This window comes from Ectopseudomonas guguanensis (assembly GCF_900104265.1).
Taxonomy (GTDB): Bacteria; Pseudomonadota; Gammaproteobacteria; order Pseudomonadales; family Pseudomonadaceae; genus Aquipseudomonas; species Aquipseudomonas guguanensis.
On the sequence record NZ_FNJJ01000001.1, the window covers coordinates 136,557 to 249,931 of the forward strand.

At 64.1% G+C, this 113,375-nt stretch carries 109 protein-coding genes and 2 tRNA genes (1 of these 111 only partly in view); 26 read left to right on the plus strand and 85 right to left on the minus strand.

The features are described from left to right. Positions 1-7: 7 nt before the first annotated feature. From BLS61_RS00670 to gspE, 27 genes are all read right to left on the minus strand, one after another. Positions 8-84: transfer RNA gene (locus tag BLS61_RS00670), tRNA-Arg, on the minus strand. 73 nt (positions 85-157) lie between these two features. Then, positions 158-248 (minus strand) — tRNA-Ser (locus tag BLS61_RS00675). A 61-nt stretch (positions 249-309) separates the two neighbouring features. Further along, complete coding sequence (gene csrA / locus BLS61_RS00680; RefSeq protein ID WP_003244478.1) at positions 310-495, minus strand: carbon storage regulator CsrA; 186 nt, start codon at positions 493-495, stop codon at positions 310-312. 190 nt (positions 496-685) lie between these two features. After that, complete coding sequence (locus BLS61_RS00685) at positions 686-1,924, minus strand: aspartate kinase (RefSeq protein WP_090425994.1); 1,239 nt, start codon at positions 1,922-1,924, stop codon at positions 686-688. A 102-nt stretch (positions 1,925-2,026) separates the two neighbouring features. After that, positions 2,027-4,651 carry an alanine--tRNA ligase gene (gene alaS / locus BLS61_RS00690; protein ID WP_090425997.1) on the minus strand — a complete coding sequence of 875 codons (2,625 nt, stop codon included), beginning with the start codon at positions 4,649-4,651 and terminating at the stop codon, positions 2,027-2,029. Positions 4,652-4,776: 125 nt separating this feature from the next. Beyond that, positions 4,777-5,781, minus strand: a complete 1,005-nt coding sequence (ltaE, locus tag BLS61_RS00695; RefSeq protein WP_090426000.1) for a low-specificity L-threonine aldolase — start codon at positions 5,779-5,781, stop codon at positions 4,777-4,779. A gap of 151 nt (positions 5,782-5,932) precedes the next feature. Further along, entirely contained in the window at positions 5,933-6,943 is a 1,011-nt protein-coding gene (gene astE / locus BLS61_RS00700; RefSeq protein ID WP_090426003.1) for a succinylglutamate desuccinylase, read from the minus strand. Between the two features lie 111 nt (positions 6,944-7,054). Next, a complete protein-coding gene (locus tag BLS61_RS00705; RefSeq protein WP_090426005.1) occupies positions 7,055-7,333 on the minus strand; it encodes a topoisomerase II in 279 nt (92 codons plus the stop codon). Between the two features lie 24 nt (positions 7,334-7,357). Next, positions 7,358-8,704 carry an N-succinylarginine dihydrolase gene (astB, locus tag BLS61_RS00710; protein WP_090426008.1) on the minus strand — a complete coding sequence of 449 codons (1,347 nt, stop codon included), beginning with the start codon at positions 8,702-8,704 and terminating at the stop codon, positions 7,358-7,360. After that, positions 8,704-10,167 (minus strand): succinylglutamate-semialdehyde dehydrogenase, encoded by a 1,464-nt coding sequence (gene astD / locus BLS61_RS00715; protein WP_090426011.1) that lies wholly within the window; start codon positions 10,165-10,167, stop codon positions 8,704-8,706. The genes astB and astD overlap by 1 nt, the downstream gene beginning before the upstream one ends. Positions 10,168-10,228: 61 nt before the next feature. Next, positions 10,229-11,245 carry an arginine N-succinyltransferase gene (astA, locus tag BLS61_RS00720; protein WP_090426014.1) on the minus strand — a complete coding sequence of 339 codons (1,017 nt, stop codon included), beginning with the start codon at positions 11,243-11,245 and terminating at the stop codon, positions 10,229-10,231. 100 nt (positions 11,246-11,345) lie between these two features. Continuing rightward, positions 11,346-12,362 (minus strand): arginine/ornithine succinyltransferase subunit alpha, encoded by a 1,017-nt coding sequence (aruF, locus tag BLS61_RS00725; RefSeq protein WP_090426017.1) that lies wholly within the window; start codon positions 12,360-12,362, stop codon positions 11,346-11,348. 133 nt (positions 12,363-12,495) lie between these two features. Then, a complete protein-coding gene (locus BLS61_RS00730; RefSeq protein WP_090426019.1) occupies positions 12,496-13,716 on the minus strand; it encodes an aspartate aminotransferase family protein in 1,221 nt (406 codons plus the stop codon). 367 nt (positions 13,717-14,083) lie between these two features. Further along, entirely contained in the window at positions 14,084-15,064 is a 981-nt protein-coding gene (gene argR, locus BLS61_RS00735; RefSeq protein ID WP_090426023.1) for a transcriptional regulator ArgR, read from the minus strand. Positions 15,065-15,227: 163 nt separating this feature from the next. Further along, entirely contained in the window at positions 15,228-15,992 is a 765-nt protein-coding gene (locus BLS61_RS00740) for an ABC transporter ATP-binding protein (protein WP_090426025.1), read from the minus strand. 28 nt (positions 15,993-16,020) lie between these two features. After that, positions 16,021-16,719 carry an ABC transporter permease gene (locus tag BLS61_RS00745; RefSeq protein WP_090426028.1) on the minus strand — a complete coding sequence of 233 codons (699 nt, stop codon included), beginning with the start codon at positions 16,717-16,719 and terminating at the stop codon, positions 16,021-16,023. Further along, entirely contained in the window at positions 16,716-17,405 is a 690-nt protein-coding gene (locus tag BLS61_RS00750; protein ID WP_090426031.1) for an ABC transporter permease, read from the minus strand. The genes BLS61_RS00745 and BLS61_RS00750 overlap by 4 nt, the downstream gene beginning before the upstream one ends. Before the next feature lie 194 nt (positions 17,406-17,599). After that, entirely contained in the window at positions 17,600-18,373 is a 774-nt protein-coding gene (locus tag BLS61_RS00755; RefSeq protein WP_090426034.1) for an ABC transporter substrate-binding protein, read from the minus strand. A gap of 557 nt (positions 18,374-18,930) precedes the next feature. Continuing rightward, positions 18,931-19,452: a type II secretion system protein M gene (locus tag BLS61_RS00760; RefSeq protein ID WP_394328126.1), complete on the minus strand. Its 522-nt coding sequence runs from the start codon at positions 19,450-19,452 to the stop codon at positions 18,931-18,933. A 5-nt stretch (positions 19,453-19,457) separates the two neighbouring features. Beyond that, positions 19,458-20,597 (minus strand): type II secretion system protein GspL, encoded by a 1,140-nt coding sequence (gene gspL / locus BLS61_RS00765; protein ID WP_090426039.1) that lies wholly within the window; start codon positions 20,595-20,597, stop codon positions 19,458-19,460. After that, entirely contained in the window at positions 20,594-21,565 is a 972-nt protein-coding gene (gene gspK, locus BLS61_RS00770; protein WP_090426040.1) for a type II secretion system minor pseudopilin GspK, read from the minus strand. The genes gspL and gspK overlap by 4 nt, the downstream gene beginning before the upstream one ends. After that, positions 21,562-22,236 carry a type II secretion system minor pseudopilin GspJ gene (gene gspJ, locus BLS61_RS00775; protein ID WP_090426041.1) on the minus strand — a complete coding sequence of 225 codons (675 nt, stop codon included), beginning with the start codon at positions 22,234-22,236 and terminating at the stop codon, positions 21,562-21,564. Before gspJ ends, gspK begins: the two co-directional genes overlap by 4 nt. A 341-nt stretch (positions 22,237-22,577) precedes the next feature. Continuing rightward, positions 22,578-22,964 (minus strand): type II secretion system minor pseudopilin GspI, encoded by a 387-nt coding sequence (gene gspI / locus BLS61_RS00780; protein WP_090426042.1) that lies wholly within the window; start codon positions 22,962-22,964, stop codon positions 22,578-22,580. Next, entirely contained in the window at positions 22,961-23,488 is a 528-nt protein-coding gene (gene gspH / locus BLS61_RS00785; protein ID WP_090426043.1) for a type II secretion system minor pseudopilin GspH, read from the minus strand. The genes gspI and gspH overlap by 4 nt, the downstream gene beginning before the upstream one ends. Before the next feature lie 7 nt (positions 23,489-23,495). Next, the gene (gspG, locus tag BLS61_RS00790; RefSeq protein ID WP_090426044.1) at positions 23,496-23,921 is read right to left on the minus strand and encodes a type II secretion system major pseudopilin GspG; all 426 of its coding nucleotides are present in this window, start codon (positions 23,919-23,921) and stop codon (positions 23,496-23,498) included. 3 nt (positions 23,922-23,924) lie between these two features. Further along, positions 23,925-25,142: a GspF family T2SS innner membrane protein variant XcpS gene (xcpS, locus tag BLS61_RS00795; RefSeq protein ID WP_090426045.1), complete on the minus strand. Its 1,218-nt coding sequence runs from the start codon at positions 25,140-25,142 to the stop codon at positions 23,925-23,927. A gap of 123 nt (positions 25,143-25,265) precedes the next feature. Then, the gene (gene gspE / locus BLS61_RS00800) at positions 25,266-26,753 is read right to left on the minus strand and encodes a type II secretion system ATPase GspE (protein ID WP_090426046.1); all 1,488 of its coding nucleotides are present in this window, start codon (positions 26,751-26,753) and stop codon (positions 25,266-25,268) included. 382 nt (positions 26,754-27,135) lie between these two features. On the opposite strand from gspE, the gene BLS61_RS00805 reads away from it, so the two are divergent. Together BLS61_RS00805 and gspD are read left to right on the plus strand one after the other, a co-directional pair. Continuing rightward, positions 27,136-27,777 (plus strand): type II secretion system protein N, encoded by a 642-nt coding sequence (locus BLS61_RS00805; RefSeq protein WP_090426047.1) that lies wholly within the window; start codon positions 27,136-27,138, stop codon positions 27,775-27,777. Between the two features lie 4 nt (positions 27,778-27,781). After that, the gene (gene gspD, locus BLS61_RS00810) at positions 27,782-29,728 is read left to right on the plus strand and encodes a type II secretion system secretin GspD (RefSeq protein WP_090426048.1); all 1,947 of its coding nucleotides are present in this window, start codon (positions 27,782-27,784) and stop codon (positions 29,726-29,728) included. 532 nt (positions 29,729-30,260) lie between these two features. Here the strand turns inward: gspD and BLS61_RS00815 are convergent. Then, entirely contained in the window at positions 30,261-31,964 is a 1,704-nt protein-coding gene (locus BLS61_RS00815; protein WP_090426050.1) for an amidase, read from the minus strand. Between the two features lie 209 nt (positions 31,965-32,173). Here BLS61_RS00815 and BLS61_RS00820 point away from each other — a divergent pair, with 209 nt between their 5' ends. Further along, the gene (locus tag BLS61_RS00820; RefSeq protein WP_090426053.1) at positions 32,174-32,527 is read left to right on the plus strand and encodes a DUF7079 family protein; all 354 of its coding nucleotides are present in this window, start codon (positions 32,174-32,176) and stop codon (positions 32,525-32,527) included. Between the two features lie 60 nt (positions 32,528-32,587). After that, on the plus strand, positions 32,588-32,980 hold the full coding sequence (locus tag BLS61_RS00825; RefSeq protein WP_090426858.1) for a GFA family protein: 393 nt from the start codon (positions 32,588-32,590) through the stop codon (positions 32,978-32,980). A 9-nt stretch (positions 32,981-32,989) separates the two neighbouring features. Here the strand turns inward: BLS61_RS00825 and BLS61_RS00830 are convergent, their stop codons facing one another. After that, positions 32,990-33,700, minus strand: a complete 711-nt coding sequence (locus tag BLS61_RS00830; RefSeq protein ID WP_090426056.1) for a class I SAM-dependent methyltransferase — start codon at positions 33,698-33,700, stop codon at positions 32,990-32,992. A 165-nt stretch (positions 33,701-33,865) separates the two neighbouring features. On the opposite strand from BLS61_RS00830, the gene BLS61_RS00835 reads away from it, so the two are divergent. After that, on the plus strand, positions 33,866-34,930 hold the full coding sequence (locus BLS61_RS00835) for an AI-2E family transporter (RefSeq protein ID WP_090426862.1): 1,065 nt from the start codon (positions 33,866-33,868) through the stop codon (positions 34,928-34,930). 50 nt (positions 34,931-34,980) lie between these two features. Here BLS61_RS00835 and BLS61_RS00840 read toward each other — a convergent pair whose 3' ends face one another. After that, positions 34,981-36,252, minus strand: coding sequence for an XAC2610-related protein (locus BLS61_RS00840; RefSeq protein WP_090426060.1), 1,272 nt, complete (start codon positions 36,250-36,252; stop codon positions 34,981-34,983). A gap of 198 nt (positions 36,253-36,450) precedes the next feature. After that, positions 36,451-37,215: an SDR family NAD(P)-dependent oxidoreductase gene (locus BLS61_RS00845; protein ID WP_090426064.1), complete on the minus strand. Its 765-nt coding sequence runs from the start codon at positions 37,213-37,215 to the stop codon at positions 36,451-36,453. A 232-nt stretch (positions 37,216-37,447) separates the two neighbouring features. On the opposite strand from BLS61_RS00845, the gene BLS61_RS00850 reads away from it, so the two are divergent. Next, entirely contained in the window at positions 37,448-38,398 is a 951-nt protein-coding gene (locus BLS61_RS00850; protein ID WP_090426067.1) for a helix-turn-helix domain-containing protein, read from the plus strand. A gap of 224 nt (positions 38,399-38,622) precedes the next feature. On the opposite strand, the gene BLS61_RS00855 is transcribed toward BLS61_RS00850, so the two are convergent. Then, complete coding sequence (locus tag BLS61_RS00855; RefSeq protein WP_090426070.1) at positions 38,623-39,057, minus strand: helix-turn-helix domain-containing protein; 435 nt, start codon at positions 39,055-39,057, stop codon at positions 38,623-38,625. A gap of 61 nt (positions 39,058-39,118) precedes the next feature. On the opposite strand from BLS61_RS00855, the gene BLS61_RS00860 reads away from it, so the two are divergent. Further along, complete coding sequence (locus BLS61_RS00860) at positions 39,119-40,528, plus strand: MFS transporter (protein WP_244157890.1); 1,410 nt, start codon at positions 39,119-39,121, stop codon at positions 40,526-40,528. Positions 40,529-40,655: 127 nt separating this feature from the next. Here BLS61_RS00860 and BLS61_RS00865 read toward each other — a convergent pair whose 3' ends face one another. After that, complete coding sequence (locus BLS61_RS00865) at positions 40,656-41,528, minus strand: LysR family transcriptional regulator (RefSeq protein WP_090426866.1); 873 nt, start codon at positions 41,526-41,528, stop codon at positions 40,656-40,658. A 124-nt stretch (positions 41,529-41,652) separates the two neighbouring features. Here BLS61_RS00865 and BLS61_RS00870 point away from each other — a divergent pair, with 124 nt between their 5' ends. The 6 genes from BLS61_RS00870 (at position 41,653) to BLS61_RS00895 (ending at position 45,640) form a co-directional block, all read left to right on the plus strand. Continuing rightward, the gene (locus tag BLS61_RS00870; RefSeq protein ID WP_090426074.1) at positions 41,653-42,732 is read left to right on the plus strand and encodes an alkene reductase; all 1,080 of its coding nucleotides are present in this window, start codon (positions 41,653-41,655) and stop codon (positions 42,730-42,732) included. Between the two features lie 11 nt (positions 42,733-42,743). After that, positions 42,744-43,139 carry a hypothetical protein gene (locus BLS61_RS00875; protein WP_090426078.1) on the plus strand — a complete coding sequence of 132 codons (396 nt, stop codon included), beginning with the start codon at positions 42,744-42,746 and terminating at the stop codon, positions 43,137-43,139. Positions 43,140-43,682: 543 nt separating this feature from the next. After that, positions 43,683-43,925, plus strand: a complete 243-nt coding sequence (locus BLS61_RS00880) for a hypothetical protein (RefSeq protein ID WP_090426082.1) — start codon at positions 43,683-43,685, stop codon at positions 43,923-43,925. Continuing rightward, on the plus strand, positions 43,918-44,220 hold the full coding sequence (locus BLS61_RS00885; RefSeq protein WP_090426085.1) for a LasR-specific antiactivator QslA: 303 nt from the start codon (positions 43,918-43,920) through the stop codon (positions 44,218-44,220). The genes BLS61_RS00880 and BLS61_RS00885 overlap by 8 nt, the downstream gene beginning before the upstream one ends. A 167-nt stretch (positions 44,221-44,387) precedes the next feature. After that, on the plus strand, positions 44,388-44,933 hold the full coding sequence (locus tag BLS61_RS00890; RefSeq protein ID WP_090426088.1) for a hypothetical protein: 546 nt from the start codon (positions 44,388-44,390) through the stop codon (positions 44,931-44,933). A 146-nt stretch (positions 44,934-45,079) separates the two neighbouring features. Further along, entirely contained in the window at positions 45,080-45,640 is a 561-nt protein-coding gene (locus BLS61_RS00895; protein ID WP_090426092.1) for a type 1 glutamine amidotransferase domain-containing protein, read from the plus strand. 12 nt (positions 45,641-45,652) lie between these two features. Here the strand turns inward: BLS61_RS00895 and BLS61_RS00900 are convergent, their stop codons facing one another. Beyond that, the gene (locus tag BLS61_RS00900; protein WP_090426095.1) at positions 45,653-47,377 is read right to left on the minus strand and encodes a sensor domain-containing diguanylate cyclase; all 1,725 of its coding nucleotides are present in this window, start codon (positions 47,375-47,377) and stop codon (positions 45,653-45,655) included. Positions 47,378-47,660: 283 nt separating this feature from the next. On the opposite strand from BLS61_RS00900, the gene BLS61_RS00905 reads away from it, so the two are divergent. Next, entirely contained in the window at positions 47,661-49,709 is a 2,049-nt protein-coding gene (locus tag BLS61_RS00905) for a TonB-dependent receptor (protein WP_090426097.1), read from the plus strand. 557 nt (positions 49,710-50,266) lie between these two features. On the opposite strand, the gene BLS61_RS00910 is transcribed toward BLS61_RS00905, so the two are convergent. Next, positions 50,267-51,406 carry an acetyltransferase domain-containing protein gene (locus tag BLS61_RS00910; RefSeq protein WP_090426100.1) on the minus strand — a complete coding sequence of 380 codons (1,140 nt, stop codon included), beginning with the start codon at positions 51,404-51,406 and terminating at the stop codon, positions 50,267-50,269. Positions 51,407-51,574: 168 nt separating this feature from the next. Between BLS61_RS00910 and BLS61_RS00915 the strand changes: the two genes are divergently transcribed. Further along, complete coding sequence (locus BLS61_RS00915; protein ID WP_090426103.1) at positions 51,575-53,347, plus strand: S8/S53 family peptidase; 1,773 nt, start codon at positions 51,575-51,577, stop codon at positions 53,345-53,347. A gap of 6 nt (positions 53,348-53,353) precedes the next feature. Here the strand turns inward: BLS61_RS00915 and BLS61_RS00920 are convergent, their stop codons facing one another. From BLS61_RS00920 to BLS61_RS00945, 6 genes are all read right to left on the minus strand, one after another. Next, entirely contained in the window at positions 53,354-53,884 is a 531-nt protein-coding gene (locus BLS61_RS00920) for a GNAT family N-acetyltransferase (RefSeq protein ID WP_090426105.1), read from the minus strand. Positions 53,885-53,948: 64 nt separating this feature from the next. Beyond that, positions 53,949-54,518 carry a DUF1285 domain-containing protein gene (locus tag BLS61_RS00925; RefSeq protein ID WP_090426107.1) on the minus strand — a complete coding sequence of 190 codons (570 nt, stop codon included), beginning with the start codon at positions 54,516-54,518 and terminating at the stop codon, positions 53,949-53,951. Positions 54,519-54,624: 106 nt separating this feature from the next. Next, a complete protein-coding gene (locus BLS61_RS00930; protein WP_090426109.1) occupies positions 54,625-55,227 on the minus strand; it encodes a DUF4823 domain-containing protein in 603 nt (200 codons plus the stop codon). A gap of 73 nt (positions 55,228-55,300) precedes the next feature. Continuing rightward, positions 55,301-56,194, minus strand: coding sequence for a radical SAM protein (locus tag BLS61_RS00935; protein ID WP_090426111.1), 894 nt, complete (start codon positions 56,192-56,194; stop codon positions 55,301-55,303). A 338-nt stretch (positions 56,195-56,532) separates the two neighbouring features. Continuing rightward, entirely contained in the window at positions 56,533-57,501 is a 969-nt protein-coding gene (locus BLS61_RS00940; RefSeq protein WP_090426114.1) for a GTP 3',8-cyclase MoaA, read from the minus strand. Between the two features lie 131 nt (positions 57,502-57,632). Continuing rightward, positions 57,633-58,253, minus strand: coding sequence for a TetR/AcrR family transcriptional regulator (locus BLS61_RS00945; protein WP_003245158.1), 621 nt, complete (start codon positions 58,251-58,253; stop codon positions 57,633-57,635). 75 nt (positions 58,254-58,328) lie between these two features. Between BLS61_RS00945 and BLS61_RS00950 the strand changes: the two genes are divergently transcribed. After that, positions 58,329-59,462 carry an aminotransferase class V-fold PLP-dependent enzyme gene (locus BLS61_RS00950; RefSeq protein WP_090426116.1) on the plus strand — a complete coding sequence of 378 codons (1,134 nt, stop codon included), beginning with the start codon at positions 58,329-58,331 and terminating at the stop codon, positions 59,460-59,462. A gap of 601 nt (positions 59,463-60,063) precedes the next feature. Here BLS61_RS00950 and BLS61_RS00955 read toward each other — a convergent pair. The 13 genes from BLS61_RS00955 to BLS61_RS01015 all read right to left on the minus strand — a co-directional run bounded on the left by BLS61_RS00955 (position 60,064) and on the right by BLS61_RS01015 (position 70,521). After that, on the minus strand, positions 60,064-60,846 hold the full coding sequence (locus BLS61_RS00955; protein WP_090426117.1) for a TatD family hydrolase: 783 nt from the start codon (positions 60,844-60,846) through the stop codon (positions 60,064-60,066). Between the two features lie 114 nt (positions 60,847-60,960). After that, positions 60,961-61,317, minus strand: coding sequence for a PilZ domain-containing protein (locus BLS61_RS00960; RefSeq protein ID WP_003245164.1), 357 nt, complete (start codon positions 61,315-61,317; stop codon positions 60,961-60,963). A 120-nt stretch (positions 61,318-61,437) separates the two neighbouring features. Then, complete coding sequence (locus BLS61_RS00965; protein WP_090426119.1) at positions 61,438-62,430, minus strand: DNA polymerase III subunit delta'; 993 nt, start codon at positions 62,428-62,430, stop codon at positions 61,438-61,440. Then, positions 62,423-63,055, minus strand: coding sequence for a dTMP kinase (gene tmk / locus BLS61_RS00970; protein WP_090426121.1), 633 nt, complete (start codon positions 63,053-63,055; stop codon positions 62,423-62,425). Before tmk ends, BLS61_RS00965 begins: the two co-directional genes overlap by 8 nt. 9 nt (positions 63,056-63,064) lie before the next feature. Continuing rightward, the gene (gene mltG / locus BLS61_RS00975; RefSeq protein ID WP_090426124.1) at positions 63,065-64,120 is read right to left on the minus strand and encodes an endolytic transglycosylase MltG; all 1,056 of its coding nucleotides are present in this window, start codon (positions 64,118-64,120) and stop codon (positions 63,065-63,067) included. A 3-nt stretch (positions 64,121-64,123) separates the two neighbouring features. Further along, the gene (pabC, locus tag BLS61_RS00980) at positions 64,124-64,939 is read right to left on the minus strand and encodes an aminodeoxychorismate lyase (RefSeq protein WP_090426127.1); all 816 of its coding nucleotides are present in this window, start codon (positions 64,937-64,939) and stop codon (positions 64,124-64,126) included. Continuing rightward, positions 64,939-66,183: a beta-ketoacyl-ACP synthase II gene (gene fabF / locus BLS61_RS00985; RefSeq protein WP_090426130.1), complete on the minus strand. Its 1,245-nt coding sequence runs from the start codon at positions 66,181-66,183 to the stop codon at positions 64,939-64,941. Before fabF ends, pabC begins: the two co-directional genes overlap by 1 nt. 110 nt (positions 66,184-66,293) lie before the next feature. Next, positions 66,294-66,530 carry an acyl carrier protein gene (gene acpP, locus BLS61_RS00990; RefSeq protein ID WP_003245177.1) on the minus strand — a complete coding sequence of 79 codons (237 nt, stop codon included), beginning with the start codon at positions 66,528-66,530 and terminating at the stop codon, positions 66,294-66,296. A gap of 229 nt (positions 66,531-66,759) precedes the next feature. Then, a complete protein-coding gene (fabG, locus tag BLS61_RS00995; RefSeq protein WP_090426132.1) occupies positions 66,760-67,503 on the minus strand; it encodes a 3-oxoacyl-ACP reductase FabG in 744 nt (247 codons plus the stop codon). A gap of 15 nt (positions 67,504-67,518) precedes the next feature. Next, complete coding sequence (gene fabD / locus BLS61_RS01000) at positions 67,519-68,457, minus strand: ACP S-malonyltransferase (RefSeq protein WP_003245180.1); 939 nt, start codon at positions 68,455-68,457, stop codon at positions 67,519-67,521. Between the two features lie 326 nt (positions 68,458-68,783). After that, positions 68,784-69,794, minus strand: a complete 1,011-nt coding sequence (gene plsX, locus BLS61_RS01005) for a phosphate acyltransferase PlsX (protein WP_090426135.1) — start codon at positions 69,792-69,794, stop codon at positions 68,784-68,786. A 3-nt stretch (positions 69,795-69,797) separates the two neighbouring features. Beyond that, entirely contained in the window at positions 69,798-69,980 is a 183-nt protein-coding gene (gene rpmF, locus BLS61_RS01010) for a 50S ribosomal protein L32 (RefSeq protein WP_003245185.1), read from the minus strand. A 13-nt stretch (positions 69,981-69,993) separates the two neighbouring features. Beyond that, positions 69,994-70,521, minus strand: a complete 528-nt coding sequence (locus BLS61_RS01015) for a YceD family protein (RefSeq protein ID WP_090426138.1) — start codon at positions 70,519-70,521, stop codon at positions 69,994-69,996. A gap of 110 nt (positions 70,522-70,631) precedes the next feature. On the opposite strand from BLS61_RS01015, the gene BLS61_RS01020 reads away from it, so the two are divergent. Beyond that, positions 70,632-71,213, plus strand: a complete 582-nt coding sequence (locus BLS61_RS01020; protein ID WP_090426141.1) for a Maf family protein — start codon at positions 70,632-70,634, stop codon at positions 71,211-71,213. 71 nt (positions 71,214-71,284) lie between these two features. On the opposite strand, the gene sppA is transcribed toward BLS61_RS01020, so the two are convergent. The 3 genes from sppA to rluC are packed head-to-tail and all read right to left on the minus strand — an operon-like array spanning position 71,285 to position 73,896. Continuing rightward, a complete protein-coding gene (sppA, locus tag BLS61_RS01025) occupies positions 71,285-72,265 on the minus strand; it encodes a signal peptide peptidase SppA (protein WP_090426145.1) in 981 nt (326 codons plus the stop codon). Further along, complete coding sequence (locus tag BLS61_RS01030; RefSeq protein ID WP_090426148.1) at positions 72,255-72,950, minus strand: HAD-IA family hydrolase; 696 nt, start codon at positions 72,948-72,950, stop codon at positions 72,255-72,257. Before BLS61_RS01030 ends, sppA begins: the two co-directional genes overlap by 11 nt. Then, positions 72,943-73,896, minus strand: coding sequence for a 23S rRNA pseudouridine(955/2504/2580) synthase RluC (gene rluC / locus BLS61_RS01035; RefSeq protein ID WP_090426150.1), 954 nt, complete (start codon positions 73,894-73,896; stop codon positions 72,943-72,945). The genes BLS61_RS01030 and rluC overlap by 8 nt, the downstream gene beginning before the upstream one ends. 576 nt (positions 73,897-74,472) lie before the next feature. Here rluC and rne point away from each other — a divergent pair. Next, positions 74,473-77,505 (plus strand): ribonuclease E, encoded by a 3,033-nt coding sequence (gene rne, locus BLS61_RS01040; RefSeq protein ID WP_090426153.1) that lies wholly within the window; start codon positions 74,473-74,475, stop codon positions 77,503-77,505. Positions 77,506-77,620: 115 nt separating this feature from the next. On the opposite strand, the gene murB is transcribed toward rne, so the two are convergent. The 8 genes from murB to BLS61_RS01085 all read right to left on the minus strand — a co-directional run bounded on the left by murB (position 77,621) and on the right by BLS61_RS01085 (position 84,683). Beyond that, on the minus strand, positions 77,621-78,640 hold the full coding sequence (gene murB / locus BLS61_RS01045) for a UDP-N-acetylmuramate dehydrogenase (protein ID WP_090426156.1): 1,020 nt from the start codon (positions 78,638-78,640) through the stop codon (positions 77,621-77,623). After that, positions 78,637-79,101 (minus strand): low molecular weight protein-tyrosine-phosphatase, encoded by a 465-nt coding sequence (locus tag BLS61_RS01050; protein WP_090426159.1) that lies wholly within the window; start codon positions 79,099-79,101, stop codon positions 78,637-78,639. The genes murB and BLS61_RS01050 overlap by 4 nt, the downstream gene beginning before the upstream one ends. Further along, complete coding sequence (kdsB, locus tag BLS61_RS01055) at positions 79,101-79,865, minus strand: 3-deoxy-manno-octulosonate cytidylyltransferase (RefSeq protein WP_090426162.1); 765 nt, start codon at positions 79,863-79,865, stop codon at positions 79,101-79,103. The genes BLS61_RS01050 and kdsB overlap by 1 nt, the downstream gene beginning before the upstream one ends. Next, positions 79,866-80,051, minus strand: a complete 186-nt coding sequence (locus BLS61_RS01060; RefSeq protein ID WP_013714804.1) for a Trm112 family protein — start codon at positions 80,049-80,051, stop codon at positions 79,866-79,868. A gap of 22 nt (positions 80,052-80,073) precedes the next feature. Next, a complete protein-coding gene (gene lpxK, locus BLS61_RS01065) occupies positions 80,074-81,075 on the minus strand; it encodes a tetraacyldisaccharide 4'-kinase (RefSeq protein WP_090426164.1) in 1,002 nt (333 codons plus the stop codon). Continuing rightward, the gene (locus BLS61_RS01070; protein WP_090426166.1) at positions 81,076-81,504 is read right to left on the minus strand and encodes an ExbD/TolR family protein; all 429 of its coding nucleotides are present in this window, start codon (positions 81,502-81,504) and stop codon (positions 81,076-81,078) included. After that, the gene (locus BLS61_RS01075) at positions 81,501-82,133 is read right to left on the minus strand and encodes a MotA/TolQ/ExbB proton channel family protein (protein WP_013714801.1); all 633 of its coding nucleotides are present in this window, start codon (positions 82,131-82,133) and stop codon (positions 81,501-81,503) included. The genes BLS61_RS01070 and BLS61_RS01075 overlap by 4 nt, the downstream gene beginning before the upstream one ends. 336 nt (positions 82,134-82,469) lie before the next feature. Then, on the minus strand, positions 82,470-84,683 hold the full coding sequence (locus BLS61_RS01085) for a DNA internalization-related competence protein ComEC/Rec2 (RefSeq protein ID WP_090426168.1): 2,214 nt from the start codon (positions 84,681-84,683) through the stop codon (positions 82,470-82,472). A 134-nt stretch (positions 84,684-84,817) separates the two neighbouring features. Here BLS61_RS01085 and BLS61_RS01090 point away from each other — a divergent pair, with 134 nt between their 5' ends. Further along, entirely contained in the window at positions 84,818-85,345 is a 528-nt protein-coding gene (locus BLS61_RS01090; protein WP_024307564.1) for a DUF2062 domain-containing protein, read from the plus strand. Between the two features lie 37 nt (positions 85,346-85,382). Here the strand turns inward: BLS61_RS01090 and BLS61_RS01095 are convergent, their stop codons facing one another. From BLS61_RS01095 to BLS61_RS01105, 3 genes are read right to left on the minus strand one after another with little or no spacing between them, the layout of a single operon-like run. Then, a complete protein-coding gene (locus BLS61_RS01095; protein ID WP_090426171.1) occupies positions 85,383-86,627 on the minus strand; it encodes a lipoprotein-releasing ABC transporter permease subunit in 1,245 nt (414 codons plus the stop codon). Beyond that, complete coding sequence (gene lolD, locus BLS61_RS01100) at positions 86,627-87,328, minus strand: lipoprotein-releasing ABC transporter ATP-binding protein LolD (RefSeq protein ID WP_024307562.1); 702 nt, start codon at positions 87,326-87,328, stop codon at positions 86,627-86,629. The genes BLS61_RS01095 and lolD overlap by 1 nt, the downstream gene beginning before the upstream one ends. 4 nt (positions 87,329-87,332) lie before the next feature. Then, the gene (locus tag BLS61_RS01105) at positions 87,333-88,580 is read right to left on the minus strand and encodes a lipoprotein-releasing ABC transporter permease subunit (RefSeq protein ID WP_090426173.1); all 1,248 of its coding nucleotides are present in this window, start codon (positions 88,578-88,580) and stop codon (positions 87,333-87,335) included. Positions 88,581-88,872: 292 nt separating this feature from the next. On the opposite strand from BLS61_RS01105, the gene BLS61_RS01110 reads away from it, so the two are divergent. The 3 genes from BLS61_RS01110 to BLS61_RS01120 are packed head-to-tail and all read left to right on the plus strand — an operon-like array spanning position 88,873 to position 90,483. Then, the gene (locus BLS61_RS01110; RefSeq protein ID WP_090426175.1) at positions 88,873-89,439 is read left to right on the plus strand and encodes a PilZ domain-containing protein; all 567 of its coding nucleotides are present in this window, start codon (positions 88,873-88,875) and stop codon (positions 89,437-89,439) included. Between the two features lie 19 nt (positions 89,440-89,458). Further along, complete coding sequence (locus BLS61_RS01115; protein WP_090426178.1) at positions 89,459-89,767, plus strand: phosphodiesterase; 309 nt, start codon at positions 89,459-89,461, stop codon at positions 89,765-89,767. Continuing rightward, positions 89,764-90,483: a glycerophosphodiester phosphodiesterase gene (locus BLS61_RS01120; protein ID WP_090426181.1), complete on the plus strand. Its 720-nt coding sequence runs from the start codon at positions 89,764-89,766 to the stop codon at positions 90,481-90,483. The genes BLS61_RS01115 and BLS61_RS01120 overlap by 4 nt, the downstream gene beginning before the upstream one ends. Positions 90,484-90,785: 302 nt before the next feature. Here BLS61_RS01120 and sthA read toward each other — a convergent pair whose 3' ends face one another. From sthA to BLS61_RS01175, 10 genes are all read right to left on the minus strand, one after another. Next, positions 90,786-92,180, minus strand: a complete 1,395-nt coding sequence (gene sthA, locus BLS61_RS01125; protein ID WP_090426184.1) for a Si-specific NAD(P)(+) transhydrogenase — start codon at positions 92,178-92,180, stop codon at positions 90,786-90,788. A 93-nt stretch (positions 92,181-92,273) separates the two neighbouring features. Next, positions 92,274-92,504, minus strand: a complete 231-nt coding sequence (gene nqrM, locus BLS61_RS01130; RefSeq protein WP_090426188.1) for a (Na+)-NQR maturation NqrM — start codon at positions 92,502-92,504, stop codon at positions 92,274-92,276. Beyond that, positions 92,501-93,424 (minus strand): FAD:protein FMN transferase, encoded by a 924-nt coding sequence (locus BLS61_RS01135; protein WP_090426191.1) that lies wholly within the window; start codon positions 93,422-93,424, stop codon positions 92,501-92,503. Before BLS61_RS01135 ends, nqrM begins: the two co-directional genes overlap by 4 nt. Before the next feature lie 104 nt (positions 93,425-93,528). Further along, complete coding sequence (gene nqrF, locus BLS61_RS01140; protein ID WP_090426195.1) at positions 93,529-94,752, minus strand: NADH:ubiquinone reductase (Na(+)-transporting) subunit F; 1,224 nt, start codon at positions 94,750-94,752, stop codon at positions 93,529-93,531. A 15-nt stretch (positions 94,753-94,767) separates the two neighbouring features. Next, positions 94,768-95,376 carry an NADH:ubiquinone reductase (Na(+)-transporting) subunit E gene (gene nqrE, locus BLS61_RS01145; RefSeq protein ID WP_079784158.1) on the minus strand — a complete coding sequence of 203 codons (609 nt, stop codon included), beginning with the start codon at positions 95,374-95,376 and terminating at the stop codon, positions 94,768-94,770. Continuing rightward, on the minus strand, positions 95,376-96,050 hold the full coding sequence (locus BLS61_RS01150; protein WP_198134353.1) for an NADH:ubiquinone reductase (Na(+)-transporting) subunit D: 675 nt from the start codon (positions 96,048-96,050) through the stop codon (positions 95,376-95,378). The genes nqrE and BLS61_RS01150 overlap by 1 nt, the downstream gene beginning before the upstream one ends. Continuing rightward, a complete protein-coding gene (locus tag BLS61_RS01155; protein ID WP_012018135.1) occupies positions 96,047-96,835 on the minus strand; it encodes a Na(+)-translocating NADH-quinone reductase subunit C in 789 nt (262 codons plus the stop codon). Before BLS61_RS01155 ends, BLS61_RS01150 begins: the two co-directional genes overlap by 4 nt. Next, entirely contained in the window at positions 96,828-98,039 is a 1,212-nt protein-coding gene (locus BLS61_RS01160) for an NADH:ubiquinone reductase (Na(+)-transporting) subunit B (protein WP_012018134.1), read from the minus strand. Before BLS61_RS01160 ends, BLS61_RS01155 begins: the two co-directional genes overlap by 8 nt. 3 nt (positions 98,040-98,042) lie before the next feature. Then, positions 98,043-99,380 carry a Na(+)-translocating NADH-quinone reductase subunit A gene (locus BLS61_RS01165; protein ID WP_090426197.1) on the minus strand — a complete coding sequence of 446 codons (1,338 nt, stop codon included), beginning with the start codon at positions 99,378-99,380 and terminating at the stop codon, positions 98,043-98,045. A 915-nt stretch (positions 99,381-100,295) separates the two neighbouring features. Next, positions 100,296-101,762 carry a glyceraldehyde-3-phosphate dehydrogenase gene (locus BLS61_RS01175; protein WP_090426200.1) on the minus strand — a complete coding sequence of 489 codons (1,467 nt, stop codon included), beginning with the start codon at positions 101,760-101,762 and terminating at the stop codon, positions 100,296-100,298. A gap of 131 nt (positions 101,763-101,893) precedes the next feature. Here BLS61_RS01175 and mfd point away from each other — a divergent pair, with 131 nt between their 5' ends. Together mfd and BLS61_RS01185 are read left to right on the plus strand one after the other, a co-directional pair. Beyond that, positions 101,894-105,331, plus strand: coding sequence for a transcription-repair coupling factor (gene mfd / locus BLS61_RS01180; protein WP_090426203.1), 3,438 nt, complete (start codon positions 101,894-101,896; stop codon positions 105,329-105,331). Between the two features lie 11 nt (positions 105,332-105,342). Next, on the plus strand, positions 105,343-105,864 hold the full coding sequence (locus BLS61_RS01185) for a CsiV family protein (RefSeq protein WP_090426206.1): 522 nt from the start codon (positions 105,343-105,345) through the stop codon (positions 105,862-105,864). 49 nt (positions 105,865-105,913) lie between these two features. Here BLS61_RS01185 and BLS61_RS01190 read toward each other — a convergent pair whose 3' ends face one another. From BLS61_RS01190 to BLS61_RS01205, 4 genes are all read right to left on the minus strand, one after another. Then, a complete protein-coding gene (locus BLS61_RS01190; RefSeq protein WP_090426209.1) occupies positions 105,914-106,651 on the minus strand; it encodes an S-methyl-5'-thioinosine phosphorylase in 738 nt (245 codons plus the stop codon). A gap of 10 nt (positions 106,652-106,661) precedes the next feature. Then, the gene (nagZ, locus tag BLS61_RS01195) at positions 106,662-107,660 is read right to left on the minus strand and encodes a beta-N-acetylhexosaminidase (protein ID WP_090426212.1); all 999 of its coding nucleotides are present in this window, start codon (positions 107,658-107,660) and stop codon (positions 106,662-106,664) included. An 11-nt stretch (positions 107,661-107,671) separates the two neighbouring features. After that, entirely contained in the window at positions 107,672-108,199 is a 528-nt protein-coding gene (locus tag BLS61_RS01200; RefSeq protein WP_090426215.1) for a L,D-transpeptidase, read from the minus strand. 77 nt (positions 108,200-108,276) lie between these two features. Then, positions 108,277-108,984 carry a TetR/AcrR family transcriptional regulator gene (locus BLS61_RS01205; RefSeq protein WP_090426218.1) on the minus strand — a complete coding sequence of 236 codons (708 nt, stop codon included), beginning with the start codon at positions 108,982-108,984 and terminating at the stop codon, positions 108,277-108,279. A gap of 228 nt (positions 108,985-109,212) precedes the next feature. Between BLS61_RS01205 and lexA the strand changes: the two genes are divergently transcribed. Both lexA and sulA read left to right on the plus strand, forming a co-directional pair. Beyond that, the gene (gene lexA / locus BLS61_RS01210; RefSeq protein WP_013714775.1) at positions 109,213-109,827 is read left to right on the plus strand and encodes a transcriptional repressor LexA; all 615 of its coding nucleotides are present in this window, start codon (positions 109,213-109,215) and stop codon (positions 109,825-109,827) included. A gap of 9 nt (positions 109,828-109,836) precedes the next feature. After that, positions 109,837-110,304, plus strand: coding sequence for an SOS-induced cell division inhibitor SulA (gene sulA / locus BLS61_RS01215; protein WP_090426223.1), 468 nt, complete (start codon positions 109,837-109,839; stop codon positions 110,302-110,304). Positions 110,305-110,493: 189 nt separating this feature from the next. Here sulA and BLS61_RS01220 read toward each other — a convergent pair whose 3' ends face one another. The 3 genes from BLS61_RS01220 to topA all read right to left on the minus strand — a co-directional run. Continuing rightward, a complete protein-coding gene (locus BLS61_RS01220) occupies positions 110,494-110,733 on the minus strand; it encodes a hypothetical protein (RefSeq protein WP_090426226.1) in 240 nt (79 codons plus the stop codon). A gap of 81 nt (positions 110,734-110,814) precedes the next feature. Then, entirely contained in the window at positions 110,815-111,333 is a 519-nt protein-coding gene (locus tag BLS61_RS01225) for a DUF6586 family protein (RefSeq protein WP_090426230.1), read from the minus strand. 125 nt (positions 111,334-111,458) lie between these two features. Next, positions 111,459-113,375 carry the 3' portion of a type I DNA topoisomerase gene (gene topA, locus BLS61_RS01230; protein ID WP_090426233.1) on the minus strand. The gene runs 690 nt beyond the window's last position, so only the last 1,917 of its 2,607 coding nucleotides appear in the window; its start codon lies off the right edge, out of view; the stop codon is at positions 111,459-111,461.

Genomic DNA, 113,375 nt, shown 5'->3' on the forward strand with positions numbered 1-113,375 from the left:
TTGAATATGGCGGACTCAGGAGGATTCGAACCTCCGACCGCTCGGTTCGTAGCCGAGTACTCTATCCAGCTGAGCTATGAGTCCGCTTCTTGGTGCTTTTATACCAGATCACCTCTGGTGATTCGCCAGCCCGGCTTACGCCCGACTCGCTGAATAATGGCGGAGAAGGGGGGATTCGAACCCCCGACACCCTTTTGAGGTGTACTCCCTTAGCAGGGGAGCGCCTTCGGCCACTCGGCCACCTCTCCGCAACACGGGGCGCATGATAAACATGTTTTCCCCGTTTGCAAACAAAAATTTGTAGAAAAATTAGTGGCTTGGTTCGTCACCCTTCTCTTTCTGGATGCGCTGGTAGATTTCTTCACGGTGCACGGCAACCTCTTTCGGCGCATTGACGCCAATACGCACCTGGTTACCTTTCACACCCAACACGGTGACAGTCACATCATCACCGACCATCAGGGTCTCTCCGACCCGGCGAGTCAGAATCAGCATTCCTTTCTCCTTACGGATTACATTTTTTCAGGACAACAGTCTGCAAAAGAAAATGGTGCCAGCTCCCTGCTCCAACAAGCCTGAGAACCTCCACCCAAGTATTGACCAGCCCGCGCAGAAAGAAAGTTCCCGCGAATCGGTCAAAAAAGCGAAAGGCGCGGAACCAGCCGCGCCTTTCGGATCAGATCAATCACTCGCCCTGCCGGGCCGGGGCATCCAGCTCGAAGGCAGTATGCAGGGCACGCACCGCCAGCTCCAGATACTTCTCCTCGATCACCACGGACACCTTGATTTCCGAGGTGGAGATCATCTGGATGTTGATGGTTTCCTTGGCCAGCGCTTCGAACATGCGGCTGGCGACGCCGGCATGGGAACGCATACCGACACCGACGATGGAAACCTTGGCGATGTTGGTGTCACCCACCACTTCACGAGCACCCAGCTCGTCCGCGGTCTTCTGCAGCACGCCCAGGGCGTTGTTGTAGTCGTTGCGGTGTACGGTGAAGGTGAAGTCGGTGGTGTTATCGTGCGAAACGTTCTGCACGATCATGTCCACCTCGATGTTGGCGGCGCTGATCGGGCCGAGAATCTTGAAGGCGATGCCGGGGATATCCGGTACCCCACGGATGGTCAGCTTGGCTTCGTCGCGGTTGAAAGCGATGCCGGAAATGATCGGCTGTTCCATGGATTCCTCTTCATCAAGGGTAATGAGGGTGCCCGGCCCCTCCTGGAAGCTGTGCAGGACGCGCAGCGGGACGTTGTACTTGCCGGCGAACTCCACCGAGCGGATCTGCAGCACCTTGGAGCCGAGGCTGGCCATTTCCAGCATTTCCTCGAAGGTGATCTTCTCCAGGCGCTGGGCCTTGGGCACCACACGCGGGTCGGTGGTATAGACGCCATCGACGTCGGTGTAGATCTGGCACTCGTCGGCCTTCAGCGCCGCGGCCAGGGCCACGCCGGTGGTATCGGAACCGCCACGACCGAGGGTAGTGATGTTGCCGTGCTCGTCGACGCCCTGGAAACCGGCAACGACGACGACGCGACCGGCCTTGAGGTCAGCGCGAATCTTCTGGTCATCGATCTGCAGAATGCGCGCCTTGTTGTAGGCGCTGTCGGTGAGGATGCGCACCTGGTTGCCGGTGTAGGAAACCGCCGGCACGCCACGCTTGATCAGCGCCATGGCCAGCAGGGCGATGGTCACCTGCTCACCGGTGGACACCATCACATCCAGCTCACGCGCAACCGGCTCGCCATCGGTGATCTGTTTGGCCAGATCGATCAGGCGGTTGGTTTCGCCGCTCATGGCGGAAACCACGACGACGATGTCGTCACCTTTCTCGCGGAACTTCTTAACCTTCTCGGCCACCTGCTGGATACGCTCGACGGTGCCGACGGAGGTGCCCCCAAACTTCTGTACGATCAAAGCCATTTCAAAAAGCCGCCTGATTCCTCGAAGGGCGCCCATTAAACCCGCATCGGGTCACACTGCCAAGGCCCGCCGGACGCACTGCGGGCCCCGCTTTTCCACCTGTTACAGACCCTGTTCGACGAAAGTCGCAGCCAGTGCCAACGCTTCGTCCAGCTTGCCGGCATCGACGCCGCCGCCTTGGGCCATGTCCGGGCGACCACCGCCCTTGCCACCTACCACCGCAGCGGCCTGACGCATCAGGTCACCGGCCTTGAGCTTGGCGGTCAGGTCCTGGGTCACGCCCGCGACCAGCACCACCTTGTCCTCGAACACGCCGCCGAGCAGGATCACGCCACTGCCCAGCTTGTTCTTGAGCTGATCGACCAGTGCCAGCAGCGCCTTGCCGTCCAGGCCATCGAGGCGCGCAGCCAGCACCTTGGTGCCCTTCACGTCCACGGCGGAACCGGCCAGGTCGTTGCCGGCGGCGCTGGCGGCCTTGGCCTTGAGCTGCTCCAGCTCCTTTTCCAGCTGGCGGTTGCGCTCGATCAGGGCAGAGAGCTTGTCCAGCACGTTGTCGCGGTTGCCCTTGACCAGGGAGGCCGCTTCCTTGAGCTGTTCCTCGGCACCGTTGAGCCAGGCCAGCGCGGCTGCACCGGTGACCGCCTCGATACGACGCACGCCAGCGGCCACACCACCTTCGCTGGTGATCTTGAACAGACCGATGTCGCCGGTACGCGATACGTGGGTACCGCCGCACAGCTCGACGGAGAAGTCGCCGCCCATGCTCAGCACGCGCACCTGGTCGCCGTACTTCTCGCCGAACAGCGCCATGGCGCCCTTGGCCTTGGCGGTTTCGATGTCGGTTTCCTCGGTCTCGACCGCGGAGTTCTTGCGAATCTCGGCGTTGACGATGTCTTCCAGCTGTTTCAACTGCTCGGGCTTGATCGCCTCGAAGTGGCTGAAGTCGAAGCGCAGACGCTGACTGTCGACCAGCGAGCCCTTCTGCTGAACGTGCTCGCCCAGCACCTGACGCAGCGCGGCGTGCAGCAGGTGGGTGGCAGAGTGGTTCAGCGCGGTGGCCTGACGCACGCTGGCCTCGGCCTCGGCCTTGACGCTGGTGCCGACGGAGAGGCCGCCCTTGGCCACCACGCCGTGGTGCAGGAAGGCGCCGCCGGCCTTGGTGGTGTCACGCACGTCGAAGCGCACGCCGGCGCTCTCGAGATAACCGCAGTCGCCGATCTGGCCGCCGGATTCGGCGTAGAACGGGGTCTGATCCAGCACCACCACGCCCTCCTCGCCTTCGGCGAGGCTGTCGACAGCAGCACCTGCCTTGAACAGGGCAATGATCTTGCCGCTGCCGCTGGTGCCTTCGTAGCCGAGGAAGCGGGTGTCGGCGTCGACCTTGACCAGCGCGTTGTAATCCATGCCGAAGGCGCTGGCGGAACGGGCGCGCTCACGCTGCGCTTCCATCTCGCGCTCGAAGCCTTCTTCGTCCACCGACAGCTCGCGCTCGCGGGCGATGTCGGCAGTCAGGTCGACCGGGAAACCGTAGGTGTCGTACAGCTTGAACACCACATCGCCCGGAATGACCGAGCCCTGCAGGCCGGCCAGATCCTGCTCGAGGATCTTCAGGCCCTGCTCCAGGGTCTTGGCGAACTGCTCTTCCTCGGTCTTCAGCACGCGCTCGATATGCGCCTGCTGCTGCTTGAGCTCGGGGAAGGCTTCGCCCATCTCGGCCACCAGGGCGGCGACAATCTGGTAGAAGAAGCTGCCCTTGGCGCCCAGCTTGTTGCCGTGACGGCAGGCGCGACGCACGATGCGGCGCAGCACGTAGCCACGGCCTTCGTTGGACGGGGTCACGCCGTCGGCGATCAGGAAGCTGCAGGAGCGGATATGGTCCGCCACCACCTTCAGCGAAGCCTGGCCTTCGTTGGTGCAGCCGATGGCCTTGGCCGAGGCGGCCAGCAGGTTCTGGAACAGATCGATCTCGTAGTTGGAATTGACGTGCTGCAGCACGGCGCTGATGCGCTCCAGGCCCATGCCGGTGTCCACGCTCGGCGCCGGCAGCGGGTGCAGCACGCCATCGGCAGTACGGTTGAACTGCATGAACACGTTGTTCCAGATCTCGATGTAGCGGTCGCCATCCTCTTCCGGGCTGCCGGGTGGGCCACCCCAGATGTGCTCGCCGTGGTCGAAGAAGATCTCGGTGCAGGGGCCGCACGGGCCGGTATCGCCCATGGCCCAGAAGTTGTCGGAGGCGTAGGGTGCGCCCTTGTTGTCGCCGATGCGGATCATGCGCTCGGTGGGAATGCCTACTTCCTTGGTCCAGATGTCGTAGGCCTCGTCATCGGTGGCGTAGACGGTGACCCAGAGCTTCTCCTTGGGCAGGTTCAGCCACTTGTCGGAGGTGAGGAATTCCCAGGCGTAATGGATGGCATCGCGCTTGAAGTAGTCGCCGAAGCTGAAGTTGCCCAGCATCTCGAAGAAGGTGTGGTGGCGCGCGGTGTAGCCGACGTTTTCCAGGTCGTTGTGCTTGCCGCCGGCACGCACGCACTTCTGGCTGGTGGTGGCGCGGGTGTAGGCGCGCTTTTCCAGGCCCAGGAAGCAGTCCTTGAACTGGTTCATGCCCGCGTTGGTGAACAGCAGGGTCGGGTCGTTCGCCGGGATCAGCGAGCTGGAAGCGACACGGGTGTGCCCTTTTTCTTCGAAGAAGCTCAGGAAGGCTTCACGGATTTCTGCGCTTTTCATAGGGGTATCCACGGAATCAGGCGGCCACGGCAAAAGCCGGCAAAGGGCCGCATTATATCGGGCCTACCGCGCGCGGCTAGTGCCTTTGTTGATAGCAGGCGCCTATCGGACGCTGCGGTTACGACTCAAAGCGAGCGAAAAGCGGCAAAGACCTCGATCACCTGCTCGATTTGCTCGGCGCTGACGTCCAGATGAGTGACCAGACGCAGGCGTGGCGCCGCGCTGACGGCGATGCCGCGTTCGGCCATGAAGGCCTTGATCTGCCCGGCACGCTCGCCGAGCTGCACATAAACCATGTTGGTCTGCACCGGTTCGACGCTGTAGCCCAGTGCGGCCAGGCCCTCGCCCAGACGTGCGGCGTTGGCGTGATCCTCGGCCAGGCGCTCGACCTGATGCTGCAACGCATACAGCCCCGCTGCTGCCAATACCCCGGCCTGACGCATGCCGCCGCCGACCATCTTGCGCAGACGCCGCGCCTTGCCGATCAGCGCCACGCTGCCGCACAGCACCGAACCGACCGGCGCGCCGAGGCCCTTGGACAGGCACACCGAGACGGAATCGAAATGCCGGGCGATCTCCCGCGCCGGCACGCCCAACTTGACCGCAGCGTTGTACAGCCGCGCGCCGTCCAGATGCAGGCCCAGACCTCGGCGCAGCGTCAGCTCGCGGGCGGCAGCCAGGTAGTCGAGCGGCAGCACCTTGCCCTGCATGGTGTTTTCCAGCGCCAGCAGGCGAGTGCGGGCGAAGTGGAAGTCGTCCTGCTTGATCGCCGCCTCGACCTTGGCCAGGTCCAGCGAGCCATCGGCCTCGCCGTCGATGGGCTGCGGCTGGATGGAGCCGAGCACGGCGGCGCCGCCACCTTCGTACTTGTAGGTGTGCGCCTGCTGACCGACGATGTACTCGTCGCCGCGCTCACAATGGGCCATCAGGCCGAGCAGGTTGCTCATGGTGCCGGTGGGCACGAACAGCGCCGCCTCGAACCCCAGCTCCGCCGCCAGCCAATTTTCCAGGCGGTTGACGGTCGGGTCTTCGCCGTAGACATCGTCGCCCAGTTCGGCGGCCATCATGGTCTCGCGCATGGCGACGGTGGGTTGGGTGACGGTGTCGCTACGCAGGTCGATCAGGGGCATGACAGGCTTTCCCGGCAATTGGCGAAAGGCTCATGCTAAAGAGGTCGCCCGAAGGGTGACAGATACAGTTGCGGGCAAAAACCGTGGGAGGCGCTTCAGCGGCGATCAAGAGGCCGCAGCGTCGCGGCTGAAGCCCCTCCCACATACGTCGCTACGCCAGGCCTGCACCATCGTCGGGGACGATCAGGATGGCGGCGCGCAGGCCGTTCTTGACCTTAGGGTTGGGGAAGATGATGCGCGCGCCCTGCTCCTCCACTATCCAGCGGGTATCGGCGATATCCTCGGCGAGCAGGTAGCCAGGCTCCAGTTCGGTGAAATTCTCGATATCCGCCGGTACGTGCAGCTGGAAGCTGTCGCTGTGCTTGATCACTTCACGCGAGACCGAGAACAGCTGCATGCCGTCGAGCGTCGAATCCTCGCCGACCTCGCGCCCTTCGATCAGCGCATGCAAGGCGCTTTCCAGCAGGTCGAGGTTGACCAGCTCGTTCTGCCCGAAGGCACGGGCCTTGCCCAGTTCCAGGGTGAAGGCCTCGGCACCGAGCTGCGCGTAGGTGTAGGCACTGAAGGTGATCGAGGCCTTGTTCTGCAGCAGCACCGCTTCGATACCGGCAGCGCGCAGCCGCTCCAGCTCGCTACGGGAATGGGCGCGCCCCTCCTGCCAGGGGTAGAGGGCGAACTGCTCGATCTTCGAGCCACGGATGGCGGTGTGCAAGTCGTAATGCAGGCGAGTGCGGCCAGTGTCCTTGCCGAAGAAATTGGCAGCCAGGTGCTCCAGATCGCAGGCCCTGATGGCCTCGAAGCCGCTGGACTGCTCGTGACGACCGCTGAACAGGCGATTGAGGTCCTGTTCGACATAACGCTCGCCACGGCGCATGGCCTCGGGGTTGCCGAACAGAAAGAGAATCCGCGCCGCCGGATGCAGTTCGTTGCGCGCGATGCCGCGCAGCAGGCGATCGAGCAGTTCGATGGGCGCGGTTTCGTTGCCATGGATGCCGGCCGACAGCAGCAGGTCCAGACCATTGTCGCGGGCGGCAGGCGGGGTCACCTCCAGCGCGCCTTCGTCGAGCCAGCGCAGACGCGTGCCATCGGGCGTCAGTTGAATCTTCGCCGACGGCTCATGGCCGGCCAGGGTCAGTTCAAGCAGTTTGCCGAGGGCAAGCATGAGGTCTCCTTGGTTCGCAGCATTTTCGTAGGGTGGGCTTCAGCCCACCAACAGCGGCCAGCCTTGGTGGGCTGAGGCGGAGCGCCGCCCGGCCCACCCTACAAGATTCGATCAGTGATTGCAGTCCGGGCCATGAACATGATCGTCTTCATCGGCGAGCGCCGGCTCCATTTCCAGTTGCAGGCTGACCAGGTTGGTGGCCTGGGGGCGCAGCAGCAGGTTGGCGTATTCGGTGTCACCTTCGGCCACGTCGACGCCGATCAGCAACTGATCGCCAACGGCCTGGACCCACAGCTCCTTGCCCTGCCAGACCACGGCAAAGCGGCTGCAGGAGGTTTCCAGCTGGGTGCCGTCGTTATCTTCGAGAATCAGTTGCAGGGCGTCGCTCATAAAATCTCCGAGGTGGGGCCAGGTTCAGGTCATCTGGAAAGGATAGACCGAGCCCAGTTTAAGGATCTGCGTCAGTTCATCCAATGCCGTACGGCATTCGGTGAGCAACTGCGGGTCGGCCAGGTCGGCTTCGCTCAGGCGGTCACGGTAGTGCCTGTCGACCCAGGTTACCAGCTTGTCATGCAGCGCGTCCGTCATCACCACGCCCGGATTGACCGCGGCCAGCTCCTGCTCGTTGAGCGCCACGCGCAGACGCAGGCAAGCCGGACCGCCACCGTTCTGCATGCTCTGCTTGAGGTCGAACACACGCACCTCGCGGATCGGCCCACCGCTGGCAGTCAGCTGTTCCAGGTAGCGCCAGACGCTGGCGTTGCTCTTGCACTCCTCCGGCACGATCAGCAGCATGCTGCCGTCGGCACGGCTCAGCAGCTGACTGTTGAACAGGTAGGAACGTACCGCATCCTGCACGCTGACGGCCGAAGCCGGCACGCACACGGCCTGGAAGTTGCCGCCACGCCGGGCCAGCTTGTCGCCCAGTTCGCTCAGCACCCGGTCGGTATCGAGGAAGGCGTCCTGGTGATAGAACAGCACCTCGCCGTTGCCCACGGCGATCACGTCGTTGTGGAACACGCCCTGGTCGATCACCGCCGGATTCTGCTGGGCATAGACCACGCCCGCCTCGCTCAGGCCGTGCAGACGCGCCACCGCCTGGCTGGCCTCCAGGGTCTGCCGCGCCGGGTAGCGGGCCGGCGCCGGGTAGCGGCTGTCGAAGGCGCTGCGCCCGTAGACGAAGAACTCCACCCCGGCATCGCCATAGGCCTTGCAGAAACGCGTGTGGTTGGCTGCGCCCTCGTCACCGAACTGCGCCACCGCCGGCAATGCCGGGTGATGGGCGAAGTGCGCCTGGCTGGCGAACATCGCCTGCAACACGCGGCTGGTGGTCGGGTGCTCGATGCTGCGATGGAACTTGCAGTTGAGGTTGGCGGCGGTGAAGTGCACGCGCCCGTCTGCCGTGTCGGCGCTGGGGCTGACGGTGCAGGCATTGGCCGTCCACATGCTCGAGGCCGAGCAACTCGCCACCAGCAACGGCATGGCCTCGCGCGCTGCACGCTGGATCACCTCGGCGTCACTGCCGGTAAAGCCCAGACGACGCAGCGCGGCGACATCCGGGCGCTCCTGCGGGGCCAGCACGCCCTGCTTGAAGCCCATGTCCATCAGCGCCTTCATCTTGGCCAGGCCCTGCCTGGCGGCTTCCCTGGGGTTCGACACGGCCTGGCTGTTGCTCTGCGAGGCCACGTTGCCGTAGGACAGGCCACCGTAGTTGTGGGTCGGCCCGACCAGGCCGTCAAAGTTCATTTCATAGGCAGACATCAGAGGGTCACTCCCGGGGTCAGGGTCGCGGGCAGGGTCAGACTTTCACTTTCCAGCCCGGCCACCGGATAGGCGCAGTAATCGGCTGCGTAGTAGGCACTGGCGCGATGGTTGCCCGAGGCACCGATACCGCCGAACGGCGCGGAGCTGGCGGCGCCGGTAAGCTGCTTGTTCCAGTTGACGATGCCGGCGCGGCTGTGCAGCCAGAACTGCTCGAAGCGCGCACGCGAGTCGGACAACAGGCCAGCGGCCAGGCCGTAGGCCGTGGCATTGGCTTCGGCGATGGCATTCTCGAAACCGTCGTAACGGATCACCTGCAGCAGCGGACCGAACAACTCCTCGTCGGCACGTTCGCCAACCGCCGTGACGTCGAGGATGCCCGGTGTCAGCAGCGCGGCGTCGGCTTGCGGCTGGGTCATGGCCAGCAGCGCAGTGGCGCCCCTGGCCAGCAGTTCGGCCTGCGCCTGCATCAATTGTGCGGCGGCCTGCAGGGAAATCACCGAGCCCATGAACGGCGCCGGCTGCTCGTCGAAGCGCCCGACCCTGATCTGCCCGGCGACCTGCACCAGGCGCGCCAGCAGCGTGTCGCCCCACTCGCCAGTCGGTACCAGCAGGCGGCGGGCGCAGGTGCAGCGCTGACCGGCGGAGATGAAGGCGGATTGCACGATGGTGTAGACCGCCGCGTCGACATCGGCCACCTGATCGACGATCAGCGGGTTGTTGCCGCCCATCTCCAGCGCCAGGATCTTGTCCGGGCGCCCGGCGAACTGGGCGTGCAGCAGATTGCCGGTGCGGCTGGAACCGGTGAAGAACAGCCCGTCGATACCGCAGTGGCCGGCCAGGGCGACACCGGTTTCGCGGCCACCCTGCAGCAGGTTGAGCACGCCTGCGGGCAGGCCGGCCTCGATCCAGCATTTGACCGTCAGCTCGGCGACCTTGGGCGTCAGCTCGCTGGGCTTGAACAGCACGCAGTTGCCGGCCAGCAATGCCGGCACGATGTGGCCGTTGGGCAGGTGGCCGGGGAAATTGTAGGGGCCGAACACCGCCACCACACCGTGCGGCTTGTGGCGCAACACGGCAGTGGCGTCGCCCAGCGGGCCGCTTTTCTCGCCGGTGCGCTCACGGTAGCTCTGGATGGAGATGGCGACCTTGCCCACCATGCTGTTCACTTCGGTGGCGGCTTCCCAGAGCGGCTTGCCGGTTTCTTCGCCGATCGCCCGGGCCAGTTCGTCGGTGCGCGACTTCAGGCAGGCGGCAAAGCGCTCCAGCACGCCGATACGCTCATCCAGCGAGCGCGCCGCCCACTGCGAGAACGCGCCACGCGCGGCGGCAACGGCGGCATCGACCTGCGCGGCAGAGGCGCCCTGGCCCTGCCAGAGCACGGCCTGACTGACCGGGTCGAGCGATTGCAGCGACTCGCCCTGCCCGGGCTGCCACTGACCTGCGATGTAATGAGTGTTCATCTTGTTCTACCACTCCAGCACGTGCGACGGCCATCAGCAGCCGCCGCGCAAAACGAATAGCTCAGCCGTGCGCCGACAGCGGCACGGCGCGCACCTGGTCACCGGCCGAAAGGCGCAGGCGCTTGGCAGTCAGCGGATCGACCACCAGGGTGCCGGCCGCCATGCGTGCCGGCGCGGCGGTAATGCGGCAGTCCTGACGCTTGCGGTTGTGCACCAGGAAGGGCTCGGCGTCATCGCCGGGCGTGCCGATGGCCAGCACCAGGTTCTGGCTGTTCTGCACGGCGCGAATCTTCGAGGTTTGTGCCTCGATGGCCGGGCCTGCATCGAAGATGTCGACGTAGCCCTGGTAGCTGAAGCCCTCGGACTTGAGCATGGCCAACGCCGGCTCGGTGTCCGGGTGCACGCGACCGATGACGGCACGCGCGTCCTCGGAAAGGAAACAGGTGTAGAGCGGAAACTTGGGCATCAGCTCGGCGATGAACGCCTTGTTGCCGACACCGGTCAGGTAGTCCGCCTGGGAGAATTCCATCTTGAAGAAATGCCGACCGAGGCTTTCCCAGAACGGCGAGCGCCCGCGCTCGTCGGACACGCCGCGCATTTCGGCGATGATCTTGTCGCCGAACAGCTCGCGAAACTCGGCGATGAACAGAAAGCGCGCCTTCGACAACAGACGCCCATTGAGGCCGCTGCGGTGATCGGCATGCAGGAACAGCGAACAGAGTTCGGAGTTGCCGGTCAGGTCGTTGGCCATGAACAGCGTCGGCACCTGGCGATGGATGTTCAGCTCCTGCGAGGCACTGACGGTCAGACCGACCCGGTAGTTGTACCAGGGCTCACGCAGGCCGACGGCGCCGGCCACCGCGGAAATGCCCACCACCTTGCCGGCATCGTCTTCGAGCACGAACAGGTAGTCGGCATCGGCACGCTCGGCCTCGCCGCGAAAGGTTTTCTCCGCCCAGCCGACCCGATGCGCCAGGCGCTCTTCATTGGCCGGCAACGTGGTCAGGCCAGCGCCGGTGCTGCGCGCCAGGTCGATCAGGGCCGGCAAATCGGCACTGCGCACGGGACGAACGATCATAGAACCTCCGGTTCGGCTTCAGGCTGCAGGCGCCAGGCCTCAGGCAAAAGCCTCGATACTCTGTCTGCAGCCTGCCGCTGGCAGCCTGCAGCCCTATTGTTCAAACCGCCACCAGGCGAACGCTGCCGCCCTCGCCCACACCGAGCACTTCGGCGGTCTCGGCACTGAGGGTCACGGGCTTGCCCGGTACCCAGTCGAGGTCGGCGACGATGGCGCGGAAGTCCTGCAACTGGCCGTTGCTGACCAGGTACTGGCGACCACCGCTCTCGGCCTCGCCGATCCTCACCGGCACCAGGCGGCTGTGGGCGATGCTGCGAATGCCCGAGGTGCGCGCATGCAGGGTCGGGCCACCGTCGAAGATGTCGATGTAGTGATCGGTTTCGAAGCCTTCGCGCATCAGGATGTCGAAGGTGATCTGCGCCCGCGGGTGGACCTGGCCCATGGCCTCCTGCGCCTCGTCCGGCAGCAGTGGCACGTAGATGGGGTAATGCGGCATCAGCTCGGCGAGGAAGGTGCGACTCTTCAGTCCGCACAGACGCTCGGCCTCGGCGTAATTCATGTCGAAGAAGTTGCGCCCCACGGCGTCCCAGAACGGCGAATCACCGTTCTCGTCGCTGTGGCCGACGATCTCCACCACCACCGCATCGGCGAAGCGCTCGGGATGCCCGGCCATGAACAGCAGGCGCCCACGTGAGTTGAGTTCGGCGAACACGCTGCTGACCAGCGGCCGCTCGACGTAGAAGCTGGTCAGCAGGCTGTTGCCGGTCAGGTCGTGACACAGCGACAGCACATGGATCTTGTTGTGGATCTTCAGCTCACGCGAGTTGTGCACGAAGGTCTCGTTGCGAAAGCTGTAGAAGGGTTCGGAATAGCCGGCCGAGGCGACGATGGCCGAGCAGCCGACCAGGCGCCCGCTGTCGGTGTCCTCGAGGACGAAGAAGTAGCTTTCCTCGCCATTGAAGCTGACTTCCGCGGCGAAGGACGCCTCCGAGGCAGCGATCTTGTCGCGCAGCCGATCGGCGTCGTCCGGCAATGAAGTGACGCCCACCGGGCTGTCAGCAGCCAGTCGCTGCACATCCGCCAGGTCCGCCATTTGCGCAGGGCGCATCACCAGCATGGGGTCACTCCTTCTTCAAGAAAAGCTCCGGAGACCGCGCAGGGGCAACCGGAGAACGCCAGGCCAGAGGCCCGGCACACACAGGAACATCATCCGTGGGAGAAGCCCGGCGCTACCTGCGCCGGGCGTTCGCTCAGGCGTTGGCCAGCTTGCTCAGCGCACGCTCGAAACGGGCCAGGCCTTCGTCGATATCGCGCTCTTCCACCACCAGGCTCGGGGCGAAACGCACCACGTCCGGGCCGGCCTGCAGCACCATCAGCCCTTCAGCGGACGCCGCGTCCAGCACCTGCTTGGCCTTGCCCTTCCACGCCTCGTTGAGTACGCAACCGAGCAGCAGGCCCATGCCGCGCACCTGTTCGAACAGGCCGTACTGCTCGCCGAGCGCCTGCAGACGGGTCTTGAAGCGCTCGCTCTTGGCCTTGACGCCATCCAGCGTCTGGCGGGTATTGACGATATCCAGCACCGCTTCACCGACCGCACAGGCCAGCGGGTTGCCGCCATAGGTGGTGCCGTGGGTGCCCGGAGTGAAGTGCTTGGCCAGGTCGGTGGTGGTGAGCATCGCCGCGATGGGGAAGCCGCCGCCCAGGCTCTTGGCGCTGGAGAGAATGTCCGGCACCACACCGTAGTGCATGTAGGCAAACAGCTCGCCGCTGCGGCCCATGCCGCTCTGCACTTCGTCGAACACCAGCAGCGCGTTGTGCGCATTGCACAGCTCGCGGGCACCTTCCAGATAGGCCTTGTCCGCCGGCAACACGCCGCCCTCGCCCTGGATCGGCTCCAGCACCACGGCGCAGGTCTTGTCGGAAATCGCCGCCTTCAGCGCCTCCAGATCGTTGTACGGCACATGGGTGATGCCCTGGATCTTCGGCCCGAAGCCGTCGGAGTACTTCGGCTGGCCGCCGACGCTGACGGTGAACAGGGTGCGGCCATGGAAACTGTTGGTGGCAGCGATGATCTCGTGCTTTTCCGGGCCGAAACGGTCATGGGCGACACGACGGGCCAGCTTGAACGCCGCCTCGTTGGCCTCGGCGCCGGAGTTGCAGAAGAACACGCGCTCGGCGAAGGTCGCCTCGACCAGCTTCTTGCCCAGACGCAGGGTCGGCTCGTTGGTGAAGACGTTGGAGATGTGCCACAGGGTATTGGCCTGTTCGGTCAGCGCAGCCACCAGCGCCGGGTGACAGTGACCCAGCACGTTGACGGCGATGCCGCCGGCGAAGTCGATCAGCTCTCGACCGCTCTGGTCCCATACTCGCGAGCCCAGGCCGCGCACGGGTACGAAGGCAGCAGGGGCGTAGTTGGGGACCATGAACTGGTCGAAATCGGCGCGTTGCACCGCATCGTGCTGAACGGACATCGAAACTCTCCTGAAGAAGGAAAACCAGCCTGCAGCGGGCCACACGAAAGGCCCGTTACGGCAGGGAATGCAAGGATTGTAGGGACTGAATCAGGGCCGGCATTGCCGCCATGCGACAACTTCTTACAGCGCCACCCCAGGTTTTCCGCGGGTTTTCGTCAAAGCGACAGAAACCGTCGGAAAGGCGCAGTTTAAACGCAGTTCGATACCGGAGCGCACGCCGAGGGAAAAATTCTCCGCAGGCTGACTGGTCGGTATCGCAACCCTCGTCTATGTAGCCCGGATGAAATCCGGGGGCGATCGCTACGACTGCCCCGGATTTCATCCGGGCTACGCACGGCAGAGACTTTAGCCGCGGCAGCCTTGATCAGCCGCGCTCGACCGGCGTGGAGGTCAGTTCGAAGGGGCTGTTGCTGCGGCGCTGGTTGCGATCGTCACGCGGGGTGGCGCCGAAGAAGTTGCGGTAGGCGCTGGAGAAGTGCGGCCCCGAGGAGAAGCCGCAGGACAGGCCGATCTGGATGATCGACTTGCTGGTCTGCATCAGCAACTGGCGCGCCTTGTTCAGGCGCAGCTCCAGGTAGTACTGGCTGGGCACGCGATTGAGGTACTGCTTGAAGATGCGCTCCAGCTGCCGGCGCGACACGCACACGTGCTGGGCGATCTCGTCGGTGGTCAGCGGTTCCTCGATGTTGGCCTCCATCAGCAGCACGGCCTGGGTCAGCTTCGGGTGGCTGGAACCCAGACGGTTCTGCAGCGGAATGCGCTGACGCTCACCGCCCTCTCGGATACGCTCGACCACCAGCTCCTCGCTCACCGCACCGGCCAGTTCCGCACCATGATCACGAGCCAGCACCGCCAGCAGCAGGTCGAGTACCGCCATGCCGCCACAGGCGGTCAGGCGATCACGATCCCAGTCGAACAGATGACTGGTAGCGATGACCTTGGGAAAGCGTTCGGCGAAATCGTCCTGCCAGCGCCAGTGCACCGCTGCGCGATAACCATCGAGCAGGCCCAGCTGGGCCAGCGGATAGACCCCGGCTGACAGGCCGCCGATCACGCAACCACTGCGCACCTGTTGCTTGAGCGCGGCAGCCAGGCCGGCGGACACCTGCGCCGGCGGCGCGTCGGCAAGCAGGAACAGCTTGTCCAGCCCTTCCAGATGCCCGGTCCAGGGCTCGCCCGGCAGGCGCCAGTCGCCCGCCACCAGCGGCTCGGCCTGAAGGAACACCAGCTCGTACACCACTTCCGGATGCACGCGCTGGGCGACACGCAGGGCTTCCTCGGCCAGGGACAGGGTCAGGGCCTTGGTGCCGGGCCAGTATAAAAAGCCAATTCGATGGGGGGTCATGAAAGCCTGTTCAAAGTTTGCTGCGCGTCGGGCCTGCCGGGTTAGCAACAGGCTCGGAATGCTCATTTACACCAGTAAACTCCGCTTCCTCGCCTGCCTTTGCCTTGCATGCCTCTCGCTCGCAAGACTTTGAACAGGCTTTGACTCGCAGTCTAGCTTCTTATTATTTGAGACTGCCGGAAAGGAACTGCTTGAGACGTTCGGACTGCGGATTGACCAGAACCTCCTTCGGGCAGCCGCGCTCTTCCACCAGGCCCTTGTGCAGGAACACCAGCTGGTTCGATACCTCACGGGCAAAGCCCATCTCGTGGGTCACCACCACCATGGTACGGCCTTCGGTGGCCAGGTCCTGCATGACCTTGAGCACCTCGCCGACCAGCTCGGGATCGAGGGCCGAGGTGGGCTCGTCGAACAGCATCACCTCCGGCTCCATGGCCAGGGCACGGGCGATGGCCACGCGCTGCTGCTCGCCGCCACTCATGTGCGCCGGGTAGGCGTCCTTGCGGTGGGCCACGCCGACCTTGGCCAGGTAGTGCTCGGCCTTGTCACGGGCTTCGGCCTTGCTCTGGCCGAGCACGTGCACCGGCGCTTCCATGACGTTGTCCAGAGCGCTCATGTGCGACCACAGGTTGAAGTGCTGGAACACCATGGCCAGGCGCGAGCGCATGCGCTGCAGCTGCCTGGCATCGGCGGCGCGCAGCGAGCCGTCCTTGGCCGGCACCAGTTTCAGCTCTTCGTTGTTGAGCAGAATCTTGCCGGCATGCGGCTGTTCCAGCAGGTTCAGGCAGCGCAGGAAGGTGCTCTTGCCCGAGCCGCTGGAGCCGATGATGCTGATCACGTCGCCAGCCTTGGCCGCCATCGACACGCCCTTGATCACCTCATGGCTGCCGTAGCGCTTGTGCAGGTCCTGAACTTCGAGTTTGTACATGTTCGGGTTCTCTTGAATCGTCATGGCATCAGGCCTTGCGCGGTGCCAGGTAGGCCAGCCAACGACGCTCGGCCAGCTTGAACAGGCGCACCAGGATGAAGGTCAGCACCAGATAGAACAGGCCGGCGGTGATGAAGGCCTCGAACGGCATGTAGTACTGCGAGCTGACCGTGCGTGCGGCCCCGGTGATATCGATCAGGGTCACGATCGACGCCAGCGAGGTGGTGTGCAGCATCATGATCACTTCGTTGCTGTACTGCGGCAGCGCGCGACGCAGTGCCGACGGCAGCAGGATGCGGCGGTACAGCTTGCCCCGCGACATGCCCATGGCCTTGGCCGCCTCGATCTCGCCCGGCGGCGTGGCCTTGAGGCTGCCGGCCAGAATCTCCGCGGTGTAGGCGCTGGTATTGATGGCGAAGGCCAGGCAGGCGCAGAAGGTGGCGCTGGAGAAATACGGCCACATGAAGCTGTCACGGATGAACTCGAACTGGGCCAGGCCGTAGTAGATCAGAAACAGCTGCACCAGCATCGGCGTACCGCGAATCACGTAGGTATAGAGCCAGGCCGGGAAGTTGACCCAGGGCGACTTCGACACCCGCATCAGCGCCAGCGGCACCGCGAGGCTGAGGCCAATGGCCAGGGAGATCAGCAGGATTTTCAGGGTGACCAGCACGCCACCGAAGTACAGCGGCAGGTTTTCCCAGATCATTTGGTAGTCGAAGATCATAGTTCAGCCGCCTTGGTACCCACCGAGTAACGCTTCTCGAGGAAACGCAGCGCCAGCAGGGAAACGCTGGTCAGCACCAGATACAGACCCGCCACCGCCAGATAGAAGGTGAACGGCTCGCGCGTGGCGTCGGCCGCGCTCTTGGCCTTGAACATCATGTCCTGCAGGCCGACCACGGAGATCAGCGCAGTGGCCTTGGTCAGCACCAGCCAGTTGTTGGTAAAACCGGGAATGGCGAAACGGATCATCTGCGGCACGAGGATGCGGAAGAACACCTGCACCCCGCTCATGCCATAGGCCGCACCGGCTTCCGCCTGCCCCTTGGGGATCGCCATGAAGGCGCCACGGAAGGTTTCCGATAGATAGGCACCGAAGATGAAGCCCATGGTGAAGACGCCGGCAACGAAGGGGTTGATGTCGATGTACTCGTCATAACCGAGCATCGGCGCGATGCGGTTCACCAGATCCTGGCCGCCGTAGAAGATCAGCAGGATCAGCACCAGATCGGGGATACCGCGGATCACCGTGGCGTAGGTGTCGCCCAGCGCCGCTAGCCAGCGGAGCGGCGACAGGCGAAAGGCCGCGCCAAGCAGGCCCAGGAAGATCGCCACTGCCATCGACGTCAGCGCCAGGAGCAGAGTGAGCCAGGCACCGTCGAGAATGGTCGAGCCGTAGCCTTGAAGCATGCGCTAATACCTCTCAGGCACCACAGCGGCGCCGCATAGCACAAAGGGAAGTCAAGTCGCTTGCGCGACGAACCACAGGTTGAGTGCAAGGCCTGGCGCTCAGGGCGACCCCTGAAGCACCGGCCCTGCAGAGCCAAGAAAAAAGTGGCACAACCTCAGCGAAGGTCAGTGCCACTTCATCTGCCTCGCAGCGCTTACTTACCGTAAACGTCGAAGTCGAAGTACTTGTCCTGCACTTCCTTGTACTTGCCGTTGGCGCGAATGGCCAGGATGGCGGCGCTGATCTTGTCGGCCAGCTCCTTGTCACCCTTGCGCACGGCGATACCGGCTCCCTCGCCGAAGTACTTGGTGTCGGTGTAGTCCGGGCCGACGAAGGCAAAGCCCTTGCCGGCATCGGTCTTGAGGAAACCGTCGTCGATGTTCACCGAGTCGGCCAGGGTGGCGTCCAGACGGCCGGACTGCATGTCGAGGAAGATTTCGTTCTGCGAGCTGTAACGCACCACCTCGATACCCGCCGGAGCGAAGACATCGGTGGCATAGCGGTCATAGATGGAAGCGCGCTGCACGCCGACCTTCTTGCCTTTCAGATCGACCAGCGGGTCCTTGATCTCGGTCCCGGCCTTCATCGCCAGCTTGGCGGGGGTGTGATAGTACTTGCCGGTGAAGTCCACGGACTTCTTGCGTTCCTCGGTGATCGACATGGACGACAGCACCGCGTCGAACTTGCGCACCTTCAGCGCCGGGATCAGGCCGTCGAACTCCTGCTCGATCCACTTGCACTCGACCTTCATCTCCTCGCACAGGGCGTTGCCGATGTCGTAGTCGAAGCCGGAAATCTGGCCATCGGGAGTCTTGAATGCGAAGGGTGGGTAGGCCGCCTCGATACCGATGCGCAGCGGCTTCTCGGCCAGCGCCAGGGGCGACATCAGGGACAGCGCCAGGGCGCCGAGCAGTGCGATCTTCTTCATTCTTTGCTCCTTCGAATTGGGTATGGCATCGATGGCAGTGAGGGGGCCCGACCTTTTATGAATTGTAGAAGGCGGCGCTGCGCTGTCGTGGTGGACGAGCGACAAAGGGGCCTTGGCTGGGTGAGCGGCATTCTAGCGGCAGGCAATGAGGCGATATTTCCTCAATGCGACAACTAATTACAGAAGCACAGGATGCGCGCGGCGCAGATATTGACAGGCAGGAAAAGGAGTGATCAAGCAGAAAAGGGCAAACGGATATCTACAGCAATACCCAGGCCAATAATCGCGAAACACCCGCAGCATGGGCTCTGGCGCCGCTTCACGATTTCCTTGAGGGGCGACAAACGGCACTGTATCGGCGCAGCAGCGTTTCCTAAACGCCCAAATGGGTGCGCGATGTTACCGCGGCGTTATGCAAACCGCAGGGTGCGCCGTGCGCACCGCGGGAACATTCCATGCAAAAGCCGTCGTTACTCCACGAACAAGCGTCATTACGCCAGGGGACAACCGTCATTGCCACTCAGGCCCTTGCGCAGTGCGCGCGCGAGCATCGTGGCTCACTCGCCGGCGCGCAGACTCAGGCGTGCGACCACGCGGTTTTCCTCGGCGCGATCCAGCCCGGCTTCCTCCACGCGTATGCCCTGCCCCTCCAGCGCCTCTATCCAGCCCAGCAACTGGGCGAAGGCCACCGGTTGCAGGTTGACCTGCACCGCGCCGAGCCCCTCGGTATCCAGGCGCTCGATCACCAGCCCCTGCTCGGCCGCACTTGCCGTGACCACCCCTTGCAGGCGCGCCGGCTCGAGGCTGGTACGCGGTTGCAGCTCACGCCCCTGTACCAGCGGCGCCCGACTCCGCAGGTAGGCATACAGCTCGCGCTGCTCCTCGAACGCGGCGCGTGCGGCCTGGGCGTGGCGCTGCGCCGGCTGCCACAGCGCCAGGTAGAACAGCACCAGCAGCAGGAACAGACTCAGGGCAAGCAGCGCCAGACGATCACGCGCCGGCAGCGTCTGCCAGCGCAGCGCCAGTGGCGAGCGCTGCCAATGCAATTGCAGGTTTTCGCTCCATCCCATTCTCGACATGCCGCTCATCCTCCGATCACCACACGTGCGCTGACACCCTCTGCCTCGCGGCTGGCCGACCCCATCTGTACCGCCAGACCGGCCTGCTCCAGGCGCTCACGCAAGCGCTCGAGTTCGGCGAACCCCGGCGCCTGCAACTGCAGCGACAGGTCGCCGCGAGTCGCGCTGAAATCGAGCTGATTGACCTGCACCTGCGCGCCCCCATCGCCGTTCAGAGCCGCCGCCACTTCGGCCAGCAGCCCCAGTAGCGGGCTGTCACTGCCAGCGGACTGCGCCAGGTGCTGATCGAACTGTGCACGCAGGTTGATCAGCTTGTTGTCCTGCGGGAACAACTCGCGGTACAGCGCCTCGCTGGAGGCGGCGTAGGCATCGGCTTCGCGCTGCAGGTACCAGCCCTGCGCCAGATTGAACCCCCACTGCAGCGCCAGACACAGCGCCAGCACCGCGGCCAGCGGGCGCCAGCGCAGCCAGCCCTCGCCGCTCTGACGCAGGGCGAAAGCCCCTTGCGCCAGATCGACACCGCTGCCCTGGCCTACCAGCCATTGCGGCGCATCTTCCAGCAGATGCACCTCATCGACCGGCTCGGGCAGCACCTGCCCCGCCGGCGCACTGGCGATGCACGGCGTCGGGCAACGACTGGCCAGTGCCGGCCAATCCTCGGCTTGCAGGGCCAGACGCCAGGGCGCCTCCCCGCCCAGCAGCCAGCGCGACTGCAGCCAGAGCAGCTGGCTGCCCTGGCGTGGCAGCAGATCGGCATCGATGCGAATCGCCTGCGGCGGTTGCGCGGCGAACAGCGCCAGGCATTCGCGTAGCCAGGCGGCGCGCACGGCATAGACCCGGTGACGGCCGTCGGCCAGCTGTTCGCCCAGTGCCAGGTGCATCAGCTCGACGTCCTCGGCGAGCAGTTCCTCCACGGCGAACGGGAGGGCCTGACGCATCCAGCGCGCCTTCTGCGTCGGCAACTGCACGGCGCACGCGGTGACCGCCTCCACCGGCAGCACCAGTTCCCAATGCACTGGCAGGTCCGCCAGCGCCTCGCTCAGGCTCAGCGTATGGCTATGCTCGGCGGTCACCCGCTGCACCGGCAACGCCGGGCCGAGCTCGTGGCACGCCGCAGGCGGCAGGAAAATCCATAACGGGTTCATTCTCGTTCTTCCTCAACGGACGGTGGCGGCATGCCGCCCTGCCCCAGATCACGCGCCAGGACACTGACCTGGCCATCATTGCTGCGCTGCAACAGGCTGCGCAAGACCACCCGGCGCTCGCCCAGGCTGACCTCGCTGAACACTTCGAAATACTGGCTGCCGACCGCCAGCCCCTGCACCACCTGCTCGCCCATGCCGGCGAGTGCAGGCTGGGCGGCGAAGGCTGCCGGGCTGGGATAGCCCTCGGCGCCGCGCGCGGCGATCAGCGCCGTGGCCGTGTCCGGCGTCAAGCCATCGGACAGGCTGGAGAGCACCATGGCGCTGGCCGTATTGACGTTGAGCAACGCCTCGCCCGGCAGCGCGCTGACGAAGGGCAGCAACCGGCGATAGTCGGCCTCGTCCATCTCCAGCAACAGGCGCAGCTCGGACACATCGGTGACCTCGCGGTTGGCCGCGCGATAAGGCGGCGTTGCCAGCAGGTACTGGCCGTCCTCGGCGCCGTTGCCGCCCTGCGGCTCGCTATCGGTGTCCAGCCAGTCCAGCAGGCGCTCGGCATAGGGCTTGTCGATGCCCAGGCGCAGCAGCAGGCGACGCAAACGCAATACCGCCAGCTCGTTGGGCCGCCCCTGGCGAACCAGGCTGTTGAGGTTGAAGCGAGCGCTGGGATCGACGATGCGCACGCGCAGCTCGCCGCCCTCGTCCAGCGGGAAGGTCAGCGGCCTGGCCCAGGGCTCCAGCAGATGGTCCACCGGCTGACGCGGATCGCCGCGGCGCACATCACGCTCCAGCACCGCCTTGGCCAGGGTTTCGCCACCCAGGGCATAGTGCCAGGCCTGGTTCACGTGCAACTGGTTGGCGCTGCTGCGGATTGACAGCTGCTGGCGGGCAATCAGCCCGGCGCAGACCACCGTGACCACGGCGACCACCAGCAGTACGGTGATCAAGGCTACCCCGCTCTGCCGCCTCATGCTTGCGGCACCTCTTCGTCGTCTTCGGTCGGCGCGCCGTTGCGCTTCTGCGCCGGCAGATCCGGCAGGCGCAGCAGACGACGCAGTTCGCCATAGCGACGATGTTGCAGGCGCAGCTCCACCGCACGCGGCAGTTCGGTGAGGGCGCCGTCACCCGTCGCACCGACTGGCGGCCAGTCGGGCTGCCACTGCCCGTCCTTGTCCAGGTAGCGCAGGCTCAGCGACTCGACCCCATTGAGCGCCTGCTGAATCTGCGGCGTACTGTCCTGCGCCCGATCCAGCACAGACCAGTAACGCCGCTGCCATTGCTCGCCACTTAGCTGCCAGCGCACCCGCTGTATCTCGGCGCGCGGCTGGCCGAGCGGGTTGCGCCAGCCGGCACGGCTCAACTCCAGCGCCGTGGCGTCGGCCAGATCACTGTGCAGCGCCGGCTGCGCGTCGCCGAAAGCATCGCGAATCGGCCGCACCGTCACCTGCCGCAGGTCGCGCTCGAAGGCCGACAGGGCACGGGTCAGCTCGCGCAACTGGCGCTCGTGCTCACGGGTCACGGCGTCGGCACTGAGCACGCTGTCGAGCATGCGGTAGGTAGCCAGCCCCAGCAGGGCGAAGATGGCGATGGCGATCAGCAGCTCCAGCAGGGTGAAGCCGCGCTGAGCGCTCCCACACATCATGGAGCCCCGAGAAAGCCGCTGAAGGTCACCAGGTAGGGTGGGCTTCAGCCCACCATGGCTGGCCGCTATTGGTGGGCCAAAGCGGAGCGCCACCCGGCCCACCCTACAGGCTGCTCGCGAACCCGCATCGACGCTATTTCGCGAGCAGAGCTCACTCCAACAGGGCAGACGAATCACTGCGGCGCCCCCAGAAAACCGCTGAGGGTCACCAGTTCGTAGGGTGGGCTTCAGCCCACCATGGCTGGCCGCTGTTGATGGGCTGAGGGTCACCCTACAGGCTGCTCGCGAACCCGCATCGACGCCATTTCGCGAGCAGAGCTCACTCCAACAGGGCAGACGAATCACTGCGGCACCCCCAGGAAACCGCTGAGCGTGACCAGCGCGCGCTCACGCAGATCACCCCTGGCGCCACGCTCGTCGGCGGCGACCCACAGTGTCACGCGACGCATGGCCGGCTCGCTGGTGGCCTGGATCTCGCTCTGCCACAGCCAGCGCCGCCCGGCGAACTCCAGCTGACCCTGGTCACGGCCATCGGCAGGCGGCGTATCGGTCAATTGCAGCTCGGTCAGGCGGTTGTCGGCCACCCACATGGCCAGGGTCTTGTTCTCCAGCTGGCTGGCGGTGCGCACGCTGCGCCCACTGGCAGTCAGCACGCTGGCGGCGACCAGGGCGAAGATGGCCAGGGCCACCAGCACCTCGAGCAGGGTGAAGCCGCGCGCGCCCCTCATCCCGCACGCCCGCTACCCAGGTCCTCGACACGCGGCAGGCCAAAGCCGTCGCTGGACAGTTGCAGGCGCAGGCCGTCGCGTCGGCGCTCGGCCAGGCGCAGACGAAAGGGCGTCAGCTCGCCACTGGAGAGGATCAGCAGCTGCGGCGCGCCCGTGCTGGCCGTCGCCGGCAGGGCGAAGGCCTCGCCCTCGACCTCGAACGCCAGCTCGGCCCAGTCCGGCAGGCGATGGGCCTGACGGTCCAGCGCCTGCCACTCGGCGCGCAGCGGGTCGTAACGCATCACTCGATAGCCTTCACGGGTAAAGCTCAGCCCGTATTCGCGGTTGTCCAGCACCGCTTCGTCGACCAGCACGCCGATCAGCCCGCTGAGCCGCTCGGCCTCGCTGCGCAGCTCGCGCGACGGCCCGGCCATGCCGGTGCTGAACACCGCCAGGCCGATCAGGCTGCCGAGAATCACCAGCACCACCAGCAGTTCGATCAGGGTGAAGCCACGCTGGCCGCGGTGCGCAGGACTGAGCGACATGGTCGGGTCAGAGATCCCAGTTGCCGATGTCGGCGTTCAGGTCGCTGCCGCCCTGCTTGCCATCGGCGCCGAGCGAGTAGAGATCGAAAGCGCCGCGGGTGCCGGGCGCCAGGTATTGATAAGGGTTACCCCAGGGGTCAACGGGCAGGCGCTTGAGGTAGCCGTCCTTGTTCCAGTTCTTCGCCGGCGGGTTGCCGCTCGGCCTGCTCACCAGCGCCTCCAGCCCCTGCTGGGTGCTGGGGTAGTTGTGGTTGTCGAGCTTGTACATGTCCAGCGCCGCGCCGATGGCGCGAATGTCGTTCTGCGCCGCGGTGACCTTGGCCTGATCCGGCCGGCTCATCACCTGCGGCACCACCAGCGCAGCGAGAATCCCGAGGATCACCACCACCACCATGATTTCGATAAGCGTGAAGCCTGTCTGACGTTTTCTCACCTGTTACCCCACCATTTGGTTCAACGAAAGAATCGGCAGCAGGATGGCCAGCACGATCACCAGCACCACTGCGCCCATGAAAACCAGCATGAACGGCTCGAACAATCCGACCAGCAAGGCGATCTGTGCGCCGAGGTCGTTTTCCTGGTTCTTCGCCGTGCGCGCCAGCATCTGATCCAGCTCGCCGGAGCGCTCGCCGCTGGCGATCATGTGCAGCATCATCGGCGGGAACTGTCCGGTGGCCTCCAGCGAACGGGTCAGGCTGCCGCCCTCGCGCACCTTCTGCGCGGCCACCAGCACCTCGCCGCGGATCACCCGGTTGCCGATCACCTCGCCGGCGATCGCCAGCGCCTCCACCAGCGGCACGCCACTGCGGGTGAGGATCGCCAGGGTCGAGGCGAAGCGCGCGCAATCGGTGGCGCGGCCCAGCCGGCCGATCAACGGCAGGCGCAAGAGAAATCGATGCCAGCGCAGCCTGAACGTCTCGTCGCGCAGCGCCGCGCGCAAGGCGACGATCACCAGTATCAGCGCCACCAGAGCGACCAGCCCCCAGGCCTTGACCCAGTCGCTCAGGGCGATCAGCCCGCGGGTCAGGGCAGGCAGGGTCTGCCCGGAATCGACGAAGACCTTGACCACGTCCGGCACCACGTAACCGAGCAGGAAGCCGACGATCAACAGGGAGGCGCACATCAGGATCACCGGGTAGAGCAAGGCCAGCTGCACCTTCTGCCGCGACTGCTGACGCTGCTCGGTGTAGTCGGCCAGTTGCTCCAGCACCGGGCCGAGATGCCCGGCATGCTCGCCGGCTGCCACCGTGGCGCGGTACAGCTCGGGAAAGGCGGCCGGGAATTCCTTGAGGCTGCCGGCCAGGCTGTGACCTTCCAGCACGCGGGCGCGCACCGCCAGCAACATGCCCTGGATACGCGAATTGGTGGATTGCGCAGCCGCGGCGCGCAACGCTTCCTCGATGGGCAGCGCCGCCTGGATCAGTGTCGCCAGCTGTCGGGTGACCAGCGCCAGATCGCGCGCCGACAGGCCACGGGCAAAGCCCAGGCGCGCCTGGCCACTGCCCTGCTCGCGGCTGCGCGTGGCCTTGACCTCTAGCGGCGCCAATTGACGCTCGCGCAGCAGTTGGCGCACCTGACGCGCGCTGTCGGCCTCCAGTACACCCTTCTGCTGGCGACCGCGCCCGTCCAGGGCGATGTATTCAAAGGCTGCCATCGAAAGGTCGCCCCAGTTGTTTCCGTAGGAGCGGCTTCAGCCGCGATTCACAACGACCCGCGGCTGAAGCGCAATGCCGCCCTGCCGCTCCTGCAAGAGCCATTGCCAGTATCCCTCTCAGCATCATTCTTCCCGCGTCACGCGCAGCACTTCTTCCACCGTGGTCACCCCTTCCAGCACCTTGCGCCGGCCATCGTCACGGATGCTCGGCCCGAGGGTACGGGCGTGACGGGTCATGTCCTGCTCGGAAGCGCGGCTGTGCACTAGGGTGCGCATGGTTTCATCGAACACCACCAGTTCGTAGATGCCGGTCCGCCCGCGATAGCCCTGCTGGTGGCAGTGGGCGCAACCGCGCGCATGGTAAAGGGTCGGCGGCGAGCTGGCCGGTACGCCGAGCAATGCGCATTCGGCCGCATCGGCCGGATAAGGTTCCTTGCACGCCGGGCAGAGCACGCGCACCAGGCGCTGGGCCAGCACGCCGAGCAGCGAGGAGGAAAGCAGAAAAGGCTCCACGCCCATGTCCACCAGGCGGGTGATGGCGCCGATGGCGCTGTTGGTGTGCAGGGTCGACAGCACCAGGTGACCGGTCAGCGAGGCCTGCACGGCGATCTCGGCGGTTTCCTTGTCGCGGATCTCGCCGACCATCACCACGTCCGGGTCCTGACGCAGGATGGCGCGCAGGCCGCGAGCGAAAGTCATGTCCACCTTGCTGTTGACCTGGGTCTGGCCGATGCCTTCGAGGTGGTACTCGATGGGGTCCTCGACGGTGAGGATGTTGCGCGTGTGGTCGTTGAGGCTGACCAGGCTGGCGTACAGCGTGGTGGTCTTGCCCGAGCCGGTCGGGCCGGTGACCAGCAGGATGCCGTGCGGCTTGCGCACGGTTTCCTCCATCAGCGCACGGTCCTCGGCGCGCATGCCCAGGTGCTGCAGCGACAGGCGCCCGGCCTGCTTGTCGAGCAGACGCAGCACCACCCGCTCGCCATTGGCCGAGGGCAATGTGGAGACGCGAATATCCACCTCGCGCCCGCCGACCTTGAGCGAGATGCGTCCGTCCTGCGGCACGCGCTTCTCGGCGATGTCCAGTCGCGCCATCACCTTGACCCGTGAAACCAGCAGCGCGGCCAGTTCACGCTTGGGCTCGAGCACCTCACGCAGGATACCGTCGACGCGAAAGCGTACCACCAGGCGTTTCTCGAAGGTTTCCAGGTGGATATCGGAAGCATTCTCCTTGATCGCTTCGCCGAGGATGGCGTTGATCAGGCGGATGATCGGTGCATCGTCCTCCTGCTCCAGCAGGTCTTCGGTTTCCGGCACCTGATCCGCCAGCGAGGCCAGGTCGAGGCTGCCGCCGATGTCCTCGGCCAACTGCATGGAAGCGGAGTCGTGTTGATAGGCAGCGCCCAGCGCCTGGGCGAATTCCTGGGCGCCGAGCACCTGCAACGGCAGCGCACGACCGGCGAAGCGCTGCGCTTCGGCCAGCGCCACGGGGTCGCAATCGGCGCGGTGAGCCAGGCTGGCGCGCCCGTCATGCATGACGAAGACCACGCCATGACGCTTGGCGAAGCTGAAAGGCAGGCGGCGCAGTGGAGTATCGAGCAGCGAAGCGTTCATGCGTGACCTTAGAACAGAACCTTATCCCGGTAGTACAGCCTAACCTGACTGCTTGACCCAATGACTACATATGGGACGGTCTTTTTTGTAATGGTTATCAAATTATCTTTAACACATTGACTAGAAGTGCACACTCACCCTATTTGGGGGATGCCAAGGCCGCGCAGGCTGTTATGATCGACGCGCGACGCCCCAGGCCATAAGAAGAACAGGGTCGGTATGAAAAGTCGTCGAGCGAAGGTCAGGCCATAGCGGTGGCAAGGAACGCATGGAGCCGTGCTCGTTGCACACTCCATCAGCGAACACGCCGAGCCTGTTTCAGCGCTGAATCACCCAGGACTTTTCGTACAGAGCCTAGAACGTCGTTTGCGGAGTACAGCCTTTGCCCAATCCGGCCCTTTCCCTGCGGCTCAAGGAAAATGCCCCGAGCCTGATCGGCATGCTCGTGCTGATCCTTTCAAGCGTGAGCCTGGCATGGCAGAGCGCTGAATTGCTGCGCCTGGTGCGCGGCCCCCTGCAGTCGCCCCCCGGTCAGACCGCCTCCCTCCCCGAACAACGCGCCCAGGCGCCGATCGCCCAACTGTTCGGCACGCCAAGCCAGGCCGACAGCGGCCCGCCACCGGCCACCAACCTGCAACTGACCCTGCTCGGCAGCTTCGTGCACAACGACCCGCAACGCTCCAGTGCACTGATCCAGCGCCAGGGTCAGAGCGCCCAGCGCTATGCCATCGGCATGGACGTGGACAACGGCGTACGCCTCGACGCCGTCTACGCCGACCGCGTCGAGCTGCTGCGCAACGGCCGCCGTGAAAGCCTCACCTTCCCGCGTCAGCAAAGCGGGCAATACAGCTACACGCCGCCGGTCGAAGTCGGCGGGGACGATTCGCTGCAACAGCTCGATCAACTCGAACAGGACAATCTCGAACAACTGCGCCAGCGCATGCAAGAGCTGCGCGAACAGATGGAAGCCTCCGGCACCCTGCCCGAGGAAACGACCGCCGATCAGCCCATGGAAAGCGACTGAACCGATGCATGTTCTCCGAAGCCGACTGACCCTTGCCCTCCTCGCCGCCAGCCTGGCCACCGCCCCCCCGCCCCTGCTCGCGCAGATCCAGCAGGCACCGGCCAGCGCCAACCAGCAGGAAGAAAGCTGGACCATCAACCTCAAAGGCGCCGATATCCGCGAATTCATCGACCAGATCGCCAGCATCACCGGGCAGACCTTCGTCGTCGACCCGCGCGTGAAGGGCCAGGTCAACGTGGTATCGAGCACGCCGCTGGGGCTGTCCGAGGTCTATCAACTGTTCCTCTCGGTGATGGCCACCCACGGCTTCAGCGTGCTGACCCAGGGCGACCAGGCGCGCATCGTGCCCAACGCCGAGGCCAAGGCCGAAGCCGATGCCGGGCGCCCGGCGCCGGATCGCCTGGAAACCCGCCTGATCCAGGTGCAGCATGCACCGGTGGCCGAACTGATCCCGCTGATTCGCCCACTGGTGCCGCAGTATGGCCACCTGGCAGCCGTCACCTCGTCCAACGCGCTGATCATCAGCGACCGCAGTGCCAACATCGCCCGCATCGAGGACCTGATGCGCCAGCTCGACCAGAGCGGCGCGCAGGATTTCAGCGTGGTCACCCTGCAGCACGCCTGGGTGATGGATGCCGCCGAAGTGCTCAACACCTCCATTGCCCGCGGTCAGGCCAAGGGCACCAGCGCCACCCAGGTGGTGGCCGATGCCCGCACCAATCGCCTGATCCTGCTCGGCCCGCCGGACGCGCGCGCCAAGCTGGCCGACCTCGCCCGCTCGCTGGACAGCCCCAGCAGCCGCTCGGCCAACACCCGGGTGATCCGTCTGCGCCACAACAATGCCAAGTCGCTGGCCGAAACCCTCGGTGATATCTCCGAGGGCCTGAAGAACAAGGAGGGCAGCGAAACCACCGGCCGCCAGTCCAACATCCTCATCCGCGCCGACGAGAGCCTCAACGCCCTTGTACTGCTGGCCGAGCCCGACCTGGTCGCCACCCTCGAAGACATCGTGCGCCAGCTCGACGTGCCGCGCGCCCAAGTAATGGTCGAAGCGGCCATCGTCGAAGTCTCCGGCGACATCACCGACGCCGTCGGCGTACAGTGGGCGGTGGATGCCCGCGGCAATACCGGCGGCCTGGGCGGGGTCAACTTCGGCGGCACCGGCCTGTCGGTCGGCACCGTGCTGCAGATCCTGCAAAGCGGCGAGATCCCCGAGAATACCACCCTGCCCGACGGCGCCATCATCGGCATCGGCAGCGACCGCTTCGGCGCGCTGATCACCGCCCTGTCGGCCAACAGCAAGAGCAACCTGCTGTCCACCCCGAGCCTGCTGACCCTGGACAACCAGAAGGCGGAAATCCTCGTCGGGCAGAACGTGCCCTTCCAGACCGGCTCCTACACCACCGACGCCTCGGGCGCCGGCAACCCCTTCACCACCATCGAGCGCAAGGACATCGGCGTGACCCTCAAGGTCACCCCAAGCATCAACGAAGGTGCCACCCTGCGCCTGGAGATCGAGCAGGAAATCTCCTCCATCGCCCCCAGCACCGGGCTCAATGCCCAGGCGGTGGACCTGGTGACCAACAAGCGCTCGATCAAGAGCACCATCCTCGCCGACGACGGCCAGGTGATCGTGCTCGGCGGCCTGATTCAGGACGACGTCACCCAATCCATCTCCAAGGTGCCACTGCTCGGCGACATCCCGCTGATCGGCGGGCTGTTCCGCTCGACCCGCGACTCCCACGTCAAGCGCAACCTGATGGTCTTCCTGCGGCCCACGGTGGTACGCGACGGCGCCGGCCTGGCCGCGCTGTCGGGCAAGAAGTACAGCGATATCCGCATCATCGGCAACGGCGGCAACAACAATGGCCGCCCCAGCATCCTGCCCAGCCAGCCGAGCCAGCTGTTCGACGGCCAGGGCGCGCCGGCAGTGGATTTGCGCCAGCAGTAAGGTAGAGCGTCATCTCGCGGACGGGTGCAATCCCCGGGAAAGGCAATAGCGGCGCCACCAACCGTGGGAGGCGCTTCAGCGGCGACGGTGTCTAAAGCAGTCGCGGCTAAAGCCCCTCCCCCTGAGCCAAGCGGCTTGCCCCTCTTCACAGCTGCACAAAAGATCGTAAGGCGGTTAAAAACGCCGGAATGGCGGCGGGTTGCACCCGCCCTACGCTGAATCGAGCAGCCCCACAAACCGTGGGGGGCGCTTTAGCGGCGACGGTTTCTACAGCAGTCGCGGCTAAAGCCGCTCCTACAGCCAACGCGGCTTCGCCCCCCTCTTCACAGGTGCACGAAACATCGCAAGGCGGGTGAAAAACGCCGGAATGGCGATGGCGGGTTGCACCCGCCCTACGCTGAATTGAGCAGCCCCACAAACCGTGGGAGGCGCTTTAGTGGCGACAGGCTGCGCAGCAATCGCGGCTAAAGCCGCTCCTACAACTTGCCCCTCTGCCATCACGACCCTTGAAGCCCCCTTGCCTCTCGAACAATCAGCCCAGCGGCGGCGTGCGCGGCGGCACCTGGCGCTTGTTGCCGGTGGACTCGTAGGCCGCCGCCAGTTGCAGCAGCGCCGAATCGTCGTAGGCGCGGCCGGCGAAGGTCAGGCCCACCGGCATGCCGATATCGGCCATCACGCCCATCGGCACGGTCACGGTGGGCACACCCAGGTGACGAATCGCCAGGTTGCCGTTGGCCACCCACACGCCGTTGCTCCAGGCGATGTCGGCGGAGGCCGGGTTGACGTCGGCATCGGCCGGCGCCACGTCGGCTACGGTGGGGAACAGCACCGCGTCCAGGCCCAGCTCGTCCATCCAGTCTTCCAGGTCGATCTTGCGTGTGCGCTCCAGGCCGCGCAGGCCGTCGGGCAGCGTGGCGATCTGATCCCAGGGCTTGATGCCGCGCTTGGCCATGTTGACGTACTCGTCCATGCCCGCCGCCAGGTCGCCCTCGCGGTTCGGCAGCGTGCCGGGGTCGTGCGGGAAGATCTGCGGGCCGTCCACATCGGCCAGACGGTTGAGCTTCGGGTCACCGTTGGCGCGCAGGAAATCGTCGAAGGCCCAGCCACTCAGCTCCCATAGCTCGTCATGCAGGAATTCAGGGCTGACGATGCCGCGATTGAACACGGTCGGCGCGCCGGGGCGGTCGCCCTCGCAGTTGGATACCAGCGGGAAGTCCACTTCCACCACTTCGGCGCCGGCCGCCTCCAGCGCCTGGCGCGCCGCCTGCCACAGGGCGATCACCGTCGGCCGGGTGTGGATGCGCTGGCCGGTCGGCCCGCCGATACCCGGATTGTCACTGGTACCGGCCAGTTCGTCCTTGTTGATGAACATCTTCGGCACGCCCAGGCGCTTACCCTTGAGCGCGTCGGCCTTGGCCGCCAGCGCCAGGTAGGACTCGGGACGCACATCAGAGGCTTTCGGGATCGGCACCCAGGGCTGCAAGCGCCATAGGTCGCCACGGGTGTCCGGATCATCGGCCACCACCACGTCGAGCACCTGCAGCAGGTCGGCCATGGTGCGGGCATAGGGCACCACCACGTCCATGGTCGGCGTCAGCGGCCAGTTGCCACGCACCGAGATCACCCCGCGCGACGGCGTGTAGGCGCACAGGCCGTTGTTCGAGGCTGGGCCGCGCCCGCTGGACCAGGTTTCCTCAGCCAGACCGAAGGCGGCGAAGCTGGCAGCAGTGGCGGTACCGGCGCCGTTGGACGAGCCGGAAGCGAACGGCGCGGTGAGGTAATCGGCGTTGTACGGGCTTTCGGCGCGGCCATAGACGCCGCGCTGCATGCCGCCGTTGGCCATCGGCGGCATGTTGGTCTTGCCCAGGCAGATGGCGCCAGCGGCGCGCAGGCGCTCGATAGTGAAGGCGTCGCGCTGCGCCACCAGCGCCTTGAACGCCGGGCTACCGGAGGCGGCCGTCAGGCCCTTGACCAGGTAGCTGTCCTTGGCGGTGTAGGGGATGCCATCGAGCGGGCCGAGCGTCTCGCCGCGGGCGCGGCGCGCGTCGGAGGCCTCGGCTTCCTTCAGCGCATCGGGGTTGCGCACCACCACCGCATTGAGTCTGGTCGGCGTGTTCGGGCCGTCGTAGGCATCGATACGCGCCAGATAGGCCTTGACCAGTTCGACCGCCGTGGTGCGGCCGGACTCCAGCGCAGCACGCAGTTCGGCGATGGAAACTTCGGTTACCTCGATCATGGTGTCATCACTCGCAGAAGGCGGGCCGGCGCAACCGGCCCCGGATACGAAAACAGCACGTGCACGGCCAACGCTCGAGGGCAGTCCAGCCGTGCAACCATGCGCCCGATGATACATGTCGCCGGGCCTTGGCAGCAGTCCGTGCCGATGGTCAGGCGGCGGCCAAGGCGATACAGTCTCGGCACCGCGCTGCAGGTAGAGAAAGGCTCATGACCCGCGAAGAACGCATCCAGCTGTGGTCGGCACTGTCGGAAGTGTTCGTCGACAACGAGGCCGACTACGCCTTCATCGCCAGCCAGGTGGCAGGTTTCGACCGCACGATGGTGCAAGCGGCCTTCTACGAGGACGTCGCCCCGGCGTGCTACTCCAACATGCTCGCCCCCATCCCGCCGATCTGGACAGGCTTCGACAGCTCCTGGCTGAGTGCAGCCATCGAGCAGGCCCGAGCCGCCCGGGGCCACTCCAGCCTGCGCCGCCTGCGCGACCGACTCTTCGTCGCCTACTTGCGCCGCGCCCTGCAATCGGAATGGGCGAAGATCGTGCAGGAGCTCGATCGCCTCTGACCCCTCCCGACGTCGCCTGCTAAGGTCTCTATGCAGGCCAAAGCCTGGGAGGACAAGAATATGGATCGAACCACCGGCGGCTGCCTCTGCGGCCAGGTACGTTTCGAAACCAGCGGCCAGCCTTATCGAGTCGGCATCTGTCACTGCCTGGACTGCCGCAAGCACCACGGCGCGCTGTTTCACGCCTCGGCGATATTTCCCCTGGAGGCGGTGCGGATAGAGGGCGAAACCGGCCAGTATGCCGGCCGCCACTTCTGTCCGCGCTGCGGCTCCTCGGTATTCGGACGCTCGGCCGACGAGATCGAGGTGAACCTCGGCGCGCTGGATCAACCGGACCGCTTCACCCCGACCTACGAGCTCTGGACCATTCGCCGCGAGGCCTGGCTGCCGCCCTTCCCGTTCGACCGACACTACCGGCGCGATCGCGACGAGAGCCAGCGCTGCGAAGGCTAGCGCCGCGCCCTACGCCTCGCCGGTGCTATTGGCTCGGCAGAGCCAGGCATGCATCAGCCCGGCCTGGAAGAACTGCACCGGCGCCGCGAAACCGGCTGCCTGGATGATGCCGGCCACCTGCAGTGCCGGCAGCACCGCCACGTCCGTGGCATAGGCCGCACGTGCCCGGTCCAGCATCTGCGGGTCGACACCGGCCGAGGACATCAGCGTCATCCAGCTGTGCAGCAGGTACTCGTAGGCAGGCGATCGGGTGTCGGCCGCCAGGTCCGCATTGGCCAGCAGCCCACCTGGCTTCAGCCGCTGCGCGATCTGCCGGAAGAAGCCGGTACGCGCCTGCGCGTCGGTGAAGAACTGCGACACCAGAAAGCAGGTGGCGCCGTCATAGGCCTGACCGGCCTCGAGTGTTTCGAGATAGCCCTGATGAAAGTCGCAACGGTCGAGGAAGCCGCCCTGCCGTGCGCGCTGGCGGCACAGGTCCAGCATTGCGCCAGAGGGGTCGAGCGCGGTGAAGCGCCAGTCGGGGAAACGCTCGGCCAGATGAGCGATCTCCGCTCCGGTGCCGGCACCGACGCAGAGCATCCGCGCCTCTTGCGGCAGGCCGACGAACAGCGAGTCGAGCAGGAAGTACAGGGTATTGCGGATCGGCGCCATGCCCGCCCACTGCTGGTCGTAGCCTGCGGCCTGTTGATCGAACAGCGCCTTGAGTTCTTCTTCGCGCATGCAGCACCTTCCTTTGCGGTTTGAGGACGGCCGCGCCACACGCGGCGTTTCATCCAGTATCCCAGAGCTGTCAAGCCCCTGCCGCCTGAACGACTGGGCATTCTGTTCGCACTTTGTTCCTGGCACGCAGGACTAACAGGCATGAACCCACCCTGCGAACCGATCATGCCCAGTCCATCCGTCGAACAGAAAGCCTTCATCCTCCTGCTCGTCCTGGTGACCATTGCCTTCTTCTGGATACTGCTGCCCTTCTATGGCGCCGTGTTCTGGGCCATGGTGCTGGCCGTGGTCTTCGCGCCCCTGCAACGGCGCCTGGCCCGCCGCTTCGGCGGCCGAGGCAACCTGTCGGCGCTGCTGACGCTGATCGTCTGCCTGCTGGTGGCGATCCTGCCGGTGATCTTCGTCATCTCGGCGGTGGTGGCCGAAGGCAGCCGCCTCTACCAGCGCCTGGAATCGGGGGAACTGGATATCGGCGCCTACGTCACCAATACCATCGAGATGCTGCCGCCGTTCATGCAGGACCAGCTCGACCGCTTCGGCGTGAGCAACCTCGAGGGCCTGCGCGAACAGATCTCCAAGGGCGCCATGGCCGGCAGCCAGTACCTGGCCACCAAGGTGTTCGTCATCGGCCAGATGACCTTCGAGTTTCTCATCGGCTTCTTCATCATGCTGTACCTGCTGTTCTTCCTGCTGCGCGACGGCCAGACCCTGGCGCGCGACATCCGCACTGCCGTGCCGCTGGGCGACACCACCAAGCGCCGCCTGCAGATCAAGTTCACCCGTGTGGTACGCGCCACGGTGAAAGGCAATATCGTCGTGGCGGCCGTCCAGGGCGCCCTCGGCGGCCTGATACTCTGGGTCCTGGGCCTGCCCAGCCCGCTGCTGTGGGGGGCGCTGATGGCCTTTCTGTCCCTGCTGCCGGCAGTCGGCGCCGGCCTGGTCTGGGCGCCGATGGCCGCCTACCTGCTGCTCAGCGGCAGCGTCTGGCAAGGGGTCACGCTAAGCGTATTCGGCGTGCTGGTGATCAGCCTGGTGGACAACATCCTGCGCCCCATCCTGGTCGGCAAGGACACGCGCATGCCCGACTACCTGATCCTCACCTCCACCCTCGGCGGCCTGGCCCTGCTGGGCCTCAACGGCTTCGTGATCGGCCCGCTGGTGGCAGCCTTGTTCGTCGCCAGCTGGAATCTGTTCGGCAGCAGGAAAAAGACGGTCAGGCTGCCGCAGTAACAATCCTTGAACGAGAGCAACGCCAGCAGTTGGGAACAGCGCCTGGTCCGCTACTCCTGTGACGGACGCTCTTCTGTGCACCAGTCAGGATCATCGCTGAGCACCACACGACGTATGCGACCGCTGTCGAAGTAGGGCACCTCGGGGCAATAGCGTTGGCCGGCGGTTGTATCGGTAGCGATCCACGTGACACCTTCGGAACGCAGCAGGACCGGTTTCTCCCCAGGCAGGGCGGGCTTCCAGATATCGATGTAGGTGCGCTGCAGAAACGCCCAGTCGTCGACCTCACAGGTTTTCGGGTCGATCTGATGCAGCCTCAGGCGCCCATCGGCGGTCTGTTCAACCCGCCCCGGATACTCGATGAAGCCCTCGTTGTAACCGGGCGCGATATAGCAAATGCGCCGTACGCCGCCATCCATGACCGGCAGGAGGTAACTGCTCTGGGTATCGACCTCCTGCAGGTCACCGCCCTTCCAGCGGTAGATCGATACGCCATGCTCACAGCAGCTGGCCCGCCAGAAGGAATACACGACCTGATGCTCAGGGTCGAAATCAGCAGAGGTAATGCCCTGCAACGTTGCTGGCGCATCGACGAAACGCGCCGAGGCCGGATCATAGAGCCAGGTCTGATACGGAATGTTGGGACCAGCAGGGAGAAACTGGGCGATGCTCAGATCCGGCCAGCCATCGAAGTTCGCATCGAGCAGCTCGGGCGTGAAAATGCTGCAAGTCCCCTGGGATTCGGTTTCCAGGGTCTGGAACAACGCGCCGTCCTTGTATAGACGGATGGCCGAAACCAGTGGCGGCGTCCGGCAACCGTCGCCCTGCTGCTCGGGCAGCGCATCGGCGAGCAGACGTACATCGTAGGGAAAGCGAGCTTGCAGCGCGTCGGCAGACTCGGCCTTGCGCAAGGCCAGTGGCAACCTGCGCTTGCCGTCGGGCGAACCCCAGGTGCCAGTGACACTGCCATCGAGCGACTCGATCGTCCAGACGCCCGTAGTGATCGCCCTATTCCCACGATCATGCTCGATCAACTCCGCCCCATCCCCCCGTACCCTTCCCTGTAGCACAAGCTGGTGGCGCGTCTGGTTGTTGCAGGGCTGATAGCAGTAAGTGCCTGAAAGGTCATCGGCAATACGGCTCAGCGAGACCTCGACATGCTTACTGCCCAGCGTGCCAACGAAGGCATGACTCCAGACGGGAAACTCCACGGCACCATCAGGCGCTTGTGCTGCGCTGGCCCGCATCGCCAGCGGCCAGAGCGAGGCCAGGATGAGCGTCAAGGAGCAAAGGAAAACACGGGAATTACGGAGTGAGCGCATGCAACGTCCTTGTTTCGTGGGGAGCGAACGCAGCGCAGTATGCCCTCGCGAAGGTGGGAAGACGACTCTCGCCCGGGGCTCGCCAGTGCAAATGGCAGAGCCTGCGATGACAGACCGCTCGATTCCCCTCACGCGCCGGCCTGCGAGCGATGCATTTGCGCCAGCTGTCCCTGGCGCAAACGCATCGCCCATGGCCGGTCAGCCAGCCTTCACCGTCATGCCGCCATCGGCCATGACCACCGCGCCAACCATAAAGCTGGCCCGCTCGGAGGCGAGAAATGCCACTACCTCGGCAATCTCCCGCGGCTGAGCCGCACGGCCGATCGGCGCGGCCTCGCCGTGCTGGGCCAGGAAGGCCGGGCCGTCCTCCACCACATCGTTGAGGATGTTGGTCACCACATCTCCCGAACCGACGGCGTTCACCCGAATGCCATGCTCGATGGCCTCGAGTGCCAGCGTGCGAGTGAGCTGGGCCAGCGCCCCCTTGGAAGCGGCGTAGGCAGCGATGGTGGGAAAGGCGAAGTAGGACGCATAGGACGCGATGTTGACGATGGCGCCGGACTTGTTCGGCATCATCGCCTTGATCGCTTCGCGGCAATGCAGAAAAGCTGCGGTGGCGTTGACGGCCTGGATGCGCTCCCAATCCTGCCGGGTCATGTCCACCACTGCCTTGTTGATGATGATGCCCGCATTGTTCACCAGAATATCGAGCCGGCCGAAGCGCTCCACCGCCAGCGCCACCGCGCGCCCGGCGGCGCCGTCCTCGGTGATGTCGGCCACCAGCGGCACCAGCCCCGGCTGGGCCAGTTCCTCCACGGCGGGATCGATGTCCTCGGCAATGACCTTGGCCCCGCGGGCATGCAGCAGCAACGCGGTGGCCTTGCCGATGCCGCTGGCGGCGCCGGTGACCAGAGCGACCTTGCCCGCCACTTCCTGGGTGATGATGTTCTTGATGTCAGCCATGGTGATACCTCCTCAATGGGGCGAAGCGAAACCTTCGCCAATGCACCACGTAGGGGTGCGTTAGAAGACGGTTTCATCCTCTCCCGATTGGTCATGGCGGGCTTGCGCCGCCTTGGCTGGCTGTCGCGGTCTTGCGCTCAATCCACCCGAACGGCCGCCGGGGCATGCGCGGATGGCAGCCCAGCGCCCGTGCGCTAACCTGTCCAGCGCCGCCCCGACAGGGGCACCAACGATGGGAGCCTTGCTGGTGAGCCAGTCCGAACCTGTCGCCTCTACTGACGCCCTGCGGATTCCGGCCGAGGCCATGCAGCACTACCTGCCCGGCGGCCACCCCGCCCTGCCGCTGCCGCATGTCACCCCGGACGTGGTGCTGCACCTGTTCACCCACTGCAGCATCACCGAACCGATCCTCGTGCCTGCGGTGGCCGAACCGCTGCTGGTGATGGTGCTGGCGGGGTCGGCCATCGTCGAAGAGCGCGCGGCCGGCGGTGAATGGGCGCAGACCGAGGTGCGAGTTGGCGACTTCTTCCTCACCAGCACCATGCAGCCCTACGAAATGCGCTGGCAAACCAGGGATGGCGACAGCTTCGAAGTGATGCATTTGTATCTCGCGCCCACGCTGATCGATCACGCAGCCCGTGACCTGGGGCTGCAACAGGCCGGCCCGGTGAGCTTCGTCGACCTATCCGGTGGTCATGACGACTGGGTTCGCATGCTGCTGGAACAACTGCGTGCGGAGCTCACCGGCAGCCGCACGCCGAGCCAGCTGCTCGTGCACAGCCTGGCCCAGGCGCTGGCCATTCACCTCGTGCGAACCTATCGCGCCCCGCTGCCAGCAGGCAGGCGCAGCAACGCGCTGCAGGCTTACAAGCTGAGGCGCGTCATCGACCTGATGAACCAGCACCTGGCGCAGGACTTCTCCCTGGCCAAGCTGGCTCAGGCCGCGCAACTGAGCGAATACCACTTCAGCCGACTGTTCAAACGCGCCACCGGGCTGTCGCCGTCGCACTATTTCATTCGCCTGCGCATCGCTCGCGCCCGGCAACTGCTGCTGGAAACCGAGCGCAGCGTGATCGATATCGGGCTGGAAGTGGGCTACTCGAGCCCTAGCCATTTCTCACAAGTCTTTCGCCGTGAAGTGGGCGTGACGCCGAGCGCCTATCGCGATCCGGGGCGGGATTGAAGATGGTCGAGCTGCAAATTGCAGGTGCACCAGTCGCGGCGAGCTGAAGTACGTTTAGAGCGAAGCTGATCCTGGCACTTCCCACGGAATGTACGCATCGAGCCGATGGATGGGCTCTCTCATTACTCGTACCTGTACGCCGCTGTACCCAGGATTTGCGCATTGCTCGTCAGCGAGTGACATAGATCCTGATGGGCTACTGGGGCAGCCCGGGGGTTCTACCGCTATCGCTTCGCCGCACCCTGGGACAGCACATCGGTCAGGGCCACCGAGGGGCACACCACACGCAAGAGCTTGCGAAAGCGCGGGCACTCCATATGGGACGGCGCGGGGCATTCGGCAACATGCCTGAGCAGACGGCTCATGGTGCTCATGCGCAGCACCTGGCGATCGAGCTCATCGGCTCGTTGAAGCAGGGTCGGCCGGGCCAGATCCGGGTTGCGGTCCTCGTCGAACATTGCGCCGATATCCTCCAGCGAAAAACCGGCGGCCTTTCCCAGCCCGATCAGGGCAAGCTGGACGATGGTTTCCTCGCTGTACTGTCGACGCAAACCGTTGCGGCAAACGGGCCGGATCAGCCCCACCTGTTCGTAATAGCGGAGCGTGGAGGTGGGCACCCCGCTGGTTTTCGAAAGCACTCCAATATCGACGAGTTTCATGCTTGACCTCAAGTTGACTTGAACTTGCATAGTAGGCCATCGCCACTCCGACAGGCAGACAATGCACATGAAACCTAACCCCTGCCCTGCGACCAACAAACGAACACTCGCGGCACTGGCCGGTGCCATCCTGCTCGCGTCGCTGGGCATCAGCATCGCCACGGTTGCACTACCCAGCGTGGCAAGCGTGTTTTCGGCCGGCGTCCAGCAGGTGCAATGGGTCATGCTGGCCTACCTGCTCGCCGTGACTGCCGTCATCGTCGTGGCAGGACGAATGGGCGATCTCTACGGGAATCGCCGGGTGCTGATCGGTGGCATCCTGCTGTTCACCCTGGCCTCTGTCGGCTGCGCAGTAGCGCCGACCCTGGGTTGGCTTATCGCTGGCCGCGCGGTGCAGGGGCTGGGCGCGGCAACGCTCATGGCGCTGCCGCTTTCTATCGCCAAAACCCTGATTGCAAAAGAGCGCCTGGGCGCATCGATGGGCCTGCTCGGCACGATGTCAGCCATCGGAACCGCACTGGGCCCGTCGGTCGGCGGCATCCTGATCGGCGAATTTGGCTGGCGCTCCGTTTTCATGCTGTTGGCGCTAGGCGGCAGCGGCTTGCTGGTACTGGCCGTTACCGGCCTTGGAAAAATGGTACCCACTGGAAACTCCGCCCGCATCGATTGGGCCGGCAGCGCCTGGCTATCCGTAGCACTGCTGTGCTTCGCCCTCTCGGCCAGCGGAGGCAGGGTCGGCGTGAACATTGCGCCCTGGATGCTATTGCTGCTGGCCACCGCCGCGCTTCTGATCTTCATCCGTACCGAGCTGGTCGTGCCCAATCCCCTGATCCCGGTGGCGCTGGCGCGCGGACGCGGTATCGCCACATCGCTGTCCATGAACCTCGTGGTGGCGACCATCATGATGTCCACGCTGGTGGTCGGCCCATTGTTTCTCTCGTTTGGCCTGGGTCTCAGCGAAGCCGGGACAGGCTTGGTAATGGCCGCCGGGCCTTGCGCCGCGGCGCTGTCGGGGGCGCCGGCGGGTAGGCTTGCAGATCGGTTCGGAACCGACCGGACACTGCTCGCGGGCCTGCTGCTCGCCAGCGTTGGGCTGTGCGGCTTCGCCGTGTTGCCTATCCTTATCGGGATTCCGGGCTACATCCTGGCGATGGTGCTGATGACACCGGGTTTTCAGCTGTTCCTGGCGGCCAACAACACAGCTGCGATGAACCTGGCGGCCGAAGCGCACCGAGGGGTGCTCTCGGGGCTGCTCGGCCTGTCACGCAACCTAGGCCTGATGACGGGAGCTTCCCTGCTGCCGCTGCTATTCGCCTCGCTGCTGAATAGCCGGACATTGGCGGATAACTCCGCGGCTACGATCAGCAACGCCTTCTCCGCTACCTTCCTGAGCGTGGCCGGCCTGTGTGTTCTCACCTTCCTGTTCGCAGCGCGGGAACGGCTTCGCGATGTTGGAAAGGTTGGTTGCTAACGGCAAAAGCGGCCATGAAAGGCTGCGAAACCAGGGGCGATTCAATGATCAACATCGGCGCGCTGGTCTACGCTCTTCGTCCGGCGTTCTGGCAGCACAATTGCCATAGCGCATACACTTACGTACTTCACTTACTGTTGAACTGCTCAGAGAGGAAGTCGATCAACACCCGCACCTTAGCCGGCACCAGGCGGGTCTCGGTAATCGCGTAAACCGGCAGGGCCTCTGCCCGCCAGCTGGGCAATACGCGCTGCAATCGGCCTTGGGCAAGATCCTCGCCGATCATCTCGTCCACCAGCATAGCGATACCCTGACCGAGCAAGGCTAGGCGACGCAGCATGCCGATATTGTTCAGCAGGTAGCGTCCCTGGATCGGCAGGCTCACTTTCTGCTCTGCAGCGTGCAGGATCCAGGGCGCATCCAGCATGCGTAGACACTGATGTTGCAGTAATTCTGCTGGGCTGCTCGGTACACCATAGCGGGCCAGATAACTTGGGCTGGCAAAGAGGTTTCGCTGCAGGGTACCAAGGGGGCGGGCAATCAACTGCGAGTCGGGTAGGGCGCCGATACGGATCACGAGATCAACAGGGTCACGGATCAGATCCAGACGCTTTGGTGTGAGATCCAGATCGAACTGGATCTGCGGGTAGCGTTCGGCAAACTCGGCCAGGAGCGGTGCCAGGTAGACCACACCGAAGTCGATGGGTATGGAAAGGCGGATCAGGCCGCTGGGATTGTCTACCAGATCAGAGATCTCTTCATGGGCCAGGCGGGCTTCGTCGACGATACGCCGACAGCGCTCATAGTAAAGGCGACCGCCTTCTGTGAGTTCGATACGCCGTGTGGTGCGGTTGAGTAGGCGCAGACCGATACGTCGCTCCAGTTCTGCAATTCGCCGCGAGACCGTGGAGTTGGGCAAGCCAACTGCCTCGGCGGCGCCGCGAAAGCTGTTGGCTTTGATCACTTCAACGAACAGGGCCATGTCATTGAGCAGCCTCATGTAGAACTCCATTGCTCCACTGGTGGAGCAATCATTCCTGATTTTGTGACTTTATCCTATACATGCTGGGCCGGATGATCTGCTCACGCCTGATATCCCTCTGCGTGAACTTGGAGACTTCCCCATGACCGCTCAATTGCTTAGCCCGGCTCGTCTGCATGATCTTGTTCTGCGCAACCATATGGTGATGGCGCCGATGACGCGCTCAAGGGCCGACGCTGACGGGGTGCCACGGGCATCCACGGCCATCTACTACGCCCAGCGTGCCAGTGCCGGACTGATCATCAGTGAGGCAATCAATATCTCGGCAGACGCCGTCGGAAGTCCGCTCACACCCGGCCTCTTCAGCGATAAGCAAATTGCCGCCTGGCAACAGGTCACGTCGGCAGTGCATGAGGCAGGTGGCAAGATCTTTGCGCAGCTCTGGCACACCGGCCGGGTCGGTCATTCCAGTGTGCGTGGTGGTTTGTTACCCGTGGCTCCGTCTGCTGTTGCGATCCAGGGCCAGCAGCATTTCACCTTGGAAGGTATGAAGGATTACGAGGTACCGCGCGCACTGACCTTTAGCGAAATCCAGGCCGTCATCGGTGACTACCGCCGAGCCGCTGAAAACGCCAAGCGTGCGGGGTTTGACGGTGTTGAATTGCACGCCGCATTCGGCTATCTGCCGAACCAGTTTCTCGTGGACTCGGCCAATCTGCGCACGGACGAGTACGGCGGAAGCATCGCCAAGCGCAGCCGGTTCGTGCTGGAGGTGATGCAGGCGCTGATCGAAGTTTGGGGCTCAGCTCGCGTGGGGATCAAGCTATCGCCGGTGATTCCTTTCAACAGCATGATCGACAGCGATCCGCTGGCCCTCTACAGCTACCTGCTGGGCGAATTGAACAAGCTGCAGCCTGGCTATGTGCACCTGATGCGCGCGCTGTTTCCGCTGGACAACTTCCCGCACTGGCCGCGTGACGTACTGGCAACTTTCGGTACGCAAATTAACAGCCCATTGATTGCCAACGGTGGCTACGACGCAGCGAGCGGTGAGGCTGCTCTCAGGGCTGGCGAGGCAGCACTGGTGTCGTTCGGCACTCCGTTCGTGGCCAATCCCGACCTACCGGAGCGCTTTGCACGTGGCGCCGAACTGGCTCAAGCCGACCGCGCCACCCTATACGGCGGCGAGGATGCGGGCTTCATTGACTATCCAAGCCTGTGAAGGAGGCCATCATGACTCGCTCATTACTTGGTAAAGCCCTGCTTGGTTTCGCTATCGTCGCCACCGTGGCGATAGTGGCAATCGCCGATGTGTTCAATGCCACCCATCTGTTCAATCCGGATTGGCCAGGGCATGCGCGGTTTCATATAGGCATGCAGTTCACCACGCTGGTTTTGGTCAGTCTGTTTTCTCTGGTCGCACTGAAGCGTGGTCAGGTATGGGCGGCGGCATTGGCGCCAGGCAGTTTCTGGCCGGGTCTGTTCGTGGCTTACCTTATTCCCGGTACAGATGTATATGCCAGCCAGGCATTGCGTGAGATCGGAGTGCCGATCAATCTGCTGTTAGCGGCAATACTACTAGGCATCACTGCGTTTGGCATTCAACTGCAGTCCTCCAAAGAAAAATGATCATCGGCCCCAAACTGGACGATCATGTTTGCGAAGATGCTTATGACTGACCACTACTTTACGGCGAGCACTGACCGATTAACTCAGCCGCGTAGTGCTCGATGCTCCAACTTTTGAGCACCACTATTTTGGAGTCTTTGACTGACTACCTTTAGCCGATAGCTGCCGATCCAAACCTTGCCCTGCTCCCTCCCCCACGCTACAGTCCGCTCTGTCACGGTCAATCCCGTGACCGGGTGTGGTAGCCCGATTCACACGAAGGCGCGGTAGCGCCATAGTCGAGAGCAGGCGCTTTTTTTGTGCCCGCTGTTTTCTCGCGCATTTATGGCGGGCCGTGTGAGGCAGGCTTCGGCCTGGCCGGCGTCCTTCGTGGGTCGGTCTACCACCCTTGCACGGTCCGCCTCCATATCGTGTGGTAGCGAATGGAAAGCGGCTCCTTAAATCCACGAAGGAGCATAAGGAAAATGCGCTATCCCCCTTTTACCCAAGGGCTCCGCCCTGGGCTGTTGGCTGTCATGTCCACTTCCGTTCTGGAGGTGCTGCATGACCAGGTCTGAATCCGTCGTTATCCCCTTCCCCACGCCTCGCAATCCCTTGCATAGCCATATCGCGGACGAGTGCCCGCCCCAGGCGGCGGCCGAATATCGGGCGGCGCTGCTGGCCAAGTTGCTAAGGCGCTTGCCGGAGGCAGAGCTGTCGAATACCGGCAGCGCGCTGTTGAGCGAGTTGATCGTGCTCTATCGCCAGGCCATCGCGCTGGCCAGCGGGAGGGTCGAGCATGATTGAGCCGCAACGTTACCTCACCCGTCTGCCCGCCCATGACGGTCACCCAGGCGCGGAGTTCGGCTGGAACGAGCAGAACCAGGAGAGCTTCTTACACGGCGTGCAGCAGGCGCAGGCCTGGCTGGATGACGCCAACAGTGGCTGGCTTTGGGCCAACCTGCTGCTGGAGCGGCAGCTGTTCCCGCCGGGCGCACAGCGCCATGCCTTCGAGTTGGGCTTTCTCAGCCGCATCCACCAACGCCTGTGTTCGCCGCTCGGTGGCGGGCATCTGGCCAGGCGCACGGAGCTGCAGTTGTAACTGGGCCTGGAAGCCGGGTGGGCAAGGTTGCTTGCCCATCCGGCTTGCACCTGCACCCGTTCGCCGGAGAAAAACACTGAATACCTGGCACGCCCGCAGTCTAAAGCCTCACTCCCCTGGCAGCCGTTGGGCCGGGTAGCGAAGCCCCCGACAGTCGAGCAAAGGCGATGAAAACCTCGCGAATCATTACTTCCGAAACCCATGGTGCGCAGCGTGAGCAGCAGGCGGAGCTGATGATCTTCGGTACGCCGAAGGAGCGGCTCGATTTCTACCGGCGGGAAATTCAGTACGAGACCAGCCTGCTGGCCGGACGCACCAATGCCTATCTGACGGCGCAGTCGTTTCTGGTGATCGCCTATGCGTCGTCCATGGCCAACTCGAACGAAGACTGGGGAGCGGTGTTCACCCTGGTGGTGCCGGCGCTGTTCACGCTGCTGGGCATCATCAGTTCGCTGCACGCCTGGCCGGGCATCAGGGCCTCCGCGACGATCATCGAGCACTGGCACTACAAGCAGGAACAGTTGCTGCGCAGCGATCCCGAGTTCGGCCATGCCTATGACGACTCGCCGCTGTTCAGCGAGCAGGAGGCCAGCCGGGAGAGCACCTACAAGTCGCTGCTGTTCTTCCTGCGCTCGCCCTGGCTGTTCATCGTGTTCTGGAGCGCGCTGGGCGTGTTCTCCATCTGGTTGCAGCTGCCCTCGGCGAATCTGTGAGGCCGCCGCGACAGGCCTGATGGCAGCCAGCGCCGGCCAATCTGTTCGAACTTCTGCTTCTTGCGCCTTTCAATCCTGATACATGCCGCGTTGACCAACGCGACCATTCACTGCGCCCGTGCGGCGCATCAGCGGAGGTATCGATCATGAGTTCGAATCTGCAAGGTAGAAAGGTGCTGTTCATCACCGCCAACATCGGCATCGAGCGCGACGAGCTGCTCAAGCCGATGCAGGCGCTGAAGGATCAGGGTGCGAGCGTCACTCATGCCAGCGTCGAGGGCGGTGAGGCCGAAACCTGGCTGAACGACAGCGAGAAGGACGTTACCGTGCAGTCCGACACCCAGCTCAAGGGGCTCAGCGCCGCGGACTACGACCTGCTGGTGATCCCTGGCGGCACGGTGAATGCCGACAACCTGCGCCAGGACAAAGACGCGCAGCGTCTGGTGCAGGAGTTTCGCGATGCCGGCAAGACGGTCGCGGCGATCTGCCATGGCCCCTGGCTGCTGATCGACGCCGGCGTGGTGCCGGGCAAGGTGTTGACCTCGTATGCCAGCGTGCGCCTGGACCTGGCCAACGCCGGTGCGGACTGGGTGGACGCCGAGGTGAAGGTGTGCCCGGGGCAGGACTGGACGTTGATCACCTCTCGCACACCGGACGACATTCCGGCGTTCAACGAGGCGATCAGCCAGGCGCTGCGCGCGGCTTGATCGCGGCAGCGATCAATGGTGCTCGATGCGGTTTCGCCCGCCGCGCTTGGCGCAGTACAGGGCGATATCGCTGCGCGACAGTGCGGCCTCGACGCTGGCATCGCCGGCATCGAGCAAGGAGATGCCGACGCTGACGGCCAGGTAGATGGACTCTCCGGCATGCTGGATCGCTGCTCTAGCAAGCTCCTGCTGGATACGCGTGGCGAAGTGCATGGCCTTGTCCAGGTTCGCCTCGCTGAGCACCACGGCGAACTCCTCGCCGCCCAGGCGCCCGGCCGTGTCGGTCTTGCGCAGCTGGCTGCGGAGAATCCCGGCAAAGTGGCGCAGGGCCTGATCGCCGACGTTGTGCCCCCAGCGATCGTTGATGGTCTTGAAGTAGTCCAGATCGAACATCAGGATCGCCGCACTCTGCTCGGGGTTGCGCTGCAGGCGGGCCAGTTCGGCTTCGAGCTGACGCATGAAATGCCGGCGGTTGGCGAGCTGGGTCAGGAAATCGGTGGTGGCGAAGGCCTGCAGCTCGGCCTCGATCTGCTTGCGTTCGGTCACATCGGTGAGAAAGCCGTACCAGGTCACGCTGCCATTCTCTTCGCGGCGTGGCCGGGCTTCCCCCTGGCACCAGGTGATCTCGCGCCCCGGCACCTGCACGCGAAACTCCAGATGCCAGGGCAGCAGGTCCTCGGCAGAACGCGCGAAGGAGTCGATGAAGGCCTGGCGGTCGTCCGGGTGGACGATGTTCGCCAGCGCCTGGGCATCCTCCATCAGTTGCATGGCACTGAGGCCGCAAACGGCCTGCGCGCCGGCGCTGACGTAGGTGAAGGCCGAAGCGCCACCGGCTTGTCTGCGGTACTGGAAGACCATGCCGGGAATCTCGTTGGTCAGATCGGTCATCAGGGCGACGCTCTGTTGCACCTGCTCCGACAGCCGGCGCATGGCGGTGATGTCGGTGGTGGTGCCGATCATGCGCAGCGGCCTGCCCTGTTTGTCGCGCTCGACCACCTTGCCGCGGCTGCACACCCACTTGTACTGGCCATCGCGGCAGCGCAGCCGATGCTCGACCTCATAGGCCGCGGTGCGCTGATCCAGATGCGCCTGGATGGTCGCGCGGACGTAGTCCAGGTCGGCCGGGTGCACGCGGGTGTAGCTCTCTTCGATGCGATTGCCGATTTCATGCTCGGCGTAACCGAGCAGGGCCTTCCAGCCGCTGGAGTAGTGAATTTCACCGGTGGCGACGTTGCGGTCCCAGATGCCGGTGCCGCTGCCGGCGATGGCCAGCGCCATGCGCCGCTCGCTCTCGCGCAGGGCCGCGATCTCGTGGCGCTGCTGGGCGTCGTCAGCCTCGCGCGTCAGCAGGTCCAGCGCCAGGGTGGCGAAATCCTGCAGGGCCTGGCGCTGACCGGCATCCAGTTCACGCGGCCGGCTATCGAGCAGGTACAGGGCGCCGAGCCTGCGCCCCTGGCTCGCCAGAGGGTAATGCGCGATCAGCTGCGGGGAGCTGCCCGGCGGGCTCGTCTGCTGGCCCGGGCCAGGATGGAGCGTTTCACTGGCGTCCTCGGCCTCGACGATCTGCGCCCGCTGCAGTTCGCCGAGGGCGGAGCTGGCCAGGATGCGCCGCGCGCTCCCCGTGCCGGTCACGAGCACGGCAGTCAGCGCGAAGTGCCGGCCGATCAGGCGCAAAAGCCCGTCGAACCGCTCATCGTTGGCGCTGATAGACACATTGGTCGAACACAGGGGCTGCATAGGCATTGTGTCAGGCAAGGATGGAAACGCTGCCTGATATTGATACGCCATTAATGTGTCGGCGTCTAATCGTTCACGGTCTGGATACCGGATTGCCGCAAAGCCCTTGCCACAAGCCGCTCTATCTCGAGCCTTCTGGGGCTCACATCGCAGCTCAGCGGGGTGATCCTGCAGCAGCAAAACGTTATGATATAACGTCATTTTCGAGACCACAGATCGGTCCGCCCCAGGCAACCGTGCGCAACAACCTCCCCTGAAGAAGAACGCAACCTTAGGAATACCTATGAAAGCCACCTCGGCCTCCCTCGCCGTCATGACCGCGCTGGTCACCCCGCCGATTCACGCAGCCTCGTCCAACTCCACCGTCTCGCTCGGCTCGGTCTACGTCACCCCCGAGGCCAAAGGCGCGCTGCGCACCGACAGCATCCTGACCTCGGTGGACATCATGGGCAGTGACAGAATCGAGGACAAAACCGTGATGAACAGCTGGGAGCTTGTAGGCCAGATGCCCGGCATCCAGCTGACCGAGACGCGCATGGGCGCCGAATCGGGCAAGGTGACCTTCCGCGCCTTCAACGGCGAGGGTTATATCAACGGCATCAAGACCCTGATCGACGGTGTGCCGAGCAACGTCAACAGCGGCAACCAGCGTTTCATCGACATGATCTTCCCGCTGGAGCTGGACTACATCGAGGTGGTGCGCGGCACCAACGACCCGCGCTACGGCCTGCACAACATTGGCGGCAACATCAACTTCGTCACCCGTCAGGGCGGCAACTACACCGATGGCCGCCTGACCTATGGCAGCTTCAACACCCGCGAATTCCAGCTGGCGGTCGGCCACGAGGAAGGCAATTTCGCGCAGAACTATTTCCTGGCCAAGCAGGACTCCGACGGCTTCCGCGACCACAGCGACTCCAACAAATACTCACTGGGCGGCAAGTGGTTCGTCACCGATGACGAGCAGACCATGAAGCTCGGTGTGGTCGCCCGCCTCTATCATCATGAGGCCGAGGAGCCGGGCTTTCTCACCGCCCGGCAACTGGCCGCCAGCCGCACGCAGTCGCCAGCGAAGAACGCCAACGACGGCGACGACCGCGACATGAAGCACCTCAGCGGGCATGCCGACTTTCAGCCCAGCGACGGCCTGAGCCTGAGCAACAAGCTGTACTACAACAGCTACGACGATGACCGCACCGTGACCTTCACCGACTACCCGGTCGGCAACGCCCCACGCCAGCGCCGCCAGTGGCAGGAACGGCAGACCGGTATGCTGAGCAACCTGACCTGGCGCGCCCACGAGATGCTCACACTCGATGGTGGCGTCAACTACGAGCAGCAGAACAACGAGTACCGCCGCTATCGCTACAACTTCGGCATCCCCACCGACTTCGACGCGCCGCCGGCGCGCACGCAGAACGATGACAGCTACACGCTGTACAACACGGGTGCCTACGCTCAGGCGATCATCCAGCCCATCGAAAAACTGAAGATCATCCCGGCCTACCGGGTGGACAAGTTTTCCGGCAACACCGAGTTGCTGAGCGGTGAGAAGGCCAAGCTGCAGGACTACGGCTGGATCGAGCAACCCAAACTCAGCGTGGTGTACAGCGTCACGCCGGACGTCAACGTCTATGCCAACTGGGGCCGTACCTTCCAGATTCTCACGGGGTCGGAGGGGCCGGCGTACCTGACCGCCGGCCAGACTGCGTACAAGCCCTCGATCAACACCGGCAAGGAAGTGGGGGTGAAGTTCAAGCCCTTCGCCGGCTCCGAGGCGCGCATCGCCGTGTGGCAGCAGGATGCTACCGACGAGGTTTCCAACATGCCTGCCACCGGTACCACCGTCGGCCTTGGCGAAACCCGGCGGCGCGGCATCGACATGCAGCTCAGCGCGCAACTGAACCAGCAATGGACGGTATGGGGCTCGCACGCCATCCAGCAGGCCAAGGTGCGCAGTGCCTTCACTGACGGCGGTCGCTCCCTGGCGGGCAACGAGGTGATCTCCACCCCGCGCTACATCAGCAATGCCGGCGTCGACTATCAGTTCAACGACGCCTGGCGCTTCGGCCTGCAGGCGCGCGCCCAGGGCGATTACTACATTGATACGCTCAACGAACAGGGCAAGTACGGCGGCTTCGCCGTGCTGGACGCCAACGTGCGCTATCAGGTGTCGGCGACCACCAGCCTCGACCTGCAGCTGAAGAACCTGACCGACCGCGAGTACGAGTACGTGTGGTTCGACAACTTCTTCTGGGGCGGTGACGACCAGCCGATGTTCTCCCCGGCGCCGGGCCGCTCGGCCTATGTGTCGGTGAACATGAAGTTGTAACGCCGGAGCCGTTCGGAGGAGGCGCCGAAACCCGGCCCGCACAGCAAGACATAGAACGTAGGGTGCGCCGTGCGCACCAGGGGGCAAGTCGCAACCACAACCGGCTCTGCAGTCCCCCCACGAACGCAAAAGGCCAGGGTTCGTCCCTGGCCTTTTCGTAGGGTGCGCCGTGCGCACCAACTGGCACTGCGAAAAACTCGGTGCGCACGGCGCACCCTACAGCCGCTGAACGTCGCGCCTTGAGGGGCAAGTCGCAACCACAACCGGCTCTGCAGTCCCCCCACAAACGCAAAAGGCCAGGGTTCGTCCCTGGCCTTTTCGTAGGGTGCGCCGTGCGCACCAAATGACACTGCGAAAAACTCGGTGCGCACGGCGCACCCTACAGCCGCTGAACGTCGCGCCTTGAGGGGCAAGTCGCAACCACAACCGGCTCTGCAGTCCCCCCACAAACGCAAAAGGCCAGGGTTCATCCCTGGCCTTTTCGTAGGGTGCGCCGTGCGCACCAACTGGCACTGCGAAAAACTCGGTGCGCACGGCGCACCCTACGACAGAGGCTCTTAGAGGTACTTCAACCAGCGAATGTCGCGCCGCCTCGCCTTGAGCCGGGCGAACCATTGCGTGGGCGTAAACAGCAGCACCGCCAGCACCAGCGTCGCGGTCCAGATCCAGGCCATCGAGTCGAAGCCGAAGTAGTGCCCCTGGTTCGCGCCCCAGATGGCAAAGGCGGCGATATACAGCAGCTTCAGCACATACAGGTGCAGCAGGTAGAAGAACATCGGCGCGCTGCCGAACACGGCCAGGGTACGCACCATGCGCCCATCGTTGCGCCGCTCGAAGTACGCCAGCAATAACAGACCGACGCCCAGCGTCAGCGCCAGGAACAGCAGCGACGGCGGATACTTGGTGATGTTGAGCAGGGCCATCAGCGTCTGCACCCAGGTTTCCCCGACCGCCCAGGGCTTCTCGCCATAGCCGTTGACCAGGCGCAGCAGCACGAACAGCGCCAGCGCGCCGAAGCCCGTCCTGCGCAATGCCTGCAGACGCTGCTCCGGCGCGCTCGACCAGCGAAACCACGGGCCGATCACATAGCCCAGGGCGATCACCCCGATCCACGGCAGCACCGGATAGGACGTGCGCAGGCGCAGGGTTTCGGAGAATTCGATCCAGCCACGATCATGCAGCACCGCCCAGGGGATGTGCATGACCGACTCCGGGCCGAAGTGCAGGCCATCGAGCAGGTTGTGCCCGGCCACCAGCACCAGCCCCAGCACGGCCAGCAGCGTGCGCGGCAGCCACAGCAGCAGGGATAGCGCCAGCATGCTCAGGCCGATGGCCCAGATCACCTGCAGGTAGATCACCGTAGGCGGGAACTGGAAGGTCCAGGCGAAGTTGACCAGGGTGAACTCCAGCACCACCAGAAACACCCCGCGCTTGAACAGAAAGGCGCTGGTCGCCGCCCGGCTCATCTGCTTCTCGCCATAGAGAAACGCCGAAAGCCCGGTGAGCAGGATGAACACCGGCGCGCACAGATGAGCCAGGGTACGGCTGAAGAACAACGCAGGATCGGTAGCGGTCACGTCCATCGGATCACCGACCTGCTGGTGCAGGTAGAAGGTTTCGCGAACGTGATCGAGCAGCATGAAGAGGATGACCAAGCCGCGCAGGGCGTCGATCGAAAGGAGACGATTGGAGGGCATGGATGACTTCGAATGGCACATGGAGGAAACGTAATACTATAACCAAAACTGCCCACGGCAGCGCCAGTGCCGCACGGTTCGCAACAACCGGCAGCCCCCATCGCGGCTGAACGAAGCCCGTCGAAGAAAGTCGGAAAAAGCAGAACAACCGCCACGGAGGCCCGTCCCATGCTGCCCAACCGCGCCTTTCTTTGCATGCTCGTCATGGCCCTGCTAAGCCCGCTGGCTGATGCGCAGCAGGCCCTGCGCATCCAGAGCCTGCAACGTTGCGGCGATCTGCTGGCAAGCGAGAAGCAGGACTGGTGCCTGCGGGTGCGCGGCCTTGGCGAGAAGCTGCCCAGGCTGCGGCTCGGCGATGACACCCTGCCCTCCTCGGCGGTGCAACGCAATGGTGACAGCCTGCGCCTGCAGCTGAGCCGCAACGAACATCGCAGCGCGCCGCTGTGGCTGGAAGACGGCTCGCGTGTCAGCAACCCGGTGTGGCTGTCGCTCAATGGCAGCCACGTGCTGGCCGCCGGCCCCGATGAAGTGGCGAAGAACATGGACGGGCTGACCACCTACCTCGACCTGATCAGCCTGCTGATCGAGGAGAGCCACGACGGCCTCGAAGAGGCCAGGCGCCTGGCGCAGAAGTACGACGCCGAGGTGGTCGGCGCCATCCCGCCGCTGAACGTCTACCAGCTGCGCCTACCCGTGAAGAACCTCACCGAGCGCGATGCGCTGGTGCTGCGCATCGGCAACGAAACCAGCGTCGATGCCGTGGTCGTGGAAGAAAGCGCCCCCGAGCGCGGCGAGGAGAGCGAAGGCGCGCGCAAGCCGGCACGCAAACCGGAGAAGAACTCCGAGGAATGGGCCGCCAACCGCTTCATGGACGCGGTCAACTACTACCAGCGGCGCATCCCCGCGGGCGACTCGCCCATCGAGGCCGAGCGCATACGCGTGGGCGTGATCGAGCGGAACGTCGACTTCGACGCACCCGATTTCGCCGACTACCTGGGCGCCTGCCCGGACGGCAAGCCCCGCACCTGCCTCTATGCACGCGATGCCGACGAGCCGGACAACCACGGCAGCACGGTGGCGGGCATTCTAGCCGCGCACTGGGACAAGGGCGGCAACACCGGCTTCCTGCGCGGGCTGGACAAGGCCAGCAAGGGCTTCGAGGTGATAGTCGAGCGCAATTCGGATGCCGGCATCACCGCCAACATCGCCGCCTCGGTCAATCTGGTGGAAGACGGTGTGCGCGTGCTCAACTGGAGCTGGGGCATCCACCGCGTCGGCACGCGCAATGTCGAGGGCGATGAGATCGACTCGCTGGTGCGCTCGAACATCGCCATGAGCGGCTACGAGGAGCTGCTGGAGGAATTCTTCCTCTGGCTGCGCAACGAACACCCGGACGTGCTGGTGATCAACTCCGCCGGCAACGGCTCCTCCTACTCCGGCCGCGACGAGTACCGCCTGCCCTCCTCCTTCATCACCGAGCAACTGCTGGTAGTCGGCGGGCACCAGCGCAGCAAGAAGGATGAGGTCGAGATCGACGACCCGAGCTACGTGGTCAAGCGCGACTCGTCGAACGTCGACATGCGCGTCGACATCACCGCCGCTGCCTGTGCCCAGGCCTCGACCCATGAGGCCGACGTCACCGGCGATGTGCATTGCGGCACCTCCTACGCCACGCCGCTGGTCACCGGAGTGGTCGCCGCCATGCTGTCGATCAACCCGGACCTGCAGCCGGAACAGGTGCGCATGCTGCTCAGGCGCAGCGCCATGACCATAGGCGGCGAGTACGACTTCGAACCGATGGACGCCGAGGACCTGACCGCCCCCATCCTGCCGTCGGAACGCAACTACGAGCTGAGCGACAAGGATGTGGGCCGTTCGGCGCGGCTGGATATGCAGAAGGCATTGGACCTGGCGGTGCAGAGCCGCGACCGGGTGCGCTGACGCACGTCACTCGCCGGAAACGCGCTCGTACAGTTCCACCGGCTCGACCTTGCCCTGGCTGCCGCACTCGCTGTGGCCCAGGCCCAGGTGGCGAAAGCCGGCCTTGAACAGCACGCGCCCGGATTGCGGGTTGCGCGCCAGATGGCTGGCATACAACCGGCGCAAGCGCAGCTGGCGGAAGGCGAAATCCACCAGCGCATTGCAGGCTTCGCTGGCATAGCCGCGACTCCAGTACGGTACGCCGATCCAATAGCCCACCTCGGCCTCGCCGCGGCCGATGTCCTTGAGCGTGATGCTGCCGACCAGCTGGCCGCTGCCCGTCTCGATGATCACGAAGCTGGCCGCCTTGCCATCGAGCCAGTCCTGCGTGCAGCGCGCGATCCATTGCTGCGCGAGCTCGGGCGGATAGGGATGGGGAATGCTGCGGGTGACATCGGCAATGCGAAAATCGCCGGCCAGGCGCTGCACCTCGTCGGCATCCTGCGGCTGCGGCGGGCGCAGCGTCAGGCGTTCGGTTTCGATGCGATGCTCATCCATTTGCCTCTCCTGTCAAACCCATAGGGTGCGCTGCGCGCACCGGCGTTGTTCCTGAAGCGCCCGCTCAGACCGGGGAAGGCCCGATGGGGTAGAACTGCCCGCTGCTCCACACGCCCAGCCAGGGCTTGCCGTCCACTTCGCGCTCCACCGCCAGCTCCACCAGCTGGTAGAACACGTTGCGGTGAATCAGCGCTTCGAGGTTACGCCGCACCAGAATGTAGGGCGAGGGTTCGAGTGTCGCAGGGTCGATCTCCACCCGAATCGGGTGTTCGGCGCCGGCCACCACCTCGTCCTCGACGTTGGTGATGAAACGCAGCACCTGCGTTTCCCCCTCACCTTCCACCTGCAGGGTCACGGCGACGAAGGGGGCGTCGTCCACCTTGATACCCACCTTCTCCACCGGCGTGATCAGGAAGTAGTCGTCGCCGTCACGGCGGATGATGGTGGAAAACAGCCGCACCATGGGTTTGCGGCCAATGGGCGTGCCCTGGTAGTACCAGGTACCGTCGCGGGCGATACGCATGTCGATATCGCCACAGAAATCGGGGTTCCACAGGTGCACGGGGGGCAGGCCCTTGCCTTCGCCCTTGGGGATCTGCGCCAGCAGGTCGCCGGCCTTGCCTGGATCGCTCATGCTCTCTCCTCGTCCATATCTTGCCGGGGACTGAAGAGGATACACCGTGGCACCTGTCGCGGCTAAAGCCCCTCCCACAAGAGCGGCGCGCCGATTGTTCCTATTCTTAGCGGCCAACGCCCATCAGGCTGCGTGCGTAGTCATGTAGCGGCGGGCCGATCAGGTCCTGCGGTTTGGCATCGTAGAACGTCAGGAATCCGCCACGGCTGCGAATCCGCGCGGTATCCACCAGATAGCGGGTATTGGTTTCGATCAGCATCAGCTGAATCACCGCGCGGTCGGTGCCGAGGCGATCCAGCGCCTCCTGATCCTCCCATTCCTCCACCGTGCCGATGCGGTCGTCGCTGTAGGCGAAACGGGCGTACAGCAGATAATGCGCGCCAGCGCCGCGCGCCTCGGCCATGGCTTCATCCAGACCTGCAGGCTGACGTGCGCGGCGCACCAAGGGGAAGTACTCGATGAAGCCGTTGAAGGCTTCCTCGGCTACCACGTTGGGCCGCGGATAACCGTGGCCAGGCGGCACGAAATGGCCCTGGGCGATATAGATGAAGGAGTCCTGCTGCAGGCGCCGCGAGGCCATGCGCTCGGTGCGCCCGTGGTCGAGAAAACCGGCGTCGCGCAGGTGGTACTCGGCGCCGGCGGCCATATCGCTGACCTTCATGCAGCCGCTCAGGCCCAGCAGCGCCACCAGTAGAAGCAGGTTACGCATGAATCCATCCTCCTCGTGCCGGTGACGGAAAACCGGCGGATAAGACCCAGATGCAGATTCTGCGCCAGCCTGGTCAAAGCCCGCGCTGCCACTCCTGGCGCAGGTTCGCCTGCTGCGGTCGCTCGATGGCCTCGCGCACCTGCGCCAGCAGACGCGCCTTGTCACGCCCCAGGTTGCCCTTGAGCACCAGGTAGTTGGAGGCGTGGTCGCTGCGAAACACCGTCTGCTGCAGCTCGAGGCCCTGCAGCAAACGCTCGACTTCGGCGAACAGCTGCAGCTGCGTCAGCGGCTGATAATCGGCGAACTGCTGGCGAAAGCGCGCCTCGCCCATGGGGAAACTGACCACCAAAGTGGAAAGGTATTCGGGCTGGGACTCGTTCATCAGGCGCGCCGAATTGTCGGCATGCTGAGCGCTGAGCACCTGGCCACCGAGCCCGTTGAGAATCATCACCGAGCGGGTGATGCCGGCCTGGCCGAGCTTGTCCAGGGCGCTGAGGCTGGACTCGAAGGTTTCCCCCTTGTTGACCCGCGCCAGCACCTCGTCATCGCCCGACTCGCAGCCGACATAGGCCATCTTCAACCCGGCATCGGCCAGTTCCTTGAGCTCGTCCACCGACTTCTTGCGCAGGTTGCGCGGCAGGCAGTAGCTGGAAACCCTACGGACCTCGGGCATGTGCTCGCGGATGGCCTGCAGGATGGCCAGCAGGCGCCGAGTCGGCAGCACCAGGGCATCGCCGTCGGCGAGAAATACGCGGTTGACGATCAGTTGCTCGCCGGCGCGGCGAATCTCCTCCAGCACCTGAGCTTCGTCACGCGCGCGGAATTTCTTCTGCGGCGCGGTATACATCTCGCAGAAGGTGCACTGGTTCCAGGAGCAGCCGTTGGTGACCGGCAGAATCAGCGACTGGGCCTCGCTCGGCGGGCGGAACACCGGCTCGATGTAGGCGATGGGAAAGGTGGTGGACATGCGGAAGGACACTCGTTCGGTTGACGCCCCGCCAGTGTATCCGCGCCGGACGTGACTGCCGAGCCACCTGGGTATTGGCCACCCGGCTGCAAGTCGCTCAGGTTGCGTTGAACTCACGTGGGACGGGGTTCGAGAATGAACCGTGGGCTGAAGCCCACCCTACGGCACTGGGCATTGCACCCCGTTGCAAGTCGCTCAGGTTGCGTTGAGGTCGTGGGGACGGCGCTCGATGACGGCCGTGGGCTAAGGCCCACCCTATGGCACTCACGTCGGACGGCGCTCGAGTATGAACCGTGGGCTGAAGCCCACCCTACGCGTTGCCGGCGGCACCCTACGGATCAGCCGCCGATGATCTTCATCACCGTCACGCCGCCGGAGAAGGCCAGGTCCTGCTTGTCGCCGAGGGCCTTGACCAGCAGCCGTTGCAGGGCAGGCAGGGCCTGGTGGCGTGGCTTGTCCAGCAGGTCGCCGACGTAATGGCGATTGCTCGACGACAGGCAGCCATGCAGCCAGCCGGTGGAGGACAGGCGCAGGCGCGAGCAGGTGCGGCAGAACGGCACGCTTTCGTTGGCGATCACGCCGAAATGGCCTGCACCGGGAATGGCGTAGCGCATCGCCGTGGCATCTACCGGTGCATCGGCCTGGACGTACTGGTGGCGGCTACCGATCAGCTCGAGCAGCTCGGGCAAACCAACGAACTGCTGGTTGAAGGCATTGGGGTCACGTGCCAGGTGGCCCATGCGCATCAGCTCGATGAAACGCAGTTCGAAACCTCGCTCCAGACAGTAGTCGAGCAGCGGCAGGACCTGGTCGAGGTTCTGCCCACGCAGCGGCACCATGTTGACCTTGATCTTCATCCCGGCTTCGCGCGCCGCTTCCATGCCAGCCAGCACGCTAGCCAGGTCGCCACCACGGGCGATGCTGCGGAAGGCGCTGGCGTCGAGGGTATCGAGCGAGACGTTGAGACGGCGGATACCGCATTCGACCAGCAGCGGCAGCTTGCGCTCGAGCAACTGGCCGTTGGTGGTCAGGCTGATGTCGTCGAGACCGAGCTGGCTGACTTGCCGCAGAAAGGGGTCGAGCCGCGTGCTGACCAGCGGTTCACCGCCGGTGATGCGCAGGCGCTCGATACCGGCCGCTTCGATCAGGTAGGCGACGCCACGCGCCAGGGCGTCGGCGGACAACTCATCCTGAGCAGCGACCAGGCGCTTGCCGTTCGGTACGCAGTAGGTGCAGGCGTAGTTGCAGGCGGCGGTCAGGCTCACGCGAAGGTTGCGAAAGCGTCTGCCCTGGCGGTCGACGATCATGGCGTACTCCGAAAAGGATGACTGGAGTATATCGCCGTAGCCGGCCGCGGCACATGGACCATCGGCCGGCTGAATGAGCGGGGTCGCGTTCGCTATGGGTCGGTGTCGCCCGCAGCGAGCCCCGTCGGGACTCAGTCGCGCTTGCGCTTGTTGCCCATGCGCACACCGATGTCCATGAGGAACTGGAAGAAGCCTTCCTGATCCTCGAGCACGTTGCTCCAGAACGGCGAGTGGTACAGCGCTACGGCACCATGTACCAGCGCCCAGGCAGCGCAGTAATGGAAGTACGGCGGCACGTCTTCCAGTTTGCCTTCGGCGATGCGGCCCTTGATCAGCTGGGTCAGGCGCTCGAAGTTGGAGGCGCGGATCTTGTGCAGCTGCTCGACCATCTCCGGCACCTGATTGCCCTTGACCACCTTCTCTTCCAGACGGTCGAACAGGCGATAGCGCTGCGGGTCGCGCATGCGGAACTCGAAATAGGCACGCGACAGCGCTTCCTTGTCGCGATCAACGTCGGCCGAATGCAGCAGCTCGTTGAGGTCGCGCTCGTAGTCGAGCATCAGGCGCAGGTAGATCTCCGCCTTGGATTTGAAATGCTTGTAGATGGTGCCTTTGCCGATACCGACCGCATCAGCGATCATCTCGACGGTGACGCTGTCTTCTCCCTGTTCGAGGAAGAGTTTCAGCGCGGTATCGAGAATTTCTTGCTCGCGGCGACGGAATTCGCGGACCTTACGGGGTTCTTTCTGCATAAAGGGACTGCGGGGTCAAAAATCGAAGCCGCCTATTATGCCCAAATGCGGCCAAATTGCACGGATCATCCGACCATGTACGTGTTTCATGATGAGTTCCCCCTGGAAAATGGACTGCGCTATCTGAACCATGCGGCGGTCGCTCCCTGGCCCAAACGCAGCGCTGAAGCGGTGCGGCGGTTCTCTGAAGCGAACGTGACCAGCGGCGCACGTGATTATCCCGACTGGCTGAAACTTGAGCGTAGCCTACGCGAACGCCTGATGCGCCTGCTGAACGCACCAAGCACCGGCGATATCGCACTGGTCAAGAATACCTCCGAGGCGCTGTCGTTCGTGGCCTTCGGCCTGGATTGGCGCCCCGGCGATCAGGTGATCATCAGCAACGAGGAATTCCCCTCCAACCGCATCGTCTGGCTGGCGCTCGCCGCTCAGGGCGTGGAGGTGGTCGAAGTCAGCCTCAAGGGCGATGATCCGGAGGCAGCTCTGCTCGCCGCCTTCACGCCTCGTACGCGCCTGCTGTCGATCAGTGCCGTGCAGTTCGCCAGCGGCCTGCGCCTGGATCTGCCACGCCTCGGCCGCGGCTGCCGTCAGCACGGCGTGCTGTTCTGCGTGGATGCCATCCAGCAGCTCGGCGCCCTGCCCTTCGACGTCCAGGCCTACGACTGCGACTTCGCCATGGCCGACGGCCACAAGTGGATGCTTGGCCCGGAAGGCCTGGGGGTGTTCTATTGCCGTACCGCCGTGCGTGATCAGTTGAAGCTGCATGAATACGGCTGGCACATGCTCGAGCACGCCGGCGACTACACCCGCCAGGACTGGCAACCGGCGCGCAGCGCCCGGCGCTTCGAATGCGGCAGCCCGAACATGCTCGGCGCCTTCGCCCTGGAGGCGAGCCTGTCGCTGCTCGAAGAGGTGGGCATGGAGCGCGTCGGTGCGCTGCTGGAAGAGCGTGTGCAGCAATTGACCGACGGCATTGCCAGGCTGCCGGGGGCTACACTGCGCAGTCCGCTGGCTACGCAACGCCGCGCCGGCATCCTCAACTTCAGCCTGGCGGGCTGGGACAACGCCGCGCTGTATCAGCGCCTGCGCGAGGAGCAGGTGATCTGCGTGCAGCGTGGTCCGGGGGTCAGGCTCTCGCCGCACTTCTACACCCGCGAGCAGGTGATCGAAGAAGTCCTGGAGCTGCTGACCCAGTTGGCAAAAGGGTGAGAATCTGCGCACGGCCTGCTGCGCGTCGACCCTGCCGCGTTAAAAACAAGCTCGGGCGGCTCATTTACAACGCGTAAACTCCCCGCCCTCGCTTTTTTTGCCTAGCAGGACTCTAGCTCGCAACGCAGTGAACAGATTCGGAGGACTCAGCAGCGTCCGTGGTATTCCAAATCCGTTTAAAAAACTCGGACTTTGGCCTGGACGCTTGCTGATCATGGCCAATACTAAAACTTACTGGCGTGCGGCATCTCCCCCCAAGTGCCCCGCCAGCCAAGGTACCGTGGACCGCGTATCTTGATTTACTCCTAATGGTCTTGACCCGGATTCATCCCCCAGAGTCCGGGTTTTTTTTGCTCGGCAGATCAGCGTTTCCGCAGGGTGGGTTAGCCGCCCGTCACGGTCGTAGATTGCTTCGCTGGATAGGGGGCGGCGTAACCCACCATTGCTGCAATGGTCGCCTATCGCCTGGTGCGCGCGGCGCACCCTACGGGCTGTCACGCCTCGGCAACGCTGGCCAACGATAACAGCAAACCGTAGCCCGGATGCAATCCGGGAAATATTTACCGACCACCCCGGATTGCATCCGGGCTACGCCATAGTTTCAGGCCACACCAGCTAGTGGGAACAGGCGCTTGAAGTTGCTCAAGGTCTGCTCGGCTAGGGTCTCGTAACTGACGCCACGCAGCACCGCCAGGTATTCGGCCACTTCCCGGACGTATTGCGGCAGATTCGGCTTGCCGCGATGCGGCACGGGCGCCAGGTAAGGCGAGTCGGTTTCCACCAGCAGGCGGTCGGCCGGCACCTGACGGGCCACCTCGCGCAGCGCTTCGGCATTGCGGAAGGTGACGATGCCGGACAGCGAGATGTAGAACCCGATATCCAGCGCGGCCTTGGCCATCTCCCAGTCCTCGGTGAAGCAGTGCAGCACCCCGGCCTGCGGCAGCGCCGCCTCGCGCAGCAGCGCCAGGGTATCGGCGCGCGCCTCGCGGGTATGCACGATCACCGGTTTGCCGGTGATGCGCGCCGCTTCCAGATGCAGGCGGAAGGACGCCTGCTGCAGAGCGGCGGATTCCGGCTCGTAGTGGTAGTCCAGGCCGGTTTCGCCGATGGCGACCACCTTCGGATGCGCCAGCTCGCCCAGCAGCCAGTCCAGCGCCGGTTCCGCGCCCGGTTCGAGGTCCAGCGGATGCACGCCCACCGAGCAGTCGACATCGGCATAACGCTCGGCCAGGCCCTTGACCGTGGCCGCGTTGTCGGCGCTGACACCGATGCACAGGAAATGGCCGACGCCGGCGGCGCGCGCCGCATCCAGGGCAGCATCCAGCGAACCGCCATGGGCAGCGAGGTCGAGACGATCAAGGTGGCAATGGGAGTCGATCAGCACAGCAGTAAAACTCGGGCAAAGGGAAAGCCCGAATTGTAATCGAAAGCGGCAGGTGCCTGGACGCTCAGAGGGAGATGCTTTGGCCGCGAGGAGAGTTCGCTCGCGGCCAGCGAATCACATGGTGTGCGTCGGGCGGTCGGACTTCAGTGCGCCGGCTAGGTAGGTTTCGATCTTGTTGCGCGCGGTATTGTCGCCATCGTTGAACTGCACGCCGACACCGGCGGCGCGGTTGCCCTGAGCGCCTTTCGGGGTGATCCACACCACCTTGCCGGCTACCGGAATCTTCTCCGGCTCGTCCATCAGATTGAGCAGCATGAACACTTCGTCACCGAGCTTGTAGCTCTTGTTGGTGGGAATGAAGAGACCGCCGTTCTTGATGAAGGGCATGTAGGCCGCGTACAACACGGACTTGTCCTTGATGGTCAGGGACAGAATTCCGTTACGGGGACCCAGATTGGGTGGCAGGCTCATCAGCACATTCCTGGCGTTTATTGCTTAATGCTCGATTCTAGGGCCTGTACATACTCCTGCGCAAACCAGCGGATGGCAGGCAGCCAGCAGAATGTGACGCCCTGCCGAATCCGGCCGTGCTCAGCCGCGTCCTTGCCCTGGCAGAGCGGCCCACTGCACCAGCAAGGCTTCCAGCAGCAGCACACGGTTGAGGTTGGCCTTGCCGATCACCTTCTGCCTTTGGCCAAGCAGCCATTCCTGAATGGCCAGCACCCTGGGCTGCGGCGTCTTGTCCGCCAGGTATTGCACTACCTTGCGCATATCGGCCTGGCCCAGGCCCTCCTCGTCCTGGGTCAGCTGGTAACGCAGCATCAGCTGCGCCCAGTCGCTGAACCAGTCGAACAGCAGATTCAGCGGCAGCGCGTTCCAGCTTTCCGCCAACTGGCTCGGCGAAACCTGCTGTTTGAGCAGCTTCTTCACCCCCTCCACCGCCTGCGCGCGCTGCTCGCGCACGCCCTGCGCCTGCAAGCGCACGGCGGCCAGTGGCGAGCCCGCCGCCAGGGTCAGCAGATCGCTTCGTTCATCCTCACCCAGTTCGGGCAAAGCCTCGGCCAGCCAGGCCAGGCTCGTCATCTCGCTCGGCAGCGGACAGGCCTGCTGCACGCAGCGGCTCTTGATGGTTGGTAACAGGCGGCTGGGCTGATGGCTGATAAGCAGCAGCACGGTATTGCCGGATGGCTCTTCCAGGCTTTTCAGCAGCGCGTTGGCGGCGTTGAGGTTCATCGCCTCGGCCGGTTCCAGCAGCACCACCTTGCGCCCGCCAAGCTGAGCGGTCTGTACCACGAAATCGACCAGCTCACGTACCTGATCGACCTTGATCGGCTTGTCCGCCTCCTCGGGCTCGAGCACGAAGTTGTCCGGGTGAGTGCCGGCGGCCAGCAGATGGCAGGACTTGCAGTTGCCGCAGGCGTCCAGGCCGCTCGGGCTTTGGCAGAGGAGATATGCCATCAGGCGCTCGGCCAGAGCACGCTTGCCGATGCCGGTGGGACCATGCAGCAGGTAGGCATGGGCATGCTGACTGCGCCCGGCCAGTTGCTGCCAGAGCGGTTGCTGCCAGGGGTAGATCTCAGCCACGGCAGGCCTCCAGCAGGCTCGGCAGCAAGGCGTCGATATCGTCCTGCACCTGCGCCAGGGTCTGCCCGGCGTCCAGCACGCGATAACGTTGTGGCGCCTGCGCGGCGCGCTGCAGGTAGGCCTGGCGTACCGCTTCGAAGAAGCCACGGCCTTCCTGCTCGAAACGGTCCAGACGACCGCGCGCCGCGGCGCGCGCAAGACCCACCTCCACCGGCAGATCGAAAATCAGCGTCAGGTCAGGACGCAGCTCGCCCTGAACGAACTGCTCCAGCTGCGCAATGCGCTCGATGGACAGTCCTCGCCCGCCGCCCTGATAGGCATAGGTGGCATCGGTAAAACGGTCGCACAGCACCACGCAGCCCTTGGCCAAGGCCGGGCGAATCACTTGTTGCAGGTGCTGGGCTCGCGCGGCGAACACCAGCAACAGCTCGGTATCGGCCGCCATCGGCTCGCCGCTGGGGTCGAGCAGCAGTTCGCGGATACGCTCGGCCAGCGGTGTGCCGCCGGGCTCACGGGTCAGCAGCACGTCGACGCCCCGCTCGCGCAGGCGCTCGGCCAGATACTCGCGGTTGGTGCTTTTGCCCGCGCCTTCCGGGCCTTCCAGGGTAATAAACAGACCGGTCACGGATTGCCCTTATTCGGTTTCGGCCGCCGCGCGCGGCGCGGGGCTGGAGCGGTAGTCGGCGCGACGCTTGAGCTGGTATTCGCGCACGGCGCGATTGTGCTCATCCAGGGTGTTGGAGAACACATGACTGCCGTCGCCTCGCGCGACAAAATACAGGGTGGTGCCATCGAGCGGGTTGAGCGCGGCGTGAATGGCCTCACGCCCGACCATGGCGATCGGCGTCGGCGGCATGCCGTCGATGGTGTAGGTGTTGTAGGGCGTCGGTGTACGCAGGTCTGCACGAGTGATACGACCGTTGTAGCGCTCGCCCATGCCGTAGATCACGGTGGGGTCGGTCTGCAGACGCATGCCCAGGCGCAGCCGGCGGACGAACACGCCGGCGATCTCGCCACGCTCCTCGGGCACGCCGGTTTCCTTCTCGATCATCGAGGCCATGATCAGTGCCTCGTACGGCTCGCGGTAGGGCAAACCCTCGGCACGCTTCTGCCACTCTTCGGCGAGCACGGCTTCAAGGCGAGCATTGGCCTGCTTGAGCAGGTCCTCGTCGCTCATGCCGCGCACGTAGCGATAGGTATCGGGAAAGAAGCGTCCTTCCGGATTCTGTCCGGCCAGGCCCAGACGCTCCATCAACTGGGCATCGGTGAGATCGGCCAGACGCTGCTCCAGGCGCTCCTGACGCCCAAGGGCCGCACGCACCTGGCGGAAGTTCCAGCCCTCGACCAGGGTCAGGCTGTATTGCACCACTTCGCCGCGCTGCCACAGGCCGAGCATGTCCCGCGCGCTGTGCTCGGGCAGCAGGCGATATTCGCCGCTGTGCATGGCCGGAGCACGCAGGTTGAAACGCCAGTAAAGGCGCAGCCAGAAAGCGTTGTCGATCACGCCGTCGGCTTCCAGACGATTGAGCAGGCCGCTCGGCGTGGCGCCGGACGGCACTTCCAGAAGCATTTCTTCAGTCAGATGCAGAGGCTGTTCCAGCGCCCTCTGCTGCTGCCAGGCGGCCCCGACCACCAGCAGCGCAGCCAGCAGCACGCCGCACTCGAGCAGCACCAAGATCTTGCGTAGCACCAGTTATTTACTCAGTAGGTCGCGGACGATGGCCTGCAGTTTACGGGTGAGCGGCCCGACCGACCAGTGTCGCTCCTGCAGCGCCCGCACAGGCCAGATGCCATAAAGGCTGTTGCAAACAAAGACTTCATCGGCATTCAGCAGTTCGTCGAAGGAAATATCGCGTAACTCGATGGCCAGCCCGAGCAACTGCGCCTGCTGCAGGATCTCCGCACGCATCACACCGGCCACGCCGCAGCGCGACAGATCGGCCGTCACCAGAGCGCCGTCGATGATCAGGAACAGATTGCTGTACACCCCCTCGATGACCCGGCCACTGCTGTCACGCATCAGGCCTTCTGCGCACTCGGCGTCCTGCCATTCGGCGCGCGCCAGCACCTGTTCCAGGCGGTTGAGATGCTTGAGCCCGGCCAGCAAGGGTTGCTCGGCCAGACGGGTCGCGCAGGGGAACAAACGCACGCCCTGCTCGGCATGGGCTGGAGGATATTGCGGCAACGGCGCAGCCTGCAGAATCCGCAGCGGCTGACAAGGCTGCGGCGGCGCGTAGCCACGCTGCCCTTCACCTCGGGTGACGATCAGCTTGGCCACACCCTCGCCCAGTTGCCCGGCAAAGGCCTGCAATTCGCTTTCCATCAACAGCAGATCGAGCGGCATGGACAGGCGTCGGCACCCCTCTGCAAGGCGCGCCATATGCCGCGCCAGCAAGGGGATGCGCCCGCCACGCACGGCGATGGTCTCGAACAGGCCATCGCCATAAGCCAGGCCACGGTCGCGAACCGACAACTGCTCGCCGGGCGCGCCGTTGACCCAGCTCAGCATCAGCCGTGGTACCGACGGAACAGCAGCGAGCCGTTGGTGCCGCCGAAACCGAAGGAGTTCGACAGGGCGATCTCGATCGGCATGGCCTTGGCCTGGTGCGCGACGAAGTCCAGGTCGCAGCCTTCGTCCGGCTCGTCCAGGTTGATGGTCGGCGGCGCGACCTGGTCGCGGATAGCCAGCACGCTGAAGATCGCCTCCACCGCGCCCGCAGCGCCGAGCAGGTGACCGGTCATGGACTTGGTCGAACTCACCGCCAGCTTGTAGGCGTGATCGCCGAACACGTTCTTCACCGCCGCGGCTTCGGCAACGTCGCCCGCCGGGGTCGAAGTGCCGTGGGCGTTGATGTACTGCACCTGGTCAGCATTGATGCCGGCATCGCGCAGGGCTGCCGCCATGCAGCGCGCGGCACCGGCGCCATCCTCGGGCGGCGAGGTCATGTGGAAGGCGTCGCCGCTCATGCCGAAGCCGATCAGCTCGGCATAGATGGTGGCGCCACGCGCCTTGGCATGCTCCAGTTCTTCCAGCACCAGGGCGCCGGAACCGTCGGACAGCACGAAACCGTCACGGCCCTTGTCCCACGGACGGCTGGCCTTGGTCGGCTCGTCGTTGCGGGTCGACAGCGCACGCGCCGCACCGAAACCGCCCATGCCCAGGCCGCAGGCTGCCATCTCGGCGCCACCGGCGACCATCACGTCGGCTTCGCCATAGGCGATGTTGCGTGCTGCCATGCCGATGCAGTGGGTGCCGGTGGTGCACGCCGTGGCGATGGCGTAGTTCGGCCCCTGCAACCCCAGGTGGATCGACAGGAAACCGGAAATCATGTTGATGATCGAGCCCGGCACGAAGAACGGCGAAATACGCCGCGGCCCCTGCTCATGCAGCGATTTGCAGTTGTTCTCGATATTGGTCAGGCCGCCGATGCCGGAGCCCATGGCCACACCGATACGCTCGCGATTGGCGTCGGTGATGTCCAGGCCGGAATCACGCACGGCCTGGAAGCAGGCAGCGAGGCCGTACTGGATGAACAGGTCGAGCTTGCGCGCCTCCTTGGCGGAGAGGTATTCCTCGACGTTGAAACCCTTGACCGACCCGCCAAAACGGGTGGAGTAGGCCGACAGGTCCATGTGTTCGATCAGACCGATGCCACTGCGCCCGGCCAAAATGCCCTGCCAGCTGCTCGGCACATCGTTACCCAGCGGCGACAACATGCCCATACCGGTAACCACGACGCGTCTACGCGACACAGCAATCTCCTCTTGTTCTACTCAGGCGCCACATGCGCCTTGCACGTAAAGAAAAGCCGCACGCCTGATGAGGGCAGTGCGGCTTTTCTCGTCAGAAAGCTGACTGTGACTTATTGCGCGTGGGCAGTCACGTAGTCGATGGCTTCCTGAACGGTGGTGATCTTCTCAGCTTGCTCGTCCGGGATCTCGGTCTCGAATTCTTCCTCGAGAGCCATCACCAGCTCAACGGTGTCAAGAGAGTCGGCACCCAGGTCTTCAACGAAGGAAGCGCTGTTGGTCACTTCCTCTTCCTTGACGCCAAGTTGCTCGGCAACGATTTTCTTGACGCGTTCTTCGATGGTGCTCATACCTTGTTTTCACTCCTATTGGACAAATCCAGGCAGCTGGTAGCGGCCAAGTGTATAGAAAGGGTTTTTAGCATTTCAAGCTGAATGCCGGGGAGCCCCCAGGAACACTTCAACGATCTGTCTATAAACCTGTTGCAGCTTTATAACGGATTTTAGACAGCCACTATGACAGTTTTCTGATGGCTCGCGTCACATTCGAGAGCCTCCGGGGTTTCCAGAGGCGCCCTTTTTAGCTCATGTACATACCGCCGTTGACCGGAATGGTAGCCCCGGTGACATAACCTGCGCCATCGGAAGCCAGGAAACCGACCACCTTGGCGATCTCTTCGGCCTGGCCCAGACGACCCAGCGGAATCTGGGTCAGCAGCGCATCACGCTGGCCTTCCGGCAGTTCGCGGGTCATGTCGGTGTCGATGAAACCGGGCGCCACCGAGTTGACCGTGATACCGCGCGAACCCACTTCACGCGCCAGTGCGCGGCTGAAACCTTCCAGACCGGCCTTGGCTGCAGCGTAGTTGACCTGCCCGGCGTTGCCCATCGCCCCGACCACGGAACCGATGTTGATGATGCGCCCGAAACGCGCCTTGGTCATGCCACGCAGCACGGCCTTGGACAGACGGTAGAGGCTGTTCAGGTTGGTGTTGATGACGTCATGCCACTCGTCATCCTTCATGCGCAGCATCAGGTTGTCACGGGTGATGCCGGCATTGTTGACCAGGATCAACGGTTGACCAAGATGTTGCTGGATGTGTTCGAGGGTGGTGGCGACCGATTCATCGTTGCTCACGTCGAGCACCAGGCCGGCGCCTTCGACGCCGTTGGCCTTGAGCGTTTCGGCGATGCGCTCGGCGCCCGAGGGGCTGGTGGCAGTGCCGATGACGATGGCGCCCTGGCGACCCAGCTCCAGAGCGATTGCCTGACCGATACCACGGCTGGCGCCGGTGACCAGTGCGACTTTACCTTGCAGACTCATATTCGTTCTCCTTGCTCAAGCCAGGGCTGCGCGAGCGGCAGCAAAAGCATCCGGGGTATCCAGGTTGTGAGTATTGATGCCTTTGACGCAGCGCTTGTTCAGGCCGCTCAGCACCTTGCCAGGGCCGCATTCGACCAGATCGGTCACGCCCTGCTCGGACAGACGCACCATGGACTCGACCCAGCGAACCGGGCTGTACAGCTGCGCCAGCAGGTCAGCCTTCAGGGTGGCCAGGTCGGACACCACGGCGGCGCTGACGTTCTGCACCAGCGGGATCTGCGGCGCCTGCCAGTTCAATGCCTCGACCGACTCGGCGAAACGCTCGGCAGCCGGTTTCATCAGCGCGCAGTGCGACGGCACGCTGACCGGCAGCGCCATGGCGCGCTTGGCACCACGCGCCTTGCACGCCTCGATGGCGCGCTCGACGGCAGCCGCGCTACCGGCGATCACCACCTGACCGGGGGCATTGAAGTTCACTGCACTGACCACATCGCCCTGCGCCGCTTCGGCGCAGGCGGCGAGCACATCGGCATCTTCCAGACCGAGGATGGCGGCCATGCCGCCCTGCCCGGCCGGAACGGCCTGCTGCATCAGCTGACCGCGGCGCTCCACCAGTTTCACGGCATCGGCAAAGCCGATGCTGCCAGCGGCAACCAGCGCGGAATACTCACCCAGGCTGTGGCCGGCGACGAAAGCCGGCTTGGCGCCGCCCTCGGCCTGCCACAGACGCCACAGGGCGATGGAGGCAGTGAGAATGGCTGGCTGGGTCTTGTCGGTCTGGTTCAGTTGCTCTTCCGGGCCTTGCTGGGTCAGAGCCCAGAGGTCGTAGCCGAGCGCTTCGGAGGCTTCGCCGAAGGTATCGAGCACCAGCTTCTGCTGGGCACCGTGCTCGGCGAGCATGGCCAGGGCTTGCGAACCCTGACCGGGAAAGACGAATGCGAGGGATGCAGACATGAATAAGTCCCTTGAGTCGAAAAACCAACGCCAGGGGAGCCTGGCGCAGCAAACTGACAGTTGGATGACAGGCCGCGTGCCGCGGTCACATTCGGGCACGGATCGCGCCCTGAAGGGCACCTCTAAAAACGTAGGCGAGGCAGCCAGCGCAAGGCAAAAACAGGCGAAAAAGCGCAGTTTACGCGTTGTAAATGAGCACTTGATTCGCTTCGCTCACCCCTGCGGGGCCGCGCTAAAGCGCGTTCAGCCTTCGGCTGTGAGCCTGTTTTTAACGCCGCGATGGCAACGCAGGTAGTTTTTAGAGGCGCCCTGAAAGCGCGACGAGTCTACAACAACAAGTCCTCGAGTCGACCATGCAGTCGCTGCGGCAGATTTTCCTGTACCTCGCGCAGCGCGCAGCGGATGGCGCTCTGGAAGCTCTCCTGACCGGCGGCACCGTGACTCTTGACCACGATGCCCTGCAGCCCGAGAAAGCTCGCGCCATTGTGCCGAGCGGGAGCCAGATCGGCCTTGAGGCGGCGCAGCAGGGGCATCGCCAAAGCACCGACCGCCTGAGCGAACAGCCCCTCATTGAACAGCGTCTCGACCCGCCCGGTGATCATCTTCGCCAGGCCTTCGCTGGACTTGAGCAGGATGTTGCCGACAAAACCGTCGCACACCACGACATCGGCTTCGCCACGGTACACCCCGTCGCCTTCTATATAGCCGATGAAATTCAGCCCGCGTGCCTGCTGCAGCAGGCTGGCGGCGAGCTTGACCTGCTGGTTGCCCTTGATGTCTTCGGTGCCTACATTGAGCAAGGCGACTCGCGGCCGAGACACACCCAGCGTCTCGGCCGCCACGGCGCCCATGATCGCGAACTGATAGAGGTGCTCGGCACTGCAATCGACATTGGCGCCCAGATCCAGCAGGTAGCAATGCCCACGCTCGGTCGGAATCGGGCTGACCATGGCCGGCCGGTCGATACCCGGCAGCGTCTTGAGCACATAACGCGACAGCGCCATCAGCGCACCGGTATTACCGGCACTGACGCAGGCATGGGCCTGGCGCTGACGTACCAGCTCCAGCGCCACGCGCATCGAGGCATCGGGCTTGCCGCGCAAGGCCTGAGCCGGACGTTCGTCCATGGCGATCACTTCGCTGGCGTGATGAACCTGCAGGCGCGAGCGATCGACGCCGGACTGGCGAGCGAGCTGTTCTTCGATAAGGGGAGCTTGACCGACGAGGGCCAGGTGCAGCGAGGGGAATTCGGCCAGCGCAGAAATGCAGGCCGGAACAATGCAGTGGGGACCGAAGTCCCCACCCATTGCATCAATCGCGATGATCGAGGCAGACAAGGATTACTCGTCAGCGCCCTTGTCGATCACTTTGCGACCGCGGTACACGCCTTCCGGAGAAACGTGGTGGCGCAGGTGAACTTCACCGGTGCTCTTCTCTACGGACAGGGTGCTGGCCTCGAGAGCGTCGTGCGAACGACGCATGTCGCGGGCGGAACGGGATTTTTTGTTCTGCTGAACAGCCATAACTCATTAACTCCTAAACGTTTGGGTCACGCTTTAACTGCGCCAATACACTGAACGGGTTGGACCGCGATACCTCGTCCTTGCCCGGCTCGGGCTCATCGAGACCGTCCGGCTGCTGGCAATCACCTGGGGCATGAGCGGGAACGATCGGCAGGGCGAGAAGCAATTCATCCTCGACCAGACCGAGCAGCTCCAGCGGCTCTTCACCCACTTCCAGCACGTCGTAGCCCTTCGGCAAGGACTGAGTGTTCGCTCCAACCCGAACCACCGCGTATTCACATTCGCTGCGGATGGGTAGCGCGACCAGCTCCAGACAACGCTGGCAGACCATTTTGACCTCAACCTCGAGCTCACTGCGGATCACCACAGTTTTCTGCTCGTCACGCCCGAAATGAAATTTCGCCTGCACCGTGCCAGCCGTATCGGCAAGCGGGTCGCAGAGACGCGGCAGGCTGGCCAGTTCGAGCTGCCCTTCGAGGGTAGCTTCGCGGTCGGCGAGCTTGCGCGGATCAACGTGAGGTGGAATCGGCCCATTCAACATAGGCGCAGCATTCTAGGGATGCACCCTGCCCGTGTCAAAGGAAATTCGGCCTGTCTTCAAGCAGTGGCGATCAGTAGAATTCTTCGCCCACCTATATAAAGGAAGAGAACATGCCCGCGCTGCTGCTCGCCTCCAGCTCACCCTATCGCCGCGAGCTGCTCGACCGCCTGCAACTACCCTTTACCTGGCAGTCACCCAGCATCGATGAAAGCCGCCGCGAAGGCGAAGCCGCCATCGACCTGGTCAAACGCCTGGCCGAAGAAAAAGCCCGCGCCCTCGCCGCAAGCCATCCCGACCACCTGATCATCGGCTCGGATCAGGTCGCCGTACTCGGCGACGGACAAATACTCGGCAAACCCCACGACCTGCCAAGAGCCCAGCAACAACTGCGCGCCGCCAGCGGCAGCAGTGTCACCTTCCTGACCGGCCTGGCACTCCTCAACTCGACCACCGGCAAATGCCAGGTCGACTGCGTGCCCTTCACCGTGCACTTCCGCCCACTGAGCGACGAGCAAATCCTGCGCTATCTGCAACGCGAGCAGCCGTTCGACTGCGCCGGCAGCTTCAAGTCCGAAGGACTGGGTATCAGCCTGTTCCGCAGCACCGAAGGCGAAGACGCCACCAGCCTGGTCGGCCTGCCGCTGATTCGCCTGGTGGACATGCTGCTGAACGAGGGAGTCGAGATACCCTAGGACGGGCGAAACCCGCCGACCGAGATCGGCGGGTTGCACCCGCCCTACCAAACTGCTGCCTGCAGCCGCCCTTATTGCAGCGTCGGCCCCTGGAAGCCCATCCACAACGCGATGCGATCAGCCACGCTGGTACCCAGGCGCTTGGCGAAGCGATCGAACGGCGTGTCACGCTGGGTGAAATCGACCATTTCCTTCTCGCCGATCACTTCACGCGCCACGTAGCTGGCACTGCCCAGCGCATCGACCAATCCAAGTTGCAGCGCCTGCTCGCCGGACCAGACCAGCCCCGAGAACAACTCGGGATGCTCGTCTGCCTTGAGACGATCACCACGCCCCTTCTTCACACTGTCGATGAACTGGCGATGAGTGGTATCCAGCACGGTTTTCCAGAAGCGGGTTTCCTCTTCCTTCTGCGGCTGGAACGGATCGAGGAATGCCTTGTGCTCACCCGAGGTGTACACGCGACGCTCGACGCCAAGCTTCTCCATGGTTTCGACGAAGCCGAAGCTGGCCGCCGTGACACCGATGGAGCCGACCAGACTGGCCTTGTCGGCATAGATCTCGTCAGCCGCACTGGCGATGTAATAGGCCCCGGACGCGCCCAGGTCACTGATCACCGCGTAGACCTTGATCTGCGGGTACTCGCCGCGCAAACGACGAATCTCGTCGTAGATATAGCCGGACTGCACAGGGCTGCCGCCCGGGCTGTTGATGCGCAGGATCACGCCTCTGGTGTTGGCATCTTCGAACGCCGCACGCAGGCTACCCACCACCTTGTCGGCGCTGGCTTCCTCGCGATCGGCGATCATGCCGCGAATCTCGATCAGGGCCGTATGAGCGGTGCCGGTCGAGGCCGATTTCAGGTCGAGCGCCGGCAACACCAGCGCCAATACCCCGAACAGATAGAAGAAGGTCAGCAGCTTGAAAAAAATGCCCCAGCGGCGCGAACGGCGCTGCTCCTGAACACTGGACAGCAGCGCCTTCTCCAGCAATCTCCAGCTCTTGGCATCCTCACCCTCGGACTTCGCCGATGACTTCCACTCATCCGACATCTTCACTCACCTCTGCAGGACGCTGCGCGCAACGACCATCCAGCCATGCACGCAACTCATTGAATTCATTGATTGCCAGACGCGGCGAACACTCGCGCAACAGCGACAGCGGCTGCGCGCCGAAACCCACCGCTACCGCATCCATCCCGGCGTTGCGTGCCATCAAGAGGTCGAAGGTCGAATCCCCCACCATCAACGCGCGCTCAGGCTGCACACGGCAATGCGCCAGAATCTCGTGCAGCATCAGCGGGTCCGGCTTGCTCGCCGTCTCGTCAGCGCAACGGGTGATATCGAAGTAATCCAGCCAACCCTTGTCAACCAGCACCCGATGCAATCCCTTGCGCCCCTTGCCGGTCGCCACCGCCAATTGATAGCCCTGCTCGCGAAAGGCTTCGAGCGACTCGCGCACCCCCTCGAACAGCGGCGACGGCTCGGTCTCCAGCGCCAGGTACTGCTCGCTGTAGGCGCGCCGAATGGTTTCGATGCGCAGCGGCTCGTCGAGTTCCGGATAGAGCGTGCGAATCGCCACCCCCAGCTCCAATCCGATGATGCCGCGCACCGCGACATCCGTGCAGCGCGGCACGCCCGCCACATCGGCCGCGCGATGCATGGCCTCGACGATGCGGCCGATGGAATCCACCAGCGTGCCGTCCCAATCGAAGATCAGCAGTTGATAGTCAGGCACTGAGCCGCTCCAGGGTTTTGGCCCACATCTCGTCCACCGGCGCCTCGAGCTTCAGCACACCGCCATCGGGCAGCGGCACATGCAACTCGTAGGCGTGCAGGAACAGGCGCTTGCCGCCCAGCTCGCGTATCTCGCGGGTAAAGTCGTCATCGCCGTACTTGGAATCGCCGGCGATGCAGTGCCCGGCATGTTTGGCATGCACGCGAATCTGGTGGGTACGGCCGGTCACCGGCTTGGCTTCGACCAGCGTGGCGAAGTCGCCGAAGCGGCGCAGCACGCGAAACAGCGTCAGCGCCTCCTTGCCCTCGCCATCGACCTCGACCATGCGCTCGCCGGAGCGCAGGTTGCTCTTCTGCAGCGGCGCATTGACCTGCTTCCTGGCGGTCGCCCAGTGGCCGCGCACCAGCGCCATGTAGCGCTTGTCCACGCCATCGCCACGCAGTTGCTCATGCAGATGGCGCAGCATGCTGCGCTTCTTGGCGATCATCAAAAGACCGGACGTATCGCGATCCAGGCGGTGTACCAGCTCCAGATCCTTGGCATCGGGACGCAACTGACGGAAGGCCTCGATCACCCCGTAATTCAGGCCACTGCCGCCATGCACGGCGATGCCGGCGGGCTTGTTCAGCACGATCAGTGCCTTGTCTTCGTAGACGATGGCCGCCTCGAGCCGCTCGAGCAGCCCCTGGGCGACCGGCTCGGGCTCGTCGCGCTCGGCCAGGCGCAGCGGCGGCACGCGCACGATGTCGCCGGCCTGCAGCTTGTACTCGGGCTTGATCCGACCCTTGTTCACCCGCACTTCGCCCTTGCGCAGAATGCGGTAAATCAGGGTCTTGGGCACGCCCTTGAGCTGTGTCCTGAGGAAATTGTCGATGCGTTGGCCGGCGAAATCCGGTGCAACCTCGATCAGCTGGACGCCGGAGGTTGGAGAGGCGGGAGTAGTCATCGCGCAATCATAACAATTTTTTATGGAATTGAAGCACTTAATCATTACTGCTATAGTCGCGAACGCCGCCAAAAGCGGCCTGGCTTGTGGATGATCGCCTAACTTGCCATCCCCTGCCCGCGCAAACCTTTTTGGACGTGAGGCCGTCCGACGGATTCTTCGGCTTGGAAAGCCGCAAAAGGCCACGAAGATTTCGGAAATAAAGCCTTGAGTATGATGCGCGATTCGCCCACTGGGCGGTCGCGGTAACTGACAACCGCTGCGGAATCCGCGCGCGGCACCCGATTTTCAGCGATACGTGTAGGGTGGAGATGTACAACTGTCGGACTGCGTAGCTTATCGCTTGATCAAAGACGCCTCATCTCGTCCGCTACCGCCAGTTGATTCCTCTTCCTGACTGAGTGCTTTCTGTCACAACAGCAAGCAGGAGACGTCCGTCGCGACCGCAGCCTCTGATGGCAGGCCGTCGCTCGACAGTGGAACGATTTACGACCGTTTCTGACGCGCCTGACACCGACCCTGAGAGTCGTGTGTGCCTAACGTGGCTTCCGCTAGCCCGGAACCCATTGGTACCACATGAAAAGAATGCTAATTAACGCAACTCAGCCTGAAGAGTTGCGTGTTGCCCTGGTAGATGGCCAAAAACTCTACGATCTGGACATCGAGTCCGGCGCCCGCGAACAGAAGAAGGCCAACATCTACAAAGGCCGCATCACCCGCGTAGAACCCAGCCTCGAAGCCGCCTTCGTCGACTTCGGCTCCGAACGCCACGGTTTCCTCCCCCTCAAAGAAATCTCCCGCGAATACTTCTCCAAGGCCCCTGAAGGCGGCCGCATCAACATCAAGGACGTGCTCAAGGAAGGCCAGGAAGTCATCGTCCAGGTCGAGAAGGAAGAGCGCGGCAACAAGGGCGCAGCCCTGACCACCTTCATCAGCCTGGCCGGTCGTTACCTGGTGCTGATGCCGAACAACCCGCGTGCCGGTGGCATCTCCCGCCGCATCGAAGGCGAAGAGCGCAACGAACTGCGCGAGGCGCTGAACGGCCTCAACGCTCCGGCCGACATGGGCCTGATCGTGCGCACCGCAGGCCTGGGCCGCTCCAGCGAAGAAATGCAGTGGGACCTCGACTACCTGCTGCAACTGTGGAGCGCAATCAAGGAAGCCTCCACCAGCCGCCCTGCCCCCTTCCTGATCTACCAGGAATCCAACGTCATCATCCGCGCCATCCGCGACTACCTGCGCCAGGACATCGGCGAAGTGCTGGTCGACAGCGTCGAAGCCCAGGAAGAAGCCCTGAGCTTCATCCAGCAGGTGATGCCGCAGTACGCGAGCAAGATCAAGCTGTACGAAGACAGCGTGCCGCTGTTCAACCGCTTCCAGATCGAAAGCCAGATCGAAACCGCCTTCCAGCGTGAAGTGAAGCTGCCGTCCGGCGGCTCCATCGTCATCGACCCGACCGAAGCCCTGGTTTCCATCGACATCAACTCGGCGCGCGCCACCAAGGGCAGCGACATCGAGGAAACCGCGCTGCAGACCAATCTGGAAGCGGCCGAGGAAATCGCCCGCCAGCTGCGCCTGCGTGACATCGGCGGCCTGATCGTCATCGACTTCATCGACATGACCCCGGCCAAGAACCAGCGCGCCGTCGAAGAGAAGGTGCGTGAAGCCCTGGAAGCCGACCGTGCCCGCGTTCAGGTCGGTCGTATCTCGCGCTTCGGCCTGCTGGAAATGTCCCGTCAGCGCCTGCGTCCGTCCCTGGGCGAGACCAGCGGCATCGTCTGCCCGCGCTGCAACGGCCAAGGCATCATCCGCGACGTGGAATCCCTGTCGCTGGCCATCCTGCGCCTGATCGAAGAAGAAGCACTGAAGGACCGCACCGCCGAAGTCCGCGCCCAGGTGCCGATCCCGGTCGCCGCGTTCCTGCTCAACGAGAAGCGCAACTCGATCACCAAGATCGAACTGCGTACCCGTGCGCGCATCGTGATCCTGCCCAACGATCACCTGGAAACCCCGCATTTCGAAGTGCAGCGTCTGCGTGACGACAACCCGGAAGCGCTGAGCGGCCAGACCAGCTACGAAATCGCCGCCACCGCGGAAAACGAGGAAGCTGCCGCTCACCCAACCGCAGCGACCCGCACCCTGGTTCGCCAGGAAGCCGCGATCAAGGCCGCGCCGCGCAGCAGCGCTCCGGTTGCCGCCGAGCCGCAACCGGCTCCGCTGGCTCCGACCAAATCGCCAGAGCCGAGCCTGTTCAAGGGCCTGGTGAAGTCCCTGGTCAGCCTCTTCGCCGGCAAGGAAGAAGAAGCCCAGCCTGCGGTCACCGAGAAGAAGAACAACGAGCGTCCGCCGCGCGAAGAGCGTCGCAACGGTCGTCAGCAGAGCCGTAACCGTGGCGGTCGCCGCGATGACGAGCGCAAGCCGCGCGAGGAACGCGCCCCGCGTGAAGAGCGTCAGGCCCGTGAACCGCGTGAAGAGCGCCAACCTCGCGAAGAGCGTGCCCCGCGTGAAGAGCGCGCCCCACGTGAGCCGCGCGAAGGCCAGGAAAACCGCCGCGAGCGCAAGCCGCGCGAAGAGCGTGCCCCGCGTGAAGAGCGCGTACGTGAACTGCGCGAGCCGCTGGACACTGCTGGCAACGAACAACGCGAAGAGCGTGCCGAGCGTCAGCCACGTGCCGAACGCCAGGAGCGTCAGCGTCCGCCGCGCGAAGAGCGCCAGCCGCGTGCCGAGCAGGCCGAGGCTCTGCAGGACGAAGCACTGCCGAACGAAGAGCAGCTGCAGGATGACGAGCAGGACAACAATGACGGTGAGCGCCCACGTCGCCGCTCCCGCGGTCAGCGTCGTCGCAGCAATCGCCGTGAGCGTCAGCGTGATGCCGATGGCAACCTGATCGAGAGCGCCGAGAACAGCGAAGCTGCCGGTAACGACGCTCAGGCCGTCACCCCGGCTGCCGTGGCTACTGCCGCCGCTGTAGTTGCCGAAAGCGTCGACAGCAGCGAGAACGTCGCCAGCGAAGCACCGGCTGTCGAAGCGCCGGTCGCACAGGCTGAAGCTCCGATCACTCAGCCGGTCGAGGTGCAAGCCGAGGCTGCCGTGACTGAAGTGGTCGAAGCTGCTCCTGTCGAGGCTGAACCTGTTGCCGTCAGCGAAGCACCTGCTGCCGTCGAAGTGCCGGCCACCGAGCCCGTCGTGCAAGCCGAGCCGGTTGTGGAAGTTGCCCAGGAGCCTGCTCCGGCACCGGTCGAGCAAGCACCTGCAGTCGCAGCGGTCCCGGCCAACGCCACCGGCCGCGCCCCGAACGACCCGCGCGAAGTGCGTCGTCGTCAGCGTGAAGCCGAGCGCCTGGCGCGTGAGGCAGCCGAAGCGGCAGCCGCAGCTCCGACCGTTGAAGCTGCTCCGGCTGTCGAGGCCGCTCCCGCCGTGGAAGCAAGCGCCCCGGTAGAAGCCGAAACCGTCGTGGTAGAAACCGCACCTGCAGCCGAGCCGGTCACTGAAGCGCAAGTTGCTCCCGTCACCAGCGAGCACGAGCAGGATGCGAGCGAAGCGGTGGAGCCTGCGCAACCTGAAGCTGAGCCGCAAGACGACAAGGAAGAGGTCAAACCTCAGGTTTGATCCTTCTGCGGTCACGAAAAAGGGGATGCCTAGGCATCCCCTTTTTCATATCCGCTGCAAACAGACCGGATGCAATCCGGAAACGGCAGTCGCCGGATCACGGCCGGCCCACAGCTCAAAGCACGTTGGGTTCGATTTCCAGCGCTACGCCAAAACGCTGCAGGATATCGCTCTGAATGCGCTGCGCCAGTTGCAGCAGTTGCGCACCTGTGGCGCTGCCGTAGTTGACCAGCACCAGCGCCTGCAGACGATGCACGCCGGCATCACCCTCACGCGCGCCCTTCCACCCTGCCCGCTCGATCAGCCAGCCGGCGGCCAGCTTGACCAGACCATCGCCCGCCGGATAGCTGACCAGGTCGGCGTGCTCGGCACGGATGCGCTCGGCCAGCTCGAACGACACCACCGGGTTCTTGAAAAAGCTGCCGGCATTGCCCAGTTCGGCGGGATCGGGCAGCTTTTCGCTGCGAATGGTGCAGATGGCCTGGCTGACGTCGCTGGCAGTCGGCGCCTCCACGCCCATCTCGGCAAGACGCTGGCGCACCGGGCCGTAGTCCAGGCGCAGCGAAGCCAGGCGGCTCAAGCGAAAGCGCACGCGCAGGATCAGCCAGCGCCCGGCTTCGCGCTTGAACAAGCTGTCGCGATAGGCGAAAGCGCACTCCTCCAGCGCAAAATCGCGCAGCTCGCCGGTATGCCGGTCCAGCGCGGTGAGGCCGGCGAACAGATCCTTGATCTCCACACCGTAGGCGCCGATGTTCTGCATCGGCGCGGCGCCGACGGTGCCGGGAATCAGGCTGAGGTTTTCCAGGCCGTTCAGACCCTGTGCCAGGTTCCACTGCACGAACGGATGCCAGGGCTCGCCGGCTTCGGCCTCCACCAGCACCTGCTCGCCATCGTCCTCGAGGATGCGAATGCCGCGACTGGCCATGCGCAGCACCAGCGCCTCGACATCGCGAGTCAGCAGCAGGTTGCTGCCACCGCCGATCACCAGCAGCGGCAAGCCCTGCTGCTCGGCCAGGCTCAGCGCCTCGCGCACTTCGTCATCATTGCGGGCTTCAGCGAAGCAGCGTGCGTGTACATCGACGCCAAAGCTGTTGAAGGCCTTGAGCGAAACGTCGCTCTGCAGATTCAGGCTCACAGGCGCCCCTTGATTTCGTTCAGCAGCGCATCGCTGGCCTGCTCGATCAGGTCCAGTACCTGCTCGAAGCCCTCGTCGCCGCCGTAGTACGGGTCGGGCACCTCATCCAGCGCCAGTTCATAGCGACGCAGGTACAGATCGAGATCGGCGCGGGCTTCGGCCGGGCGCAGCGCCTGGAGATTGCGCAGATTGCTCTGATCCATGGCCAGGATCAGGTCGAAGCGTTGGAAGTCGGCGGCCTCGACCTGACGCGCCCGTTGTGCGGACAGATCATAGCCACGGCGTAGCGCCGCCTGGCGCGTACGACTGTCCGGCGCCTTGCCGACGTGCCAGTCGCCGGTGCCGGCGGAATCCACCTGCACGCGATGCTCCAGCCCTGCCGCACGCAGCTTGTGACGGAAAACGCCTTCAGCCGTGGGCGAACGGCAGATGTTGCCGAGACAAACGAACAGGACCTTCATCAGGCCCCCAGCAGGTGGCGCACCCGCTCCAGGTCTTCGGCGGTATCGACACCGGCAGCCGGTGCTTCGAGGGCATCGGCGACATGGATACGCACACCGTTGTACAGCGCGCGCAGCTGCTCCAGGCACTCGGTGTCTTCCAGCCAGCACGGGCCCCAGGCGACGAAGTCATGCAGGAAGCCCGCGCGGTAGGCATAGATGCCGATATGACGGCGATAAGGCACGCCGGCCGGCAGCACGTCGCGGCTCCTGGCAAAGGCATCGCGCGCCCAGGCCAGCGGCGCGCGACTGAAGGTCAGGGCCAGGCCATTCTTGTCGGCGACCACCTTGACCACATTGGGGTTGAACAGCGCGGTGACGTCTTCGATGGGCTCGGCCAGGGTGGCGATACCGGCCTGCGGGTTGGCCGCCAGGTTGGCCGCCACCTGATCGATGATCACAGGCGGAATAAGCGGCTCGTCACCCTGCACGTTGACCACGATGGCATCGGCCGGCAGGCCGAGCTGGGTAGCCACTTCGGCCAGACGGTCGGTGCCGGAGTTGTGATCCTCGCGGGTCAGCAGCACCTCGGCGCCGAAAGCCTTACAGGCCTCCTTGATGCGCGCATCGTCGGTAGCGACCACCACACGGCTGGCCGAGCTCTTCCTGGCCTGCTCCCAGACGTGCTGCACCATGGGCTTGCCGGCGATGTCCTGCAGCGGCTTGCCGGGCAGACGGGTGGAGGCGTAACGGGCGGGAATGACGACGGTGAAGGCTGCGCTCATTTACTTGTCCAGACGCTCGTCGGTATTGAGGGTGCGTGCTTCGCTCTCCAGCATCACCGGGATGCCGTCGCGAATCGGGTAGGCCACGCCGGCACCCTTGCTGATCAGTTCGGTCTTGTCTTCGGAGAGCTGCAGCGGGCCCTTGCAAATCGGGCAGGCGAGAATGTCGAGCAGTTTCAGGTCCATGGCGCAGTCCTTGGTGAGGTCATCAAGACCTCGGTATGAGGCGAGCCAGCTCCTTGTCCAGCCAGTCGACGAAAGCCGGCGTGGGCACGGCGTCGACGGCCAGGTACCACCAGTCGGCGGCGGCGAAGGCCCGGCATTTCACCGCATCCTTTTCCGTCATCAGCAGGGGCAGCGGTGGCTCGAAGCTGAGCTGGGCGGCATCGTACTGCGCATGGTCGGCAAAGGGGTGCGGAACCGGGCGCCAGTTTAGCGCTTCGAGGGTATTGAAGAAACGCTGCGGGTTGCCGATGCCGGCCACCGCATGCACGGCCTGGCCGGGCGGGAAGTGCTCGAGGCCGACACGTTCGCCACTGGCCAGGTTGACCAGTGCGGCCGGCTGCAGGCGAAAGGCGTAACCCTCGGCACTATCGGTGTCGGCGCCATTGAACAGCACGGCGTCCACCTGAGCCAGACGCTCGGCCGGCTCGCGCAGCGGCCCGGCCGGCAGGCAGCGGCGATTGCCCAGGCCACGCGCGGCATCGATCAGCACCAGCTCCAGATCGCGCGCCAGACGGTAGTGCTGCAGGCCATCGTCGCAAAGGATCAGGTCCAGCGGTTCTTCGGCCAGCAGCGCACGCACGGCGCGGCTGCGGTCCGGGTCGATCATCAGGGGCACGCCGCTGCGCTGGACGATCAGCAGCGGCTCGTCACCGGCCTGTGCGGCCGGTTGATCGGCACGCACGCGCCACGGCAGGCTCGGCGGCGTGGCGCCATAGCCGCGGCTGACCACGCCGACCTTGAGGCCTCGGGCGCGGCAGTGCTGGATCAGAAAGAGAATCAGCGGCGTCTTGCCGGTGCCGCCGACGGTGATGTTGCCCACCACCAGTACCGGCACCGGCGCACGGTAGATGTCGCCCTCGCCGGCGAGAAAGCGCTTGCGCTTGCCCTGCACCACGCGGCGGTACAGCCACTCCAGCGGGCGCAGCAGCGCCAGCGCCGGGTGGCCGCGGTACCAGGCCTCGAGCAGGCGATCGGCAGCGCTCACCTAGGGAGTTTCCTGTGCTTCCACCGTGGTGATGCGCAGGTGCGAGAAGCCCAGCTTGCCGGCGGCGTCCATAGCGGTGATCACCGCCTGGTGCGGCGTCTTGCCGTCGGCGCTGATGATCAGCGGCAGGCTGTTGTCGCCGTCGGACTCCTTCTGCAGCGCCGCCATGAGGTTGCTCAGGTTGCTCTCCAGCAGCGCCTTGCCGTTGACCGAAAACGCGCCGTCGGCACCGATCAGCACCTCCACCTGCTTGAGCTCGGTCTGCTCCGGCGGCGTGCCGCTGGCCGCCTCGGGCAGGTCGACCTTGAGCTGGGTCTCGCGAGTGAAGGTGGTGGTGACCACGAAGAACAGCAGCAGGATGAATACCACGTCGATCAACGAGGCCAGGTTGATCTCGACGTTCTCCCGCGGTTTGCGCCGGAATTTCACGCCTTGCCCTCGCCCAGGTCGACGTCGCGATCACCCTGGACCATTTCCACCAGCTTGATCGCTTCCTGTTCCATGCCCACCACCAGCTCGTCGACGCGGCGCTGCAGGTAACGATGGAAGAACAGCGCAGGGATCGCCACCATCAGGCCGGCCGCGGTGGTGATCAGAGCCTTGGAGATACCGCCGGCGAGCATCGGCGCGTTGGCCATGCCCGAGCCCATGAAGGAGCTGAAGATCTCGATCATGCCCAGCACGGTGCCGAGCAGACCGAGCAGCGGCGCGATGCCGGCGATGGTGCCGAGGGCATTGAGGTAGCGCTCCAAATCATGGATGACGCGCGCGGCGGCCTCCTCGATGCACTCCTTCATGATCTCGCGACCATGCTTGGAGTTGGCCAGGCCGGCGGCGAGAATCTGCCCCAGCGGCGAATCCTCGCGCAGCTCCTTGAGCTTCTGATTGTTGAGTTTCTTGTCCTTGATCCAGCGCCACACCTGGGCCAGCAGGTTGGCCGGGGTGACGCGGGCGGGCCGCAGGGTCCAGAGGCGCTCGGCGACGATGCCGGCAGCAGCGATGGAACAGAGAATGATCGGCAGCATCATCCAGCCGCCAGCTTTGACCAGTTCCCACACGGTAGAGAATCCCCCTCGAAAAAGTGGCGCCACTCTAGCATAGGGTTTAAAGGGTCTGTGGGCGTTTCGTCACAGCCGCGACGGTGCCTGTTTTGCTGCAGGGCTAGGCGCGAGGAGTGTGGTTTGGTCATTCCAAACGAGCGACGAGCAACGACGCACTGCAGCAAAACAGGCCCGTCCCTACGGGTTGCGCGGCAAATAGCGCCATGCGTTGTTGCAGGACTAGGCAAGGGGACACCATTACCTGCGTCCTGCGCCTAGCCTGGCGCCATTTGGCGCAGCAACGCGACTTGTGACGAAACACCCACAGACCCTTCCCGCCGACCGCCGCCGTTCTCATTTTTCCCGCCAGAAACGTGGCTCGCGTCGCAACGCCCGCGCTGCGGCATGCTCGCCCAGGCGCAGATGCAGTGCGCCGTCGAGCGCGGTGTCATGTACCTCGACACCTGCGGCCCGATAACGCTCCAGCACCTGCGGGTGCGGATGGCCAAAGGCGTTGTGGCGACTGCGGGTGATCAGAACATGTTGCGCCTCGACGGCATCGATAAAGGCCTGGCTGGACGAAGTGCGACTGCCGTGATGCGGCGCCAGCAACCAATGCGAGGCCAGGGGAAAGTCTGCCTGCATCAGTGCCCGCTCGGCCTGCACGTCGATATCGCCGGTCAACAGCAGACGTTCGCCCGCTGCCTCGATCTGCAGGACACAGGACAGCTGGTTGCCGGAGCTGGCCCGCTGCCACTGCCACAACCTGAAGGTCACCTCGTTCCATTGCCAGCTCTGCCCGGACTCGCAAGCTTCCGCGCCGAGCGCGTCGGCCAGCCTTTGCGGCTCACCGCTGATCACCCGCCTCACCGGCATACCGGCCTGGATCGCCAACGCGCCGCCAGCGTGATCGTTGTCTGCATGGCTGAGCAGCATCAGATCGAGATGCCGGACGTTCAGCGCGCGTAACGAGGGCAGGACGATACGCTCACCCGTATCGAAATCGCCAAAGCGCGGCCCGGCGTCATACAGCAGGGCGTGTTCCCGGGTACGCACCAGCACGGCCAGGCCCTGCCCCACGTCCAGCACCCAGACATCGGCACGGCCATCGAGCAGTTGCTTTGACGGCAACAGCAAGGCCGGCAGCAACAGTGCAAGGCCGGGTAGACGCAGCGGCACACCGGCCGGCAGCAGGAGCAACAACGCTCCTGCCGCTGCCAGCAGCCAGGCCCATAGCGGCAGATCGCTCGGCAGCCAGGCAGGTAGCCACTCGGCAATAACGCCGAGCAGTTCGAACAGCAGGTGCAGCGCACCGCCGGCCAGCCACAGAAGCCCCTCCCCGACGACGGGAACCGGCAGCAACAAGGTGCCCAGCAAAGCCAGGGGCACGACCACCATCCCGACCCAGGGCACGGCGACCAGGTTGGCCAGCGGCCCGCTGCTGCTGACCGGCAGGCCGAGGATCAGCATCATCGGCAGCAGGCCGATGGCCATGGTCCATTGCGCACGCGTGAGTCCGCGCCACCAGCCCCAGACGCCGAGCCGACCGCCGAATACCAGAACAAGCACCGCCACCGCCGAGAACGACAGCCAGAAACCAGGCTGTAGCGAAGCCAATGGCTCCAGCAGCAGAACCACGATCAAGGCCAGCAACAGCGGCCACCATGCGCCCAGATGGCGAAAGCGCATGCGCCACAGCAGCACCAGCGCGACCATCACGCAGGCCCTGCGCACCGGCACCTCGAAACCCGCCAACACGCCGTAGATCAAGGCTCCGCTCAGCGCCAGGGCACAGGCGCAGGGTAGCCAGGGCCAGCGCGCCGGCCATGCGCCGAGCTTTGCCAGTAACGCCACCAGGCCGTAGAGAAAGCCGGCCAGCAGCGCGATGTGCTGCCCGGAGATGACCATCAGATGCACCGTGCCGGTGTGCTGCAGCAGGCGCCAATCGTCGGTGCTCAGGCCCGAACCGTCACCCAGGACCAGAGCGGCGATGGCGCCTTCTCGCTGAAAGGCCGGTACGGCCAACAGGTGCTGACGCAAACCGTCGCGCCAGCTTCCCAGGCCCGAAGCGGGAGTCAGACGCTCCCCGGCTTTGATCGTGCCCGTGGCGCCAATACGCTGAGCCAGCAACCAGGCCTCGTAGTCGAAACTCTGCGGATTGACCAGACCATGCGGGCGTTTCAGGTTGACTGCCAGACGCCAGCGTTCACCGCCCTGCACCCGTGGCCCGCCATACCAGGCCACCCGTATGCTTTTCGGCAACTCGGCGCGACGCGAATGCGCCTCCTCCAGCAGAAAGCGCACGACACCATCGGAAACTTCGGGCAGCCCGACCACCCGTCCCTCCAGCCACAGCGTGCGGCCGTCGAGCTCAGGGGCGAGGCGATCATCCAGCGCCCACTGCGCTGAATTGCACGCCCAGGCCAGCCCCAGCAGGAAGAACCCCAGCGGGTACACGCGCGTGAACAGCAAGGACAGACCGGCACAGGCTGCAGCCAGCAAGAGCCAGCCCGGCGGCAGGCTCGGCAGAAAACGCAGCGTCAATAACCCCAAGGCCAGCGCCAACATCCCTGTTCGCATCCTTCCTCCTCATAGAGCGGCTGTGGGCGCGTCCGGCGCTCACCTTCGGTCACAATATGGCAACGCTGGCCCTGCTGAATCCGTGCATAATATCGGCGCTTTTGCCTGCCCAGAGACTCTTCATGCCGCGTCGTTTATTCAAGCGCTACATGCCCACCCCCGACAGCATCAAGGGTAACAAGTCCCTGCGCTTTCTCGGCAAGCTGATTCATGATCCCAATCTCTGGCACCTCAACCGTCACTCGGTAGCCCGGGCAATGGCCATCGGCCTGTTCTGGGCGATGATCCCCATGCCCATGCAGATGCTGGCCGCTGCTGCCGTGGCCATCCCGCTGCGCGCCAACCTGCCGATCTCCATCGGCCTGGTCTGGCTGACCAACCCCATCACCATGCCGCCGATCTTCTACTGCACCTACAAGATGGGCGCCTGGATCATGCAGACGCCGCCGGTGCGCATGCCACAGACCCTGAGCCTGGAGTGGATCACGGCCGAAGTCGCCGTCCTGTGGAAACCACTGTACCTGGGCTCCTTCGTCTGTGGCCTGATCCTGGCCGCACTGGCTTATGTGCTGACCATGCTCTACTGGCGCTGGTGGGTCCAGCGCAGCTGGCGCAAGCGCCAGGAAAAGCGTCGACTGGAACGCCGCTGAAAAGAAAAAGCCGTCGAATGCGACGGCTTTTTCGTTCTTACTCGTAGCGTAGCGCTTCGGCCGGCTGCACCTGTGCCGCTCGCCAGGATGGATAGAGCGTGGCGAGGAAGCTCAGGATCAATGCCGCCGAGCAGATCAGTGCCACATCCAGCCACTGCAGGTCAGATGGCAAGCTGCTGATGAAGTACACGTCGGAGCTCAGCACCTGCTGCCCGGCGAAGGATTCCAGCCAGGCCACCAGCGCACTGACATTCAGCGCCGCGAGCACGCCGAGCACCGTGCCGATCAGGGTGCCGACCAGGCCGATCACCGAGCCCTGCACCATGAAGATGGCCATGATCTGCCGCGGTGTGGCGCCCAGGGTGCGCAGGATGGCGATATCGCCGCCCTTGTCGGCCACCACCATGATCAGGGTGGCGATGATGTTGAAAGCGGCGACTGCGACGATCAGCAGCAGCAGCAGGCCGATCATGGTCTTTTCCATCTTCATCGCGCTGAACAGACTGCCCTGGGTGTGGGTCCAGTCATCGGCGCGGTAGCCAGCACCCAGCTCAGCCAGCAGCGCCTTGGACACCTGCGGTGCCTGGTACAGGTCCTTCAGCGCCAGGCGGATGCCCGGCACCGTGCCCTCCGGCAGGCGCTGCATAGCCGCGGCATCGGCGACGTTGATCAGCGCCAGCGAGCTGTCCAGCTCGGCGCCGACCTTGAACACCGCCGCCACGTTCAGACGCTGCATGCGCGGGGTGACACCACCGGGCGCACTGCTCAGCTCGGGAATGATCAGCGTCAGCTTGTCGCCGACCTGCAGACCGAAGCGCCGTGCAGTGATGTCGCCGATCACCACGCCAAACTCACCGGGCTGCAGATTGTTCAGGCTGCCCTGACGAATGTGTTCGGGCAGGATCGACACCTTGCCCTCCTCTGCCGGATCGATGCCGTGGATCTGAATCGGCTGCATCAGCCCGCGATGCGACAGCATGCCCTCCAGCTCGGCATAAGGCGCGGCAGCCAGCACCTGCGGATTGGCCATGACCTTGCCGGCCAGGGCGCGCCAGTCGGCAACCGGCTCGGCACCATAGACCATGGCATGCGGCACCATGCCGAGAATCCGCGAGCTCATTTCCTTCTGAAAGCCGTTCATCACCGACAGCACCACGATCATCGCCAGTACGCCAAGCGCCAGGCCGATCATCGAAGTCAGCGAAATGAAGGAGATGAAGTGATTGCGGCGCTTGGCCCGTGTGTAGCGAGCGCCGATGAAGATACTCAGCGGACGAAACATCAGAGGGCCACCAGCTTGCCGTCCTGCAGGCTCAGCACGCGATCCATCTGCCGCGCCAGCTGCATGTCGTGGGTCACCACCAGGAACGCCGTATTGGAGTCGCGGCTGAGCTCGCGCATCAGTTCCTGAATGCCTTCGGCGGTGTGCTGATCAAGGTTGCCGGTTGGCTCGTCGAGTAGCACCAGCCCAGGACGATTGACCAGCGCACGGGCGATGGCCACACGCTGGCGCTCGCCACCGGACAGCTCGGCCGGCTTGTGATTGAGGCGATGCCCCAGCCCCACGCGCTCCAGCAATGCCGTCGCGCGCTGACGCGCTTCGGCGATCGACGTCTTGCCGATCAGCAGCGGCATGCAGGCGTTCTCCAGCGCGGTGAACTCGGCCAGCAGGTGATGGAACTGATAGACGAAACCCAGCGCACGGTTGCGCAGCAGGCCACGGGCGGTCTCGCTCAGCGCCGACAGCTGCTCGCCGGCCAGCCAGACACTGCCCTCGCTGGGCGTATCCAGACCACCGAGCATATTCAGCAGGGTGCTCTTGCCGGAGCCGGAGCTGCCGACGATGGCCACGCGCTCGCCGGGGAAGAGTTCCAGTTCGAGCCCGTCGAGCACGACTACCGACTCGGGACCTTCGTCGTAACGCTTGCTCAGGTTGCGGCAGCTGAGCACGGCATTGTGCTGTTTCATGGCGTTCTGATTCATGGATTCACTCATAGCGCAGGGCCTCGGCGGGCTGGGTGCGCGCGGCGCGCCAGGCCGGATACAGGGTAGCGAAGAAGCTCAGCAGCAGCGCCGCGGTACAGACCATCACCACGTCGGCGCTCTGCAGTTGCGAAGGCAGGTAATCGATGAAGTAGACATCGGCATTGAGAAACTTGATGCCCAGCAGGCGCTCGATGCCGGCGATCAGGCTGCTGACGTTGAGCGCCGCGAGAATCCCCAGTACGGCGCCGATGAAGGTGCCGACCACACCGATCACCGTGCCCTGCACCATGAAGATGGCCATGATCTGCCGTGGCGTGGCGCCAAGGGTGCGCAGGATGGCGATATCACCCTTCTTGTCGGTCACCACCATCACCAGGGTGGAAATGATGTTGAAGGCGGCCACTGCGACGATCAGCAGCAGCAGCAGGCCGATCATGGTCTTCTCCATGCGGATGGCCTGGTACAGGTTGCCGTGGGTGCGGGTCCAGTCACGAGCGTAGAAATCACCGTCGAGGGTCTGGGCGATCTCCCAGGCGCTACGTGGCGCCTGGAACAGGTCGTCGAACTTCAGGCGCAGGCCCTGGACCTGATCCGGCTGCCAGCGCTGCAGGCGCGCCAGGTCGCTGATGTTGGCCAGGGCCAGGGCACCGTCGATCTCGCCGGCACCCACGTGAAAGATGCCGGTGACGGTAAAACGCTTCAGGCGTGGGAACATGCCGGCCGGGGTCACGGTGACTTCGGGGGCGACGAAGGTGACCTTGTCGCCCAGCTTCAGGCCCAGCTTGGCCGCCGCCTTGTCGCCGATAACCATGGCGAAATCGCTAGGCTGCAGGCTGTCGAGGCTGCCTTCCTGAAAGAAGCCGTCGATGATCGATACCTTGCGCTCCTGCTCGGGATCGATGGCATTGATCAGCACCTTCTGCACCTTGCCGTCGTGCGTCAGCAGGCCCTGCATCTGGGTGAAGGGCGCCAGCGCCTCGACACGCGGGTGGCGCTCGACCTGTCGCGCGAGTGCTGGCCAGTCACTGACCGGGGTCGGCGATTCGACCGTGGCGTGAGGAATCATCCCCAGCACGCGAGTGCGCATCTCGTGGTCGAAGCCGTTCATCACCGACAGCACCAGGATCATCACCATCACCCCCAGGGTGAGGCCGAGCATGGACGTCAGGGAAATGAAGGAGACGAAGTGGTTGCGGCGCTTGGCTCGCGTGTAGCGCGTACCGATGAATACGAACAGAGGTCTGAACATGTCGGAGAGATTCGGGGGAAAAGAAAAACGTCCATGTGGCGGGGCCGGATCAGCGGCCTTACACTCAGAAGCGACTCGGAGTCGGCTACGCGCCGGGCCGGCTGCGTTAAAACACCTGGAAAGCCCATCATGGCTATCGCACTTCAGTGTGACCCCGAAGGGGCGAGCGAAGCGAGAGTTGCTCGTTTACCATTCGTAACCGGCGCCTGCCCAGCGATACCCGCCTGGCACGCATCCCGTTCTCGAGACTTTCAACTGGGTCTTCGACCACCACCGCTTTCATGGGTTCGCCATGTCGACTAACGATGTAGATGATCGCCGCGAATACTACCGTATCGAGGATACGATCGCACTGGAATTCAGCCTGCTGTCAGGGGCCGAAGCCCAGGCCAGCGACGTGCTTCACGACCCTTCGCCGCTGTTCAACCTGCTCAGCGATCTGCACCTGATGGACTTCGAGTCGCAGCATCTTTTACGCCATATCAGCGAGCGCGACCGCACCCTGGCCAATTACCTGAAGGTGATCAACAAGCGTATCGACCTGCTCGGCCAGGCCGTGGCGCAGAGCCTGCTGCGCGACATCGGCGCCCCGCGCCAGGTTTCGCTGTCCGAGGGTGGCATCAGTTTCAGCCACCCCCAGTCCGTGGCAATCGGCAGTCACCTGGCGATCAAGATGGTCTTGATGCCACAGGCCCTCGGTCTGCTGCTGCGTGCTCAAGTGGTGCATTGCAGCACACGCAGCGACGGCCAGTACGAGATCGGCACCGAGTTCGAAGCGTTGACCGACGCACAGCGCCAATTGCTGGCCCGGCATATCCTGCAGAGACAGGCCTTGGAACGTCGCCAGGCCCGCGAATGAACGCCGTCAAGGAACCGCCATGTATCGCTTCGCTCTGCTGCTCGCACTGCTTGTCCCTGCCCCCTCGTTCGCCGACATCCTGACCATTCCGCTCGGCAGTCAGGGGGCAGACATCGATGCCCGCAACCTGCCACAGAAGGGCGAGTCCAAGCGCTCGGTGCTGGAGCGTTTCGGCCTGGCCGATGAGGAGCACCAGCCGGTCGGCCAGCCGCCGATCACCCGCTGGGACTACCGCGAATTCAGCGTCTATTTCGAATACGATCACGTGATCAACAGTGTGCGCCACCACCAGCCGCGCCACCTCGACACCGCCAAGGAGCAACAGTGACCCTGATCTACGGCCATCGCGGCGCCAAGGGCGAAGCCCCGGAAAACACCCTCGCCAGCTTCCAGCGCTGCCTGGAGCATGGCGTCAACCGTTGCGAGCTGGATCTGCACCTGTCACGCGACGGCGAACTGATGGTGATTCACGATCCGACGCTCAAGCGCACCACTGGCGTGCGCGGCAAGGTGGTCGAACACGACGCCGCCGAGCTGATCCAGTACGACGCGCGCAAGGGCGGCCCGGGCTGGGTGCGTCCCTGCCCCATTCCGCGCCTGGAAGACCTGTTCGAGCAATGCCGCTTCGAGCACTGGCAGCTGGAAGTGAAAAGCGCCTCGAAAGTGCGTGCCGCACGCACCGTGCTGGCCATCGCCGAACTGGCCGAGCGCTTCGGCCTGCGTGAACAGATCACCATCACCTCCAGCTCACGAGAGGTGCTCAAGGCCGCGCGCGAGCTGACTCCACAGCTGCAACTGGGCCTGGTCGCCGAATACGCCTGGCTCGATCCACTGAAGGTGGCCGCCCATTATGACTGTCACCTGCTGGCACTGAACTGGACGCTGTGCACCCCGGAGCGCCTGCTCAAAGCGCAGAAGCAGGGGCTGCACGTGTCGGTGTGGACGGTCAACGAGCCGGCGCTGATGCGCCGCCTGGCCGACTTCGGCGCCGACAGCATCATCACCGACTTCCCCGGCCTGGCGGTGCAGACGCTGCGCGGCTGAGCCATGTAGGGTGCGCGGTGCGCACTAGCATGGGTTGATTGAGTTTCCCACCGAGAGCAGAACGCCCTGGTGCGCATGGCGCACCCTACGGCAAAGCATCTGGCGCGCCTTCGTCACCACCCACGGAAACGGCAGGTTCCACCCGCCCTACAGGATCCAAAACGACAAAACCGGCCAGGAGCCGGTTTTGTCGTTCTGCTGCCGCCTGAGACGCTAGAAGCTCTCCCGATTCGGCCAGCGCCATTCGGAAGCCACTACCCAGCCTGTCTCCCCGACCGGCTCAGGCCGCCGGCCGGAGCCGCTCAAAAAAGCCGGTTGAGGCCGTCGAATGCGGCAACCCGATAGGCCTCGGCCATGGTCGGGTAGTTGAAGGTGGTGTTGATGAAGTACTTGATGCTGTTGGCTTCGCCCTTCTGGTTCATGATCGCCTGACCGATATGCACGATCTCAGAAGCCTGATAGCCGAAGCAGTGCACACCCAGCACTTCCAGGGTTTCGCGGTGGAAGAGAATCTTCAGCATGCCCACCGGTTCGACCGAGATCTGCGCACGCGCCATGCCCTTGAAGAAAGCCTTGCCCACTTCGTAAGGCACCTTGGCCTGGGTCAGCTCACGCTCGGTCTTGCCGATCGAGCTGATCTCCGGAATGGTGTAGATACCGGTCGGCACGTCGTCGACGAAACGCCAGCTGCCATTGTCGACGATGCTGCCGGCTGCGGAACGGCCCTGGTCGGCCGCGGCGCTGGCCAGGCTCGGCCAGCCGATCACGTCACCGGCGGCGTAGATGTTGCTGACCTCGGTGCGATAGTACTCGTCGACCTGAATCTGGCCACGGCTGTTGACCGCGATGCCGATGTTCTCCAGACCCAGCTGATCGGTGTTGCCGGTACGGCCGTTACACCACAGCAGCGCATCGGCCTTGATCTTCTTGCCGGACTTCAGGTGCAGGACCACGCCATTCTCCACCCCCTCGATGCGCTCGTACTCCTCGTTGTGACGAATCAGCACGTTGTTGTTGCGCAGGTGATAGGAGAGCGCATCGGAGATTTCCGAGTCGAGGAAGCTGAGCAACTGCTCGCGGTTGTCGATCAGGTCGACCAGCACCCCCAGACCGCTGAAGATCGAGGCGTACTCGCAGCCGATGACCCCGGCGCCGTAGATGATCAGACGGCGCGGCGTGTGCCCCAGGCTGAGGATGGTGTCGCTGTCGTAGATACGCGGGTGGCGGAAATCGACATCGGCCGGGCGGTAGGGGCGCGAGCCGGTGGCGATGACGATCTGCTTGGCCACCAGCTTTTCCACCACGCCATTGAGGCAGACCACTTCGACCGTCTGATCGTCAGCGAAGCTGGCGGTGCCGAAATAGGTGTCGATACGGTTGCGCGCGTAGTAGCCGGTGCGCGAGGTAACCTGCTTGGCGATCACCTTCTCCGCGCTTTTCAGCACGTCGGGGAAGGAGAACCAGCGCGGCTCGCCGATCTGGCGGAACATCGGGTTGGTGTTGAACTGCATGATCTGCCGCACCGAATGGCGCAGCGCCTTGGAGGGAATGGTGCCCAGGTGGGTGCAGTTGCCGCCGACCAGCGGCCGGTTGTCCACCACCGCCACCTTGCGCCCGGCCTTGGCCGCGTTCATCGCCGCGCCCTCGCCCGCCGGGCCGGAACCCAGCACCACCACATCGTAGTTGTAGACCGCCATGTTTACTCCTTCGCATCAGGCCGGGGCACTTGTGCCGCACCCTCGGCGGGGCCGGCGCCGCGCGGGCGGGGCCGGCAATCAATCATAGGTGCTTCAGCGCTTGCTCGCGTCGTAAGCCAGGTCGGTGTTCGGCGCATCGGCCTTGTCGCGATTGACCTCTTCGCACTTCTCGCGGCTACCGCCGCAGATCGAGCATTCCTTTTCGATACCCAGGTTGGCGATGCCACCGCAGGAACCGGCGATGGGTTTGCGCCCCATGATCACGCCGACGGCCATCATGCCGACGACCAGGACCATGGCCAGAAATACAACCAGAAACGTCATTGCTCATCTCCTGCAGCGAATAGCTGCTCGAATGCGGTCGTGCCCTGTGTGACGAAGCCCTCGCCCTCACGCGTCACGAAAAACGCCGCGATACCGTTGCGCTCGGCGAAGGCCATGCCGACGTCCGGCCCGAGCACCATCAATAGGGTAGACAAGCCATCGGCGCGTAAGGTCGATGGATCGGCCACCGTCACGGCCGCCAGCTTGTGGTTGACCGGCTTGCCCGTCAGCGGATCGAGCGTGTGCGAGTAGCGCTGGCCGTTCTCCTCGAAATAGTTGCGGTAATCCCCCGAGGTGGAGATGCCGTAGCCATCGAGTTGCAGAATGCGCTGGGCGACTCGCTGGTCGTCGCGCGGTGCCTCCAGGCCTATGCGCCAGTGGCTGCCATCAGGCTTGAAGCCGGCCGCCTTGAGTTCACCCGTGGCCTCCACCAGGTAACTGGTGACGCCCAGCTCGCCCAGGCGCGCCACGATCAGATCCACGGCATAACCGGCCGCGATGCTGTTGAAGTCGACCTGAACATCGGCATCCTTGCACAGCTGCTCGCCCTCGATCTTCAGGTGCTGCTGGCCAACGCGCTGACGCACCTCGGCCAGGCGCTCGGCATCCGGCACCGCTTCGCCCTGCCCCTTGGGCCCGAAGCCCCAGAGGTCGAGCAAGGGTTCAAGGGTCAGGTCGAAGTGACCCTGACTCTCCTGATGCAGACGATTGCCGGCGCGTACCAGGTCGAGCACGCCCTTGGGCATGGTCTGGCAGGTGCCGGCCGGCGCGCGGTTGAACTGCTCGATCAGCGAGTCGTCGCGATAGGTGGACATCTGCAGATCGATCTCGGCGAGGATCGCCTCGGTCGCAGCCTTGAGTTCGGCTTGCGGCGCGACATTTTCACTGCGGACGTATTTGACCGAATAGGTGCTGCCCATGGTCGGGCCACCGAACTCTTCGATCCGTTCAGAATGCAAGCAGCCCGTTAGGGCTGCCGCCAGGGCGACAGCGATAACGGGCTGGAGTACAGCAGACCTCATGCTTAGCCGCCGAAGTCGTCGAGGAGAATGTTCTCCGGCTCGACGCCCAGGTCGGTGAGCATCTTGATCACGGCGGCGTTCATCATGGGTGGGCCGCACATGTAGAACTCGCAATCTTCCGGAGCCGGGTGGTCCTTCAGGTAGTTCTCGTACAGCACGTTGTGGATGAAGCCGGTGAGCCCGGTCCAGTTGTCTTCCGGCTGCGGATCGGACAGCGCCAGGTGCCACTGGAAGTTCGGGTTCTCCGCGGCCAGTTGATCGTACTCTTCGTTGTAGAACGACTCGCGCATGGAGCGCGCACCGTACCAGAAGCTAATCTTGCGCTTGGACTTCAGGCGCTTGAGCTGGTCGAAGATGTGCGAACGCATCGGCGCCATGCCGGCACCACCCCCGATGAAGACCATCTCGGCGTCGGTGTCCTTGGCGAAGAACTCACCGAACGGCCCGTACACGGTGATCTTGTCGCCCGGCTTGAGGCTGAACACATAGGACGACATCTTGCCCGGCGGCAGATCGTCCTTGCCGGGGGGCGGCGAGGCGATACGGATGTTGAACTTCACCAGACCGCGCTCTTCCGGGTAGTTGGCCATGGAATAGGCACGGATCACGGTCTCGTCGACCTTGGACACGTATTTCCACTGGTTGAACTTGTCCCAGTCGCCGCGATACTCCTCCTGGATGTCGAAGTCCTTGTAGTACACGGTGTGCGGCGGGCACTCCAGCTGTACGTAACCACCGGCGCGGAAGTCGACGTTCTCGCCTTCCGGCAGTTTCAGCGTCAGCTCCTTGATGAAGGTGGCGACGTTGGGGTTGGACACCACGGTGCATTCCCACTTCTTGACGCCGAAGACCTCTTCCGGGACTTCGATCTTCATGTCCTGCTTGACCGGAGTCTGGCAGGACAGGCGCCAGCCCTCGCGGGCCTCGCGCTTGGTGAAGTGCGACTCTTCGGTGGAGAGCATCTCGCCGCCGCCGCTTTCGACGATGCACTTGCACTGGGCGCAGGTACCGCCGCCGCCGCAGGCGGAGGACAGGAAGATGTTGTTGTCGGCCAGGGTCTGCAGCAGCTTGCCGCCAGCCGGTACCACGATGGTTTTTTCGCCGTTGATCTCGATGCTCACGTCACCGCTGGACACCAGCTTGGCGCGCGCAGCGAGGATGATCAGCACCAGCGCGAGAACGATGGCGGTGAACATGCCGATGGCGAGGAAGATTTCGTAATTCATCTGTTCATCCTTTCCTTACAGCTGCACGCCGGAGAAGGACATGAAGCCCAGCGACATCAGACCGATGGTGATGAAGGTGATGCCCAGACCCTGCAGGCCAGCCGGTACGTCGCTGTACTTGAGCTTCTCGCGAATGCCCGCCAGCGCGGCGATGGCCAGTGCCCAGGACACACCCGCGCCGATACCGTAAACGGTGCTTTCGGCCAGGTTGTAATCACGCTCGACCATGAACAGCGAGCCACCCATGATGGCGCAGTTCACGGTGATCAGCGGCAGAAACACACCCAGGGCGTTGTACAGCGCAGGCACGTACTTATCCAGGGTCATCTCGAGGATCTGTACCAACGCCGCGATCACGCCGATGAAGGTCAGCAGGCCGAGGAACGACAGGTCCACTTCAGGCAGGCCGGCCCAGGCCAGCGCGCCATCCTTGAGGATGTTGGCGTAGATCAGGTTGTTCACCGGCATGGTGATACCCAGCACCACGATCACCGCAACGCCGAGACCGATGGCGGTTTCCACCTTCTTGGAGATGGCGATGAAGGTACACATGCCGAGGAAGAACGCCAGCGCCATGTTCTCGACGAACACCGCACGGACGAACAGGCTGATGTAATGTTCCATTAATAGGCCTCCTTGCTGGATACCTGAGGCGCCATCTTGTAGACATTCTTCTCGATCTGATCCTTCTTCCAGCTACGGATGCCCCAGATGAACAGGCCGATCAGGAAGAAGGCCGAAGGCGGCAGCAGCAGCATACCGTTAGGCTGGTACCAGCCACCGTCGTTGACCACCGAGAAAATCTCGTAGCCCATCAGCTTGCCCGCGCCGAACAGCTCGCGGATCACGCCCAGGGCCACCAGCATGGCGCTATAGCCCAGGCCGTTACCGATACCGTCGAAGAACGACAGCACCGGCGGGTTCTGCATGGCGAACGCTTCGGCACGACCCATCACGATGCAGTTGGTGATGATCAGACCGACGAACACCGACAGCTGCTTGGACAGACTGAAGGCATAAGCCTTGAGTACCTGGTCGACCACGATCACCAGGGACGCGATGATCACCATCTGCACGATCATGCGGATCGAGCCGGGGATCTGGCTGCGGATCATCGAGATGAACAGGTTGGAGAAACCGCACACCAGAGTCAGCGCGGCGGACATCACCAGCGCGGTCTGCAGGTTCGAGGTGACCGCCAGGGCCGAGCAGATCCCGAGGATCTGCAGGCCGATGGGGTTGTTATTGAAGACCGGGTTGAGCAGGACTTCTTTGATAGTCGGTTGCGACATGATCAGGCCTCCCCTGCGCGCAGGTTAGCGATAAACGGACCGAAGCCGTTCTGGCCGAGCCAGAACTTCAGCAGGTTGTCCACACCGACGCTGGTCAGGGTGGCACCGGCCAGGCCATCGACCTGGTGAGTGGCTTGCGGGCTCTGCGGATCGACACCGCCCTTGACGATCTGCACGGCCAGCTTGCCGTTGTCGTCGTACAGGGTCTTGCCGGGCCACTGGCCAGTCCATTTCGGGTTATCCACTTCGCCGCCGAGACCCGGGGTCTCGCCGTGCTGATAGAAACCCATGCCGACCACGGTGTTCAGATCGCCCTTCACCGCGATGAAGCCGTGCAGGGTCGACCATAGGCCGTAACCGCGCACCGGCAGGATCAGGGTTTCGACTTCACCGTCCTTCTCCACCATGTACACGGTGGTGTAGCGCTCCTGGCGCTTGATCCCGGCAATGTCCTCGCTGCTCCTGAGCGCGCTGGAGGTCTTCGGATCCTTCGAGGCCTTGAGCGGGTCGAAGGTGATCGGATCGAAGGCATCGGAGAACTTGCCGCTCTCCAGGTCCACCAGCTTGGCGGTGATGGTGCTGTCGAATACTTCCTTGACCTTGGCACTGGACATGCCCGCCTGACCGAGGCCGGCGATGGCCAGGATGCTGCGCTGCTTGTCCAGCAGGCGGTTTTCCACCTGGGTCGGCTTCAGTGCGATGGCGGCGCCGGCGACGAACACCGAGCACACCAGACACACCAGCAGGGCCACCGTCAGCGTACGGACGGTGGATTCTTTTTGACTAGACATTGCGTGCCAGCCTCCGCTTGATATTGGCCTGAACGACGAAGTGGTCGATCAGCGGTGCAAACAGGTTGGCGAACAGGATCGCCAGCATCATGCCCTCGGGGAAGGCCGGGTTGACCACACGGATCAGTACGACCATCACGCCGATCAGGGCGCCGAAGATCCACTTGCCGGTGTTGGTCATGGAGGCCGACACCGGGTCGGTGGCCATGAAGAACATGCCGAAGGCGAAGCCGCCTACCACCAGATGCCAGTACCAGGGCATGGCGAACATCGGGTTGGTATTCGAACCGATCAGGTTGAGCAGCAGGGACAGGCCGATCATGCCCAGCATCACGCCGGAGACGATGCGCCAGGAAGCGATCTTGGTGATCAGCAGGACCAGGCCGCCGATGGCGATGGCCAGGGTGCTGGTTTCGCCGAGCGAGCCATGAATGGTGCCGATGAAGGCGTCCATCCAGGTGATGCCGTTGTTGATCACGTTCTCGATGCCGCCGGAAGCCGCCAGACTCAGCGAAGTGGCGCCAGCGAAGCCGTCGACCGCCGTCCACACCGCATCACCCGACATCTGCGCCGGATAGGCGAAGAACAGGAAGGCACGGCCGGTCAGTGCCGGGTTGAGGAAGTTCTTGCCGGTACCACCGAACACTTCCTTACCGATCACCACACCGAAGCTGATGCCCAGGGCGACCTGCCACAGCGGAATGCTAGGCGGCAGAATCAGGGCGAACAGCACGGAGGTGACGAAGAAGCCTTCGTTGACTTCATGCTTGCGGATCGAGGCGAACAGCACTTCCCAGAAGCCGCCGACGATGAAGGTCACCGCGTAGACGGGCAGGAAGTAGGCCGCACCCTGGATGAAGTTGTCCCACAGGCTGTTCGGATCGAAACCGGCCAGCGAGCCGATCAGGGCGAAGCGCCAGCCTTCCTGGCTCGCCAGCAGCTCGGGGCTCTGGGCGAAGATCAGGTTGGCCTGGTAGCCGGTGTTCCACATGCCGAAGAACATGGCCGGGAAGGTGCACAGCCACACGGTGATCATCATGCGCTTGAGGTCAATGCCGTCACGCACGTGAGCGGTGGTCTTGGTCACGCTGCCAGGACGATAGAAGAAAGTGTCGATGGCTTCGTAGAGCGCATACCACTTCTCGTACTTGCCACCCTTCTCGAAGTTGTGCTCGATCTTGTCGAGGAATGCACGAATGCCCACGGATTAACCCTCCTTCTCGATGCGGGTGAGGTTGTCCCGCAGGATCGGGCCGTATTCATATTTGCCGGCACACACGTAGGTGCACAGCGCCAGGTCTTCTTCGTCGAGCTCCAGGCAACCCAGTTTCTGGGCCATCTCGGTGTCACCGACGATCAGGTAGCGCAAGAGTTGAGTCGGCAGGATGTCCAGTGGCATCACAGCTTCGTAGTTACCCACCGGCACCATGGCGCGCGGGCTGCCATTGGTGGTGGTGGTGAAGTTGAACAGCTTGGAGCCGGCCAGCTTGGAGACGAAGATATTCAGTACCGAGTGCTTGTTAACGCCGGCACGCAGGTAATGCATCATCTCGCGCTCGTTACCCTCGCTCAGGCAGGACACCTGATTGTGGTAGCGGCCAAGGAAGGCGAAAGCGCCCTGCGCGGTACGCCCGCCGAACACCGAACCGGAAACCACACGATTGAAGCCGGGCTTGAGCTCACCGGCAGTGAGTTCTTCCAGGCTGGCGCCCAGACGGGTGCGCAGCAGACGCGGCTGCTCCACGACCGGGCCGCCGAGGGCAACCACGCGCTCGACAAACAGTTGGCCGGTGGTGAACAGCTTGCCTACGGCGATCACGTCCTGATAACCGATCTGCCATACGCTCTTGCTGGTGCTGACCGGGTCGAGGAAGTGAATGTGAGTGCCCGGCAGGCCTGCCGGGTGCGGGCCGGCGAAGGCTTCGCTGTGCACCTTGGCCAGTTTCTCGCCAGGCAGGTTGGCGCCGTCGGCCTTGCACAGGAACACCTTGGCCAGGTTGCCCAGTACCTTCAGGCCATTTTCGAAATCAGCGGCATGTTCACCGATGATCACCGCAGGATCAGCGGCAAGCGGGTGCGTATCGATCGCAGTGACGAAGATCGAGCTGGGCACGGCATCGAGCGCCGGCACCTTGCTGAACGGACGCGTACGCAGCGCAGTCCAAAGGCCGGACTGCTGCAGGTTTTCGCGAACCTGCTGGTCGCTCAGGGCTTCGAGCTGATCGGCGGCGTATTGAACGAAGGTTTCCTGCTCGTCGCCCTCGATATCGATGACCACGGACTGCAGGATACGCTTCTCGCCACGGTGAATGGCGCTGATAACGCCGGCAGCGGGGGCGGTGTAGCGCACGCCGGGTGTCTTCTTGTCGGTGAACAGCAATTGACCGAGCTTGACCCGGTCACCGACCTGCACTTCCATCGTCGGCTTCATCCCGTGATAGTCGAAGCCGATGACGGCGACACTGCGCACGGGCCTTGCGGCCTCGATACGCTGTGCCGGCGCACCCGTTATGGGCAAATCGAGCCCATGCTTTAGTTTGATCATAGGTTTGCCTAACCACTGATTTAGAAAGCTTTTTATAGGACAGGCGGCGCAACCGAAGGTCTAATAGACCCGACCACGCCAATGACATATGGGCGTGGAGGACGGCGCCAAACCTGGGTAAAAAATCCGCTTGATTATAAAGATGCCCCCCTGCACTGACCACCCAAGCGCTTGCTTTTTTTGGCTTTTCGGTAACAGGGCGCAACAAACTGGATGCCGGCCGACATCCATCCGTCACCTTCGGCGATGCAGATTCCGCGCAAGAAAAGGTTCTGCGCGTTCTCGCGGGGAAGATGCGCCTGACACCGGACTGGCAAGTTTGCGTGCGTACCGCTTACTGACTTAGCACTATCCATTGCCGAGTGCGCTGAGCGTTCGGGCCAGCCAGCGGCTGTTACTCCACTTCGCTGCGTTTCCTCGCCCCGGCGCTGCTCTGGAAGCCGGGTCGCAAGCGCATAATCTTTGCGAAGTTGAAATTGGTGGCGTCTGGCTTTTGCCTTTGCTCTTCAACAGCGATGGAACAGGCGACGCCCAAGCCCCCTTCAGGAGGCCGAGTGGAATCGCCGCGGAAGGGGTTGAGCGACATGGATGTCGCGAGAGCCACGATGGGCCAGGGATGGCCCTTCGTGGCGTGCCCCTGGAGCGGTGATGGAGCGAGGGAACCCCGGCGCAGCCGGGGCCGGATGCAGGGGTGTGTTTCTTTGCTTACTTTCTTTGCACAAGCAAAGAAAGTGAGTCGCCCGTAAGGGGCGAAACCTATCAGTTCAGACGACACGCTAACGGATAGTGCCAAGTCATCGACAGCTAAACACGTAATTGCCAGTCCAGTGTCAACCCGCACTTCCCCCAAAATATGCGCAGAACCAAAAAAAACGGGAGCCGAGGCTCCCGTTGTTTTGTCAGCCGACCCGGCTATCAGCGCGGAAAGGCCGGCGGGTTGACCCCAGCCATGTCTTCCATCACGCGTACCACCTGGCAGCTGTAACCGAACTCGTTGTCGTACCAGACGTACAGCACGACGCGGTTGTCGTTGGCGATGGTGGCTTCGGCATCGACCACACCGGCGTGGCGCGAACCGACGAAGTCGGTGGACACCACTTCCTGCGAGCTGACGAAATCGATCTGCTTCTGCAGGTCCGAGTGCATGGCCATCTGGCGCAGGTACTCGTTGATCTCTTCGCGGCTGGTGGCCTTCTCCAGGTTCAGGTTGAGAATGGCCATGGACACGTTCGGCGTCGGCACACGAATGGCGTTGCCGGTCAGCTTGCCTTTGAGCACCGGCAGCGCCTTGGCCGCAGCGGTGGCCGCGCCGGTTTCGGTGATGACCATGTTCAGCGCAGCACTGCGACCACGACGACTGCCTTTGTGGAAGTTGTCGATCAGGTTCTGGTCGTTGGTGTAGGAGTGAACGGTCTCGACGTGACCGTTGACGATGCCGTACTTGTCGTTGACTGCCTTGAGCACCGGCACGATGGCGTTGGTGGTGCAGGAAGCCGCGGAGATGATCTTGTCCTCAGCGGTGATTTCGCTGTGGTTGATGCCGTGCACGATGTTCTTCAGCGCGCCCTTGCCAGGCGCGGTGAGCACCACGCGATCGATCCCCGGGCAGGTCAGGTGCTGACCCAGACCCTCGGCATCGCGCCATACGCCGGTGTTGTCCACCAGCAGCGCGTTCTTGATGCCGTACTGGGTGTAGTCGACTTCCTTCGGGTCCTTGGCGTAAATCACCTGGATCAGGTTGCCGTTGGCCGTCAGGGTGTTGTTCTCTTCATCGATGGTGATGGTGCCGTTGAACTTGCCGTGCACCGAGTCACGACGCAGCAGGCTGGCACGCTTGACCAGATCGTTGCTGGCGCCCTTGCGCACGACGATGGCACGCAGGCGCAGGCCGTCGCCGCCACCGGTCTTCTCGATCAGGATGCGCGCCAGCAGGCGGCCGATACGGCCGAAACCGTAAAGCACCACGTCGGTGCCTTCGCGGGCAGCGCCGTTCTGCTTGCCGACCACATCGGCCAGCTCGTCCTTGACGAACTGCTCGACGGCGCGACCGGCGCCTTCGGCCTTGAATTTGGCAACCAGCTTGCCCAGGTCCACCGAAGCGGCGCCCAGCTTGAGCTCGCTCATGGCCTTGAGCATGGGGAAGGTGTCGTGCACCGACAGCTCGGCCTCATCGGCCAGGCGATGGCGCGCGAAACGGTGAGCCTTGAGGATGTCGATGACCGAACGGTTGATCAGGCCGCGGCCGTAGATCGAGGTCACCACGTTGTTGTTGCGATAGAGCTGACCAATCAGCGGAATCATCGCTTCCGCGAGGGCCTCACGATCGATCCATTCACCGAGACACTGGTCGGGCTTCTGAGTCACGGGCAGTACCTTCCACATGTAGGGGCTGAAAAAAGGGGCTACATTATGACGGTGCGCGCGAGCATGAGCAATGCGCGCCTGTCGCGACTGACATTGACCACCAAGCCCCGCTACAATTCCCGGCCTTTTGTCACGACCGTGAGCCGCCCGTGTCCGTACTGCGTCTTCCGTCTCTACCGGCCAGCGCCGGCAAACAGCAATGGGGCAACCTGCCTGGCGCCGCCCTGTCCCTGGCCATCGCCGAAGCGGCCAGCAACGCCGGGCGCTTCACCCTGGTATTGACCGAGGGCAGCCAGAGCGCCGAGCGCCTGCAGGAAGAACTGGCCTTCTTCGCCCCGGATCTGCCGGTGCTGCATTTCCCTGACTGGGAGACCCTGCCCTACGACGTCTTCTCGCCACATCAGGACATCATCTCCCAGCGTATCGCCGCGCTATATCGGCTACCGCAACTGAGCCGCGGCATTCTCGTAGTGCCGATCGCCACCGCCCTACACCGCCTGGCGCCGAAGCGCTTCCTGCTCGGCAGCAGCCTGGTGCTGGATGTAGGCCAGAAGCTGGATGTGGAGCAGATGCGCACACGTCTGGAGGCCGCCGGCTACCGCTGCGTCGACACCGTCTACGAACACGGCGAGTTCGCCGTACGCGGCGCGCTGATCGACCTCTTCCCCATGGGCAGCGAGGCGCCCTATCGCATCGACCTGTTCGATGACGAGATCGAAACCCTGCGCACCTTCGACCCGGAAAATCAGCGCTCGGTGGACAAGGTCGAGTCGATCCGTCTGCTGCCAGCGCGCGAGTTTCCGCTGGAAAAGAAGGCCGTCAGCGATTTCCGCGGGCGCTTTCGCGAGCGCTTCGACGTCGATTTTCGCCGCTGCCCTATCTATCAGGACCTATCCAGCGGCATTACTCCGGCCGGCATCGAGTACTACCTGCCGCTGTTCTTCGAGGAAACCGACACCCTGTTCGACTACCTGCCGGGCGACACCCAGGTGTTCTCCCTGCCCGGCATCGAAAAGGCCGCCGCGCAATTCTGGCTGGATGCACGCAACCGCTACGAGGACCGCCGCGTCGACCCCGAGCGCCCGCTGCTGCCACCTGCGGATATTTTCCTGCCGGTGGAGAACTGCTTCGCCCGCCTGAAAAACTGGCCGCGCGTAGTGGTCAATCAGGACGACATCGAAGCCGGTGTCGGCCAGACCCGCTTCGAGGCGCGCACCCTGCCCGACCTGGCGATCCAGGCCAAGGCCGGCGAGCCGCTGGCGGCGCTACGCCGCTTCATCGAGGAATATCAGGGGCGCGTGCTGTTCTGCGCCGAGTCGGCCGGGCGCCGCGAAGTGCTGCTGGAACTGCTCGCCCGCCTCAAGCTCAAGCCCAAAGAAGTCGACGGCTGGCCGGCGTTCGTCGAAAGCGGCGAACGCCTGAACATCTGCATCGCGCCGCTGGACGAAGGCCTGCTGCTCGACGAACTGGCGCTGGTCCCGGAAAACCCGCTGTTCGGCCAGCGCGTGATGCAGCGTCGTCGTCGCGAGAAGGGTCGCGACGGCGGCGACAACGTGATCAAGAACCTCACCGAGCTGCGCGAAGGCGCGCCGGTGGTGCATATCGATCATGGCGTCGGTCGCTACCTGGGCCTGGTGACCATGGAATTCGACGGCCAGGCCGCCGAATTCCTTGCCCTGCAGTACGCCGACGACGCCAAGCTCTACGTGCCGGTGGCCAGCCTGCACCTGATCGCCCGCTACAGCGGCAACGATGACGCCCTGGCGCCGCTGCACCGTCTCGGCTCGGAAGTCTGGCAAAAGGCCAAGCGCAAGGCCGCCGAACAGGTGCGCGACGTCGCCGCCGAACTGCTCGACATCTATGCACGCCGCGCCGCCCGCGAAGGCTTCGCCTTCCAGGACCCGGCCCTGGACTACGCCACCTTCAGCGCCGGCTTCCCCTTCGAGGAAACCCCGGATCAGCAGGCCGCCATCGACGCCGTACGCGCCGACATGCTGGCCGGCAAGCCAATGGATCGCCTGGTCTGCGGCGACGTCGGCTTCGGCAAGACCGAGGTGGCCATGCGCGCCGCCTTCATCGCCGTGCACAGCGGAAAGCAGGTGGCCGTGCTGGTGCCCACCACCCTGCTCGCCCAGCAGCACTACAACAGTTTCCGCGACCGCTTCGCCGATTGGCCGGTGAAAGTCGAGGTGATGAGCCGCTTCAAGAGCGCCAAGGAAGTCGAAGGCGCCGTGCAGCAGTTGGCCGAAGGCAAGGTGGACATCGTCATCGGCACCCACAAGCTGCTGCAGGACGACGTCAAGTTCCAAAACCTGGGCCTGGTGATCATCGACGAGGAACACCGTTTCGGCGTGCGCCAGAAGGAGCAACTCAAGGCGCTGCGTAGCGAGGTGGACATCCTCACCCTCACCGCCACGCCGATCCCACGCACCCTGAACATGGCCGTGGCCGGCATGCGCGACCTGTCGATCATCGCCACGCCACCGGCGCGACGGCTGTCGGTACGCACCTTCGTCATGGAGGAGAACAAGCCGACCATCAAGGAAGCGCTGCTGCGCGAGCTGCTGCGCGGCGGCCAGGTGTACTACCTGCACAACGACGTGAAGACCATCGAGAAATGCGCCGCCGATCTGGCCGAACTGGTGCCCGAAGCACGCATCGGCATCGGCCACGGGCAGATGCGCGAGCGCGAGCTGGAACAGGTGATGAGCGATTTCTACCACAAGCGCTTCAACGTGCTGGTGGCCTCGACCATTATCGAAACCGGCATCGACGTGCCCAGCGCCAACACCATCATCATCGAGCGCGCCGACAAGTTCGGCCTGGCCCAGCTGCATCAGCTGCGCGGCCGTGTCGGTCGCAGCCACCACCAGGCCTACGCCTACCTGCTCACCCCGCCGCGCAAGAGCATGACCGAGGATGCGCAGAAGCGCCTGGAGGCCATCGCCGGCGCGCAGGACCTGGGCGCCGGCTTCATCCTCGCCACTCACGATCTGGAAATCCGCGGCGCCGGCGAGCTGCTCGGCGATGGTCAGAGCGGGCAGATCCAGGCCGTCGGCTTCACCCTCTACATGGAAATGCTGGAAAGGGCCGTGAAGGCCATCCAGAAAGGCGAGCAGCCCAACCTCGACCAGCCGCTGGGCGGTGGCCCGGAGATCAACCTGCGCGTGCCGGCGCTGATCCCCGAGGATTACCTGCCTGACGTGCACGCGCGTCTGATCCTCTACAAGCGCATCGCCTCGGCCACCGACGAGGACGGCCTGAAAGAGCTGCAGGTGGAGATGATCGACCGCTTCGGCCTGCTGCCGGAGCCGACCAAGCACCTGATGCGCCTGACCCTGCTCAAGCTGCAGGCCGACAAGCTGGGCATCACCAAGGTGGACGCCGGCCCGCAGGGCGGCCGTATCGAGTTCGCCGCGGAAACCTGCGTCGACCCGCTGACCCTGATCAAGCTGATCCAGGCCCAGCCGAAACGCTACAAGTTCGAAGGCGCCACCGTCTTCAAGATCCAGGTGCCGATGGAGCGTGCGGAAGAGCGCTTCAATACCCTGGAAGCCCTGTTCGAGCGCCTTGCGCCCACCACCTGAAGGACTCACACATGCGCCCACTGCACCTGATCGCCCTGCTGCTCTGCCTGCTCGCACCCAGCGCCTTCGCCGAACGCCTGTACCAGGTCGAACTGCTGGTGTTCCGCCAGGCGGGAGAAGCGCTGATCGCGCCGAAGACTGCCCCGGACGACTGGGCAGGTACCGCCCTGCCGATCGCCGGCAGCGAACGCCCCACCAGCCTCGACAACGAAGCCGCCAGGCTCAATCCGGGCAACGGCTATCAGGTCCTGCTGCACAAGGCCTGGAGCCAGACGCTGAGCAGCACACCGAGTCGTGTCGCGGTGAGCAGCGGCGAGGCGCATCTTGGCCACTACCCGGTCGAAGGGACCCTCGCCTTCACCCAGGATCGCTTCGCCGACCTGGAGCTGGAGCTGTGGATCAACCGCTTCAGCGCCGACGGCCTGCTGGAGAGCAGCGAACACATGAAGGTCGCCCAGCGCCTGAAGGACAACAGCCTGACCTATCTGGATCACGGCAGCCTGGGCGCACTGGTGCGCATCAGTCCGCTTTGAACAGCAACGAAAAGGGCCGCCAAGCGGCCCTTTTCGTTGCGCTAGCAAACTAGGCGCTCAGCACGCGCGCCAGCACCGCCTTGATGGTGCCCATGCCCTGCTCCAGCACCCGTTCGATCTCTGCCATGGTGATGGGGCCACTGGTTTTACCAGCCGCCGGATTCACCACCAGGGCCAGACAGGCATAGGGCAAGGCCAACTCCCTCGCCAGCGCCGCCTCCGGCATCCCGGTCATGCCAACCAGATCGCAGCCGTCGCGCTCCATCCGCAAGATTTCCGCAGCCGTCTCCAGGCGCGGCCCCTGGGTGCAGCCATACACGCCATGACTGCTGAAGGCCGCCCCCTCGGCCTGCAGGGCGGCGATCAGGCGCGCGCGCAGCGCCTCGTCGTAGGGGTGGCTGAAATCCACGTGGGTCACATGATCCAGCTTGCCCTCGAAGAAGGTGTGCGCACGACCGGCGGTGTAATCGATGATCTGATGCGGCACGCAGAAGTGGCCTGCCCCCATCGCCGCATGGATACCGCCCACCGCGTTGACTGCCACTATCGCCCGTGCTCCGGCCTGCTTCAGCGCCCAGAGGTTGGCGCGGTAATTCACCTGATGCGGCGCGATCCGATGCGGCTGGCCGTGACGCGCGAGAAACAGCACGTCGCGGCCGGCGTACCCGCCGCGCAGGATGTCGGCCGAGGGCGCGCCATAGGGCGTATCCAGCGTCAGCGCCTGGTGAATCTCCAGGCCTTCGAGCTGCGTCAGGCCGGTACCACCGATGATGGCATGAACAGTCACAAGTCGATCCTCAGTCGAGCAGTTGTGCAGCCCTCAACGCCGCCACCGCCGTCGACCAGCGCGGCGCCTGGCGATACTCCGTGCAGGCATGACCCCGTCCACGCATACGCTGCAGGCGCTCGGCCGGCCTGACCTGCAGGCGCTGCAGTGCGCTCAGGGCCAGCTCGGCCGAAGCGCGATCGTTGCACACCAGGCCCATGTCGCAGCCTGCGGCAAGCGCGGCCTCGATACGCTTGCCGGCATCGCCGACCACATGGGCACCGGCCATGGACAGGTCGTCGCTGAAGATCACGCCGTCGAAACCCAGCTCGCCACGCAGGATGTCCTGCAACCAGCGACGCGAGAATCCCGCCGGCTGTTCATCGACCTGCGGGTAGATGACGTGGGCCGGCATCACGGCGTCGAGTTCGTTCGCCAGGCGCTTGAATGGCTGCATGTCGCAGGCGCGGATTTCATCGAGGCTGCGCTCGTCGACCGGGATGGCGACATGAGAGTCCGCCTCGGCCCAACCGTGCCCGGGAAAATGCTTGCCGGTGGCGGCCATACCGGCCTGATGCATGCCGCGAATGAAGGCGGCGGCCAACGCGGTGGCGCGCTGCGGATCACCCTCGAAGGCGCGGCTGCCAACCACCGCACTGCGCTGATGATCGAGATCCAGCACTGGTGCGAAGCTGAGGTCCAGGCCTACCGCGAGCACCTCGGTAGCCATCAGCCAGCCACAATGCTCGGCCAGCTCCTCGGCATTGTCGTTATCGGCAATCGCGCGCATCGCCGGCAGCCGCAAAAAGCCCTGGCGCAGACGCTGCACCCGCCCGCCTTCCTGATCCACCGCCAGCAGCAGGTCCGGGCGCACGGCACGAATGCTCTGACAGAACTCGCGCACCTGGCGCGGTGATTCGATATTGCGAGCGAAGATGATCAGGCCGCCCACCTCGGGCTGGCGCAGCATCTGGCGATCCTCGGCGGTCAGCCAGATGCCGGCGATGTCCATCATCAAAGAGCCTTGCATGAACCTATTCCTTATTTGAAAACCGGGTTGGCAGCCCATTGCGGGCAAGGCGCCTCGTCGATGCGCACCCTGCAGTGCGCAGGCACACGGTCGAAGAGCGCCAGCATGTCGTCGTTACGCAAACGAATGCAGCCATGGGACAGCGGCTGGCCCATGGGTTCCGTGTCCGGCGTGCCGTGCAGGTAGATGTAGCGACGGAAGGTGTCGACCTCCCCCAGGCGATTGCGCCCGGCTTCGAGGCCGCTCAACCAGAGAATGCGGGTCAGGATCCAGTCGCGCCCGGGAAACTGCTCGTGCAGCTGCGGCGACCAGACCTCACCGGTCCAGCGTCGACCACGCAGCACGGCAGCCAGCGGCAGCCCGGCGCCGATCTTCGCACGCACCTGGTGCAGCCCACGCGGCGTGCAGCCCGAGCCATTGCGCTCGCCCGCACCGTTGCGCGCGGTGGATACGGGCAAGCGAACCTTCAGTTGCCCCGCGCTGAAGCCGTAGAGCATCTGATCGGCAATGGAGATATGGAGTAAATCGAGATCGGACATGGGCCGCTAGCTTAGCAGGCCGCCGAAAAACTACCTACGCTGGCAATCGTGACGAAACCGGGCACAGCTTCCGCCGCTCAGGCCTTGGGCGCAGTGCTTGGCGCCTTGCTTCGCGGCTTGAGCTGCGCGCCGGCCAGCGCCGGGTCGTTGACCCCGGTTTCCGAGCGCATGCCGGCAGCGAGGAAGGGCACCATCATGCGCATTACCTGCTCGATCGAGGTGTTGACGCCGAAATCGGTCTCGGCCATTGCGCGCAGCGCCTTGATACCGGACATGCTGAACGCCGCGGCACCGAGCATGAAGTGCACACGCCAGAACAGCTCCAGTGGCGGAATACGCGGCGCCGCCTCGTGCACCAGCAGCATGTAGCGGCGGAACACCTTGCCGTAGACTTCTTCCAGGTATTTGCGCAGGTGGCCCTGGCTCTGGCTGAAGGCCAGCCCCAGCAGACGCATGAAGATGGACAAATCGTTGCCGCTGCGTGGCTTCACGGCCAGCGCCTGCTCCACCAGCAGCTCGAGCAGCTCCTCGAGGGTAGCCTGGGTTTCAGCCTTGGCCTGGCGGCGATCGAGTTCCTTTTCCAGGCTGGCACAGAAGGGCCCGAGGAAACGCGAGAAGACCGCCTGGATCAGCGCCTTCTTCGAGCCGAAGTGATAGTTGACGGCTGCCAGGTTGACACCTGCCTTGCTGGTGATCAGCCGCAGCGAGGTCTCGGCGAAGCCCTTTTCCGCGAACAGCTGTTCCGCAGCATCGAGAATGCGTTCAACGGTTTCCGACTGAGCCATGAGTTATCACCTGACAAACACTTGTTTGAAACATACGTTTCAGCTCATCGAATTGTCAAGCCGCGCAAGCCGTGTTTTGGCCGGCGGGTCACAGCTTACAACAAGCGAAGACGCACGTTGCCGCAAGCAGGTTACAAGCCAGGCGGCAAGCAGGAAAAATTTGGGCGTTGCCAAGCCGTGCTTACTGTATATAATCCCAGTCACTGTATAAAAAGACAGAGCCCCGCCATGCTGAAACTGACGCCACGCCAAGCCGAGATTCTCGCCTTCATCAAACGCTGCCTGGAAGACAACGGCTACCCGCCCACGCGGGCTGAAATCGCCCAGGAGCTGGGCTTCAAATCGCCCAACGCGGCAGAAGAACACCTCAAGGCCCTGGCGCGCAAAGGGGCCATCGAAATGACCCCGGGCGCTTCGCGCGGCATTCGCATCCCCGGCTTCGAAGCTGGCGCTGCGAACGAGGACGAAGGCCTGCCGGTGATCGGCCGTGTCGCCGCCGGTGCTCCGATTCTTGCCCAGCAGCATGTCGAGGAATCCTGCCAGATCAACCCGGCGTTCTTTCAACCCAAGGCCGACTATCTCCTGCGCGTACGCGGCATGAGCATGAAGGACATCGGCATCTTCGACGGTGATCTGCTCGCCGTGCATACCACCCGCGAAGCACGCAATGGCCAGATCGTCGTCGCCCGCATCGATGACGAGGTCACGGTCAAGCGCTTCAAGCGCGAGGGCAACAAGGTCTGGCTGATAGCCGAGAACCCCGAGTTCGCTCCGATCGAAGTGGATCTGGAACACCAGGATCTGGTTATCGAAGGTTTGAGTGTCGGTGTAATACGCCGCTGAGGAAACGCCATGCAAGTGCAGCAGTCGTTCGAGCGCCCACAACTCCCACTTTTCGACGCCTTCCTGGGAGCCTCAGGCACGCCCCTGGTTACGGATGACGTCGCTCGCAGCGAGGATGATCAGGCATTCAGCGAACTGGCTCTGCGTGGCGCCGCCGGCCACTGCCTGCACCTGCTGGCACCTATCCTGCGTGAGCTGAGCCAGAATCAGGACGCGCGCTGGCTGACCCTGGTGGCGCCGCCTGCGAGCCTGACCCAGGCCTGGCTTCGCGATGCCGGCCTGAACCGCGAGCGCATCCTACTGCTGCATCCGCGACAGGGGCAAAGCGCCCTGCAGCTGGCGGAAGAAGCGCTCAAGCTGGGGCGCAGCCATACGGTGATCAGCTGGCTGCACCCGGTCGAGCGCGGCACGCGCCAACGCCTGGCACAGGCCGCCGTTAGCGGTGCCGCGCAGAGCCTGAATATCAGCCTGGGCTGAGCAGGCTACAGGCTACAGGCTACAGGCTACAGGCTACAGGCTACAGGCTACAGGCTACAAAAGCGTCCGGCCGGACGACGATTCGTCAATGACGTGGTTCATAAACGCGCCCCAATGAAAAACCCCTCATATTCGAGGGGCTTTTCGTTCCTGCCTGCAGCTTGTGGCCTGCAGCCTGCGGCTGATCCTTCAATGCAGGACTCGCGGTCCTTCATCTTCTTCGCTGCTGAAATCACCCTCGGCCATGCGACCGGCCATCTGCACCCCGACATTGAGCATGGCCTTGGCCACCTCGATGTGCTGGCCCTGCAAAAACGCCTTGGCATCAGCGGAGAAGTCCAGGGTCACCAGCGCCTCTTCATCCTCTGCGCGGCGCAGGGCAATACGCCCATCGGGCAGTTCGACGATTTCCAGAAAGGATGTAGGCATTGGCTCAGTCTCTGTGCGAAAACACGACATTGTAACAGTCAGTCAGGCTCATCCCCAGCCCACTGGTCCAGTTGAACGCAATCAGCACTCGCTGAGGCCTTCACGGAAACGCAATACCAAGGCCTTGAGTTGCTGACGCCAGGCATCGACATCATCGAAGCTCAGTTCAACGGGCTCTTCGCCAACGCTGACGGCCGTGATCAGCGGCATCGAGGGGTCGACCTTGGCCTTGCGCTCCTCGCGCGGCGGCTGAAACAACGCGGCATAAGCGGCCAGCAACTCGGCCAGCCAGGTTTCACGCTGCTGCGCCAGCTCCACCAGCTCGGCCAGTTCCGGGCTGGGCGCGCCCTCGAGCACCGCCTGCTGCACGAACGCCTCGACCCGTGAAGGCGCTGCGTCATTCATGCGGTAGTAGCCGGCGATCTCGTGACACAGCCCGAGCAGCCCACCGTACAGATGAAACAGTGCGGCCTCGCGCTCGGCCTGTACCAGTGCCTGTACGTTGAACGCGGAGGACGCCTCGGCCTTGCGCCAGTTATCCAGTGCGATACCGGCGAAGAAGATCTTCTGATTGGTGCGGGTATAGATTTCTTTAGCCATTGCGGCGACCTCCACAGCTGATCGGGTCATGATACGCGCGCCGGCCGTAGCCGGACGCGCATCTCGTCAGCCCTCCTGACCTTGTGATCTGGCAAGCCAGAGCCGGGCCTGTTAGACGTCAGGCCTTAGCGCTTGTCCTCGACCTTCCACTTGCCACCATCGTAGAACGCACGCCAGCCGGTCGGCTTGCCATCGACCTCGGACTGCACGTACTGCTCCTTGGTCTTGCGGCTGTAGCGGATCACCGCCGGACGACCGTCCGGGTCCTTCTGCGGCGCATCGCAGAGGAAGTGATACTTGGGGTCGATCTCGTGCTTGTGCGGGATGATCTCCAGCACCAGCGGCGCGCGCGTCTCACGATTCTTCGGGAACTGGCTGGCCGCGAGGAACAGGCCCGACGCACCGTCACGCAGCACGTAGGTGTCGTCCACTTTCTCGCACCTGAGCTCGGGCATGTCCACCTTGTCCATCTTCGGCGGCGCCGCCTCGCCATTTTTCAACAGCTTGCGGGTGTTCTTGCAGCTCGGGTTGGTGCAACCGAAGAACTTGCCGAAGCGGCCGGTCTTGAGCTGCATTTCGCTGCCGCACTTGTCGCATTCCAGGCTCGGGCCTTCGTAACCCTTGATGCGGTACTGCCCCCGCTCGATCTCGTAGCCGGTGCAGTCCGGGTTGTTGCCGCAGATATGCAGCTTGCGGGTTTCGTCCAGCAGGTAGGCATCCATGGCTGTGGAGCAGATCGGGCAGCGATGCTTGCCGAGCAGCACGCGGGATTCGGACTCGCCCTCGTCGTCGGCGGCGATTTCGTCGCCCGGCACCAGGTTGATGGTGGCCTTGCAGCGTTCCTTCGGCGGCAGCGCATAGCCGGAGCAACCTAGGAACACGCCGGTGGAGGCGGTACGAATCATCATCGGCCGGCCGCACTCGCGGCAGGGAATGTCGGTCAGGGTCGGCTGGTTGGCGCGCATGCCGCCCTCGCCTGCCTCGGCGGCTTCGAGCTTCTTCTTGAAGTCGCCGTAGAACTCGTCGAGCAGATGCTTCCACTCGCGCTCGCCCTGGGCCACGTCGTCGAGATGCTCTTCCATGGTGGCGGTGAAGCCGTAGTCCATCAGGTTGGCGAAGCTCTCGTCGAGACGCTCGGTGACGATGTCGCCCATCTTCTCGGCGTAGAAGCGGCGGTTATGCACCGTGACGTAGCCACGATCCTGAATGGTGGAGATGATCGCCGCGTAGGTGGAGGGGCGGCCGATGCCACGCTTTTCCAGCTCCTTGACCAGGCTGGCTTCGGAGTAGCGCGCCGGCGGTTTGGTGAAGTGCTGGCTGGGGTCGAGCTGGATCAGCTTGAGGCCCTCGCCCTCCTTCATTTCCGGCAGGACGTCGTCCTCGCCCGGCTTGCTCTGCTGCGGCAGCACACGGGTGTAACCGTCGAACTTGAGGATGCGGCCCTTGGCACGCAGCTCGAAGGCGCCGGCAGCCACGGTGACGCTGGTGGACAGGTACTCGGCCGGCGGCATCTGGCAGGCGACGAACTGGCGCCAGATCAGGTCGTACAGACGCTCGGCGTCACGCTCCATACCCGATAGCTGGGCCGGACGCAGGTTGACATCGGACGGACGAATCGCTTCGTGCGCCTCCTGAGCGCCTTCCTTGCTCGAATACAGGTTGGGCTTGCCCGGAAGGTACTTGTCGCCGTACTCGCTGCCGATAAAGCCGCGCACCATCTCAACCGCGTCGTTCGACAGGTTGGTCGAGTCGGTACGCATATAGGTGATGTAGCCGGCCTCGTACAGCCGCTGGGCCATCATCATGGTCTTCTTCACGCCGAAGCCCAGGCGGTTGCTCGCCGCCTGCTGCAGGGTGGAAGTGATGAAGGGAGCCGACGGCTTGCTGCTGGTCGGGCGGTCTTCGCGCTTGACCACGCTGTAGCTGGAGGCCTTGAGCTTCTCCAGCGCGGCCATGGCCTGAGCTTCATTGACCGGTTTGAACGCCGCACCGCCCTCGCGCACCACCTCGAAACGCACCTTGGCGTTCTTCGCGGTACCGAG

Coding starts and splice junctions, on each gene's coding strand:
- csrA (WP_003244478.1), bottom strand. CDS start 495: ATGCTGATTCTGACTCGCCGGGTCGGAGAGACCCTGATGGTCGGTGAT.
- sthA (WP_090426184.1), bottom strand. CDS start 92,180: ATGGCGGTCTACAACTACGATGTGGTGGTGCTGGGTTCCGGCCCGGCG.
- BLS61_RS00880 (WP_090426082.1), top strand. CDS start 43,683: ATGACCAGGTCTGAATCCGTCGTTATCCCCTTCCCCACGCCTCGCAAT.
- kdsB (WP_090426162.1), bottom strand. CDS start 79,865: ATGAGCGCAGCCTTCACCGTCGTCATTCCCGCCCGTTACGCCTCCACC.
- nqrF (WP_090426195.1), bottom strand. CDS start 94,752: ATGAATTACGAAATCTTCCTCGCCATCGGCATGTTCACCGCCATCGTT.
- BLS61_RS01020 (WP_090426141.1), top strand. CDS start 70,632: ATGCCCGCGCTGCTGCTCGCCTCCAGCTCACCCTATCGCCGCGAGCTG.
- BLS61_RS00930 (WP_090426109.1), bottom strand. CDS start 55,227: ATGCGTAACCTGCTTCTACTGGTGGCGCTGCTGGGCCTGAGCGGCTGC.
- BLS61_RS00840 (WP_090426060.1), bottom strand. CDS start 36,252: ATGCGCTCACTCCGTAATTCCCGTGTTTTCCTTTGCTCCTTGACGCTC.
- rpmF (WP_003245185.1), bottom strand. CDS start 69,980: ATGGCTGTTCAGCAGAACAAAAAATCCCGTTCCGCCCGCGACATGCGT.
- argR (WP_090426023.1), bottom strand. CDS start 15,064: ATGACCCCCCATCGAATTGGCTTTTTATACTGGCCCGGCACCAAGGCC.
- BLS61_RS00845 (WP_090426064.1), bottom strand. CDS start 37,215: ATGGCTGACATCAAGAACATCATCACCCAGGAAGTGGCGGGCAAGGTC.
- BLS61_RS00825 (WP_090426858.1), top strand. CDS start 32,588: ATGGATCGAACCACCGGCGGCTGCCTCTGCGGCCAGGTACGTTTCGAA.
- BLS61_RS00875 (WP_090426078.1), top strand. CDS start 42,744: ATGACTCGCTCATTACTTGGTAAAGCCCTGCTTGGTTTCGCTATCGTC.
- BLS61_RS00760 (WP_394328126.1), bottom strand. CDS start 19,452: ATGTCGAGAATGGGATGGAGCGAAAACCTGCAATTGCATTGGCAGCGC.
- BLS61_RS00740 (WP_090426025.1), bottom strand. CDS start 15,992: ATGTACAAACTCGAAGTTCAGGACCTGCACAAGCGCTACGGCAGCCAT.
- gspE (WP_090426046.1), bottom strand. CDS start 26,753: ATGAACGCTTCGCTGCTCGATACTCCACTGCGCCGCCTGCCTTTCAGC.
- gspL (WP_090426039.1), bottom strand. CDS start 20,597: ATGAACCCGTTATGGATTTTCCTGCCGCCTGCGGCGTGCCACGAGCTC.
- BLS61_RS01050 (WP_090426159.1), bottom strand. CDS start 79,101: ATGAAGGTCCTGTTCGTTTGTCTCGGCAACATCTGCCGTTCGCCCACG.
- alaS (WP_090425997.1), bottom strand. CDS start 4,651: ATGAAAAGCGCAGAAATCCGTGAAGCCTTCCTGAGCTTCTTCGAAGAA.
- gspJ (WP_090426041.1), bottom strand. CDS start 22,236: ATGATGTGTGGGAGCGCTCAGCGCGGCTTCACCCTGCTGGAGCTGCTG.
- BLS61_RS01115 (WP_090426178.1), top strand. CDS start 89,459: ATGTATCGCTTCGCTCTGCTGCTCGCACTGCTTGTCCCTGCCCCCTCG.
- BLS61_RS01155 (WP_012018135.1), bottom strand. CDS start 96,835: ATGTCTAGTCAAAAAGAATCCACCGTCCGTACGCTGACGGTGGCCCTG.
- BLS61_RS00905 (WP_090426097.1), top strand. CDS start 47,661: ATGAAAGCCACCTCGGCCTCCCTCGCCGTCATGACCGCGCTGGTCACC.
- gspI (WP_090426042.1), bottom strand. CDS start 22,964: ATGAGGGGCGCGCGCGGCTTCACCCTGCTCGAGGTGCTGGTGGCCCTG.
- fabG (WP_090426132.1), bottom strand. CDS start 67,503: ATGAGTCTGCAAGGTAAAGTCGCACTGGTCACCGGCGCCAGCCGTGGT.
- BLS61_RS00890 (WP_090426088.1), top strand. CDS start 44,388: ATGAAAACCTCGCGAATCATTACTTCCGAAACCCATGGTGCGCAGCGT.
- gspD (WP_090426048.1), top strand. CDS start 27,782: ATGCATGTTCTCCGAAGCCGACTGACCCTTGCCCTCCTCGCCGCCAGC.
- lexA (WP_013714775.1), top strand. CDS start 109,213: ATGCTGAAACTGACGCCACGCCAAGCCGAGATTCTCGCCTTCATCAAA.
- gspK (WP_090426040.1), bottom strand. CDS start 21,565: ATGAGGCGGCAGAGCGGGGTAGCCTTGATCACCGTACTGCTGGTGGTC.
- acpP (WP_003245177.1), bottom strand. CDS start 66,530: ATGAGCACCATCGAAGAACGCGTCAAGAAAATCGTTGCCGAGCAACTT.
- BLS61_RS01085 (WP_090426168.1), bottom strand. CDS start 84,683: ATGTTGGCGCTGGCCTTGGGGTTATTGACGCTGCGTTTTCTGCCGAGC.
- rluC (WP_090426150.1), bottom strand. CDS start 73,896: ATGACTACTCCCGCCTCTCCAACCTCCGGCGTCCAGCTGATCGAGGTT.
- BLS61_RS00900 (WP_090426095.1), bottom strand. CDS start 47,377: ATGCAGCCCCTGTGTTCGACCAATGTGTCTATCAGCGCCAACGATGAG.
- BLS61_RS00940 (WP_090426114.1), bottom strand. CDS start 57,501: ATGATCGTCGACCGCCAGGGCAGACGCTTTCGCAACCTTCGCGTGAGC.
- BLS61_RS00860 (WP_244157890.1), top strand. CDS start 39,119: ATGCACATGAAACCTAACCCCTGCCCTGCGACCAACAAACGAACACTC.
- xcpS (WP_090426045.1), bottom strand. CDS start 25,142: ATGGCAGCCTTTGAATACATCGCCCTGGACGGGCGCGGTCGCCAGCAG.
- astA (WP_090426014.1), bottom strand. CDS start 11,245: ATGATCGTTCGTCCCGTGCGCAGTGCCGATTTGCCGGCCCTGATCGAC.
- BLS61_RS01185 (WP_090426206.1), top strand. CDS start 105,343: ATGCGCCCACTGCACCTGATCGCCCTGCTGCTCTGCCTGCTCGCACCC.
- BLS61_RS01225 (WP_090426230.1), bottom strand. CDS start 111,333: ATGGCTAAAGAAATCTATACCCGCACCAATCAGAAGATCTTCTTCGCC.
- BLS61_RS00870 (WP_090426074.1), top strand. CDS start 41,653: ATGACCGCTCAATTGCTTAGCCCGGCTCGTCTGCATGATCTTGTTCTG.
- BLS61_RS00685 (WP_090425994.1), bottom strand. CDS start 1,924: ATGGCTTTGATCGTACAGAAGTTTGGGGGCACCTCCGTCGGCACCGTC.
- aruF (WP_090426017.1), bottom strand. CDS start 12,362: ATGCTGGTGATGCGCCCTGCGCAAATGGCGGACCTGGCGGATGTGCAG.
- astD (WP_090426011.1), bottom strand. CDS start 10,167: ATGAACACTCATTACATCGCAGGTCAGTGGCAGCCCGGGCAGGGCGAG.
- nqrM (WP_090426188.1), bottom strand. CDS start 92,504: ATGACGTTTCTGGTTGTATTTCTGGCCATGGTCCTGGTCGTCGGCATG.
- BLS61_RS00920 (WP_090426105.1), bottom strand. CDS start 53,884: ATGGATGAGCATCGCATCGAAACCGAACGCCTGACGCTGCGCCCGCCG.
- BLS61_RS00885 (WP_090426085.1), top strand. CDS start 43,918: ATGATTGAGCCGCAACGTTACCTCACCCGTCTGCCCGCCCATGACGGT.
- sppA (WP_090426145.1), bottom strand. CDS start 72,265: ATGTCGGATGAGTGGAAGTCATCGGCGAAGTCCGAGGGTGAGGATGCC.
- lolD (WP_024307562.1), bottom strand. CDS start 87,328: ATGAATCAGAACGCCATGAAACAGCACAATGCCGTGCTCAGCTGCCGC.
- BLS61_RS00950 (WP_090426116.1), top strand. CDS start 58,329: ATGTACGTGTTTCATGATGAGTTCCCCCTGGAAAATGGACTGCGCTAT.
- sulA (WP_090426223.1), top strand. CDS start 109,837: ATGCAAGTGCAGCAGTCGTTCGAGCGCCCACAACTCCCACTTTTCGAC.
- nagZ (WP_090426212.1), bottom strand. CDS start 107,660: ATGCAAGGCTCTTTGATGATGGACATCGCCGGCATCTGGCTGACCGCC.
- pabC (WP_090426127.1), bottom strand. CDS start 64,939: ATGCTGAGCTGGGTCAACGGCGCGCCCGGCGAGCAGTTGTCGGTTCGC.
- BLS61_RS00750 (WP_090426031.1), bottom strand. CDS start 17,405: ATGCTTCAAGGCTACGGCTCGACCATTCTCGACGGTGCCTGGCTCACT.
- BLS61_RS01105 (WP_090426173.1), bottom strand. CDS start 88,580: ATGTTCAGACCTCTGTTCGTATTCATCGGTACGCGCTACACGCGAGCC.
- BLS61_RS00935 (WP_090426111.1), bottom strand. CDS start 56,194: ATGTCCACCACCTTTCCCATCGCCTACATCGAGCCGGTGTTCCGCCCG.
- BLS61_RS01095 (WP_090426171.1), bottom strand. CDS start 86,627: ATGTTTCGTCCGCTGAGTATCTTCATCGGCGCTCGCTACACACGGGCC.
- gspH (WP_090426043.1), bottom strand. CDS start 23,488: ATGTCGCTCAGTCCTGCGCACCGCGGCCAGCGTGGCTTCACCCTGATC.
- BLS61_RS00820 (WP_090426053.1), top strand. CDS start 32,174: ATGACCCGCGAAGAACGCATCCAGCTGTGGTCGGCACTGTCGGAAGTG.
- BLS61_RS01135 (WP_090426191.1), bottom strand. CDS start 93,424: ATGGGCAGCACCTATTCGGTCAAATACGTCCGCAGTGAAAATGTCGCG.
- BLS61_RS00815 (WP_090426050.1), bottom strand. CDS start 31,964: ATGATCGAGGTAACCGAAGTTTCCATCGCCGAACTGCGTGCTGCGCTG.
- BLS61_RS00865 (WP_090426866.1), bottom strand. CDS start 41,528: ATGAGGCTGCTCAATGACATGGCCCTGTTCGTTGAAGTGATCAAAGCC.
- rne (WP_090426153.1), top strand. CDS start 74,473: ATGAAAAGAATGCTAATTAACGCAACTCAGCCTGAAGAGTTGCGTGTT.
- BLS61_RS00835 (WP_090426862.1), top strand. CDS start 33,866: ATGCCCAGTCCATCCGTCGAACAGAAAGCCTTCATCCTCCTGCTCGTC.
- BLS61_RS00855 (WP_090426070.1), bottom strand. CDS start 39,057: ATGAAACTCGTCGATATTGGAGTGCTTTCGAAAACCAGCGGGGTGCCC.
- BLS61_RS01205 (WP_090426218.1), bottom strand. CDS start 108,984: ATGGCTCAGTCGGAAACCGTTGAACGCATTCTCGATGCTGCGGAACAG.
- BLS61_RS00745 (WP_090426028.1), bottom strand. CDS start 16,719: ATGATCTTCGACTACCAAATGATCTGGGAAAACCTGCCGCTGTACTTC.
- BLS61_RS00925 (WP_090426107.1), bottom strand. CDS start 54,518: ATGAGCGATCCAGGCAAGGCCGGCGACCTGCTGGCGCAGATCCCCAAG.
- BLS61_RS01090 (WP_024307564.1), top strand. CDS start 84,818: ATGCCGCGTCGTTTATTCAAGCGCTACATGCCCACCCCCGACAGCATC.
- BLS61_RS01060 (WP_013714804.1), bottom strand. CDS start 80,051: ATGGACCTGAAACTGCTCGACATTCTCGCCTGCCCGATTTGCAAGGGC.
- BLS61_RS01110 (WP_090426175.1), top strand. CDS start 88,873: ATGTCGACTAACGATGTAGATGATCGCCGCGAATACTACCGTATCGAG.
- BLS61_RS00705 (WP_090426005.1), bottom strand. CDS start 7,333: ATGAGCGACGCCCTGCAACTGATTCTCGAAGATAACGACGGCACCCAG.
- BLS61_RS00850 (WP_090426067.1), top strand. CDS start 37,448: ATGGGAGCCTTGCTGGTGAGCCAGTCCGAACCTGTCGCCTCTACTGAC.
- BLS61_RS01015 (WP_090426138.1), bottom strand. CDS start 70,521: ATGTTGAATGGGCCGATTCCACCTCACGTTGATCCGCGCAAGCTCGCC.
- nqrE (WP_079784158.1), bottom strand. CDS start 95,376: ATGGAACATTACATCAGCCTGTTCGTCCGTGCGGTGTTCGTCGAGAAC.
- BLS61_RS01200 (WP_090426215.1), bottom strand. CDS start 108,199: ATGTCCGATCTCGATTTACTCCATATCTCCATTGCCGATCAGATGCTC.
- BLS61_RS00730 (WP_090426019.1), bottom strand. CDS start 13,716: ATGTCCGTTCAGCACGATGCGGTGCAACGCGCCGATTTCGACCAGTTC.
- BLS61_RS01165 (WP_090426197.1), bottom strand. CDS start 99,380: ATGATCAAACTAAAGCATGGGCTCGATTTGCCCATAACGGGTGCGCCG.
- ltaE (WP_090426000.1), bottom strand. CDS start 5,781: ATGCCCCTGATCGACCTGCGTAGCGACACCGTCACCCAACCCACCGTC.
- BLS61_RS01175 (WP_090426200.1), bottom strand. CDS start 101,762: ATGTGGAAGGTACTGCCCGTGACTCAGAAGCCCGACCAGTGTCTCGGT.
- BLS61_RS00830 (WP_090426056.1), bottom strand. CDS start 33,700: ATGCGCGAAGAAGAACTCAAGGCGCTGTTCGATCAACAGGCCGCAGGC.
- BLS61_RS00960 (WP_003245164.1), bottom strand. CDS start 61,317: ATGAGCCTGCCACCCAATCTGGGTCCCCGTAACGGAATTCTGTCCCTG.
- BLS61_RS00945 (WP_003245158.1), bottom strand. CDS start 58,253: ATGCAGAAAGAACCCCGTAAGGTCCGCGAATTCCGTCGCCGCGAGCAA.
- BLS61_RS00755 (WP_090426034.1), bottom strand. CDS start 18,373: ATGAAGAAGATCGCACTGCTCGGCGCCCTGGCGCTGTCCCTGATGTCG.
- BLS61_RS01220 (WP_090426226.1), bottom strand. CDS start 110,733: ATGCCTACATCCTTTCTGGAAATCGTCGAACTGCCCGATGGGCGTATT.
- BLS61_RS00895 (WP_090426092.1), top strand. CDS start 45,080: ATGAGTTCGAATCTGCAAGGTAGAAAGGTGCTGTTCATCACCGCCAAC.
- fabD (WP_003245180.1), bottom strand. CDS start 68,457: ATGTCTGCATCCCTCGCATTCGTCTTTCCCGGTCAGGGTTCGCAAGCC.
- BLS61_RS00915 (WP_090426103.1), top strand. CDS start 51,575: ATGCTGCCCAACCGCGCCTTTCTTTGCATGCTCGTCATGGCCCTGCTA.
- astB (WP_090426008.1), bottom strand. CDS start 8,704: ATGTCTGCCTATGAAATGAACTTTGACGGCCTGGTCGGGCCGACCCAC.
- BLS61_RS00910 (WP_090426100.1), bottom strand. CDS start 51,406: ATGCCCTCCAATCGTCTCCTTTCGATCGACGCCCTGCGCGGCTTGGTC.
- astE (WP_090426003.1), bottom strand. CDS start 6,943: ATGCTTGCCCTCGGCAAACTGCTTGAACTGACCCTGGCCGGCCATGAG.